The 114071-nt window shown below is 72.0% G+C and carries 107 protein-coding genes (2 of these 107 only partly in view); 66 read left to right on the top strand and 41 right to left on the bottom strand.

Annotated features, from left to right (window positions below):
* Positions 1-844: the 5' portion of a DUF349 domain-containing protein gene (locus ACQ3I4_RS03100; protein ID WP_430632771.1), read on the bottom strand. Its footprint begins 812 nt before the window's first position; the window shows 844 of its 1656 coding nt (coding positions 1-844); the start codon lies at positions 842-844; its stop codon lies off the left edge, out of view.
* A gap of 233 nt (positions 845-1077) precedes the next feature.
* Between ACQ3I4_RS03100 and hisS the strand changes: the two genes are divergently transcribed.
* Entirely contained in the window at positions 1078-2418 is a 1341-nt protein-coding gene (gene hisS / locus ACQ3I4_RS03095; RefSeq protein WP_430632770.1) for a histidine--tRNA ligase, read from the top strand.
* Here the strand turns inward: hisS and ACQ3I4_RS03090 are convergent.
* A complete protein-coding gene (locus ACQ3I4_RS03090) occupies positions 2415-3680 on the bottom strand; it encodes an APC family permease (RefSeq protein WP_329861353.1) in 1266 nt (421 codons plus the stop codon). The two genes, hisS and ACQ3I4_RS03090, sit on opposite strands and share 4 nt — an antisense overlap.
* Positions 3681-3894: 214 nt before the next feature.
* Between ACQ3I4_RS03090 and aspS the strand changes: the two genes are divergently transcribed.
* Entirely contained in the window at positions 3895-5697 is a 1803-nt protein-coding gene (gene aspS / locus ACQ3I4_RS03085) for an aspartate--tRNA ligase (protein WP_430632769.1), read from the top strand.
* Positions 5698-6064: 367 nt separating this feature from the next.
* Here the strand turns inward: aspS and dtd are convergent, their stop codons facing one another.
* Positions 6065-6502, bottom strand: coding sequence for a D-aminoacyl-tRNA deacylase (gene dtd, locus ACQ3I4_RS03080; protein WP_430632768.1), 438 nt, complete (start codon positions 6500-6502; stop codon positions 6065-6067).
* Positions 6503-6782: 280 nt separating this feature from the next.
* Here dtd and ACQ3I4_RS03075 point away from each other — a divergent pair, with 280 nt between their 5' ends.
* From ACQ3I4_RS03075 to nusB, 14 genes are all read left to right on the top strand, one after another.
* Positions 6783-8111 carry a replication-associated recombination protein A gene (locus ACQ3I4_RS03075; RefSeq protein WP_430632798.1) on the top strand — a complete coding sequence of 443 codons (1329 nt, stop codon included), beginning with the start codon at positions 6783-6785 and terminating at the stop codon, positions 8109-8111.
* A gap of 280 nt (positions 8112-8391) precedes the next feature.
* Positions 8392-9018: a 30S ribosomal protein S4 gene (rpsD, locus tag ACQ3I4_RS03070; protein ID WP_329861356.1), complete on the top strand. Its 627-nt coding sequence runs from the start codon at positions 8392-8394 to the stop codon at positions 9016-9018.
* A 135-nt stretch (positions 9019-9153) separates the two neighbouring features.
* Positions 9154-9525: a DUF948 domain-containing protein gene (locus tag ACQ3I4_RS03065; protein ID WP_329861358.1), complete on the top strand. Its 372-nt coding sequence runs from the start codon at positions 9154-9156 to the stop codon at positions 9523-9525.
* Between the two features lie 17 nt (positions 9526-9542).
* Positions 9543-9791, top strand: coding sequence for a hypothetical protein (locus tag ACQ3I4_RS03060; protein WP_329861360.1), 249 nt, complete (start codon positions 9543-9545; stop codon positions 9789-9791).
* Between the two features lie 91 nt (positions 9792-9882).
* Entirely contained in the window at positions 9883-12576 is a 2694-nt protein-coding gene (alaS, locus tag ACQ3I4_RS03055) for an alanine--tRNA ligase (protein ID WP_430632767.1), read from the top strand.
* Positions 12577-12605: 29 nt separating this feature from the next.
* Positions 12606-13082, top strand: coding sequence for a Holliday junction resolvase RuvX (gene ruvX, locus ACQ3I4_RS03050; protein ID WP_430632766.1), 477 nt, complete (start codon positions 12606-12608; stop codon positions 13080-13082).
* A 13-nt stretch (positions 13083-13095) separates the two neighbouring features.
* On the top strand, positions 13096-14574 hold the full coding sequence (mltG, locus tag ACQ3I4_RS03045; RefSeq protein WP_430632765.1) for an endolytic transglycosylase MltG: 1479 nt from the start codon (positions 13096-13098) through the stop codon (positions 14572-14574).
* Complete coding sequence (locus ACQ3I4_RS03040; RefSeq protein WP_430632764.1) at positions 14571-15431, top strand: shikimate dehydrogenase family protein; 861 nt, start codon at positions 14571-14573, stop codon at positions 15429-15431. Before mltG ends, ACQ3I4_RS03040 begins: the two co-directional genes overlap by 4 nt.
* A gap of 26 nt (positions 15432-15457) precedes the next feature.
* Positions 15458-16657 carry a chorismate synthase gene (gene aroC, locus ACQ3I4_RS03035; RefSeq protein WP_329861366.1) on the top strand — a complete coding sequence of 400 codons (1200 nt, stop codon included), beginning with the start codon at positions 15458-15460 and terminating at the stop codon, positions 16655-16657.
* 29 nt (positions 16658-16686) lie between these two features.
* A complete protein-coding gene (locus tag ACQ3I4_RS03030; RefSeq protein ID WP_329861367.1) occupies positions 16687-17196 on the top strand; it encodes a shikimate kinase in 510 nt (169 codons plus the stop codon).
* Positions 17193-18281 (top strand): 3-dehydroquinate synthase, encoded by a 1089-nt coding sequence (aroB, locus tag ACQ3I4_RS03025; protein WP_329861368.1) that lies wholly within the window; start codon positions 17193-17195, stop codon positions 18279-18281. Before ACQ3I4_RS03030 ends, aroB begins: the two co-directional genes overlap by 4 nt.
* A 3-nt stretch (positions 18282-18284) precedes the next feature.
* Positions 18285-18776, top strand: coding sequence for a tetratricopeptide repeat protein (locus ACQ3I4_RS03020; protein ID WP_430632763.1), 492 nt, complete (start codon positions 18285-18287; stop codon positions 18774-18776).
* Between the two features lie 102 nt (positions 18777-18878).
* Positions 18879-19442 (top strand): elongation factor P, encoded by a 564-nt coding sequence (efp, locus tag ACQ3I4_RS03015; protein ID WP_329861370.1) that lies wholly within the window; start codon positions 18879-18881, stop codon positions 19440-19442.
* Complete coding sequence (nusB, locus tag ACQ3I4_RS03010) at positions 19439-19849, top strand: transcription antitermination factor NusB (RefSeq protein ID WP_329861371.1); 411 nt, start codon at positions 19439-19441, stop codon at positions 19847-19849. Before efp ends, nusB begins: the two co-directional genes overlap by 4 nt.
* Positions 19850-19953: 104 nt before the next feature.
* Here nusB and ACQ3I4_RS03005 read toward each other — a convergent pair whose 3' ends face one another.
* Entirely contained in the window at positions 19954-21141 is a 1188-nt protein-coding gene (locus tag ACQ3I4_RS03005) for a PrsW family intramembrane metalloprotease (RefSeq protein ID WP_430632762.1), read from the bottom strand.
* 117 nt (positions 21142-21258) lie between these two features.
* Between ACQ3I4_RS03005 and pyrR the strand changes: the two genes are divergently transcribed.
* From pyrR to ACQ3I4_RS02940, 13 genes are all read left to right on the top strand, one after another.
* Positions 21259-21900, top strand: coding sequence for a bifunctional pyr operon transcriptional regulator/uracil phosphoribosyltransferase PyrR (gene pyrR, locus ACQ3I4_RS03000; protein WP_430632761.1), 642 nt, complete (start codon positions 21259-21261; stop codon positions 21898-21900).
* Positions 21897-22865 carry an aspartate carbamoyltransferase catalytic subunit gene (locus ACQ3I4_RS02995; protein ID WP_430632760.1) on the top strand — a complete coding sequence of 323 codons (969 nt, stop codon included), beginning with the start codon at positions 21897-21899 and terminating at the stop codon, positions 22863-22865. The genes pyrR and ACQ3I4_RS02995 overlap by 4 nt, the downstream gene beginning before the upstream one ends.
* Before the next feature lie 23 nt (positions 22866-22888).
* A complete protein-coding gene (locus ACQ3I4_RS02990; protein WP_329861375.1) occupies positions 22889-24235 on the top strand; it encodes a dihydroorotase in 1347 nt (448 codons plus the stop codon).
* Positions 24232-24756 (top strand): hypothetical protein, encoded by a 525-nt coding sequence (locus tag ACQ3I4_RS02985; RefSeq protein ID WP_430632759.1) that lies wholly within the window; start codon positions 24232-24234, stop codon positions 24754-24756. The genes ACQ3I4_RS02990 and ACQ3I4_RS02985 overlap by 4 nt, the downstream gene beginning before the upstream one ends.
* Positions 24753-25937 carry a glutamine-hydrolyzing carbamoyl-phosphate synthase small subunit gene (carA, locus tag ACQ3I4_RS02980; protein WP_329861378.1) on the top strand — a complete coding sequence of 395 codons (1185 nt, stop codon included), beginning with the start codon at positions 24753-24755 and terminating at the stop codon, positions 25935-25937. The genes ACQ3I4_RS02985 and carA overlap by 4 nt, the downstream gene beginning before the upstream one ends.
* Positions 25937-29233, top strand: a complete 3297-nt coding sequence (gene carB / locus ACQ3I4_RS02975) for a carbamoyl-phosphate synthase large subunit (RefSeq protein WP_430632758.1) — start codon at positions 25937-25939, stop codon at positions 29231-29233. Before carA ends, carB begins: the two co-directional genes overlap by 1 nt.
* Complete coding sequence (gene pyrF, locus ACQ3I4_RS02970; RefSeq protein WP_329861380.1) at positions 29226-30101, top strand: orotidine-5'-phosphate decarboxylase; 876 nt, start codon at positions 29226-29228, stop codon at positions 30099-30101. Before carB ends, pyrF begins: the two co-directional genes overlap by 8 nt.
* Positions 30102-30206: 105 nt before the next feature.
* Positions 30207-30542, top strand: a complete 336-nt coding sequence (gene mihF, locus ACQ3I4_RS02965) for an integration host factor, actinobacterial type (protein WP_329861381.1) — start codon at positions 30207-30209, stop codon at positions 30540-30542.
* Positions 30543-30584: 42 nt separating this feature from the next.
* Positions 30585-31163 (top strand): guanylate kinase, encoded by a 579-nt coding sequence (gene gmk, locus ACQ3I4_RS02960; protein WP_329861382.1) that lies wholly within the window; start codon positions 30585-30587, stop codon positions 31161-31163.
* 45 nt (positions 31164-31208) lie between these two features.
* A complete protein-coding gene (gene rpoZ, locus ACQ3I4_RS02955) occupies positions 31209-31478 on the top strand; it encodes a DNA-directed RNA polymerase subunit omega (protein ID WP_329861383.1) in 270 nt (89 codons plus the stop codon).
* Between the two features lie 10 nt (positions 31479-31488).
* Positions 31489-32760: a bifunctional phosphopantothenoylcysteine decarboxylase/phosphopantothenate--cysteine ligase CoaBC gene (gene coaBC, locus ACQ3I4_RS02950; RefSeq protein ID WP_430632757.1), complete on the top strand. Its 1272-nt coding sequence runs from the start codon at positions 31489-31491 to the stop codon at positions 32758-32760.
* A gap of 9 nt (positions 32761-32769) precedes the next feature.
* Complete coding sequence (gene metK / locus ACQ3I4_RS02945; protein WP_430632756.1) at positions 32770-33975, top strand: methionine adenosyltransferase; 1206 nt, start codon at positions 32770-32772, stop codon at positions 33973-33975.
* Between the two features lie 10 nt (positions 33976-33985).
* Entirely contained in the window at positions 33986-36025 is a 2040-nt protein-coding gene (locus ACQ3I4_RS02940) for a primosomal protein N' (RefSeq protein WP_430632755.1), read from the top strand.
* Here ACQ3I4_RS02940 and ACQ3I4_RS02935 read toward each other — a convergent pair.
* Positions 35991-36887, bottom strand: a complete 897-nt coding sequence (locus ACQ3I4_RS02935) for an alpha/beta fold hydrolase (protein WP_329861387.1) — start codon at positions 36885-36887, stop codon at positions 35991-35993. The genes ACQ3I4_RS02940 and ACQ3I4_RS02935 overlap by 35 nt on opposite strands.
* An 80-nt stretch (positions 36888-36967) precedes the next feature.
* Positions 36968-37999: a sugar-binding transcriptional regulator gene (locus ACQ3I4_RS02930; protein ID WP_430632754.1), complete on the bottom strand. Its 1032-nt coding sequence runs from the start codon at positions 37997-37999 to the stop codon at positions 36968-36970.
* A 156-nt stretch (positions 38000-38155) separates the two neighbouring features.
* On the opposite strand from ACQ3I4_RS02930, the gene ACQ3I4_RS02925 reads away from it, so the two are divergent.
* From ACQ3I4_RS02925 to holA, 7 genes are all read left to right on the top strand, one after another.
* Complete coding sequence (locus ACQ3I4_RS02925) at positions 38156-39907, top strand: glycerol-3-phosphate dehydrogenase/oxidase (protein WP_430632753.1); 1752 nt, start codon at positions 38156-38158, stop codon at positions 39905-39907.
* 175 nt (positions 39908-40082) lie between these two features.
* The gene (glpK, locus tag ACQ3I4_RS02920; RefSeq protein ID WP_329861390.1) at positions 40083-41600 is read left to right on the top strand and encodes a glycerol kinase GlpK; all 1518 of its coding nucleotides are present in this window, start codon (positions 40083-40085) and stop codon (positions 41598-41600) included.
* 167 nt (positions 41601-41767) lie between these two features.
* Positions 41768-44359, top strand: a complete 2592-nt coding sequence (gene leuS, locus ACQ3I4_RS02915) for a leucine--tRNA ligase (RefSeq protein ID WP_430632752.1) — start codon at positions 41768-41770, stop codon at positions 44357-44359.
* Between the two features lie 50 nt (positions 44360-44409).
* Entirely contained in the window at positions 44410-45468 is a 1059-nt protein-coding gene (locus ACQ3I4_RS02910) for a DegV family protein (protein ID WP_430632751.1), read from the top strand.
* Positions 45469-45681: 213 nt separating this feature from the next.
* The gene (locus tag ACQ3I4_RS02905) at positions 45682-46509 is read left to right on the top strand and encodes a helix-hairpin-helix domain-containing protein (protein ID WP_430632750.1); all 828 of its coding nucleotides are present in this window, start codon (positions 45682-45684) and stop codon (positions 46507-46509) included.
* On the top strand, positions 46506-49043 hold the full coding sequence (locus ACQ3I4_RS02900) for a ComEC/Rec2 family competence protein (RefSeq protein WP_430632749.1): 2538 nt from the start codon (positions 46506-46508) through the stop codon (positions 49041-49043). The genes ACQ3I4_RS02905 and ACQ3I4_RS02900 overlap by 4 nt, the downstream gene beginning before the upstream one ends.
* 37 nt (positions 49044-49080) lie before the next feature.
* Positions 49081-50094 carry a DNA polymerase III subunit delta gene (gene holA, locus ACQ3I4_RS02895; RefSeq protein ID WP_430632748.1) on the top strand — a complete coding sequence of 338 codons (1014 nt, stop codon included), beginning with the start codon at positions 49081-49083 and terminating at the stop codon, positions 50092-50094.
* A gap of 167 nt (positions 50095-50261) precedes the next feature.
* Here the strand turns inward: holA and rpsT are convergent, their stop codons facing one another.
* Positions 50262-50522, bottom strand: a complete 261-nt coding sequence (gene rpsT / locus ACQ3I4_RS02890; RefSeq protein ID WP_329861397.1) for a 30S ribosomal protein S20 — start codon at positions 50520-50522, stop codon at positions 50262-50264.
* A gap of 188 nt (positions 50523-50710) precedes the next feature.
* Positions 50711-51349: a type II toxin-antitoxin system PemK/MazF family toxin gene (locus ACQ3I4_RS02885; protein ID WP_430632747.1), complete on the bottom strand. Its 639-nt coding sequence runs from the start codon at positions 51347-51349 to the stop codon at positions 50711-50713.
* Positions 51350-51470: 121 nt separating this feature from the next.
* Between ACQ3I4_RS02885 and lepA the strand changes: the two genes are divergently transcribed.
* Complete coding sequence (lepA, locus tag ACQ3I4_RS02880) at positions 51471-53324, top strand: translation elongation factor 4 (protein ID WP_329861399.1); 1854 nt, start codon at positions 51471-51473, stop codon at positions 53322-53324.
* Between the two features lie 5 nt (positions 53325-53329).
* On the top strand, positions 53330-54559 hold the full coding sequence (hemW, locus tag ACQ3I4_RS02875) for a radical SAM family heme chaperone HemW (RefSeq protein WP_430632746.1): 1230 nt from the start codon (positions 53330-53332) through the stop codon (positions 54557-54559).
* Positions 54560-54576: 17 nt separating this feature from the next.
* Here the strand turns inward: hemW and ACQ3I4_RS02870 are convergent, their stop codons facing one another.
* Both ACQ3I4_RS02870 and ACQ3I4_RS02865 read right to left on the bottom strand, forming a co-directional pair.
* Complete coding sequence (locus ACQ3I4_RS02870) at positions 54577-54993, bottom strand: DUF4870 domain-containing protein (protein ID WP_329861401.1); 417 nt, start codon at positions 54991-54993, stop codon at positions 54577-54579.
* Positions 54994-55109: 116 nt separating this feature from the next.
* Positions 55110-55961 carry a DUF3097 family protein gene (locus ACQ3I4_RS02865; RefSeq protein WP_329861422.1) on the bottom strand — a complete coding sequence of 284 codons (852 nt, stop codon included), beginning with the start codon at positions 55959-55961 and terminating at the stop codon, positions 55110-55112.
* A 218-nt stretch (positions 55962-56179) separates the two neighbouring features.
* Here ACQ3I4_RS02865 and hrcA point away from each other — a divergent pair, with 218 nt between their 5' ends.
* The 3 genes from hrcA to ACQ3I4_RS02850 are packed head-to-tail and all read left to right on the top strand — an operon-like array spanning position 56180 to position 59160.
* Positions 56180-57193: a heat-inducible transcriptional repressor HrcA gene (gene hrcA, locus ACQ3I4_RS02860; protein WP_430632745.1), complete on the top strand. Its 1014-nt coding sequence runs from the start codon at positions 56180-56182 to the stop codon at positions 57191-57193.
* 51 nt (positions 57194-57244) lie between these two features.
* Positions 57245-58363, top strand: a complete 1119-nt coding sequence (gene dnaJ, locus ACQ3I4_RS02855; RefSeq protein WP_329861403.1) for a molecular chaperone DnaJ — start codon at positions 57245-57247, stop codon at positions 58361-58363.
* The gene (locus ACQ3I4_RS02850) at positions 58363-59160 is read left to right on the top strand and encodes a 16S rRNA (uracil(1498)-N(3))-methyltransferase (protein ID WP_430632744.1); all 798 of its coding nucleotides are present in this window, start codon (positions 58363-58365) and stop codon (positions 59158-59160) included. The genes dnaJ and ACQ3I4_RS02850 overlap by 1 nt, the downstream gene beginning before the upstream one ends.
* 60 nt (positions 59161-59220) lie before the next feature.
* On the opposite strand, the gene ACQ3I4_RS02845 is transcribed toward ACQ3I4_RS02850, so the two are convergent.
* A complete protein-coding gene (locus tag ACQ3I4_RS02845) occupies positions 59221-60162 on the bottom strand; it encodes a GerMN domain-containing protein (protein WP_329861406.1) in 942 nt (313 codons plus the stop codon).
* A 265-nt stretch (positions 60163-60427) separates the two neighbouring features.
* On the opposite strand from ACQ3I4_RS02845, the gene ACQ3I4_RS02840 reads away from it, so the two are divergent.
* The 7 genes from ACQ3I4_RS02840 (at position 60428) to ACQ3I4_RS02810 (ending at position 67988) form a co-directional block, all read left to right on the top strand.
* On the top strand, positions 60428-61543 hold the full coding sequence (locus ACQ3I4_RS02840) for a PhoH family protein (RefSeq protein WP_329861407.1): 1116 nt from the start codon (positions 60428-60430) through the stop codon (positions 61541-61543).
* Positions 61544-61546: 3 nt separating this feature from the next.
* The gene (gene ybeY / locus ACQ3I4_RS02835) at positions 61547-62020 is read left to right on the top strand and encodes an rRNA maturation RNase YbeY (RefSeq protein WP_329861408.1); all 474 of its coding nucleotides are present in this window, start codon (positions 61547-61549) and stop codon (positions 62018-62020) included.
* Entirely contained in the window at positions 62017-63345 is a 1329-nt protein-coding gene (locus ACQ3I4_RS02830) for a hemolysin family protein (protein WP_329861409.1), read from the top strand. The genes ybeY and ACQ3I4_RS02830 overlap by 4 nt, the downstream gene beginning before the upstream one ends.
* A gap of 5 nt (positions 63346-63350) precedes the next feature.
* Positions 63351-64322, top strand: a complete 972-nt coding sequence (gene era, locus ACQ3I4_RS02825; protein WP_329861411.1) for a GTPase Era — start codon at positions 63351-63353, stop codon at positions 64320-64322.
* 216 nt (positions 64323-64538) lie between these two features.
* Positions 64539-66281: a 2-isopropylmalate synthase gene (gene leuA, locus ACQ3I4_RS02820; RefSeq protein ID WP_430632743.1), complete on the top strand. Its 1743-nt coding sequence runs from the start codon at positions 64539-64541 to the stop codon at positions 66279-66281.
* Positions 66282-66390: 109 nt separating this feature from the next.
* The gene (gene recO, locus ACQ3I4_RS02815; protein ID WP_329861413.1) at positions 66391-67143 is read left to right on the top strand and encodes a DNA repair protein RecO; all 753 of its coding nucleotides are present in this window, start codon (positions 66391-66393) and stop codon (positions 67141-67143) included.
* On the top strand, positions 67143-67988 hold the full coding sequence (locus tag ACQ3I4_RS02810; RefSeq protein ID WP_430632797.1) for an isoprenyl transferase: 846 nt from the start codon (positions 67143-67145) through the stop codon (positions 67986-67988). Before recO ends, ACQ3I4_RS02810 begins: the two co-directional genes overlap by 1 nt.
* Here ACQ3I4_RS02810 and ACQ3I4_RS02805 read toward each other — a convergent pair.
* Complete coding sequence (locus ACQ3I4_RS02805; RefSeq protein WP_430632742.1) at positions 67928-69274, bottom strand: alpha/beta hydrolase; 1347 nt, start codon at positions 69272-69274, stop codon at positions 67928-67930. The two genes, ACQ3I4_RS02810 and ACQ3I4_RS02805, sit on opposite strands and share 61 nt — an antisense overlap.
* A 78-nt stretch (positions 69275-69352) precedes the next feature.
* Here ACQ3I4_RS02805 and ACQ3I4_RS02800 point away from each other — a divergent pair, with 78 nt between their 5' ends.
* Positions 69353-70423, top strand: a complete 1071-nt coding sequence (locus ACQ3I4_RS02800) for a quinone-dependent dihydroorotate dehydrogenase (protein WP_329861418.1) — start codon at positions 69353-69355, stop codon at positions 70421-70423.
* Between the two features lie 224 nt (positions 70424-70647).
* Here the strand turns inward: ACQ3I4_RS02800 and ACQ3I4_RS02795 are convergent, their stop codons facing one another.
* Positions 70648-71235 carry a DUF3043 domain-containing protein gene (locus ACQ3I4_RS02795; RefSeq protein ID WP_329861423.1) on the bottom strand — a complete coding sequence of 196 codons (588 nt, stop codon included), beginning with the start codon at positions 71233-71235 and terminating at the stop codon, positions 70648-70650.
* 64 nt (positions 71236-71299) lie between these two features.
* Between ACQ3I4_RS02795 and ACQ3I4_RS02790 the strand changes: the two genes are divergently transcribed.
* The 6 genes from ACQ3I4_RS02790 to ACQ3I4_RS02765 all read left to right on the top strand — a co-directional run bounded on the left by ACQ3I4_RS02790 (position 71300) and on the right by ACQ3I4_RS02765 (position 77442).
* Entirely contained in the window at positions 71300-72712 is a 1413-nt protein-coding gene (locus tag ACQ3I4_RS02790) for a dipeptidase (RefSeq protein WP_430632741.1), read from the top strand.
* Between the two features lie 98 nt (positions 72713-72810).
* Positions 72811-73185, top strand: a complete 375-nt coding sequence (locus ACQ3I4_RS02785) for a HesB/IscA family protein (protein ID WP_430632740.1) — start codon at positions 72811-72813, stop codon at positions 73183-73185.
* 201 nt (positions 73186-73386) lie between these two features.
* Positions 73387-74259, top strand: coding sequence for an aa3-type cytochrome oxidase subunit II (gene ctaC / locus ACQ3I4_RS02780; RefSeq protein ID WP_430632739.1), 873 nt, complete (start codon positions 73387-73389; stop codon positions 74257-74259).
* 5 nt (positions 74260-74264) lie between these two features.
* Complete coding sequence (gene ctaD / locus ACQ3I4_RS02775) at positions 74265-75983, top strand: aa3-type cytochrome oxidase subunit I (RefSeq protein ID WP_329861429.1); 1719 nt, start codon at positions 74265-74267, stop codon at positions 75981-75983.
* Positions 75984-75985: 2 nt separating this feature from the next.
* Positions 75986-76387, top strand: coding sequence for a cytochrome c oxidase subunit 4 (locus tag ACQ3I4_RS02770; protein WP_329861431.1), 402 nt, complete (start codon positions 75986-75988; stop codon positions 76385-76387).
* Positions 76388-76653: 266 nt separating this feature from the next.
* Positions 76654-77442, top strand: coding sequence for a GntR family transcriptional regulator (locus ACQ3I4_RS02765; RefSeq protein ID WP_430632738.1), 789 nt, complete (start codon positions 76654-76656; stop codon positions 77440-77442).
* A gap of 151 nt (positions 77443-77593) precedes the next feature.
* On the opposite strand, the gene qcrB is transcribed toward ACQ3I4_RS02765, so the two are convergent.
* The 4 genes from qcrB to ctaE all read right to left on the bottom strand — a co-directional run bounded on the left by qcrB (position 77594) and on the right by ctaE (position 81880).
* The gene (gene qcrB, locus ACQ3I4_RS02760; protein ID WP_430632737.1) at positions 77594-79261 is read right to left on the bottom strand and encodes a cytochrome bc1 complex cytochrome b subunit; all 1668 of its coding nucleotides are present in this window, start codon (positions 79259-79261) and stop codon (positions 77594-77596) included.
* Between the two features lie 3 nt (positions 79262-79264).
* Positions 79265-80308, bottom strand: a complete 1044-nt coding sequence (qcrA, locus tag ACQ3I4_RS02755) for a cytochrome bc1 complex Rieske iron-sulfur subunit (protein ID WP_329861433.1) — start codon at positions 80306-80308, stop codon at positions 79265-79267.
* A 73-nt stretch (positions 80309-80381) separates the two neighbouring features.
* Positions 80382-81170, bottom strand: a complete 789-nt coding sequence (gene qcrC, locus ACQ3I4_RS02750; RefSeq protein ID WP_329861434.1) for a cytochrome bc1 complex diheme cytochrome c subunit — start codon at positions 81168-81170, stop codon at positions 80382-80384.
* A gap of 71 nt (positions 81171-81241) precedes the next feature.
* Positions 81242-81880, bottom strand: coding sequence for an aa3-type cytochrome oxidase subunit III (gene ctaE, locus ACQ3I4_RS02745; protein WP_329861436.1), 639 nt, complete (start codon positions 81878-81880; stop codon positions 81242-81244).
* Between the two features lie 147 nt (positions 81881-82027).
* Between ctaE and trpD the strand changes: the two genes are divergently transcribed.
* A complete protein-coding gene (gene trpD / locus ACQ3I4_RS02740) occupies positions 82028-83086 on the top strand; it encodes an anthranilate phosphoribosyltransferase (RefSeq protein ID WP_329861438.1) in 1059 nt (352 codons plus the stop codon).
* Between the two features lie 142 nt (positions 83087-83228).
* Here trpD and ACQ3I4_RS02735 read toward each other — a convergent pair whose 3' ends face one another.
* Both ACQ3I4_RS02735 and ACQ3I4_RS02730 read right to left on the bottom strand, forming a co-directional pair.
* Entirely contained in the window at positions 83229-83510 is a 282-nt protein-coding gene (locus ACQ3I4_RS02735) for an Lrp/AsnC family transcriptional regulator (RefSeq protein ID WP_329861440.1), read from the bottom strand.
* Positions 83511-83580: 70 nt separating this feature from the next.
* Positions 83581-83967 (bottom strand): DUF3054 domain-containing protein, encoded by a 387-nt coding sequence (locus ACQ3I4_RS02730; protein WP_329861441.1) that lies wholly within the window; start codon positions 83965-83967, stop codon positions 83581-83583.
* Between the two features lie 93 nt (positions 83968-84060).
* Here ACQ3I4_RS02730 and ACQ3I4_RS02725 point away from each other — a divergent pair, with 93 nt between their 5' ends.
* Both ACQ3I4_RS02725 and ACQ3I4_RS02720 read left to right on the top strand, forming a co-directional pair.
* The gene (locus tag ACQ3I4_RS02725) at positions 84061-84657 is read left to right on the top strand and encodes a hypothetical protein (protein ID WP_329861443.1); all 597 of its coding nucleotides are present in this window, start codon (positions 84061-84063) and stop codon (positions 84655-84657) included.
* A 4-nt stretch (positions 84658-84661) separates the two neighbouring features.
* Complete coding sequence (locus tag ACQ3I4_RS02720; protein ID WP_329861444.1) at positions 84662-85216, top strand: hypothetical protein; 555 nt, start codon at positions 84662-84664, stop codon at positions 85214-85216.
* Positions 85217-85226: 10 nt separating this feature from the next.
* Here the strand turns inward: ACQ3I4_RS02720 and ACQ3I4_RS02715 are convergent, their stop codons facing one another.
* The 3 genes from ACQ3I4_RS02715 to ACQ3I4_RS02705 are packed head-to-tail and all read right to left on the bottom strand — an operon-like array spanning position 85227 to position 85854.
* Positions 85227-85433, bottom strand: a complete 207-nt coding sequence (locus ACQ3I4_RS02715; RefSeq protein ID WP_329861446.1) for a helix-turn-helix transcriptional regulator — start codon at positions 85431-85433, stop codon at positions 85227-85229.
* Positions 85430-85603, bottom strand: coding sequence for a hypothetical protein (locus ACQ3I4_RS02710; protein ID WP_329861447.1), 174 nt, complete (start codon positions 85601-85603; stop codon positions 85430-85432). The genes ACQ3I4_RS02715 and ACQ3I4_RS02710 overlap by 4 nt, the downstream gene beginning before the upstream one ends.
* Positions 85582-85854 (bottom strand): hypothetical protein, encoded by a 273-nt coding sequence (locus tag ACQ3I4_RS02705; RefSeq protein WP_329861448.1) that lies wholly within the window; start codon positions 85852-85854, stop codon positions 85582-85584. Before ACQ3I4_RS02705 ends, ACQ3I4_RS02710 begins: the two co-directional genes overlap by 22 nt.
* Positions 85855-86032: 178 nt before the next feature.
* On the opposite strand from ACQ3I4_RS02705, the gene ACQ3I4_RS02700 reads away from it, so the two are divergent.
* The gene (locus ACQ3I4_RS02700) at positions 86033-86740 is read left to right on the top strand and encodes a VOC family protein (RefSeq protein WP_430632736.1); all 708 of its coding nucleotides are present in this window, start codon (positions 86033-86035) and stop codon (positions 86738-86740) included.
* 176 nt (positions 86741-86916) lie between these two features.
* Here the strand turns inward: ACQ3I4_RS02700 and ACQ3I4_RS02695 are convergent, their stop codons facing one another.
* The 3 genes from ACQ3I4_RS02695 to ACQ3I4_RS02685 are packed head-to-tail and all read right to left on the bottom strand — an operon-like array spanning position 86917 to position 90163.
* Entirely contained in the window at positions 86917-89304 is a 2388-nt protein-coding gene (locus ACQ3I4_RS02695) for an ATP-binding cassette domain-containing protein (protein ID WP_430632735.1), read from the bottom strand.
* Complete coding sequence (locus ACQ3I4_RS02690) at positions 89301-89720, bottom strand: VOC family protein (RefSeq protein ID WP_430632734.1); 420 nt, start codon at positions 89718-89720, stop codon at positions 89301-89303. The genes ACQ3I4_RS02695 and ACQ3I4_RS02690 overlap by 4 nt, the downstream gene beginning before the upstream one ends.
* The gene (locus ACQ3I4_RS02685; protein WP_329861455.1) at positions 89717-90163 is read right to left on the bottom strand and encodes a helix-turn-helix transcriptional regulator; all 447 of its coding nucleotides are present in this window, start codon (positions 90161-90163) and stop codon (positions 89717-89719) included. The genes ACQ3I4_RS02690 and ACQ3I4_RS02685 overlap by 4 nt, the downstream gene beginning before the upstream one ends.
* Before the next feature lie 133 nt (positions 90164-90296).
* Here ACQ3I4_RS02685 and ACQ3I4_RS02680 point away from each other — a divergent pair, with 133 nt between their 5' ends.
* Genes ACQ3I4_RS02680 through ACQ3I4_RS02670 form a run of 3 tightly spaced genes read left to right on the top strand, consistent with a single transcriptional unit; the run spans position 90297 to position 92841 of the window.
* A complete protein-coding gene (locus ACQ3I4_RS02680; RefSeq protein ID WP_329861457.1) occupies positions 90297-90947 on the top strand; it encodes a VOC family protein in 651 nt (216 codons plus the stop codon).
* Positions 90947-92098 (top strand): cell division protein ZapE, encoded by a 1152-nt coding sequence (gene zapE, locus ACQ3I4_RS02675; protein WP_329861459.1) that lies wholly within the window; start codon positions 90947-90949, stop codon positions 92096-92098. Before ACQ3I4_RS02680 ends, zapE begins: the two co-directional genes overlap by 1 nt.
* A gap of 44 nt (positions 92099-92142) precedes the next feature.
* Positions 92143-92841, top strand: a complete 699-nt coding sequence (locus ACQ3I4_RS02670) for a peptide deformylase (RefSeq protein ID WP_329861461.1) — start codon at positions 92143-92145, stop codon at positions 92839-92841.
* On the opposite strand, the gene ACQ3I4_RS02665 is transcribed toward ACQ3I4_RS02670, so the two are convergent.
* The gene (locus ACQ3I4_RS02665; RefSeq protein ID WP_329861462.1) at positions 92838-94928 is read right to left on the bottom strand and encodes a S9 family peptidase; all 2091 of its coding nucleotides are present in this window, start codon (positions 94926-94928) and stop codon (positions 92838-92840) included. The genes ACQ3I4_RS02670 and ACQ3I4_RS02665 overlap by 4 nt on opposite strands.
* A gap of 65 nt (positions 94929-94993) precedes the next feature.
* Between ACQ3I4_RS02665 and ACQ3I4_RS02660 the strand changes: the two genes are divergently transcribed.
* From ACQ3I4_RS02660 to ACQ3I4_RS02645, 4 genes are all read left to right on the top strand, one after another.
* Positions 94994-96040: a putative RNA methyltransferase gene (locus ACQ3I4_RS02660; protein ID WP_430632733.1), complete on the top strand. Its 1047-nt coding sequence runs from the start codon at positions 94994-94996 to the stop codon at positions 96038-96040.
* Between the two features lie 81 nt (positions 96041-96121).
* Positions 96122-96589: an NfeD family protein gene (locus tag ACQ3I4_RS02655; protein WP_329861466.1), complete on the top strand. Its 468-nt coding sequence runs from the start codon at positions 96122-96124 to the stop codon at positions 96587-96589.
* A 66-nt stretch (positions 96590-96655) separates the two neighbouring features.
* Positions 96656-97666 carry an SPFH domain-containing protein gene (locus ACQ3I4_RS02650; RefSeq protein ID WP_329861467.1) on the top strand — a complete coding sequence of 337 codons (1011 nt, stop codon included), beginning with the start codon at positions 96656-96658 and terminating at the stop codon, positions 97664-97666.
* Between the two features lie 198 nt (positions 97667-97864).
* On the top strand, positions 97865-98206 hold the full coding sequence (locus tag ACQ3I4_RS02645) for an RNA polymerase-binding protein RbpA (protein WP_329861469.1): 342 nt from the start codon (positions 97865-97867) through the stop codon (positions 98204-98206).
* A gap of 96 nt (positions 98207-98302) precedes the next feature.
* On the opposite strand, the gene ACQ3I4_RS02640 is transcribed toward ACQ3I4_RS02645, so the two are convergent.
* From ACQ3I4_RS02640 to arc, 15 genes are all read right to left on the bottom strand, one after another.
* Positions 98303-99028, bottom strand: a complete 726-nt coding sequence (locus ACQ3I4_RS02640) for a polyprenol monophosphomannose synthase (protein ID WP_430632732.1) — start codon at positions 99026-99028, stop codon at positions 98303-98305.
* A gap of 392 nt (positions 99029-99420) precedes the next feature.
* Entirely contained in the window at positions 99421-101040 is a 1620-nt protein-coding gene (locus ACQ3I4_RS02635) for an amidohydrolase (RefSeq protein WP_329861471.1), read from the bottom strand.
* 45 nt (positions 101041-101085) lie between these two features.
* On the bottom strand, positions 101086-103902 hold the full coding sequence (locus ACQ3I4_RS02630; protein ID WP_329861473.1) for a DEAD/DEAH box helicase: 2817 nt from the start codon (positions 103900-103902) through the stop codon (positions 101086-101088).
* Between the two features lie 119 nt (positions 103903-104021).
* Complete coding sequence (gene tatC, locus ACQ3I4_RS02625; RefSeq protein WP_329861474.1) at positions 104022-104792, bottom strand: twin-arginine translocase subunit TatC; 771 nt, start codon at positions 104790-104792, stop codon at positions 104022-104024.
* Between the two features lie 45 nt (positions 104793-104837).
* On the bottom strand, positions 104838-105059 hold the full coding sequence (gene tatA, locus ACQ3I4_RS02620; RefSeq protein WP_329861475.1) for a Sec-independent protein translocase subunit TatA: 222 nt from the start codon (positions 105057-105059) through the stop codon (positions 104838-104840).
* A gap of 31 nt (positions 105060-105090) precedes the next feature.
* A complete protein-coding gene (locus ACQ3I4_RS02615) occupies positions 105091-105441 on the bottom strand; it encodes a hypothetical protein (protein ID WP_329861477.1) in 351 nt (116 codons plus the stop codon).
* The gene (locus tag ACQ3I4_RS02610; RefSeq protein WP_329861479.1) at positions 105441-107435 is read right to left on the bottom strand and encodes a helix-turn-helix transcriptional regulator; all 1995 of its coding nucleotides are present in this window, start codon (positions 107433-107435) and stop codon (positions 105441-105443) included. Before ACQ3I4_RS02610 ends, ACQ3I4_RS02615 begins: the two co-directional genes overlap by 1 nt.
* Positions 107436-107515: 80 nt before the next feature.
* The gene (locus ACQ3I4_RS02605) at positions 107516-107911 is read right to left on the bottom strand and encodes an FKBP-type peptidyl-prolyl cis-trans isomerase (protein ID WP_329861482.1); all 396 of its coding nucleotides are present in this window, start codon (positions 107909-107911) and stop codon (positions 107516-107518) included.
* Positions 107912-107952: 41 nt separating this feature from the next.
* Complete coding sequence (locus ACQ3I4_RS02600; RefSeq protein ID WP_430632731.1) at positions 107953-108969, bottom strand: FKBP-type peptidyl-prolyl cis-trans isomerase; 1017 nt, start codon at positions 108967-108969, stop codon at positions 107953-107955.
* Positions 108970-109045: 76 nt separating this feature from the next.
* A complete protein-coding gene (gene pafA / locus ACQ3I4_RS02595) occupies positions 109046-110407 on the bottom strand; it encodes a Pup--protein ligase (protein ID WP_329861485.1) in 1362 nt (453 codons plus the stop codon).
* Complete coding sequence (prcA, locus tag ACQ3I4_RS02590; RefSeq protein ID WP_329861487.1) at positions 110397-111146, bottom strand: proteasome subunit alpha; 750 nt, start codon at positions 111144-111146, stop codon at positions 110397-110399. Before prcA ends, pafA begins: the two co-directional genes overlap by 11 nt.
* The gene (gene prcB, locus ACQ3I4_RS02585; protein WP_329861516.1) at positions 111146-111955 is read right to left on the bottom strand and encodes a proteasome subunit beta; all 810 of its coding nucleotides are present in this window, start codon (positions 111953-111955) and stop codon (positions 111146-111148) included. Before prcB ends, prcA begins: the two co-directional genes overlap by 1 nt.
* The gene (locus ACQ3I4_RS02580; RefSeq protein ID WP_329861488.1) at positions 111931-112125 is read right to left on the bottom strand and encodes a ubiquitin-like protein Pup; all 195 of its coding nucleotides are present in this window, start codon (positions 112123-112125) and stop codon (positions 111931-111933) included. The genes prcB and ACQ3I4_RS02580 overlap by 25 nt, the downstream gene beginning before the upstream one ends.
* Positions 112126-112219: 94 nt before the next feature.
* Entirely contained in the window at positions 112220-113836 is a 1617-nt protein-coding gene (dop, locus tag ACQ3I4_RS02575) for a depupylase/deamidase Dop (RefSeq protein ID WP_329861489.1), read from the bottom strand.
* Positions 113833-114071, bottom strand: the 3' portion of a protein-coding gene (arc, locus tag ACQ3I4_RS02570; protein ID WP_430632730.1) for a proteasome ATPase. 1540 nt of this gene lie beyond the right edge of the window; only the last 239 of its 1779 coding nucleotides appear in the window; its start codon lies off the right edge, out of view; it ends in the stop codon at positions 113833-113835. Before arc ends, dop begins: the two co-directional genes overlap by 4 nt.

Below are 114071 nucleotides of genomic sequence, written 5' to 3'. Positions count from 1 at the left end.
GCTTCCACTGGACGTTCGCCGGATCCTTGGCGGCCAGTTCCTCGGCCTCGGCGACGATCGCCTCGCGGGCGGCGAGCTCCTGCGTCCGCTGCTCCTCGTGCGCCTTGCGCTCGGCGCGCTGCAGCTGGGCGACCTCGCCCCGGACGGTCTCGATCCGGGCCTCGAGGGCGGCGAGATCGCCGACCATTCCGCGCTCGGCGACCTGCTCGGCCAGGTGGTCCAGGGTCTTGGTCATGTCGCCGGCGGGCGCCTTGGCGGCGACGCGCTGCTCGAGCAGCAGGAGCTGACTCACGACGTCGTCGTGCTTGCGCACGAAGTAGGCGAGCGCCTCCTCGGGGCTCGCGTCGGGGTACTGGCCCACGGGGTGCTCTTCGCCGCCAATGAGGACGAACACATGGCCGTCCTCGGCAACGCGGGCGAACTTCGCGGCCTCGTCCAAGGGGGTGCTGTACGACGGCGGCGCAGGAACCACGGGTGCCGCGGGCTGGGCGGGGCGGTGGGCGACTGCGGCCGGCGACGGGACGCGTCCTCCCGGCTTCGGGCCGGGGACCGGGGCGGGGGACGGCGCGGGCGCCGGCTCCTCGGCCTGCGGCTCCCGCGCGGCAGGCTCCTCGGCCTGCGCCTTCGGCGTGGTCGGTTCCTCGGCCTGCGGCTCCTGCCCGGCAGGCTCCTCGCCCTGCGGCTCCTGCGATGCAGGCTCTTCGGGGGCGGCCGTCCCTCCCGGAGCTGCGGCCTCGGCGGGCCGGGCTTCCACGGTGTCGTCCTGCGCCTGCACGTCGTCGTGCTCGGTGGCCTCGGCCGGTGCGGACTGGATCTGGTCGTCGGATTGCTGACTGGTGGTCACCGCTGGAACTCTTTCACTCGACTCGGTCCCGGACGGCTTCCGGGACCCCTGTGGTACTCCGGCCACTTTACCGAGTTGCCACCCTCACAGGTAGTTGCGTGGCGGGGGGCTTCGCGGCACGGCCGCCACCGCCCCTAGAATGGGGCAGTCGCGGCCCCATCACGTCCCGGGGCCGCCGGGCGCGCCGCCGCACCGCGGGCCGCCCCGCACCGACCACAAGGAGTGGAACACCCATGGCACGCAAGGCCTCCCTGTCCGGCTTCCCCGAATGGCTTCCCGCGGAGCGACTCGTGGAGCTGCACGTCCTGGACACGCTGCGGAGGACCTTCGAGCTGCACGGCTTCTCCAATTTGGAGACCCGGGCCGTCGAGACCGTGGGCCAGCTCCTGCGCAAGGGCGAGATCGACAAGGAGGTCTACGGGCTCAGCCGCCTCCAGGACGCCGCGGCCTCGGCGCAGGACCCGTCCGCCCTCGCCCTGCACTTCGACCTCACCGTCCCGTTCGCCCGCTACGTCGTGGAGAACGCCGGCCACCTGGCCTTCCCGTTCCGCCGCTACCAGATCCAGAAGGTCTGGCGGGGCGAGCGCCCGCAGGACGGCCGCTTCCGCGAGTTCACCCAGGCAGACATCGACGTGGTCGGCGACGGCAGGCTGCCCTTCCGCTACGACGTCGAGCTGGCCCTCGTCATCGCCGAGGCCCTCGAGGCCCTGCCGATCGGGCCGTTCACGGTCCGCGTGAACAACCGCAAGCTCGCCGAGGGCTTCTACCTGGGCCTCGGCCTGGAGGACACCGCGGGCGTCCTGCGCAGCATCGACAAGCTCGAGAAGATCGGGGCCGCGAAGGTCAAGGAGCTCCTCGCGAGCGAGCTCGGCGCCACGTCGGAGCAGGCGGACGCCGCGCTGGCGCTCGCCGCGATCCGTACCGAGGACGCCTCGTTCGTGGAACGGGTACGCGCCCTCGGCGTCGAGCACCCGCTCCTCGACGAGGGCCTCGCCGAGCTGGCCGAGGTCCTGCAAGCCGCGTCCCGCCGCGCCCCGGGGCGCGTCGTCGCCGACCTGAGCATCGCGCGCGGACTCGACTACTACACGGGCACCGTCTACGAGACGGTCCTGACGGGCCACGAGCAGCTCGGATCGATCTGCTCGGGCGGCCGCTACGAGTCCCTCGCGTCCAAGGGCAGCCGGACCTTCCCCGGGGTCGGCCTCTCGATCGGCGTCAGCCGGCTCGTCTCGCGGCTCCTCGCCGACGGATCCGTGGCGGCCTCCCGGGAAGTCCCGACGGCGGTCCTCGTCGCCCTCGCGAACGACGACTCCTGGTCCGACGCGCAGGACGTCGCCGCCGCGCTCCGCTCCCGCGGGATTCCCGTGGAGGTCGCGGCGAGCGCCGAGAAGTTCGGCAAGCAGATCAAGTACGCGGACCGCCGCGGCATCCCCTACGTCTGGTTCACCGGGGCCGGGGGTTCGCACGAGGTCAAGGACATCCGCTCCGGCGACCAGGTCCCGGCCGACCCGGCCACCTGGATGCCGCCGGCCGCCGACCTGAACCCGCGCGTGGAGGCGGTCGACGCCAGCTAGCCGCGGCCGCTCCGCTCCTGCCCCGTACGCCGCCGGACGGCCGCCTGCGCGACGGCCCGCCCGGCGGCGCCGACGGCGAAGACCGCGATCATCACGGCAGCGCTCGGACCGGGAACGCTCGCGGCGAGGACCAGGCAGGCCGCGAAGCCCGCGGCGTTGAGCCACCGCGGGCTGTACCACGGGCGTCCGGCCAGCGTGAACGCCGCCGCGTTCGCGACCGCGTAGTAGACGAGCACGCCGAAGCTCGAGAAGCCGACGAGGATCGTCAGCTCGCCGGTGAGCAGGACGGCGACGACGAGGACCGCGCAGGCGAGCTCGGCCGCCCACGGCGCCCCGTGCCGGTCGCCGACGCGAGCGAGGACGCGCGGAAGCTCGCCGTCGCGCGCCATGGCCAGGGTCGTCCGCGACATCCCCGCGAGCAGCGCCAGGAGCGATCCGAGGCACGCGAGGGCCGCCGCGGCCCCGACGACCCATCCCGCGAGCCCCACGTGCGCGCCGAGGGCGAGCACCGGCGTCGTACTGGCCGCCAGGGCCCCGAGGCCGAGCCCGTGGACGAGCGCCAGGCAGAGCGCGCCGTAGAGGAGGAGCGTCGCCGCGAGCGCCAAGAGGACCGCACGCGGGATGGTGCGACGGGGATCCCGGACCTCCTCGCCGAGCGTGGCGATCCGCGCGTAGCCAGCGAACGCGAAGAAGAACAGCGCGGCGGCCTGCGCCGTCCCCGCCGCGGTTCCCGCCGGCCCCGCGGCCACGGGCTCCGCCGCGGGACGCGCGAACGCGGCGGCGCAAGCGAACGCGAGGACGCCCAGGACCGGAAGCAGGAGCAGGCGGGCCGCCCCGGCCGTGCGGTTGACGCCGAGCACGTTCACCCCGGCCAGGACGGCCACGGCCCCGACGGCCAGCGGCACGGCGAAGCCCGGGGCAGCGTACAGGCCGAACGTGTACGCCATCGCGGCGCAGGACGCGCTCTTGCCTGTGAGGAACCCCCAGCCGGCGAGGAAGCCGGGCCACGGGCCGAGCTGCCGACGCCCGTAGAGGTAGGCGCCTCCGGCCTCGGGGTGCCGGCTCGCGAGGGCCGCGACGGCCAGGGCGTTCGCCGAGGCGACGGCGGCCGCGAGGAGCAGCGCCGCCCAGAGGAGCGGTCCGGCGGCCGCCGCCGCGGGTCCGGGGACGACGAAGACGCCCGCGCCGACCATCGAGGCGACGCCGAGGACGACGGCGGACGGGAGCCCGAGCGGGCGCCGCTCGGCGGGGGATGGGGGCACGTCTCGACTCCAGCCTGGTTGGGGTGCCTCACCGGCACGTGGGGGCGCTGCGGGGAGCCGCCGCGGAGCGGCCGACGGGCCGTCCCCCGCCGGGCGGAGGGGCGGCGCGTCCGCACGCGGCACGGCAGACCGGTAAACTCGTTCGGGATTGATCAAACCATGCGGAAGTGAACGCCACGGCGCCGTCCGCATTCCCCTTTCGGAAAGGACCACAGTGCTGCGCACCCACGACCTGGGAACCCTCAGGGCCGAGCACATTGGACAGACCGTCACCCTGGCAGGGTGGGTGGCCCGCCGCCGCGACCACGGCGGAGTCGCCTTCCTCGACCTGCGTGACGCCTCGGGCGTGGCACAGATCGTCGTCCGCGACGAGGCCGACTTCCACGCGCTGCGCAACGAGTTCGTCCTCCAGGTCACCGGCACGGTGGAGCGCCGCCCCGAGGGCAACGAGAACCCCGCGCTCGGCACCGGAGAGGTCGAGGTGATCGCCGAGACGGTCACCGTGCTGAACACGGCGGCCCCGCTGCCGTTCCAGGTCGACGAGCACGTCGAGGTCGGCGAGGAGGCGCGCCTGCGCCACCGCTACCTCGACCTGCGCCGGCCCCAGCCGAACGCCAACATCCGCCTGCGCTCGGAGGCCAACCGGGTGGCGCGCGAGCTGCTGCACACCGAGGGCTACGTCGAGATCGAGACGCCGACCCTGACGCGGTCCACGCCCGAGGGCGCCCGCGACTTCCTGGTCCCGGCCCGCCTGGCGCCCGGATCCTGGTACGCGCTGCCGCAGTCCCCGCAGCTGTTCAAGCAGCTCCTCCAGGTCGGCGGCTTCGAGAAGTACTACCAGATCGCCCGCTGCTACCGCGACGAGGACTACCGCGCGGACCGCCAGCCGGAGTTCACGCAGCTGGACATCGAGGCCAGCTTCGTGGAGCAGGACGACGTCATCGAGCTGGGCGAGAAGATCGTCGCCGCGCTGTGGCGCCTGATCGACGTCGAGATCCCCACCCCGATCCGCCGCATGACCTACGCCGAGGCCATGGAGAAGTACGGCTCGGACAAGCCGGACCTGCGCTTCGGCCTCGAGCTGACGGAGCTGACCGGGTTCTTCAAGGACACCACGTTCCGCGTCTTCCAGGCCCCGTACGTCGGCGCCGTCGTCATGCCCGGAGGGGCCTCGCAGCCGCGTCGTACGCTCGACGCCTGGCAGGAGTGGGCCAAGCAGCGCGGCGCCAAGGGCCTCGCCTACGTCCTGGTCCAGGAGTCCGGAGAGCTCACGGGCCCCGTGGCCAAGAACCTCACCGACTTCGAGCGCGAGAACCTGGCCTCGACCGTGGGCGCGGCCCCGGGCGACTGCATCTTCTTCGCCGCGGGCGAGGCGCGCGAGGCGCGGGCCCTGCTCGGCGCGGCCCGGGTCGAGATCGGGCACCGCACCGGACTCGTCCAGGACGGCGACTGGGCGTTCGTGTGGGTCGTCGACGCTCCGATGTTCGAGCCCGCCGCGGCCGCCGTGGCCTCCGGCGACGTGGCCGTCGGCTCCGGCCAGTGGACCGCCGTGCACCACGCCTTCACCTCGCCGCGCCCGGAGTTCCTGGACACGTTCGACCAGGACCCGGAGAGCGCGCTGTCCTACGCCTACGACATCGTCTGCAACGGCAACGAGATCGGCGGCGGCTCGATCCGCATCCACCAGCGCGATGTCCAGGAGCGCGTGTTCAAGCTCATGGGCCTGGACCAGGAAGCCGCCCAGACGAAGTTCGGCTTCCTGCTCGAGGGCTTCAAGTACGGCGCCCCGCCGCACGGCGGCATCGCGTTCGGCTGGGACCGCGTCGTTCAGCTGCTCACCGGATCGGACTCGATCCGCGACGTCATCGCCTTCCCGAAGACCGGCGGCGGCTTCGACCCGCTGACGGCCGCGCCCGCCCCGATCACCGCGCAGCAGCGCAAGGAGGCCGGCGTGGACGCCAAGCCGGAGCCGAAGAAGGCCGACACGGCGAAGGAGGCGGCCCCGGCCGCCCCGTAGCCCGCACACCGCACGACGGCGGGGCCCGCACCTGGGGTGTGGGCCCCGCCGTCGTCCGCCCTCCCGTCCCGTGCGCCGCCCACTTCACGTCTTCTCGGCGAAACAGCCCGCCGCCCACTTCACGTCGTCTCGGCGAAACAGCCCGCCGCCCACTTCACGTCTTCTCGGCGAAACAGTCGGCCGGCCACGACTTCACGAGGTAGACCCCATGAAGTGGCCGGGGAGTGGCGCCCTCGCCCAGTTGACGTGAACTGGGCACGACGTGGCCGGGCGGATGGTTTCGCGCGATGAGTGTGGGACCGGCCGGGCGGATGGGTTCGTGCGTTGGGTGGGGGACCGGTCTGGCCGGCCCGGCGGGGCCGGCCCGCTAGCCGGGCAGCTCGTCCGTGTCCACGATCAGGGTGAACGGACCGCTGTTGGTCGAGGAGACCTCCATCATGGCGCCGAAGACCCCGGTCTCCACGTGGGCTCCCAGGCGCCGCAGGGCGGCCACGAACTCCTCGTAGAGCGGTTCCGAGAGCTCGCGTCCCGCGGCCCGGGTCCACGAGGGGCGTCGCCCCTTGCGGACGTCGCCGTAGAGCGTGAACTGGCTGACGACGAGGAGCGGGGATCCGGTCTGCGCGCACGACGCCTCGTCCTCCAGCATCCGCAGGTTCCACAACTTGGCCGCCAGCAGTTCGGCCTCCCGCCGGGTATCCGTCGTGGCGACGCCCAGCAGCACGAGCAGTCCGGAGCCGATCGAGCCGACCGACGCGCCGTCGACCACCACCGAGGCCGAACTGACGCGCTGTGCGATGGCCTTCATGGGAGCCTCCTGGATCGGGCCGCGACCAGGCGGCGTGTGCTGGGTCCGGCGGCCGGGGAGGTGCGCGCCGTGGGGAACTCTACCGTCCGGACCCCGGGCCGGCGCGGTACCGCGCCGACGATGGTCCACCGGGGGACCGTGCTGGCCGGGCCCCGGGATCGGCCGGCGGTCCAACGGCCGATAGGCTGGTGCGGTGGATGACTTGCTGAGCGGACTCGACGCGCCCGAGCCGGAGGAGGACGAGGGCCGCGCCCGGCCTCGGCCCCCGCTCGCGGTGCGCATGCGGCCCCGGACCCTCGAGGAGCTCGTGGGCCAGCAGCACCTGCTCAAGCCGGGATCGCCCCTGCGCCAGCTCGCCGGAAACGCGCAGACGGGCCCCGCCGGCCCGTCCAGCATCATCCTGTGGGGTCCCCCCGGAACGGGCAAGACGACGCTGGCCCACGTGATCGCCCGGGGCCCTGGCCGCACGTTCGTGGAGCTGTCCGCGATCACCGCCGGCGTCAAGGACGTCCGCCGGGTCATGGACCAGGCCCTGTCCGACCGGGATCTGCGCGGCATCACCACGGTGCTCTTCCTCGACGAGATCCACCGCTTCAACAAGGCCCAGCAGGATGCGCTGCTGCCCGGCGTGGAGAACCGCTGGGTCGTGCTCGTCGCAGCCACGACCGAGAACCCGTCCTTCTCCGTCGTCGCGCCGCTCCTGTCCCGTTCGCTGCTTCTGACCCTGCAGCCCCTCGAGGAAGGGGACATCCAGGCCCTGCTCGAGCGCGCCGTCGAGGACGAACGCGGGCTCGCCGGGACCGTCGACGTGGAGCCGGAGGCCCTCGAGCACCTCATCCGCATGGCCGGGGGAGACGCCCGCCGCTCCCTCACGGCGCTCGAGGCCGCCGCCGGCGTGGCATGGGGGGAGTCCGACGGCGGTGCCGACGCCCGCGTCCGGCTCACCACCGCGCATGCCGAGCGGGCCATGGACGTCGCCGTCCAGCGCTACGACCGCGCCGGCGACCAGCACTACGACGTCGTCAGCGCGTTCATCAAGTCCATCCGCGGCTCCGACGTCGACGCCGCGCTGCACTACCTGGCCAAGATGATCGAGGCGGGGGAGGACCCCCGGTTCATCGCCCGGCGGCTCGTGATCAGCGCGTCGGAGGACATCGGCCTGGCGGATCCGACGGCGCTCCAGACGGCCGTCGCCGCCGCGCAGGCCGTCCAGCTCATCGGCATGCCGGAGGGCCGGATCATCCTGGGGCACGCGACCGTGCACCTGGCCACGGCCCCCAAGTCGAACGCCGCCTACAACGGCCTGAACTCCGCCATCGCCGACGTCCGCGCCGGCAAGGGGCGCGGCATCCCCTCCCACCTGCGCGACGCGCACTATCCCGGGGCCCGGCAACTGGGCCACGGCAAGGGCTACGTGTACTCGCACGACGCCCCCCACGGCGTGGCCGAGCAGCAGTACCCCCCGGACGACCTCGTCGGCCGGGACTACTACGTGCCGACGGGCAACGGCTCCGAACGCGCGGTCGCCGAGCGACTGGAGCGGCTACGGGGCATCATCCGGGGCCCGCAACCGCAGCGGGCGAAGGACGGGGAACGCCGCGCCCCCTGACGGACCGGGCCGGCAGCCGGGGCTTCGTGCCGGGCTCCCGCCTCCTGGGCGGCGCGCCGCCCCGGGTCAGACCACCCGCTGCCGGCGCGACATGCGGTGGAGCGCGGTACGGTGCTAGGATTGATCCTTGGCCGGCAAGCCGCCCCTCCTTTCACGCCCGGATCCTTCCGCGGCCGCGGAGCGGAGCGCGCTGCAGCACGACGGGAAGCGGCTTCCCGACACTCTCCATCCCGGAGGCCGGGCCACAACGACAGCCGCCGATACACACGAAGGACACTACGTGAGCACCAATACCCGTGCCCGCCGCAAGGTTCGCATCTCGCGCGCCCTCGGCATCGCACTGACCCCCAAGGCCGAGAAGTACATGGAGCGCCGCCCGTACGGCCCCGGACAGCACGGCCGCGCCCGCAAGAAGCAGGACAGCGACTACGCGGTGCGCCTGCGCGAGAAGCAGCGTCTGCGCGCCCAGTACGGCATCCGCGAGGCCCAGATGACCCGCGTCTTCGAAGAGGCCCGCCGCACCGCCGGCCTGACCGGTGAGAACCTCATCGAGCTGCTCGAGATGCGCCTCGACGCGCTCGTGCTGCGCGCCGGCTTCGCCCGCACCATCTCGCAGGCCCGCCAGCTCGTCGTGCACCGCCACATCTGCGTCGACGGCAAGCGCGTCGACCGCCCGTCGTTCCGTGTCGCCGAGGGCCAGCTCATCCACGTGCACGAGCGCTCCGAGACCATGGTCCCCTTCCAGGTCGCAGCCGCCGGCGCCCACCGTGACGTCCTCCCGGCCGTCCCGGGCTACCTGGACGTCAAGCTGGAGGCCCTGCAGGCCCGCCTCGTGCGCCGCCCGAAGCGCTCCGAGGTCCCCGTGACCTGCGAAGAGAACCTCGTCGTCGAGTACTACGCCCGCTGATCCCACCGGATCAGAGGCGCGGCCACCCGCCGACCACCACAGAGCCCGCGGCCTTCGTGCCGCGGGCTCTGTGGCATCCGGGAACCTTAGGTAGTGTTGGGTAGCGTTGCAGCCACCGAAACGAGGAGCATAGTCATGACCGGGTCCGACATCGCCGGCCTCATCGCCGCCGGCGTCTTCGCCGTGCTGGTGGCCCTGCTGGCCATTCCCGTCTGGAAGCTGGGCAAGGTGTTCGACGAGCTGCGGACCGCCGTCCGGGAGCTCTCCGACGGCACGAGCCCGCTGCTCGAGGAGGTCACCACGACCGTGGCCACCACCAACCACCAGTTGCGCAAGGTCGACGGGATCACGAGCAACGTCTCGGACGCGTCCGCGAACATCACCGCCTTGTCCTCGCTCTTCGCTTCCGTCCTGGGCCGGCCGCTCATCAAGGTCGCCGCCTTCAGCCACGGCGTCCGCTCCGCCATGAACCACAAGCCGTCCGGCAAGGGCCGGCGCAGCCGCTAACCAGGAAGGCCACACGCATGTTGAAGAAGCTCTTCTGGGTCGGCGTCGGCGTCGGCATCGGCGCGCTCGCGTTCAAGAAGCTCGGAGAGGTCCGCGACGCGGCGAGCCAGGACGGCCTGAACCGTGCCGTCGGACGCGCCTCCGACGCCGTCGCCGAGACGCTCGCGGCGTTCCGCGACGGCATGGCCGGCCGCGAGGCCGAGCTGTACGAGGCCCTCGGCCTCGCCGACGCGGGCGAGGCGTCCCGGCAGCGCCCCCGCCCCTAGCCCCCCCCGGCCGCGAACCGCGGCCCTCCGCGCCGGCAACGCCGGCGGCCCCACCCCCGTGACACCGTTCCTCGAAGGGATCACCCACATCATGAAATCGCAGGACATCGCCCGCCGCTGGGTCGAGTTCTTCACCGCCAAGGGCCACACCCACGTCCCGAGCGCCTCGCTGGTCTCGAGCGACCCGTCCCTGCTCTTCACCGTGGCCGGCATGGTCCCCTTCATTCCCTACCTCACCGCCCGCGAGGCGGCCCCCTACCCGCGCGCCGTGAGCATCCAGAAGTGCATCCGCACGGGCGACATCGACGAGGTCGGCAAGACCGTCCGCCACGGCACCTTCTTCCAGATGGCCGGCAACTTCTCCTTCGGCGACTACTTCAAGGAAGAGGCCATCACCTACGCCTGGGAGCTGCTCACGGCACCCCAGGCCGATGGCGGATTCGGGCTCGACGCCGAGCGGCTCTGGGTCACGGTGTACGAGGACGGCGACGAGCGCGACGACGAGGCGCGCGCGATCTGGCGGGACAAGGTCGGCGTCCCCGAGGAGCGCATCATCGGCACGGGCAAGGCGGACAACTACTGGAGCACGGGGCAGCCCGGGCCCGGCGGCCCCTGCTCCGAGATCTACTACGACCGCGGCCCCGAGTACGGGATCGAGGGCGGCCCCGCCGTCGACGAGACCCGGTACATCGAGATCTGGAACCTCGTGTTCATGCAGTACCAGCTCTCCGCCGTGCGCTCCAAGACCGACTTCGACGTCGCGGGCGAACTGCCGCAGAAGAACATCGACACCGGCCTGGGCCTGGAGCGCCTTGCCATGATCCTCCAGGGCGTCGAGAACATGTACGAGACGGACCAGGTCCGCCCCGTGCTGGACAAGGCCGCCGAGCTCTCCGGCAGGGAGTACACGAGCACCGAGGACCCGGCCGATCCGCACCACACCGACGACGTCCGCCTGCGCGTCGTCGCCGACCACGTCCGCTCGGCGCTCATGCTCATCTCCGACGGCGTCGTCCCCTCCAACGAGGGCCGCGGCTACGTCCTGCGCCGCCTCATCCGCCGCGCGGTGCGTGCCATGCGCCTGCTCGGCGTCGACGACGCGGTGCTGCCCGAGCTGCTCCCCGCCTCGCGCGACGCCATGAAGGGCGTCTACCCGGTGGTGGAGGAGGACTTCGCCCGGATCAGCCGGATCGCGTACGCCGAGGAGAAGGCCTTCCTGCACACGATCGCCTCCGGAACGGCCCGTCTCGAGGAGGCCGTGCGCCAGTCGCGCACCGCCGGGACCGCGCTCTCCGGCGAAGACGCGTTCGCGCTCCACGACACCTACGGCTTCCCGATCGACCTGACGCTCGAGATCGCCGCCGAGGCGGGCCTCGCCGTCGACGAGACGCGCTTCCGCGACCTCATGGGAGAACAGCGCCAGCGCGCCCGCCAGGACGCCAAGGCCAAGAAGGCCGGCCATGCGGACCTGACGGTGTTCAACCGCCTCCAGGCCGACGGCGGCAGCGTCTTCACGGGCTACGACGAGCTGAGCACCGAGAGCACCGTGCGCGGCATCGTGCGCGCCGGGGAGCTCGTCGACTTCGCCACCCAGGGCGAGGAGATCGACCTGGTCCTGCGCGAGACCCCGTTCTACGCGGAGGCCGGCGGGCAGGCGGCCGACGTCGGCCTCATCACGGGCGACGGCTTCGTCGTCGAGGTCCTCGACGTCCAGGCTCCCGTCAAGGGGCTGAGCGTGCACCGCGCCGTCGTGCGCGAGGGCGAGCTGCCGTCGTCCGCCACCGTGCTGGCCGAGGTCGACCGCGAGCGCCGGCACTCGGGGGAGCAGGCGCACTCCGGAACGCACATCATCCATGCCGCGCTCCACGAGATCCTCGGCCCCGAGGCGCTCCAGAGCGGATCGTTCAACAAGGCCGGCTACCTGCGCTTCGACTTCACGTGGGCCGAGGGCATCTCCGCGGCCGCGCGCAGCGAGATCGAGGAGGTCTCCAACCTCGCGATCCGGAACAACCACCCGGTCCGCACCACCGTCATGCCGCTCGCCGAGGCCCGTCAGCTCGGGGCGATGAGCCTCTTCGGCGAGAAGTACGGCGAGACGGTCCGCGTCGTGGAGATCGACGGCGCCTGGTCGCGCGAGCTCTGCGGCGGCACCCACGTCGACTCGACCTCGAAGATCGGCACCCTCACCCTGCTGGGCGAGCAGTCCGTCGGCTCCGGCAACCGCCGCGTCGAGGCGCTCGTCGGCATGGAGGCCTTCCGCCACGGGGCCGCCGAGCGCGCCCTCGTGGGCGAGCTGTCGGAGATGTTCCGCGTTCCGTCGAACCAGCTGTCCGAGCGCATCCAGTCCACCGTCGCCAAGCTGCGCGCCGCCGAGAAGGAGATCGAGCGCCTGCGCCGCGAACAGCTCGCGGCACGGGCGGGGCAGCTCCTCGCCTCGGCCGTGGACGTCTCGGGCATCCGCGTCCTGGCGCACGACGCCGGCGAGGTCGGCTCCGCGGACGACCTGCGCTCGCTTGCGCTGGACCTGCGCTCGCGCCTCGGCGCGGGGGCCAACGTGGTGGCCCTCGCCGGAGTCTCCGGCGGCCGCCCGCTCGTGCTCGTCGCGACGACGGAAGAGGCCCGTGACGCCGGGCTCAAGGCGGGCGCGCTGGTCCGCACGGCCGCCGGCATCCTCGGCGGAGGCGGTGGCGGGAAGGACGACGTCGCCCAGGGCGGCGGCCAGGACGCGACCCGCGTGGACGACGCCCTCCAGGCGATCGTCCGCCAGATCGCGGAGCGGTCCTGAACGGCGTCGAACGCGGCGTCCGGCTCGGTGTGGACGTCGGCCAGGTGCGCGTCGGGGTCGCCGTCTGCGACCCCGACGGCCTCGTGGCAACGCCATTGAGGACGCTCACGCGCGATGCCAAGAAGGATTCCGACCTCCGGATCCTCGCCGGGATCGTCCGTGAACGCGAGGCCCTCACCGTCTACGTGGGGCTGCCGCAGTCGCTCGGCGGCGGCGAGACGGCCTCGACCCGCATGGCCAGGGACTACGCGGCGAAGCTCGCGGGCCTGCTCGCCCGCTCCGGCGCGGCCGCCGGGGTCCGCCTCGTCGACGAGCGGCTGACCACGGTGACGGCCCACCGCTCGCTGCGCGATGCGGGGCTCGACGGACGCAAACACCGCGGGGTCGTTGACCAGGTCGCCGCAGCCGCTATTCTTCAACATGCCCTGAATATGGAAAAATCGCTCCAACGGGACGTGGGGGTCGCCGTGGATCATGACGAACGTCCGGCAACGGACACCGACTAAAGGACGGCTGCCGGTGAACGACACGCATCCCGAACCCCCCGCGCGGGAACCCCGCCGCCGGGCCGAGGATCCAGCCCCGACAGAAGCCGTCGGCGACGGGCCTCCCTTCCGCCGCCTGCGCAGCGGGCGGCGCCGCAGCGAGCCCACGGCCCCGTTCGATGCCGAAGGCGTGTCGGCCGGCACCGATCCCGCACCACGGCAGCCTGCGGCTCCCGCACCCCGGCAGGAGCACCGCGGCGCCACGGCCGAGTCCCACGACCCCGGTCATCCGGAGTCACACGACGGGTCCGCGGCGGCTGACGTCGACGCGCCCGCGGGGGAGCACGTCGGGGAATCCACGGGCGAGCACTACGACGAGTACACCGACGTCGAGCCCGACGAGGCCGAACTGTACGCGGAGGAGACCGCGGCCGCGGGCACCATCCGCAAGCAGCGCCGCCGGCGGCGGAACATCGTCATGCTCGTGGTGCTGGGGATCTTCGCCGTCGCCGTGGCCGCGATCGTCCTGTTCCTGCAGACCCTGCTCGGCCCCGGCGAGCCCGAGGACTTCGCCGGTCCGGGGGAAGGCGAGGTCACCTTCACCGTCGAGCCCGGATGGGGTCCCATCCAAATCGGCGACAAGCTCGTGGAAGAGGAGATCGTCGCGAGCCGTACCCTCTTCCTGGCCGCGATCCAGGAGGTCGAGGCGGAGAACCGCGAGATCCACCCGGGGGAGTACCAGCTCCAGCGCCGGATGCCGGCCCTCGAGGTCGCCCAGTCGATGATCGGCACGGGCGGCGAGAAGGTGCACTACGTGGCCTTGCGGCAGAACATGCGCACCGGCGCCGTCTTCGAGGAGATCAACAAGGCCACGGGCCTCGACGTCGCCGAGCTCGAGGCGCTGAACGAGCAGCCGGAGGCCTTCGGCATCACGGGGCCCGCGACGACGCTCGAGGGCTACCTCCACCCGGGGGAGTACCGCTTCCCGCTCGAGACCGATGCCCAAGGCGTCCTGCAGCTCCTCGTGGACGCCACGCTCGAGGAGCTCACCTCGCAGGGCGTCTCCGACCCGGAGGAGCAGTACCGGGTCCTGAAGATCGCCAGCATCCTGCAGGCGGAGGCCCGGCCCAAGGACTACCCCGTCGTCGCCGGCGCCATCGAGAACCGGCTCCGTCCCGGGAACACGGAGACCAACGGCCTGCTCCAGGTCGACTCCTCCGTCATCTACGGCCTGGGCCGCTATTCGCTCCAGTTCACGGAGGCCGAGAAGAACGACGCGGACAACGCGTACAACACCTACGTGCACCCTGGGCTGCCGCCGACCCCCATCGGCTCGCCCGCCCACTCGGCCATCGAGGCGGCGATCAACCCGGAGGAGAACGACTTCTACTACTGGGTCACGGTGGACACGACGACGGGCGAGACGAAGTTCGCCTCGACCTACGCCGAACACCGCGTCTACCAGGAGGAATTCCGCCAGTGGTGCGCGGCCAATCCGGACATCTGCAAGTGAGCGGGGCCCGCGCGGCCGTCGTCGGACAGCCGATCGGGCACTCGAGGTCACCGGTCCTGCACCGGGCGGCCTACGCCCATCTGGGCCTGCCGATCGGCTACGACGCCATCGACGCAGGCGTCCCCGACGCGGCCGAGCTCGCGGCACGGCTGCGCGGAGAGGCCGGATGGCGGGGGCTCTCGGTGACGATGCCCCTCAAGCACGCCCTCGTGCCGCACATGGACTCCGTCTCGGACCGGGTCCGGAGGCTGGGCGCCCTCAACACGGTCGTCGTCCGCCCCGGAACCGGCGGCCCCTCGCTCCACGGCGAGAACACGGACGTCGACGGGATCGTCCGCGCGCTCGGCGTGGAGCCGGATCCCGGCCTGCGCATCGGCGTCCTGGGTGCCGGCGGCACGGCGGCCGCGGCCGCCGAGGCGGCGGCGGCCCTCGGGGCGGCCGCCATCGACTTCGTCGTGCGCGACACGGGCCGGGCGGCCGATGCCGTCGGGCTCGCCCGGGGCCTCGGGCTGTCCTCCGAGGCGATCGGCACCCCGGAGGCCTCCGAGCGCCTGCCGGGCTACGGCGTCGTCATCTCCACCCTCCCGCCCGGCGCGGCGGATCCCTGGTCCGAGGCCCTGCCGCTGCAGGCCATGGGGCACGGTTCCGTCCTCCTCGACGTCGCGTACGATCCATGGCCCAGCCGCCTCGCCACGGCCTGGGCGGCGGCCGGCGGCCGCGTCGTCGACGGCTTGGAAATGCTCCTGCACCAGGCCGTGGAGCAGGTCCTCCTGTTCACGGGCACGGACCCCGGGCGGCGCACCGAGGTCACAAACGTGATGTATGACGCGGTGGGCCTGCCCCGCCCCGTCCGTTGAGCGCGGCACGTGGCAGTATGGAGGGCATGTTGCGTTGGTTGACGGCGGGCGAGTCCCATGGCCCCGCCCTGGTAGGAATCCTCGAGGGGCTGCCGGCTGGCATCCCGCTCACCACCTCGGACGTGCAGGCGGCCCTGGCCCGCCGGCGGCTCGGCTACGGCCGCGGCGCCCGCATGAAGTTCGAGCAGGACCAGGTCCGGTTCGTCGGCGGCGTCCGCCACGGCCTGACCCAGGGCGGTCCCGTGGCCATCGAGGTCGGCAACACCGAGTGGCCCAAGTGGGAGCAGGTCATGGCGGCCGATCCCGTCGATCCGGAGATCCTCGAGAACCTCGCCCGCAACGCGCCCCTCACGCGGCCGCGGCCCGGCCACGCCGACTTCACCGGCATGCAGAAGTACGGCTTCGACGAGGCCCGACCCGTCCTCGAGCGGGCCAGCGCCCGCGAGACCGCCGCGCGCGTCGCCCTGGGCACCGCCGCGGCCCGCTTCCTCGGCGAGCTCGGCATCGAGCTCGTGAGCCACACCGTGGCCGTCGGCAGCGTCGCGGTGCCCGAGGGCACCCCCGTGCCCGTCCCGAGCGACGTCGTCGCGCTCGACAACGACCCCCTGCGCTGCCTGGACCGCGAGACCTCCGACGCCATGGTCGTCGAGGTCGACGGCGCCCACAAGGACGGCGAGACCCTCGGCGGCGTCGTCGAGGTCCTCGCCTACGGCCTGCCACCGGGCCTCGGCTCCTACGTCCACTGGGACCGCCGCCTCGATGCGCGCCTGGCCGCCGCCCTCATGGGCATCCAGGCCATCAAGGGCGTGGAGGTCGGCGACGGCTTCCTCACCGCGGCACGCCGGGGTTCCGCCGCGCACGACGAGATCGTCCGCGACGAGGACGGCGTGATCCAGCGCTCGAGCAACCGCGCCGGAGGGATCGAGGGCGGCATGAGCATCGGCGAGGTGCTGCGCGTGCGCGCGGCCATGAAGCCCATCGCCACGGTCCCGCGCGCCCTGAAGACCATCGACGTCTCCAGCGGCGAGGACGCGACGGCGCACCACCAGCGCTCGGACGTCTGCGCCGTCCCGGCCGCCGGCGTCGTCGCGGAGGCCATGGTCGCGCTCGTCCTGGCCCAGGCCGTGCTGGAGAAGTTCGGCGGAGACTCGGTGGCCGAGACCGCCCGCAACATCCGGTCCTTCACCGACGCCATTCCCGAGGCATTGGGGACGGTTCGCTCCTGATGCCGGGCGGGATCTTTCTGATCGGCGCCATGGCCAGCGGCAAGACGGCCGTCGGGCGCGAACTGGCGCGGCGCCTGCGCACGCGGTTCCTGGACACCGACGCGCTCGTCGTCGACGCCCACGGCCCCATCCCGGAGATCTTCGCGGCGCACGGGGAACCGGGCTTCCGCGACTACGAGTCGGAGGCGCTCCTCGAGGCGGCGGAGCGCACGGACAGGGGCGGGGGCGTCGTGGCCACGGGCGGCGGCGCCGTCCTCTCGCCCGGGAACCGGGAGCTGCTCAAGGGGCGGTTCACGGTCTACCTGTCCTCCGACGCCGAGACGGTCCTGCCGCGCATCAGCAATCCGTCCACCCGCCCGCTGCTCGCCGGGGACCCCGTGCAGCGCTGGCTCGAGATCTACGAGGTCCGCCGGCCGTTCTACGCCGAATGCGCCACCCTCGTCGTCGATGCCCGCGAGGGCACCCCCGCGCAGATCGCCGCGCAGATCGCCGACGCCTACCGGCGCCGCACGTCCACTCCTGGAGGCACCACCGCATGAGCACCGAGACCATCATCCCCGTGACCGGCAGCACGCCGTCCGCCTGCTACGACGTCGTCGTGGGCCGAGGCCTGCTGGGCCGGCTCCCGGGCCTGCTCGGCGAACGCGTCCGCAAGGTCCTCGTGATCCACCCGCGTGCGCTGCGCAGCACGGGCGACGCGGTCAAGGCGGACCTCGACGCGGCCGGCTACCAGGGGATCACCGCCGAGATCCCCGACGCCGAGGAGGGCAAGCACATCCAGGTCGCGGCCTTCTGCTGGCAGGTCCTCGGCCAGAACGACTTCACGCGCTCCGACGCCGTCATCGCCGTCGGCGGAGGGGCCGTCACGGACCTGGCGGGATTCGTCGCGGCCACGTGGCTGCGCGGCGTCAAGGTCATCCACCTGCCGACGAGCCTGCTCGGCATGGTCGACGCGTCCGTCGGCGGCAAGACGGGCATCAACACGGCGGAGGGCAAGAACCTCGTCGGCTCCTTCCACCCGCCCGCCGCGGTCCTGGCCGACCTCGACGCCCTGCGCACGCTCCCGCGCAACGAGCTCGTCACGGGCCTGGCCGAGTCCGTGAAGTGCGGCTTCATCGCCGATCCCGCCATCCTGGACCTCATCGAGGCCTCGCCCGAGGCCGCCGTGGATCCCGAGGGCCCCGTGTTGCGGGAGATCATCGAGCGGTCCATCCGCGTCAAGGCCGACGTCGTCTCCGAGGACCTCACGGAAAAGGGCCGCCGGGAGATCCTCAACTACGGCCACACGCTCGGACACGCGATCGAGCTCGCCGAGCGCTATTCGATGCGCCACGGAGCCGCCGTGTCGATCGGCATGGTCTTCGCCGCCGAGCTCTCGCGCTCCGTCGGCCGGCTCTCCGAGGCCGTCGCCGACCGGCACACCTCGGTCCTGAACGCGCTGGGGCTGCCCACGAGCTACCGCCGGGACCGATGGTCGGCCCTGCTGGACGGCATGCGGCGGGACAAGAAGGCACGCGGGGACCTCCTGCGCTTCGTGGTCCTCGACGACCTGGCCCGCCCGGGGATCCTCGACGTCCCGGACACCTCGCTCCTCTTCGCCGCCTACCAGGACATCGCGGAGTAGGCCGTGGACTGGATCGAGACCGGGATGCCCGGCATCAAGCGGGACCCCGGGACCCTCCTGCCCGTCATCGTGGACGATGAGCTCGCCGACGGCCTTCTCGCGGGCGACGACCCCTGCGACGCCGTCGTCGTCCTGATCGTCCGCGGCGAGCACCATGCGGCCGCCGAGCTCGTCGCCGAGACGCGCCTCAAGGAGCCGCAGAACATCCGGATGCGGATGCTGGATGCCGATCTCGTCCGGGCCACGGGGCACCACGAGCGCTCCATCCGCCGTCTGCGCAGCCTGCTCGACGAGTTCGCCGGGACGTCCCACGAGGCCATGCTGAACCAGTACCTGGGGATCCTCTACTACACGACGGGCGACTTCAAGGCCGCCGTCGCGCGCTTCCGCGCCGCGCTCGAGCTGCACACGGCCGCAGGGGCCCTGCCGCGCCGCGTCGAGCTCGCCCGCCGTTCCCTCGAGGCGGCCGAGGGACGCCTGGCCGCCGTGCGGTAGACTGGTCCATGGTTTTTTGACAATCGAGCCCTCCGCGGGCAGCGGACGGCCCCGGTTCCGGCACGTCCGGCACGGGGCGGGCGCCAACAGGGAAGAGTAGCCGTGGCCACCACGAACGACATCAAGAACGGAACGGTCCTGAAGCTGGAGGGCCAGCTGTGGAACGTCGTCGAGTTCCAGCACGTCAAGCCGGGCAAGGGCGGCGCGTTCGTGCGCACCAAGCTGCGCAACATCCTCTCCGGCAAGCTCGTGGACAAGACCTTCAACGCGGGCCTCAAGATCGAGACCGCCACCGTCGACCGCCGCGACTACCAGTACCTGTACCAGGACGGCGAGGACTACGTGTTCATGGACAACACGGACTACGACCAGATCACGGTCCCCGCGTCCGTCGTCGGCGACGCCGCGAACTTCATGCTGGAGACCCAGACCGCGACCATCGCGATGCACGAGGGCTCCCCGCTCTACATCGAGCTCCCGCCGTCCGTGGTCCTCGAGATCACCTACACGGAGCCGGGCCTGCAGGGCGACCGCTCCTCCGCGGGCACGAAGCCGGCCACGCTGGAGACCGGGTACGAGATCCAGGTTCCGCTCTTCGTCGAGCAGAACATCAAGGTCAAGGTCGACACCCGCACCGGCGACTACCTGGGCCGAGTCTCGGAGTGAGCGCCCGCGCCAAGGCCCGCCGCCGGGCTCTGGACATCCTCTTCGAAGCGGAGCAGCGCGACGTCTCCCCGCTCGCGGCGATGCGCCTGCGCCGGGAGTCCACGGACATCGTCATCAACGAGTACACGGTCACGCTCATCGAGGGCGTCATGGGCCAGCTCGACCGGATCGACGAGATCCTCGGGACGTACGCGCGCGGCTGGACCCTGGACCGCATGCCGTCCGTCGACCGGACGATCCTGCGCGTCGGGGCCTGGGAGCTGCTCTTCAACGACGACGTCCCGGACGCCGTCGCCGTCTCGGAGGCCGTCGCGCTGGCGAAGATGCTCTCCACGGACGAGTCGCCCGAGTTCATCAACGGCCTGCTGGGCCGCATCCAGCAGCTGAAGCCCACGCTGCTGGCCTGAGCCGGCTCCCGCGTCCATCCCACGGCCCGCCGTCCTCCCCGTCCAGGGGACGACGGCGGGCCGTCGCCGTCCCGGGGCGTGCGGCCCGGCGCGCCCGGGCGTGATCAGCGCCCGGCCGCGAGCAGTCCCAGCAGCTCGCCGCGCTGGCTCAGGGAGGCCTCCAGCAGGCGGTGCTCCTCGGCCCGGTCCCGCTCCGGGTGGTGTCCGCGCAGGATCCGGTGCCGGACGGCGGCCAGCCGTAGCGCCGTCGTCGTGAACGCGCGCATCTGCCGGTGCGCTCCGCGCCCGCGCGCCCAGGCGGCGGCCGCGCGGCGGCCCGGACCCGTCGCCAACATGGCGACCTCCTGCTCGGTGAACCAGCCGGCGCGGGCGTAGTCGCCGAGGCGTTCCTCGGTGAGCCGGCGTTCGCTGCGGCGCAGCATCCACACCGCGGCGATCGAGGCCAGGAACAGGGGGACCTGGAGGAGGAAGTAGAAGCTGAAGAAGTCCTCGAAGAACAGGGCCAGGCCGCCGTTCCAGAGGAAGTGTCCCGCCGTGGCCGGGGCGAGACCCAGCAGGAAGTAGGCGGGCCAGGCGCGGCGCCGCCCGCGCGAGGCCGCCATCCCGAGCGCGAACCCGGTCCAGGCCGTGAACAGCACGTGCGCGAAGGGCGACATGAGGCCCCGCAGGACGAACACTGCGGCGAGCTCCGCCCCGCCCTCGGCCCGCGCCCCCGAGAAGTAGAGGATGTTTTCCGTGAAGGCGAAACCGGCCCCGACGAGCCCCCCGTAGACGATCCCGTCGACGGGGCCGTCGAAGTGGGACCTGGCCAGCCAGAACACGAGCAGCAGGCCGAGGCCCTTGGCGAGCTCCTCGGTGACGGGGGCCAGGACCACGGCCGAGGCGAGCTCGGCGTCGAGCCCGGGCGCGGCGGCGGAGAGGAGCCAGGACGCGGGAAGGTTCAGGGCGAGGGTGACGACGACGGACGCGCCGGCGCCCCACAGCAGCGCGAGCGCCGCGAAGGACTTGGGCTCGGGGTCCCAGCGGTCCACCCACCACAGGCCGGTGAGGCAGATCCCAAGGGGGACGAGCGCCGCGAGTCCGACGGCGGCAAAGGAGGAGGACCCCAGGCTGGAGGCGAGGACGAGCGCGACGGCGACGAGGACGACGGTGCAGGCGACGACGGCCAGGACCGTCCCCGTCCCGGTCGGCACACGGTGCCGCGGGGGACCGGACCAGACGGAAGCGGCGGGCTGCCGGGCCGGCTCGACGGGCGCGCCCCCCGGGCCGACGGGATGTGGCGGAAAGCTCATGTCCACCAGCCTAGGGCCACCGTCACGCAGGCCCTGTGGCGGGGTGCGCTGTGGTAGCTTGGACGCGTCAGTCACCCTTTAAGTTCCGTCCCGTGAGGCGGGAAAGGAGGCGGCATCATGGATTCAGAAGACGCCACGCCGCGTCGCGACGCCACTGCGCCGAACCACACCACCGGTACCGGGGATTCCCCCGTGTCCCCAGCAGCCCGGACCGTCCTGTCCGGGGCCGACATCGAACGGGTGCTCACCCGGATCGCCCACGAGATCATCGAAGCCAACAAGGGCACCCAGGACCTCCTGCTGCTCGGCATCCCGCGCCGCGGCTTCCCCCTCGCCCAGCGCCTCGCCGCCCGCATCGCGACGACCGTGGACGGTCTCGACCCCGCCTCGATCGTGGGCCAGCTCGACATCACGATGTACCGCGACGACCTCCGCCACGGCACGTCCCGCACGCCCGCGCCGACGCTCCTGCCGCCCGGCGGCATCGACGGCAAGACCGTCGTGCTCGTCGACGACGTCCTGTACTCGGGACGCACCATCCGCGCCGCCCTCGACGCCCTGGCGGACATCGGCCGGCCCCGCATCGTGCGTCTCGCCGTCCTCGTGGACCGCGGCCACCGCGAACTGCCCATCCGGGCCGACCACGTGGGCAAGAACCTGCCCACGGCGACGAGCGAGAAGGTCCGGGTCCGCGTCGGAGAGGTCGACGCCCTCGACGGCGTGCCCGTCAACGACGTCGTGATCGAGGCCGGCGCATGAAGCACCTGCTGTCCACGCTCGACCTGGCCCGCGAGGACGCCGTGCGGATCCTCGACATCGCCGAGGAGATGGCCGCCGTCGGCACCCGGGAGATCAAGAAGCTCCCGGCCCTGCGCGGACGCACGGTCGTGAACCTGTTCTTCGAGGACTCCACGCGCACGCGCATCTCCTTCGAGGCCGCGGCCAAGCGCCTCTCGGCCGACGTCATCAACTTCGCCGCCAAGGGCTCCTCCGTCTCGAAGGGGGAATCGCTCAAGGACACCGTCCAGACGCTCGAGGCGATCGGCGCGGACGCCGTCGTCATCCGCCACTGGGCCTCCGGCGCGCCGGCCCGGCTCGCCGCGACCGACTGGATCTCGGCGTCCGTCGTGAACGCGGGCGACGGGACGCACGAGCACCCCACGCAGGCCCTGCTCGACGCGTTCACGCTGCGCCGGCACTGGGCCAGCGTCACCGGGGGGCCCTCGCTCGGCGGGGACCTGCGCGGCATGAGGGTCGTGATCGTCGGCGACGTCCTCCACTCGCGCGTGGCCCGGTCCAACCTCTGGCTCCTGCGCACGCTCGGCGCCGAGGTCGTGCTCGTGGCGCCGCCCACGCTGCTGCCCGTCGGCGCGGAAGCCTGGCCCTGCACCATCAGCTACGACCTCGACGCGGCCCTGGCCGCCGGACCGGACGCCGTCATGATGCTGCGCGTGCAGGGCGAGCGGATGAACGCGTCGTTCTTCCCGAGCACCCGGGAGTACTCCCGCCGCTGGGGTCTGGACGACGTCCGCGTCGCCGGGCTCGACGAGCGCGGCCACGCCGATACCGTCATCCTGCATCCGGGCCCGATGAACCGCGGCCTGGAGATCTCCTCCGCAGCCGCGGACTCTGCCCGTTCGACCGTCCTGCAGCAGGTCAGCAACGGCGTCGCCGTCCGCATGGCCGTGCTGTACCTGCTGCTCTCCGGCGAGAAGCGCGGATAAGCCACACCACCATGGAGAAGCCCGTGAACACCGACACCACGTCCGCCCCCGTCCACCTGGTCCGCGGCGCGGCCCCCTACGGCGGCGCCCCGAGCGACCTGCTGCTCGTCGACGGCGTGATCGCCGCCACCGGCCCCGCGGCCGCCGCCGACCCCCGCGCCGCCGGGGCCGCCGTCGTGGAAGCCGCGGGGCTCGTCGCCCTGCCCGGCCTCGTGGACCTGCACACCCACTTGCGCGAGCCCGGCCGCGAGGACGCCGAGACCGTCGAGACCGGCACGCGCGCCGCGGCCCTCGGCGGCTTCACGGCCGTCCACGCGATGGCCAACTCCCATCCCGTCGCGGACACCGCCGGCGTCGTCGAACAGGTCTGGAGCCTCGGCCGCCGCAGCGGCTGGGTCGACGTCCGCCCCGTCGGAGCCGTCACCGTGGGGCTGCAGGGCGAGCGCCTCGCCGAGCTCGGCGCCATGGCCGACTCCCGGGCCGGCGTCCGCGTCTTCTCCGACGACGGCATCTGCGTCCACGACCCCGTGCTGATGCGCCGCGCGCTCGAGTACGTGAAGGCGTTCGACGGCGTGATCGCCCAGCATGCGCAGGAACCGCGGCTCACCGAGGGCGCCCAGATGAACGAGGGCGATGTCTCGGCGGTCCTCGGGCTGGCCGGCTGGCCCGCCGTCGCCGAGGAGAGCATCATCGCCCGCGACGTCCTCCTGGCCGACCACGTCGGCTCGCGGCTGCACGTCTGCCACGTCTCCACGGCGGGCTCCGTGGAGATCATCCGCTGGGCGAAGTCCCGCGGCATCGACGTCACCGCCGAGGTCACGCCCCACCACCTGCTGCTCACCGACGAGCTCGTGCGCAGCTACGACCCGGTCTACAAGGTCAACCCGCCGCTGCGGCGCGAGGCGGACGTCATGGCCCTGCGCGAGGCCCTCGCCGACGGCACGATCGACATCATCGGCACGGACCACGCCCCGCACCCCTCCGAGGCCAAGGAGTGCGAGTGGGCGCAGGCCGCCATGGGCATGACCGGCCTGGAGACCGCGCTGTCCGTCGTCCAGCACACGATGATCGAGACGGGCCTCATCGGCTGGGAGGACTTCGCCCGGATCACCTCGGCCACGCCGGCCCGGATCGGCCGCGTCGCCGGCCAGGGCCGTCCGATCGCCGCGGGCGAGCCGGCGCATCTGGTCCTCGTGGATCCCGCCGCCCGCTGGACGGTCGACCCCTCCACGATGGCCACCATGGGACGGAACTCGCCGTTCGCCGGCATGGAACTGCCGGGCTCCGTCCGCGCGACGTTCTTCCACGGCTGGCCGACCGTCCTCGACGGCGTGCTGGACACGCCACGCCCGGCAGGGGACGCCGCGTGAAGTACCTCCCCGCCATCGTCACGACCCTCGCGGTCTGCCTTGTGCTCGCGGGGCTGATCTGGGCCGGGTGGCGCCACCGCATCCGCCGTCAGCAGGACGTCGCCGCCCCCGCCGCGCCGCCGTCGCAGCTCTCCGCCCCCCTGGCCGCGGCCGAGGGGCAGTACGTGAGCACCACGACGGCCGGAGACTGGCTGGACCGCATCGCCGTGCACCAGCTGGGCTTCAAGGCCAACGGCGCACTGTCGATCCATACCGAGGGCGTCCTCTACGCCCGGACGGGCGCCCCCGACGTCTTCATCCCCGCCGCCGACCTCGACTCCGTCCGCCGCGAGTCGGGCATGGCCGGCAAGTTCGTCGAGAAGGACGGACTCGTCGTCGTCGCGTGGCGCCTCGGCGGGCACGACGTCGACACGGGCTTCCGCCCGCGGCGCCCCGACGCGGCCGCGCCGCTCGTGGCCGCCGTCGAATCACTGATCTCCGGCACAGCAGCCGGCCCCGCAGAAAAGAAGGACACGAAGTGAGCGCACACCCCCTGACCGAACCCGCCGTCCTGGTGCTGGAGGACGGCCGCGTCTTCCGCGGCCGCGGATACGGCGCCACGGGCACCGCCCTGGGCGAGGCCGTCTTCGCGACCGGCATGACGGGCTACCAGGAGACCATCACCGATCCGTCCTACGCCCGCCAGCTCGTGGTGCAGACCGCCCCGCACATCGGCAACACGGGCGTGAACCGCGAGGACGCCGAATCCCGCCGGATCTGGGTCGCCGGCTACATCGTCCGCGACGCCGCCCGTCGACCGTCGAACTGGCGCTCCGAGCGCTCCCTCGACGACGAGCTCGCCGAGCAGGGCGTCGTCGGCATCCAGGGCGTCGACACGCGGGCCATCACACGCCACCTGCGCGAGCGCGGGGCCATGAAGGCCGGGATCTTCTCCGGCGACGCCGCGGACCGCTCCGAGGCCGAGCTGCTGGCCCAGGTCGCCGGCCAGGCGCCCATGAAGGGGGCCCGGCTCGCCGAGGAGGTCAGCATCGACTCCGCCTACACGGTCGAGCCCGCCGACCACGGCTGGGAGGGGGAGCCCCGGTTCACGATCACCGCCCTCGACCTCGGCATCAAGGCCATGACCCCGCAGCGCTTCGCCGAGCGCGGCGTCCGCGTCCACGTCCTGCCCGCGTCCTCGACGTTCGAGGACGTCACGGCCACGGCCCCGGACGGCGTGTTCCTCTCCAACGGCCCCGGCGATCCGGCCACGGCCGACGCCCAGGTCGGCCTCCTGCGCCGCGTACTCGACGAGCGGATCCCGTTCTTCGGCATCTGCTTCGGCAACCAGATCCTGGGCCGCGCGCTCGGCTTCGGCACCTACAAGCTGCGCTACGGCCACCGCGGCATCAACCAGCCCGTCTTGGACCGCACGACCGGCAAGGTCGAGATCACGAGCCAGAACCACGGCTTCGCCGTCGACGCCCCGCGCGACGGCGTCTCCACGGCCCCCGAGGCGCGCTTCGGCCGCGTCGAGGTCAGCCACGTGAGCCTGAACGACGACGTCGTCGAGGGCCTGCGCTGCCTGGACCTGCCGGCCTTCTCCGTCCAGTACCACCCGGAGGCGGCGGCGGGTCCGCACGATTCCGCCTACCTCTTTGACCGCTTCATCGACGTGATGGCCGCCGCCCAGGGCCCGGCCGACAGCAAGGAAGACAAGTAATGCCCAAGCGCTCCGACCTCAGCTCCGTCCTGGTGATCGGCTCCGGGCCGATCGTCATCGGCCAGGCCGCCGAGTTCGACTACTCCGGCACCCAGGCCCTCCGCGTGCTCAAGGAGGAGGGCGTGCGCGTCATCCTCGTGAACTCCAACCCGGCCACCATCATGACCGACCCGGAGTTCGCCGACGCGACCTACATCGAGCCCATCACCCCCGAGGTGGTCGAGAAGATCATCGCCAAGGAGCGCCCGGACGCCGTCCTGCCGACGCTCGGCGGGCAGACGGCCCTGAACACGGCGATCGCCCTGGACAAGAACGGCGTGCTCGAGAAGTACGGCGTGGAGCTCATCGGCGCGAACATCGCCGCGATCGAGCTCGGCGAGGACCGGGAGAAGTTCAAGGGCGTCGTCGAGCGCTGCGGTGCCGAATCGGCGCGCTCCGTGATCGTGCACACCATGGACGAGGCCTTCGCCGCGGTCGAGGAGCTCGGCTATCCCGTCGTCGTCCGGCCCTCCTTCACGATGGGCGGCCTCGGCTCCGGCCTCGCGTATGACGCCGTGGACCTGCGCCGCATCGCCGGCGCCGGCCTGCAGTACTCGCCGACCTCCGAGGTGCTCCTGGAGGAGTCCATCCTCGGCTGGAAGGAGTACGAGCTGGAGATGATGCGCGACAAGAACGACAACGTCGTGGTCGTCTGCTCCATCGAGAACTTCGACCCCGTCGGCGTGCACACGGGCGACTCGATCACCGTGGCCCCGGCGATGACCCTGACCGATCGCGAGTACCAGAGGCTGCGCGACATCTCGATCGCCGTCATCCGCGAGGTCGGCGTCGACACGGGCGGCTGCAACATCCAGTTCGCGATCGAGCCGGACACCGGCCGCGTCGTCGTCATCGAGATGAACCCCCGCGTCTCCCGGTCCTCCGCGCTCGCCTCGAAGGCCACGGGCTTCGCGATCGCGAAGATCGCCACCAAGCTGGCCCTCGGCTACACCCTGGACGAGATCCCGAACGACATCACCCTGAAGACCCCGGCGAGCTTCGAACCGACCCTGGACTACGTCGTCGTCAAGGTGCCGCGTTTCGCGTTCGAGAAGTTCCCCGCGGCCGACCCGACCCTGACGACCACCATGAAGTCGGTCGGCGAGGCCATGGCGATCGGCCGCAACTTCACGGAGGCCCTGCAAAAGGCCCTGCGCTCGCTCGAGCAGAAGGGCTCGGAACTGCGCTTCGACATCCCCGACGCGGCCGACGTCCCGGGCCTCGTGGAGGCGGCCCGGCGGCCGACCACCGACCGCCTGGCCCAGGTCCAGCAGGCGCTGCTCGGCGGCGCGGGCCTGGAGGAGCTCTACGAGGCCACGGGGATCGACCCGTGGTTCCTCGACCAGCTCGCGCTGATCAACGAGACCGCCGCGACCGTCCGCGACGCGGGCGCGCTCACGGAGGACGTCCTGCGCCTCGCCAAGCGCCACGGCTTCTCCGACGCGCAGATCGGGCAGATCACGCACACCCCGGAGGCCGTCGTGCGCGGCGTCCGCCACGCGCTCGGCATCCGCCCCGTCTACAAGACCGTCGACACGTGCGCCGCCGAGTTCGAGGCCTTCACCCCGTACCACTACTCCTCCTACGACGAGGAGACCGAGGTGGGCCGCCACGAGAAGCCGTCGGTCATCATCCTGGGCTCGGGGCCGAACCGGATCGGCCAGGGCATCGAGTTCGACTACTCGTGCGTCCACGCCACGATGGCGCTGCGCGACGCCGGCTACGAGACGGTCATGGTCAACTGCAACCCCGAGACCGTCTCGACGGACTACGACGTCTCCACGCGCCTGTACTTCGAGCCGCTGACCCTCGAGGACGTCCTCGAGGTCATCGCCGCCGAAGAGGCGACGGGCGGCGTCCTCGGCGTGTTCGTCCAGCTCGGCGGCCAGACCCCGCTCAAGCTCGCCCAGGCCCTCGCCGACGCGGGCGTGCCGATCCTCGGCACCTCTCCGGAGGCGATCGACCTGGCCGAGCACCGCGGGGCGTTCTCCCGCGTGCTCGACGGCGCCGGGCTGACCTCGCCGAAGAACGGCACGGCCGTGTCCTTCGAGGAGGCCAAGCGGATCGCGGACGAGATCGGCTACCCGGTCCTGGTCCGGCCGTCCTACGTCCTGGGCGGGCGTGGCATGGAGATCGTCTACGACGAGGCGAACCTCTCCCGCTACATCGCCAACGCCACCGAGATCACCGAGGACCACCCGGTGCTCGTGGACCGCTTCCTCGAGGACGCGATCGAGATCGACGTCGACGCCCTCTACGACGGCACCCAGCTCTACATCGGCGGGATCATGGAGCACATCGAGGAGGCCGGCATCCACTCCGGCGACTCGGCCTGCGTGCTGCCCCCGATCACGCTCGGCGCGGACGTCGTCGAGCGCGTCCGCGTCGCAACCGGCGCGATCGCCGCCGGCGTCGGCGTCCGCGGCCTGATCAACATCCAGTTCGCGCTCGCCTCCGACGTCCTCTACGTCATCGAGGCCAACCCGCGCGCCTCGCGCACCGTCCCGTTCGTCTCCAAGGCCACGGGCGTCCAGCTCGCCAAGGCCGCCGCGCTCATCGGCACGGGCACGACGATCGCGCAGATGCGCGCGCCGGGCGGGCTCCTGCCGGCGACGGGCGACGGCTCCCTGCTGCCGGCCGACGCCCCGGTCTCGGTCAAGGAGGCCGTCCTGCCGTTCGCGCGCTTCCGGACGCCGGAGGGCCGCGTCGTGGATTCGCTGCTCGGCCCGGAGATGCGCTCCACGGGCGAGGTCATGGGCATCGACAAGCACTTCGACACGGCGTTCGCCAAGAGCCAGGCGGCCGCGAGCAACCCGCTGCCGACGTCGGGCCGGGTGTTCGTCTCGGTGGCCAACCGGGACAAGCGCTCGATCGTGCTCCCGGTCAAGCACCTCGCCGACCTCGGCTTCGAGATCGTTTCGACGGGAGGCACCGCGGAGGTCCTGCGCCGCAACGGGATCCCCGCGACGGTGGTCCGCAAGGTGCGCGAGGGCAGCGCCGCGGGCGAGGACAACATCGTGGACCTGATCACGGAGGGCCGGATCGACATGATCCTGAACACGCCCTCGGGCGGCGATGCCCGCGGCGACGGCTACGAGATCCGCGCGGCGGCGACCTCGGTCGGCACCCCGGTGATCACCACGGTCGCCGAGTTCGGCGCCGCGATCCAGGCGATCGAGGCCATGCGGCAGTTCGAGTGGAACGTCGCGAGCCTGCAGGAACACGCCGCCCGGCTGAAGGCCTCGGCCGGTGTCTGACGCGGACGCCGCAGTGGGGACGGCCGCGGGGCAGTACGACGCCGGGGCCTCCTTCGGCGCGCGCCTCGCCGCCGCGATCGCCCGCCACGGCCGGCTCTGCGTCGGCATCGACCCCCACCCGTCGCTCTTGTCCGCGTGGGGACTCGGCGACGACGTCGACGGCCTGCGGGCCTTCTCGCTCGGCACGGTCGAGGCGCTGGCCGGGCGACTGCCGGCCGTGAAGCCGCAAGTCGCCCTCTACGAGCGGCACGGTTCGGCGGGGATGGCGGTCCTCGAGGAGACCCTCGCGGCGTGCCGCGAGGCCGGGCTCCTGAGCATCGCCGACGCGAAGCGCGGGGACATCGGATCCACGATGGCCGCCTACGCGGATGCCTGGCTGCGGGACGGCTCCCGGCTTGCGGCCGACGCCGTGACGCTGAGCCCGTACCTCGGCTTCGAGTCGCTGCGCCCCGCGCTGGACCTCGCCCGGGCGAGCGGTCGCGGCGTGTTCGTCCTGGGGCTCACGTCCAATCCCGAGGGCGCGCAGGTCCAGCACGCCGGGGGAGCGGACTCCGTGGCCAAGCGCATCGTCGAGGCGGCGGCGGCCGAGAACGCCGGGGCGGTGCCGTTCGGCTCGACCGGCCTCGTCGTCGGCGCGACGACGGCCACCGCGGCCGCCGGGCTCGGCATCGACCTCGCGGCCTCCTCCGCCCCGCTCCTCGCCCCCGGGCTCGGCGCCCAGGGCGCGACGGGGGCCGACCTCAAGGCGGCGTTCGCGGACTGCTTCGGCCAGCTCCTGGCCACGAGCAGCCGCGGCGTGCTCGCGGCCGGCCCGGACGCGGGCGCCCTCCTGGAACGGGCGCTGCGCACGCGGGACGAACTGGGCTGAACGGGGCGCGCCGCCCATTGCGCCAACCCCGGCGGTTCGCTAAGTTCGAGGTCAGCCGTATGTTCTGGATCGTTGGGGATTCCACGTCAACAGGGGGCGCACGCTATGGTACTGAAGTCACTGTCGGACGAGGACCGCGCCCGGGCCCGGGCCAAGGCCCTCGCGTCGAGGACCCGCCGGGCCGAGGTCAAGTCGGCGTTCGGCGCCGGGCGCCTGGGCATCGAGGAGGTGCTCGGGCTGGGCGCCGCCGAGGAGGCCGTCGGGCGGCTCCGGGTCGCCGACCTGCTGGAGGCCGTCCCGGGCGTCGGCCGGATCCGTGCCGCGGCGCTCATGGAGCGCCTCGGCATCTCCCCGAACCGGCGTCTGCGCGGCCTGGGCCGCAAGCAGCAGGACGCCCTGCGGAGGCACTTCGCGGCGCCACGGGGCAGCGAGAAGGGCTGAGCCGGTCCCGGAGCGTCCGGCCGGAAACGAACAAAGGACACCATGACCGCATCTGCAACGCCCAGCGTGACCGTGCTCGCAGGACCGACCGCCGTCGGCAAGGGGACGGTCTCGACCTACATCCGGGACAACTATCCCGAGGTCTGGCTGTCCGTCTCGGCGACGACGCGCGATCCACGACCGGGGGAGCGCGACGGAACCCACTACTTCTTCGTCGGCCCCGACGAATTCTCCCGGCTCGTCGACGAGGGCCAGATGCTCGAGTGGGCCGTCGTCCACGGGCGCAACAGCTACGGCACGATCCGCTCCAAGGTCGAGGAGGCCGTGGCCGCCGGGCGGCACGTCCTGTTGGAGATCGACCTGCAGGGCGCGCGGCAGGTCAAGGCGTCGCTTCCGGAGGCGAAGTTCGTCTTCCTGGCGCCCCCGAGCTGGGACGAGCTGGTCCGCCGGCTCATCGGCCGCGGCACGGAAACACCCGAGGAACAACAGCGGCGCCTGGATACCGCTAAACTGGAACTTGCCGCCGAACCGGAATTCGATGTCACGATCGTGAACGACGACGTCCGGCGTGCGGCCGACGAGCTGGTTTCCCACATGGGCCTGGCCCCGCACACGCGGTAGCCGGCTGCCGGCACCGACGCACAACACACAGAATTTGGAGGCTTCGTGTCCACGAACCTTGAGGGCATCATCAATCCGCCGATCGACGAGCTGCTGACCACCACCGACTCCAAGTACGCACTGGTCATCAACTCGGCCAAGCGCGCGCGCCAGATCAACGCCTACTACTCGCAGCTGCACGAGGGGCTCTTCGAGTACGTGGGCCCGCTCGTGGATACCAAGCTCAACGAGAAGCCGCTGTCGATCGCGCTGCGCGAGATCAACGACGGCCTCCTGAAGGTCACCCCGGTGGCCGCCGAAGAGCCCGCCGAGTAGCAGCGGGACCGTGGCCGTGCAGCAGCGGATCGTCCTTGGAGTGTCCGGCGGGATCGCCGCCTACAAGGCCGCGTCGCTGCTGCGGCTGCTTAAGGAGGCCGGCCACCACGTCGACGTCGTCCCGACCGCGAACGCGCTGCGCTTCGTCGGCCGGCCGACGTGGGAGGCGCTCTCCGGCCGCCCGGTGACCGAGGACGTCTTCGACGCCGTCGACACGGTCAACCACGTCCGGCTCGGGCAGGAGGCCGACCTCGTCGTCGTCGCCCCCGCCACCGCCGACCTGCTGGCCAAGGCCGCGGCGGGGATCGCCGATTCCCTCCTGGCCAACACCCTCCTGGCCTCCCGCGCCCCGGTGGTCATGGCCCCGGCCATGCACACGGAGATGTGGGAGCACCCCGCCACCCGGGCCAATGTCGCCACGCTGCGCGCCCGCGGCGTCACGGTCATCGAGCCCGCCTCCGGCCGGCTGACGGGCCGGGACTCCGGGCCCGGCCGGCTGCCCGAACCGCAAGAGCTCTTCGACGCCGTCCAGGCGCTCCTCAATGGGCCCGGGACCACCCCGGCACCCGGCGGGCCGGCCCCCGACGCGACCGGCGCCCGTCCCCTGGAGGGCCGCACCGTCGTCGTCAGCACCGGCGGCACCCGCGAGCCGCTCGATCCCGTCCGCTATCTCGGCAACCGCTCGAGCGGCAAGCAGGGGATCGCCGTCGCCCGTGCCGCGCTCGCGGCTGGGGCGGCCGTGCGGCTCGTCGCCGCCCACCTGGAGGCCCCCGTGCCCGAGGGCGTCGAACTCAGCCACGGACGCACGGCGGTCGAGCTGCGGGAAGCGGTCCGCGCGGCCTGTGAGGGGGCGGACGTCCTCGTCATGGCGGCCGCCGTCGCGGACTTCCGGCCGGCCGAGTACGCCGCGGCCAAGATCAAGAAGAAGGACGACGGCGGGGCCCCCGTCATCGAGCTCGTGCGCAACCCGGACATCCTCGCGGGGCTCGTCGCGGACCGGGCGGCCGGCGCCTCCGGGCTGCCGGGGCTGATCGTGGGCTTCGCCGCGGAGACGGGCGACGCCGAGGGCTCCGTCCTGGACCACGCCCGGGCCAAGCTGCTCCGCAAGGGCTGCGAGCTGCTCGCGGTCAACGAGGTCGGCGAGGAGCTGGCCTTCGGCCAGGACGTCAACACCGTGACCGTGCTGGCCGCGGACGGCTCCGCGCCGCGGCGACTGGAGGGCACGAAGGACCAGGTCGGGGAGGGGCTCGTCGCCGTCATCGCGGAGCGGCTGAACCGGTAGAGTGGTCGGGTGACTTCTGCTAACCCCGCCCTGCGCCTGTTCAGCTCCGAGTCGGTCACCGAGGGCCACCCGGACAAGATCTGCGACCAGATCAGCGACGCGATCCTCGACGCGATGCTCGCCCAGGACCCGGATTCCCGGGTCGCCGTCGAGACCCTGACCACTACGGGCCTCGTCCATGTCGCCGGCGAAGTCACGACCAATGGCTACGTCGAGATCCCGCAGCTCGTGCGGCAGACCATCCTCGACATCGGCTACGACTCCTCCGCGAACGGCTTCGACGGCGCCCGCTGCGGCGTCTCCGTCTCGATCGGGCAGCAGTCGCAGGAGATCGCCGACGGCGTGTTCAACTCCTTCGAGGCGCGCGAGGGCCTGCAGAAGGACCCCCGCGACCTGCAGGGCGCCGGGGACCAGGGCATCATGTTCGGCTACGCCTCGGATGAGACCGACGTGCTCATGCCCACCCCGATCTTCCTGGCCCACCGGCTCTCCGAAAGGCTCACGGAGGTCCGCAAGAACGGCTCCCAGCCGCTCCTGCGCCCGGACGGCAAGACGCAGGTCACGATCGGCTACGACGGCGACACGCCGGTCTCGGTCGAGACCGTCGTGGTCTCCTCCCAGCACGCGAGCGAGCTCCTGCTGCCGCAGCTGCGCGAGGAGCTGCGCGACCTCGTCGTCAACCCCGTCCTCGCGGACGCCGGTCTGGACACCTCCAACACCCGCGTCATCCTGAACCCATCGGGGCCCTTCATCATCGGCGGCCCCGTGGGCGATGCCGGCCTGACGGGGCGGAAGATCATCGTCGACACCTACGGCGGCTTCGCCCGCCACGGGGGAGGCGCGTTCTCCGGCAAGGACCCCTCGAAGGTGGACCGCTCGGCGGCCTACGCCATGCGCTGGATCGCCAAGAACGTCGTCGCCGCCGGGCTCGCCCGCCGCGTCGAGATCCAGGTCGCCTACGCGATCGGCGTCGCGCGGCCCGTGGGGCTGTACGTCGAGACGTTCGGCACCGAGACCGTCGACCCGGCCCGCATCGCCGAGGCCGTCAACGAGGTCTTCGACCTGCGGCCGCTGGGCATCATCGAGGACCTGGACCTCAAGCGGCCGGTCTACCAGCGCACGGCCGCGCACGGCCACTTCGGCCGCGAGGACGCGGACTTCACGTGGGAGCGGACGGACCGCGTCGAGGCCCTGCGCTCCTGGTTCAACGCCTAGCCGCCACGCCGTGGATGCCAGCCAGCCCTCGCTGCTGACGGGCTTCGACACGACGCGGCCGATCGCCCGCCCCGCCGCGGCCCGGGAGCTTCCCGTCGCGCGCGTCCTGCTGGAGACCCAGGTCCCGCATCTGGACCGCTACTTCGACTACCTGGTCCCGGCCGAGCTGGCCGACGAGGCGCAGCCGGGCGTGCGGATCAAGGCCCGCTTCGGCGGCCAGGAGCTGCCCGGCTTCATCGTCGAGCGGCGCGCGGAGTCCGACGCGGGCGTGAAGCTGCAGCCGCTCGGACGCGTCGTGTCCCCGGAACGCGTCCTGGAGCCGGGCGTGCTCGCGCTGTGCGAGGCGGTGGCCGCGCGCTACGCGGGCAGCGTGTCCGACGTCGTCCGCAGCGCCGTGCCGCCCCGCATGGCCCGTGTCGAGAAGGAGGACACCGCGCCGGCCCCGCCGGAACGGACCACCGCGGAAGGCGACGCGCCGGACGGGACCGCCCGGGACGGGTCCGGGCCGGGCCCCTGGGACGCGTACGACGGCGGGGCCGCCTTCCTCTCCGCCCTCGCCTCGGGCGGCTCGCCCCGTGCGGTCGCGACCGTCGCGCCCAACACGGGCGGCTGGCCCCTGTTGCTCGCCACCGCCGTTGCCGCGTGCCTCGCCTCCGGGCGCACCGCCGTCGTCGTCGTCCCCGATGCCCGGGACCTCGCCCGGCTGGACCCGGTCCTCACGGACCTCGTGGGCCCGGACGTGCACGTGAGGCTGACCGCGGACGACGGCGCCACGCCGCGCTACCGCTCCTTCCTGCGCGCGGCGCGGGGCCAGGTCCGCGTCGTCGTCGGCACCCGCTCGGCGGCCTTCGCGCCCCTGCCGGACCTCGGCCTCGTGGTGTTGTGGGAGGACCACGACGCGAGCCACGCCGAGCCGCGCGCCCCCTATCACCATGCCCGCGAGACGCTCCTGCTGCGGGCCGGGCAGAGTGGATGCGCGCTGCTCATCGCCTCCCACGGGCGCAGCGCGGAGGCCCAGCGGCTTGTGCTCACGGGCTGGGCCGGCGACATCTCCCTCCCGCGCCCGGCGCTGCGCCGCGCCGCGCCCCGCGTCGTCGCGAGCTCGGACAGCTACGAGCAGGAACGCGACCCCCTGCTCCACGCGGCCCGGCTGCCGCAGGCGGCGTGGAAGGCGGCGGCCGCGGCGCTCGAGCGGGGCCCCGTCCTCGTCCAGGTCGCCCGCACCGGATTCGTTCCCACCCTGCGCTGCCAGCACTGCCGAACCGCCGCGCGCTGCGGCCACTGCTCCGGCCCCCTCGCCATGGCCGGCCCCGGAGCCGCCCCGGGCTGCCGGTGGTGCGGCCGGCAGGCCCTGGACTGGCGGTGCGCCGAGTGCGGCTCGCCGCGGCTGCGTGCGGGCAGCGTCGGCGCCGATCGGACGGCCGAGGAGCTCGGCCGGGCGTTCCCCCGCGTGCCGGTGGTCTCCTCCACGGGGGCGAAGCCGCGCGCCGAGGTGGACGGCCGGCCCGCGCTCGTCGTCTCGACGCCCGGCGTCGAACCCGTCTGCGCGGACGGCTACGCCGCGGTGCTGCTGCTGGACGGCGACCGGATGCTCTCCCGGGACGGGCTGCGCACGCCCGAGGAGGTGCTGCAGCGGTGGCTCGCGGCCGCCTCGCTCGCCCGCGCGGGAACGGACGGGGGAACCGTCGTCGTCGCGAGCGCGGGGGAGTCGGATCCGTTGCGGGCGCTCGTGCGCTGGGATCCCGCGGGATTCGCCGCCCGCGAGCTCGAGGAGCGCCGCGGGCTCGGCCTGCCCCCGGCGGTGCGCTCCGCCGTCGTCACCGGCCCCGCGGCCGCGGCCGACGCGTTCATCGACGGGCTCGCGTTGCCGGCCGGCGCCCGCACGGCGGGACCGGTGCTGCAGGACGAGGGCCGGCACCAGTGGATCGTGTTCTTCTCCTACGCCGACGGGGCCGCGGTCACGGCGGCCCTGAGGGAGCGGCGCGCGGTGGCCTCGGCCCAGCGCGCCCCCGTCGTCACCGTCCGGGTCGACCCGGAAGAGGCGCTGTAGCGGCGAGGAAGCCGTCCACGGCGGCGGCGGCCGCGGCGGCCGTCTCGTAGTGGACCAGGTGGCCGACGCCGGGCAGGACCGTCAGGCGCGCCTCCGGGAAGCGCGCGGCGAGCGCCTCCTGCCCCGCGACGGAGCCGAGCTCGTCGAGCGCGCCGGCCACGAGCAGGACGGGGACGCCGATCGCCGCGGCATACTGCCCCACCGTGCCGGAGATGGAGGCCTCGAAGGCCTCGCGCAGCGTCGCCCGGTCGCTGAACCGGCCGAAGTAGCGGCGGTGCTGGTCCTTGACGTAGGCGCGGACGCCGGGATCGGAGGACTTCGTCATCGCGCGGCTCATCAGGTCGGTGACGGCGCGCGAGCGCAGCAGGGCGTCGCCCGGCCCGGCGGGCAGTACGGCGCCGGCGGCGTAGAAGAGCGAGGCTCCGCGGGACATCAGGGCGTTGCCGCCCTCGAGCGCCGGTTCGCAGATCGGGTTGAGCAGGACAAGCCGGGAGAACGCCCCCGGGTGCGTCGCGAGGAGGGCGGAGGCGACGAGCGAGCCGAAGGAGTGGCCCAGCAGCACCGCGTCCCCGGGGACGCCGAGCTCGACGCGCAGGGCGTCGACGGCGCGCGCGTAGCCCGCGACGTCGTGGGCCGTCCCGACGAGGGGGGAGGAGGCGCCGAAGCCGGGCAGGTCCGGGACGACGATCGTGTACCCGGGCAGCGCGTCCACGATCCGCTGCAGGCCGTGGTGGTCGCCGCGGAAGCCGTGGACCGCGAGGATCGTCCCGCGGGAGGGCCCGGCCGCCGGGTAGGTCCAGCACTTGACCCGGGCGCCCAGGACGTCGTGGCTCGTGGTCAGGGCCGTGCGCGGGGAATCCATGGCTCCACTGTATCGGCGGCGGCACCTGCTCCGGGTGCCGTGCCCGCCGCTCCGTCGCGGCGCGTGGCCTCCCCGACGGGTCAGGCCCGCGTTCCCGCGCCGTCCCGCGAGTCGAGGAGGTCCAGGAGCGCTGCCGCGGCGGCCTCGTCGAGGACCAGGTCCGTCACGAGGCCCATCTCGAGTGCGGCGGCCAGGGCGGGGACCTTCGACCGCCCGGCAACGGCGCAGACCCGGCGCGGGACGCGGCGCAGGACCTCGAGCGAGGGACCCGTGGAGCGCCGGTTCAGCCCCACCGCATCCGTCGATCCGTCGGAGGTGAAGAACGTCGTGGCCACGTCGCCGACGACGCCGCGGTCCCGGATCTCCGCCAGGTCCTCCGCCGTCAGGTATCCGCCCCGGTAGACGTGGCTGGGGACGTCCGCGTCCACGGTGCCCAGGCCGAAGACGACGAGCCCCATGTGTCCCTGCAGGTCAAGGACGCGGCGGACCGAGCGTTCACGCCACATCATGTCCCGCGTGCGCGCGTCGTCGAAGAACGTCGGCACGGGAAACTGCTCGATGCGCGCTCCGAAGGCCGCGCCGAAGCGCTGCAGGATGTCGGAGGCGTAGGCGATCCCGGAGGACTGCACATTCCCCGAGCCATTGAGCTGGACGACGACGGTGCCGCGCGTCGGGAGCGGCTTGAGGTGGCGGCTGATCGCGCTGACCGTCGCGCCCCAGGCGACGCCGACGATCATGTCGGAGCCGACGAGGTTCGCCAGCACCTCGGAGGCCTGCACGGCGACGCGTTCGAGCACCTGTGCCTCGCCCAGTTCCCGGTCCGTGGGGACCGCGTGGACGGAGATCCCGTAGCGGTCCGCGATGCGGCCCTCCAGCTCGGGTACCGGTGACCCCGTCTTGTTGATCACGAAGCTCACGACGCCGGTCTGGCGGGCGCGCGCGATCAGGCGCGAGACCGTGGACCGGGAGACCCGCAGCTCGCGGGCGATCGCTTCCATGGTGAGGTCCTGCAGGTAGTACAACTGCGCCGAGCGCAGCACCTGCGCGTCCCGTACCGGGTCGGCGTCCTCTGGGCGGCCCTGGTGGATCCGCTCATTTCCGAGCCGTTTCACGGCCATCCGATCCCCTCTTCCCGTGCTCCGCCCGCGAATTCTGCACGTTTGTGCACAGGCGTTGACGCAACATCCCAGCGCCTTCAAGACTACTGGTACGGGCCGTCTTTCGGCCCGCCGAAGCCAGCTACCGACTCCCGCCCGTGAGGATTCCCCGTGCCCCAGTGCCTTCCACCCCGCGCCCACGTCCAGGCCTTCAAGGACCGGCCCCGCGCCGAGGTCCTCGTCGTCGGAGGAGGCATCAACGGCGTCGCCACGTTCCGCGACCTCGCCTTGCAGGGCGTCGACGTCGCCCTCGTGGAACGAGGCGACTACTGCCAAGGGGCCTCGGGGGCGTCGTCGCACATGATCCACGGTGGCATCAGGTACCTCGAGAACGGCGAGTTCCGGCTCGTCAAGGAGTCGGTGGCCGAGCGCAACGGGCTCCTCGCCATCGCACCGCACCACGTCAAGCCCCTGCGGACCACGATCCCCGTGTTCTCGACGTTCTCGGGCATCCTGGGGGCGCCCCTGCGCTTCCTGCGGCACCGTAACGGGCGCCCCACCGAACGCGGCGCCGTGTTGATCAAGGCCGGGCTCGTGATGTACGACTGCTTCGCGGGGCTCCGCGCCGGCCGCAGGACGCCCTGGCACTCCTTCCACGGGCGCCGGAAGTCGCTCGTGGCGCTGCCTCGGCTCCGTCCGGACGTGAAGTACACCGCCACTTACTTCGACGCCTCCGTGCACAACCCGGAACGGCTCACGCTCGACGTGCTGCAGTCCGGGCTCGAGGCCCATCCGGCGGCACGGGCCTCCAACTACCTCGGCCTCGTGCGCCACGACGCCGACGGCGCGGTGCTGCGCGACGAGCTGACGGGCGAGGAGTTCCGGTTCCAGGCCGACGTCGTCGTGAACGCGACGGGAGCGTGGGCCGATCTCACCAACGACTCGGTCGGCCGGCCGTCGGCGTTCATGGGCGGAACCAAGGGGAGCCACATCGTCCTGGACCATCCGGAGCTCCTGCGGGCCACGGGCGGGCGGGAGATCTTCTTCGAGCACCGGGACGGGCGGATCGTGCTGATCTACCCGATCGGCGACCGGGTGCTCGTCGGCACCACGGACATCGAGGCGGACATGACCGAGGACCCCGTCTGCACCGACGACGAGACCAGGTACTTCTTCGAGCTGATCCGCCACGTGTTCCCGGACATCGCCGTCGGCCGCGACGACATCGTCTACACCTTCTCCGGCGTCCGGCCGCTGCCCCGGCACGCCGACACGCAGCCGGGCTTCGTGTCCCGGGATTACCGGATCGAGCGCACGCTCCTGGCGGGCGGGACCCCGATGCTCACCCTCGTCGGGGGGAAGTGGACGACGTTCCGGGCCCTGGCCGAGCACCTGGCCCGCGACGTCCTGGCCGAGAGCGGACGGACGCGGACGGTCCAGACCCAGGACCTCGCGATCGGCGGAGGCCGCGACTACCCCCTCGATCCGGCCGCGCTCGAGGACTGGTTCACCCGGCGGGTCGGCCGTGCGGACCGGCGGCGGCTCGAAGTCCTGTTGGAACGCTACGGAACGGGGGCCGACCGCGTCCTCGAGCACTGCGGAGCGGGGGACCGTCCGCTCCGTGCCTGCGACGAGCTCACGGTGGGGGAGCTGGGGTACCTGGCCCGGCACGAGCAGGCGGCACGGCTCGTCGACGTCTTCATCCGGCGTACGTCGCTCGCCTTCCGCGGCCTCGTCACGAACGCCCTGCTCGAGGAAGCGGCCACCGTCCTGGCGCGGCACCACGGGTGGGACGAGGCGGAGACCGCCGCGGAGGTCGAGCACGCCCGGGACGTCCTGCGGCGACGCCACGGCGTCCGGCTCTCCGACGAGGCGACACCGGCCCGGGCCACGGCTTCGGGACGCGACCCGCTGCCTGCCTAGCCCGCGCCGGGAACCGGTGCCCGGCCCCGCGCCAGGCGACCGGCCCGGCCGGCCACCCCGCCCCTTCGTGGCCGGGATAGCCTTGAGTCCCCGGCCTTCGTCCGCCCGACAGCGTCCTGGTCGCGGCCCGCCCGTTCCCTGCCTGCACATCGACGTGAAACACGAGGTGAAACACATGAGTGAGAAGTACGTGATCGCTCTCGATCAAGGAACCACCAGCACGCGCGCCATCGTCTTCGACCACGAAGGCCGGATCACCTCCACCGGGCAGCTCGAGCACGAGCAGGTCTTTCCCCAGGCCGGGTGGGTGGAACACGATCCCCTTCAGATCTGGCGGAACACGCGCGAGGTCGTCGGGAGCGCCCTGTCCAAGGCGAACCTGACGCGCCACGACATCGCCGCGGTCGGCATCACCAACCAACGCGAGACGACGGTCGTGTGGAACAAGTCGACGGGCCGGCCCGTCTACAACGCCATCGTCTGGCAGGACACCAGGACGCAGCCCATCGTCGACGAGCTCGCTGCCGACGGCGGCATCGACCGCTACGAACCCCGGGTCGGGCTCCCGCTGGCCACCTATTTCTCGGGAACCAAGATCAAGTGGATCCTGGACAACGTCGAGGGAGCGCGGGAGCAGGCGGAGCGGGGCGAGCTGCTCTTCGGCAACACCGATGCGTGGTTGACCTGGAACCTGACCGGGGGTCCCGACGGCGGCGTGCACGTGACCGACGTGACGAACGCGTCCCGCACGCTGTTCATGGACCTGGAGACGCTCGACTGGGACGAGTCGATCCTGGCCGACTTCGGCGTTCCCCGCTCCATGATGCCGGCGATCAGGTCCTCCTCCGAGGTGTACGGAGAGGTCCACGGCTCCCAGCTCCTGCGGGAGGTCCCCGTCGCGGGCATCCTGGGGGACCAGCAGGCCGCGACCTTCGGACAGGCCGCCTTCGGGCGGGGAGCCGCCAAGAACACCTACGGCACCGGATGCTTCCTCATCTTCAACACGGGCGACGAGATCGTCCGCAGCGGGAACGGGCTGTTGAGCACCGTCGCCTACAAGCTCGGCGACGGGCGACCCGTCTACGCCCTCGAGGGCTCGATCGCGGTCACCGGCTCCCTGATCCAGTGGCTGCGCGACAACCTCGGCCTGGTCTCCTCGGCCGCCGAGGCCCAGGAGCTGGCCTCCTCCGTCGAGGACAACGGCGGCGTCTACATCGTCCCCGCGTTCTCCGGGCTGTTCGCGCCCTACTGGCGGCCCGATGCCCGTGGGGCGATCGTCGGGCTCACCCGCTTCGCCAACAAGGGCCACATCGCGCGGGCGGCACTCGAGGCCACGGCCTTCCAGACCCGCGAGGTCCTCGACGCCGTCAACGCCGACACCGGGGTCCCGTTGACCGAGCTGAGGGTCGACGGCGGCATGGTCGCGAACGACGCGCTGATGCAGTTCCAGGCCGACCTGCTCGGAGTGCCCGTGGTCCGGCCGCGCGTCATCGAGACCACGGCCCTCGGCGCCGCCTACGCCGCGGGGCTCGCCGTCGGATTCTGGAAGGACCTGGGCGAGCTCGAGGGCTACTGGGCCGAGGACAAGAGGTGGGAACCCGTCATGGACCCGGCGGAGCGCGATCGACGCCTGCGGCTCTGGAAGAAGGCCGTGACCCGGACCTTCGACTGGATCGACGACGACGTCGTCTGAACGGCGGCGGCCGGCCACGCCCCGCCGTCGCACCGCGGGCGGAGCGGGCGGCCGGGGCGTCCCCGCGGCCCCGCTGGGGTACCATGGAGCCATGGAACGGACGTCCCTACTCCGCCTGCCGTACGAAGTGCGCTGACAGCACCGCACCCCGTACGGCAACCCCTTGCATGCAAGGGGTTTTTGTTTGCCCCGAGGGGCACACGGCGGGCACGGCCCGCGAGGCACCGACTGAACGAGGAAGACCACCAGTGAGCAGCGAGAACAGCACCACCATCCGGAACTCGGCGGACGAAGGCCGGAGCTACGACTTCGCCTCCATCGAGGCCACCTGGGCCCCGGTCTGGGAGCAGCTCAACGTCTTCGCGCCGGTCGACGACGGCACGCGGGAGCGCCGCTACGTCCTGGACATGTTCCCCTACCCCTCGGGCGACCTGCACATGGGCCACGCCGAGGCCTTTGCCATGGGCGACGTCGTCGCCCGCTACTGGCGCCAGCGCGGCTACGACGTCCTGCACCCGATCGGCTGGGATTCCTTCGGCCTGCCCGCGGAGAATGCCGCGATCAAGCACGACGCCCATCCCGCCGAGTGGACGTACGCCAACATCGAGACCCAGGCCGCCTCGTTCAAGCGCTATGCGATCAGCGCCGACTGGTCCCGCCGGCTGCACACCTCGGACCCCGAGTACTACCGGTGGACCCAGTGGCTCTTCAAGCGCTTCCACGAGAAGGGCCTGGCCTACCGCAAGAACCACCCCGTCAACTGGTGCCCGAAGGACCAGACCGTCCTGGCCAACGAGCAGGTCGTCAACGGCGCCTGCGAACGCTGCGGAACCCCCGTGACCAAGAAGGCCCTGAACCAGTGGTACTTCAAGATCACCGACTACGCGGACCGCCTGCTGGAGGACATGGAGCAGCTCGCCGGCCACTGGCCGGAGCGCGTGCTCGCCATGCAGCGCAACTGGATCGGCCGCTCCGAGGGAGCGCACGTCGAGTTCGCGATCGAGGCCGCCGACGGCGCCGCGGAGCGCACGGTCACCGTCTTCACGACCCGGCCGGACACCCTGTACGGAGCCACGTTCTTCGTCGTGGCCGCGGACGCCGAACTGGCGGGGGAGATCGTCGCGCCGGAGCACCGCGCGGAGCTCGAGGCCTACCAGGAGCAGGTCAAGGCCCTGAGCGAGATCGAACGGCAGTCCACCGAGCGCGAGAAGACCGGCGTGTTCCTCGGCCGCTACGCCGTGAACCCGCTCAACGGCGAGAAGCTGCCCGTATGGGCCGCGGACTACGTGCTCGCCGACTACGGCACGGGGGCCATCATGGCCGTGCCCGCACACGACCAGCGCGACCTCGACTTCGCCCGCGCCTTCGACCTGCCCGTGCGGCTCGTCGTCGACACGGGCGAGGAGGACCCGGCCGTTTCGGGCACCGCGACGGGCGGCGACGGCACGCTCGTCAACTCGGGTCCGCTCGACGGCCTCGGCAAGGCGGAGGCCATCGCCCGGGCCATCGAGATCGTGGAATCCGCCGGAACCGGCCGCCACACGGTCAACTACCGGCTGCGCGACTGGCTCCTGTCCCGCCAGCGCTTCTGGGGCACCCCGATCCCGATCGTGCACTGCCCGGACTGCGGCGAGGTGCCCGTCCCGGACGAGCAGCTGCCCGTGACCCTGCCCTCCGACCTGCGCGGCGAGGCCCTCGCGCCGAAGGGGACGTCCCCGCTCGCGGCGGCGACCGAGTGGGTGAACACCGAGTGTCCGCGGTGCGGCGGGGCCGCGCAGCGCGACACCGACACCATGGACACGTTCGTCGACTCGTCCTGGTACTTCCTGCGCTTCGCCTCGCCCGACTACACGGAGGGCCCGTTCGACCTCGAGGCGGCCAAGGACTGGCTGCCCGTCGGCCAATACGTCGGCGGCGTCGAGCACGCCATCCTGCACCTGCTCTACTCGAGGTTCTTCACCAAGGTCCTGTTCGACCTCGGCCTGGTCGGCTTCACCGAGCCCTTCTCGGCCCTGCTGAACCAGGGCCAGGTGCTCAACGGCGGCAAGGCCATGAGCAAGTCGCTCGGGAACGGCGTGGACCTGGGCGAGCAGTTGGACCTCTTCGGCGTCGATGCCATCCGGCTGACGATGATCTTCGCCTCGCCGCCCGAGGACGACGTGGACTGGGCCGACGTGTCCCCGTCGGGCTCCGCGAAGTTCCTGGCCCGTGCCTGGCGCCTGGCCGGCGACGTCTCGAGCCCGGCCGGAACGCCGGCCGCGGGCGGTGACGCCGCATTGCGCCGCGCCACCCACCGCACGCTGCACGAGGCGGCCGAGCTGCTCGATTCGGGCAAGTTCAACGTCGTCGTCGCGAAGACCATGGAGCTCGTCAACGCGACCCGCAAGGCCATCGACGCCGGCCCCGGCGCGGCCGACCCGGCGGTGCGCGAGGCCGTCGAGGCCGTCTCGATCCTGCTCAGCCTGTTCGCCCCGTACACCGCGGAGGACATGTGGGCCCGGCTCGGCCACGAGCCCTCCGTCGCCAACGCCGGCTGGCCGGAGGTCGATCCGGCGCTGCTCGTGCAGGAGACGGTCGTCGCCGTCGTCCAGGTCCAGGGCAAGGTCCGCGACCGTCTCGAGGTCTCCCCGGGCATCGCGGAGGACGAGCTGCGCGAGCTGGCCCTGGCCTCTCCGGCCGTCCAACGCGTCCTCGACGGCCGCGGCCTGCGCACGGTGATCGTCCGCGCACCCAAGCTCGTCAACATCGTCCCGGCCTGACCCGGCACGGGCCGCTACCGTCCGCGGATCCCACAAGGCAGACTGGAGCCATGGACAGCAACGGCGATTCCGAGCGTCCGGTCCGGCGCACCCCCTCCGCGGGGTGGCTGGACCGGCTGCGCGGCCGTCCGGTCGCGTCCGCGCGCCCGCGGCGGGAACCCCCGGCGCACGTCGCCGTGGTGACGGACAGCGCCGCCGCGGTCCCGCCCGAGTGGGCCGCGGCGCATGCGGACCGGCTGCGGGTCGTTCCCATGCCCGTGATGATCGACGGACAGATCTACACGGAGGGACTCGACGACGTCGAGACCGAACTCGCGCTGGCCCTCGCCATGGGCAAGACCGTGCAGACCTCCCGTCCGGCCCCCGGGCTCTTCGCGCGCAGCTACCGGGAGCTCGCGGAGGCCGGCGCGACCCACATTGTCTCCATCCACATCTCCGGGCGGCTCTCCGGCACGGTCGACGCCGCGCGGCTGGCCGGCGCCGACGGCCCGGTTCCCGTCACGGTGATCGACACGCAGACCGTCGCGCTGGCCCAGGGCTTCGCCGTCATGGACGCCGTCGCCGCCGCCGAGGCGGGCGCGGGGCCGGAAGAGGTCGCTGGCGCGGCCGCGCACGCGGCCGACCACCTGATCTGCTTCGCCGTGCCGAGCCTGGAACAACTGCGGCGGGGCGGGCGCATCACGACGGCAGCCTCGATGATCGGAACGCTCCTGGCCGTCAAGCCGATCCTGGGCATCGCGGACGGGCAGGTCGTCGTCAAGGACAAGGTCCGCACCCTGCCCAAGGCGCTCGCCCGGCTCGTCGACCTGGCCCGATCGGCGGCCGCGGACCGGCACGACGGCGCCCGCATGGCCGTCCAGTACTTCGGCAACCGGTCCCAGGCCCTGGAACTCGTCCACGAGCTCGCCGGCAGCGCCCACGGCGACGTGTGGTGCGTCTCCCTGCCCGCCGTCCTCGCGGCGCACACGGGTGCGGGCGTGTTGGCCGTCGCGGTGGACGCTCCGAGCCGTCCCCGCACTCCGGAACACACGGGCCCCTCGCCGGCGGTCCCGGGCGACGAGACCACGGGCAGCGGCCCCTCCGAGCCGTCCGACACCGACCGCTCGTAGCAGCGGGCCCATCGAAGCTGCGGCCCGCCGGCGCGCCGCCCCATACACGGCCTCGGAGACCCGGCCTCCCCGGACGTTCGGCGGGGCGCGCCACGCGGTAGCTACCGTCCGTCCGCGGAGCCTTCGCCCTCCACAGCCTCGGGACGGTGGGCATCGTCCACAAGGGACACGGACGCCGGCTCGGCGTGGCACGGCCCGCCCTACCGTGGGTCCATGGTGCGGCACCGGTGGGAAGTCAGGGAGCAATCGCAGTCAGCGCCGGCCCGCCTCGCGACGCGCGTACGGGCCCGGGTGGGACGCGGCGCCCTGTTGTGCCTGCTCTTCGGAGCGCTCGCGTGGATCGCCGTGAGCCTTCTGTTCCATCCCCTGGCCGGCCCAGGGGGTCTGCTGGGCCGCGTCGAACTCGAGCCGAGCGCCGCCACCGAGGAAGGGCGCGACGGCGCGGCGGACACGGGATCCGGACCGAACCTCGACGCCGGGGCCGGGGCCGACACCGAACCCGATGCGGACGCCGGAGCCCGGGCCGCGGGATCCGGCGAATCCGCCGGGGCGGGCACGGCAACGTCCGCCGCACCCGCGAGCGGTGAGGCCGGCACCGTCGTCGTCCACGTCGCCGGTGAAGTCGAGGACCCCGGCGTCTACACCTTTCCGGCGGGCACCCGCGGCGCGACCGCCGTCGAGGCCGCCGGCGGCATGACGACCACGGCCGAACCCTCGGCCGTCAACCTCGCCGCGCCGTTGCAGGACGGCCAGCAACTGCTCATCCCCGCGCAGGGGACCGCCCCGGCCCGTGCGGCGCCTGCAGCCCCGGGCGCCCCGGGCGCCGCGCCTCCCGCCGGCGGCGGAGGCCCCGTCGACGTCAACCGGGCATCCTCCGCGGAACTGGAGACGCTTCCCGGCATCGGCCCGGCACTGGCGGGACGCATCATCGAGTTCCGGGAACGCAACGGCCCGTTCGCGTCGATCGCCGAGCTCGACGCCGTCTCCGGCATCGGCCCCGCCATGATGGGTCGGCTGGAGGGCCTGGTCGTGTTCGGATGAGCCGGGCACGGCTGGCGGCACGCCTGGGCCCGCTCGTGCGGGCCGATCCGGCCGAACCGGGAGTGCCCCGCACGGAGGTCCTCGACATCCGGGGGCTCTGGGCCGTGTGCGGAGCCTGGGCTGCCGCCGCCGGCCTGGTCCACGTGGAGCCGTTGATCGCGGCCGGGGCCGCCGTAGCGGCGGCGGCGGCGACGGCATGGCTCGCATGGGCGCTCCTGGGCAACCGTGGTCTGCTCGCGTGGGCCCACCACTGGTGGTCGCCGTTCGCGGCGGCCCTGGCCGGCGCGGCCCTCGTGTCCACGGCGGTAGCCGTCCACGGTGTGCAGACCAGATCGCCGGGCCTCGACGCGCACCTGTCCGCCGGGGCGTCGCTGCGCTTCACGGCCGTCGCCACCGGGACGGCCTCCCTCCTGGCCTCCGCTCCCGGCCGCTTCGACGACGCAGACGCCGGCTCCTCCGAGGCCGGAGGCCAGTGGATGGTTCCCGCGACCCTCGAGCGGTACCGTTCCGGCGACGCGTGGCATCCCGCACGGAACGAGGTCATGCTGCTCCTCTCCAGTGACCAGTTCGGCGCGGCCGCCCCCAGGGCGGGCGCGCGCATCAGCGGGATCGGCCGCGCGGGCCCCGCACGGCCCGGTGACCGGCACGACTACTGGATCCGGGCCAGCGCGCCGGTCGATGTGGACGGCGCGGTCGCCAGCGGCCCCGTCGAGCACCTGCGGGGCCGCTTCAGCGGGCACGCGGCGGCCCTGCCCGGGGACGGGCCCGCCCTGCTGCCCGGGATGGTGATGGGGGAGCGCTCGGGCCAGGACGAGCAGCTGACGCAGGACATGAAGGACTCGGGGCTCGTGCACCTGACGGCCGTGTCCGGTGCGAACTGCGCGATGATCCTCGGGGCCGTGCTGTGGCTGGCCCGTGCCCTGCGGCTGGGACGGACCGGTGCTCTCGTCGGGGCCCTGGCCGCCCTGGCCGGCTTCGTCCTGCTCGTCCATCCCGAGCCGAGCGTCGTCCGGGCCGCCGTGATGGGCTCGATCGCCGCGGTGGCCGTGTACCTGGGGCGCGGACGCCAGGCCTTCGCCTCGCTCTGCGTCTGCATCGTGGCCCTCCTGGCCTGGAATCCCTGGTATGCGGGCCAACCGGCCTTCCAGCTCTCCGTCCTCGCGACGTCCGGGATCGTCGTCCTCGGCCGTCCGCTCGCGCTGATCATGACCCGCTTCCTTCCGCGCTGGCTCGCCGAGGGCATCGCGATCAGCCTCGCCGCCCAGGTGTTCTGCCTTCCCGTCCTCGTCGGGCTCAGCGGGGAGGTCTCCGTCTACGCCGTCCTGGCCAACGTGGCCGCCGCGCCGCTCGTTCCCGTCGTCACCGTGGTCGGCACGGCCGGGCTCCTGCTGGCCGCGCTGCCGCCCTGGGCCACGTGGCCGATGATCTGGTGCGCCGGGCTTCCCGCGGCCGCCGTGGGCGGGATCGGCAGGGCCGTGGCCGGCTGGCCCGGCGCCACCATCCCGTGGCCCTCCGGCACGGCGGGCGTCGCGACCGCCGTGCTGCTGTGCGTGCTGCTCGTCGCCGCCTCCTGGGCCGCCACGTCGTCGGCGAGGAGGGAACGCCTCGCCGCGGGCGTCCGGTCCCCGTCGCGGAGCCCGTGGCTCATCGCCCTCGACCGGCATGCGCCGCTCCTGCTGGCGTGCGCCGCCACCGCCCTGCTCGCCGGGCTGGCCCTTCCCGCCACGGCGCTGCTCCGCCCGGATCCCGGGCCCTGGATCCTCGCCGCCTGCGACGTGGGCCAGGGTGATGGCATCGTCGTCGCCACGGGGCCGGAGAGCGCGATCGTGATCGACGCCGGGGAGGTCCCCGAAGCCGTCGGGGGCTGCCTGGACCGCCTCGGCGTGCAGCGTGTCGACGCCGTCTTCCTGACCCACCTGCACGCCGACCACGCGGGTGGGGTCGGCGGCGTCTTCATGGGCGGCCGCTCGGTCGGCCCGGTGTACTACTCGAGCGCCGACGCCGACGCGCGGCCGCAGGGGCTTCCGGCCGGTACTGAGACGACGAGGATCGCGGAAGGGGCCCACGGGCGGCTGGGAACGGTGGGATGGACGGTGCTCTCGCCTCCCGCCGCCGGGGCCGCCGCCGAGAACGATGCCTCCCTCGTCATGCGCCTGGACCTCGCCGTCCCCGGTGGCACCGCATCGGTCCTGGCCACGGGAGACATCGAAGCGCGCGCCATGTCGGCACTGCTGGCGCGCCACCCGGGACTGGACGCCGACATCCTCAAGGTCAGCCACCACGGTGCCCGCAACGGGGGAGCCGAGGTCATCGAGCAGCTGCGGCCGTCCATCGCGCTCATCTCCGTCGGCGTCGGGAACAGCTACGGCCACCCCGCGCCCCAGACACTCGAGGCCCTCGAGGCCGCCGAGGCGCTCACGGGACGCACCGACCACGACGGCACCGTCCTCGTCTCCCCGGCCGGGGACGGCGTGCTCGAGCTGCGCTCCTGGGGTCCGCCGGACGCACCGGCGCCACGCCGGGGCAGGGGATAGGATGCAGGGGCACGCGCGCAGGGAAAGGCACACACGCATGGCAACGCAGAAGAGCAACGCACGCAAGCCGTCCGCCGGCTCCGGTTCCGCCTGGCGATCGGCGGCCCCGGCGCCCGTGGTCCTGCTGCTGGGGCCCGAGGAGTACATCGCGGGCCGCGCCTTCGACGCGATCCGCTCACGCCTCCTCGCCGACGAGCCCGCCACCGAGACGACGCGGTTCGATGCCTCGGGGTACGAACGCGGGCAGCTGCTCCTGGCCGCGAGCCCGTCCCTCTTCGGCGAGTCCAAGGCCGTTGAGGTCCGGGCCCTCGCCGCGATGAGCGACGACTTCCTCCAGGACGCGCTCGAGTACCTGAAGCAGCCCGCCGATGACGTCACCCTCGTCATGCACCACGCCGGTGGCAACCGCGGCAAGAAGCTCCTCGACGCCCTCAAGGCAGCCCGCGTACCGATCGTGGAGTGCCAGCCGCTCAAGAAGGACGCCGAGAAGCTGGAGTTCGTCTCCACCGAGTTCTCCGCCGCGCGCCGGCGCATCCACCCTGAAGCCGCCCGCGCCCTCGTGGCTGCCGTGGGCTCCGACCTCGCCGAACTGGGCGCGGCCTGCTCCCAACTGGTCCAGGACACGGCGGGCGACGTGGACCAGGACACCGTGGACCGCTACTTCGGTGGCCGCGTGGAGGCCACCGGGTTCAAGGTCGCCGACGCGGCCCTGACCGGTCGCGGTGCGCTCGCCCTCGGCACGCTGCGCCATGCGCTGGCCACGGGCACCGATCCGGTACCGATCATCGCCGCTCTCGCCATGAAGCTGCGCCAGGTCGCGAAGGTCGCCGGGCAGCGCAAGCCGGTGGGACAGCTCGCCAAGGAACTCGGCATGGCTCCGTGGCAGGTGCAGCAGGCGCAGGAACAGGCCCAGTACTGGTCCCACGACGAACTCGTGTCCTGCCTCAGGCTCGTCGCCGAGGCCGATGCCCAGGTCAAGGGCGCCTCGCGCGACCCCGAGTACGCCGTGGAGCGGGCCGTCACGGGCATCGCCCTCGCCGCCCGCCGCTGATTCGCGCCGGTAGCGGACCCTGCCGCGCAGGTGGCCACCGCCAGCCCGGCCGCGCCGGGATGGATCCTCCGCAAGACCCGCGGCGACGCGGCAGCGGTGGCCGACGCAGCGAGGGCCGCCCCGGATTGATCCGGGGCGGCCCTCGCGGTGCTCAGACGGTGCGGCGCTTAGAGCGCGGCGACCTTCTTGGAGATGGCCGACTTGCGGTTGGCGGCCTGGTTCTTGTGGATGACGCCCTTGCTGACGGCCTTGTCCAGCTTGCGGTTGGCCGTGGCCAGCGCGGTGCTCGCGGCGTCCTTGTCGGCGGACTCCACCGCCGTGTTGACGCTGCGGATGAGCGTCTTCAGCTCGGACTTGATCGCGGCATTGCGGACGCGGGCCTTCTCGTTGGTGAGAATGCGCTTCTTCTGGGACTTGATGTTTGCCACTGAAATAAACTCTCTTGCTACGCGGAAATCGGTCGGTGAGGGTTCTCTCCGAAGCCATCGACTGAGCGGCGTGGGGATACCTATGGCGACTTCGAAGAAGTGCCCGTCGACCTGCGCGGACACACAGCAGTCAATGGTAGCAGGCTCCGTGCCGCGACGCGATTCACGCAGGGGGGCGGCGTGGCGCTTCAGGAACGCAGCCGGCGCGCCACGGCCTCGAAGCGGTCCCGGTCCAGAACGGCCCCCTCGCGGCGGATCCCCTCCGGAAGCAGCCGCACGATCCGGTCCAGCTTGACCTCGCTCGGGCGCCCCTGGGCGTCCCAGGCTCCGGCGCCGATGTCGACGTAGTCCTCGTCGCGTGAACGTGCGTTGTTGCGGTCCCTGCTGGTCAACATCACCGCCAGCAGGTAGCCGCCATCCCGGCCCACGAGGAGCACGGGACGGTCCTTGCCCTGCGCGGGGTCCTCCTCGTAGGGAATCCAGGCCCAGACGACCTCTCCGGGGTCCGGCCTCCCGTCCGGATGCGGATCGTAGGCCGGCACGAACCGCCCCGTGAAGTCTCCCGGATAGCCGCCAGCGGCCCATCCCGCCTCGCCGCTTCCGGCCGACTTCGACCCACCCCGCCCGCGCGGCGCCGCGGATCCCGCCCCGCGCGCGGGGGAAGGACGCGGCGGCACCGTGTTCCGTCCCGGGCTCCCGGGCACTGTGCCGACGCCTCCCCGGGAACGCGGCTCCGTCGTCGTATCCGTCCCGCTCCGGCGCGAACCCGCCAGGAGGCGTGCGGCCGTGTCGATCCACCTCATCACGGTACGTCCGTTGATCTGCATGGGCCCCAAGCTACCAGCCGCGGCCCGGGGCGCGTCCGGAGGGCGCCCCGGGCATGGGACAATGGGGTTTTGCGGTCCTCCCGGCCGCACCCCGAGTCCGTACCAGAGCGAGGTCACCCACGTGTCACCCATGGCCCGCACCGCACCGGTGCCCGCCGCCACCGATCCGGCGATCATCAGGAACTTCTGCATCATCGCGCACATCGACCACGGCAAGTCCACGCTGGCGGACCGCATGCTCCAGGCCACGGGCGTCGTGCAGCCCCGCGACATGAAGGCCCAGTACCTGGACCGCATGGACATCGAGCGCGAGCGCGGCATCACCATCAAGTCCCAGGCCGTGCGCATGCCGTGGGAGCTCGACGGGACCGCCTATGCCCTGAACATGATCGACACGCCCGGGCACGTCGACTTCACCTACGAGGTCTCGCGTTCGCTGGCCGCCTGCGAGGGCGCGATCCTGCTCGTCGACGCCGCCCAGGGCATCGAGGCCCAGACGCTCGCCAACCTGTACCTGGCGATGGAGAACAACCTCACCATCATCCCGGTCCTGAACAAGATCGACCTCCCCGCGGCCCAGCCGGAGAAGTACGCCGAGGAGCTCGCCAACCTCATCGGCGGAGATCCGGAGGACGTCCTGCGCGTCTCCGGCAAGACGGGCCAGGGCGTCGAGGCCCTGCTCGACCAGATCGTCCGCGATCTCCCCGCTCCCGTGGGCGACGCGGACGCCCCGGCACGGGCCATGATCTTCGACTCCGTCTACGACACCTACCGCGGAGTCGTCACCTACGTCCGCGTCGTCGACGGGCACTTGTCCCCGCGCGAGCGGATCCAGATGATGTCGACACGGGCGAGCCACGAGCTCCTGGAGATCGGCGTCAGCTCGCCCGAGCCCACTCCGAGCCAGGGCCTCGGCGTCGGCGAGGTCGGCTACCTCATCACGGGTGTGAAGGACGTGCGCCAGTCCAAGGTCGGCGACACGGTCACCAACTTCGCGAAGCCGGCCACGCGGTCGCTCGGCGGCTACGAGGACCCCAAGCCCATGGTGTTCTCGGGGCTGTACCCGATCGACGGCTCCGACTACCCGGCACTGCGCGACGCCCTCGACAAGCTCCAGCTCAACGATGCGGCGCTCATCTACGAGCCGGAGACCTCCGTGGCCCTCGGCTTCGGCTTCCGCGTCGGCTTTCTCGGCCTGCTGCACCTGGAGATCACCCGGGAGCGCCTCGAGGCGGAATTCGGCCTCGACCTGATCTCCACGGCCCCGAACGTGGTCTACGAGGTCATGACCGAGGACAAGAAGATGACCACGGTGACCAATCCGAGCGAGTTCCCCTCGGGCAAGATCCTCGAGGTGCACGAGCCCATGGTCGCCGCGACGGTCCTGGCGCCCAGCGAGTTCGTCGGCTCCATCATGGAGTTGTGCCAGTCGCGGCGCGGCATCATGCGCGGGATGGACTACCTCTCCGAGGACCGCGTCGAGCTGCGCTACCACTTGCCGCTCGCCGAGATCGTCTTCGACTTCTTCGACGTGCTCAAGTCCAAGACCCGCGGCTACGCGTCGCTGGACTGGAAGGCCGACGGCGAACAGGTCGCCGACCTCGTCAAGGTGGACATCCTGCTCCAGGGCGAGCAGGTGGACGCGTTCAGCGCGATCACCCACAAGGACAAGGCCTACTCCTACGGCGTGATGATGACGGGAAAGCTGCGCGAGCTGATCCCGCGCCAGCAGTTCGAGGTCCCGATCCAGGCCGCGATCGGCTCGCGGATCATCGCCCGCGAATCGATCCGCGCGATCCGGAAGGACGTCCTCGCCAAGTGCTACGGCGGCGACATCTCCCGCAAGCGCAAGCTGCTCGAGAAGCAGAAGGAAGGCAAGAAGCGGATGAAGATGGTGGGCCGCGTCGAGGTCCCGCAGGAGGCCTTCATCGCCGCGTTGTCCTCCGGAGAGTCCAAGGACAAGGGCAAGAAGTAGCCGCGATGCCCTCGGCCCTTCCCCTCGGCGATCCCGCGCCGGCCGACGGACTGCTGCCGGCCGGCGCCGCCGATGGCGCCGCCGGCCGCCCGTTCTCCGTCTACGTCCACATCCCCTTCTGCACGGTCCGCTGCGGCTACTGCGACTTCAACACCTACACGGCCCAGGAGCTGGGGCACGGCTCGAGCCGCGAAAGCTATGCCGACGCCGTCGCGCGCGAACTGCGGTTCGGCGCCGGGGCCCTGCTCGCCTCGGGCGTCCCCGCCCGCCCGGCCGGGACGGTCTTCTTCGGCGGGGGCACCCCGACCCTGCTTCCCTCCGCCGACCTCGCCCGCGTCCTGGACACCGTCCGGTCCGCGTGGGGCCTGGCCGCCGGCGCCGAGGTCACGACCGAGGCCAACCCTGATTCGGTGACGCCGGACTCGCTCGCCGAGCTGGCCCGGGCGGGGTTCACACGGGTCTCCTTCGGCATGCAGTCCGCCGTCCCCCACGTGCTGCGCACCCTGGACCGGACGCACCGGCCCGAGCGCGTCGGCCAGGCGGTGGGCTGGGCGCGGGACGCCGGCCTCGACGTCAGCGTCGACCTGATCTACGGCACGCCGGGGGAGTCCCTCGCCGATTGGCGCGCCTCCCTCGAGGCCGCGCTGTCCTACGATCCCGACCACGTCTCCGCCTACGCGCTCATCATCGAGGAGGGCACCAAGCTGGCCGCCCGGATCCGGCGCGGCGAGGTCCCCGACATCGACGACGACGACCACGCGGACAAGTACCTGATGGCCGACGAACTGCTCGGCGCCGCGGGCTACGAGTGGTACGAGGTGAGCAACTGGAGCCGCGGCGAGTCCAGCCGCTGCCGCCACAACCTGGCGTATTGGCAAGGGGCGGACTGGTGGGGCGCGGGCCCGGGCGCGCACTCGCACGTGGGCGGACTGCGCTGGTGGAACGTCAAGCACCCCGCCGCCTACCAGCAGCGCATCGACGCGGGCGTCTCGCCGGCGGCGGGCCGGGAGAGCCCGGACGACGACGCCCGGTATCTCGAACGCACGATGCTGCTGACCCGCATCCGCGAGGGCTTCGGGATCGCCGGGCTGCGGGACGAGGGCCGCCGCGCGGTCGCCGGACTGATCGCGGACGGGCTCGTCGACGGCACCGCGGCCGTGCGGGGGCGCGTGGTGCCGACGCTGCAGGGCCGCTTGATGGCCGACGCCGTGGTGCGCCGGCTGCTCGACTTCTAGGCGCGGACGGCCCCGCCCTACTTGATGAGCCGCAGGTTGAAGGCGTAGCGGTAGGGGCGGCCGCGGTTGACCTCGATGCCCGCCACGACGCCGCTGACGGTGAGGAAGACCCAGATCGCGACGGCGACGACGGCGAAGAACCCGCCGACGACGGGCAGCAGGGTCAGCAGGTTCGCCAGGATCGCCGCGACCGTGGGCGGGAAGGTGAAGTTCAGCGCTTCCTTCGATTCCTGGGCGGCGAAGGGCCCGCGGTTGCGGTAGACGAAGTAGATGACGGCCGAGGGAATGCAGCCGAGGATGGCCCCGAAGTGCGCGATCGTGGCCCACTGGCGGTCCTCGGACGGCGTCAGCGGCAGGGGGGCCGGAGAGGACCCCTCGTAGCGGCGGCCGTCGCCGGATCCGTTGCGCGCCGTTTCGTCGAACCCTCGGGCCACTCGGTCATCCTCCGTTGATCGTGCCTGCCGCCGGGCAGGCTCCTGCGCTGGACAGTCTACCGCCGCGGGACGGACGATCCGCGCCGCGGCGCGCGGCCACGCCGCACGGGGTCCCCTCAGCTGCCGTCAGCCGTCAGGAAGTCGATGACCTCCTCGACGCGGCCCAGGAGGCTCGCCTCGAGGTCGGCGTAGCTCGTCACGCCTCCGAGCAGCCGGCGCCAGCCCTGGGCGACATCCGCCTGCGTGGCGTGCGGCCAGCCGAGCCCGCGCAGGATGCCGGTCTTCCAATCGGTCCCGCGCGGCACCACGGGCCAGGCGTCGATCCCCAGCACCGAGGGCCGGATGGCCTGCCAGACGTCGACGTAGGGGTGGCCGACGATCAGTACGTTGCCGCGCGCCCCGGGAACCGCCATGGCCTCGCGGGCGATCCGCTCCTCCTTGGATCCGGGGACGAGGTGGTCCACGAGGATGCCGAGCCGGCGGCCCGGACCGGGGGAGAAGCCGTGGACGGCGGCGGCCAGGTCGTCGACGCCGTGGAGGGGTTCGACGACGATGCCCTCCACCCGCAGGTCGTGCCCCCAGACCTTCTCCACGAGTTCGGCGTCGTGCTTGCCCTCGACCCAGACCCGGCTTGCCCGGGCGGTGCGGGCCCGGAGGTTCTCGACCCGCACGGATCCGGACGCCGTACGCGCCGGAGCCGCCGGCGCGGCGGTGGCCCGGGGGGCGGTGAGCTCGATGGGCTCTCCCTCGAGGAGGAAGCCGAATCCGGTGGGAAAGGACCGGCGGCGGCCCTTGCGGTCCTCCAGGACGACGACGCGCATCCCGCCGGAGCGTTCGACGGCGACGACCTCCCCGACCCAGCCGGACTGGACGTCCTCCAGGACCTGGCCGACGGCCACGGGAACCTGCCGCAAGGGGGCCTTCTTGGCCCCGGAGAGCTCCTGGGCGCCCCAACCGTACTCGAACACCGCGTCCACCCAGCCCTTCCGGTCCCGTCCGGAGCCGCCGGGTCGGCGGTTCCGCGCCCGCGCCGGGCGCTGACCATGCTAACAACCGGTGAAAGGTATTAGACTTAGCACTTGAACGTGTCGAGTGCCAGACCGTCGGCGGGCGCCGGCCCGCTTCCGCCACCGGACACGCGCAGCCCGCGCACGGCACCTGCTACCTGAGACCACGGAAGGACGCGATGTCGGAACCCAGACGCCTCGAAGTCCTCCGGGCGATCGTCGAGGACTACGTGCACTCGCGTGAGCCCGTGGGCTCGAAGGCCCTCGTGGAGCGCCACAGCCTCGGGGTCTCCGCGGCGACGGTGCGCAACGACATGGCCGCGCTCGAGGACGAGGGGCTCATCGTCGCCCCGCATACCTCCTCCGGCCGCATCCCCACGGAACAGGGCTACCGCCGCTTCGTGGACCGGATCGAGGACGTCCGGCCGCTCTCGCCGGCCGAGCGCCGGGCCATCCAGGCGCTCGTCGCGGGGGCCGACGACATCGACGAGGTGCTCGACCGCACCGTGCGGCTCCTGGCCCAGCTCACGCATCAGGTGGCGGTGCTGCAGGTCCCCGGCTACAGCGACGCGACGGTCCGCCACATCGAGCTCGTCGGACTCGGCCACGGGCGCGTGCTCGTGGTCCTGATCGGCTCGAGCGGCAAGGTCGAGCAGCGCGTCGTGGGCGTCGCTCCCGATCCCACGGAGGAGGACCTCGCCGTCGTCAAGGGCGTGATCATGACCCAGGCCTCGGGGCTGTCCCTCGACGGGCTCGGCGTCCTGCCGGCCGCCGTCGAACCGCTCCTGCCCGAGCCGCTGCGCCCGGCGGGAGCCGTGATCGCGACGACGCTGGCGGCGCTGGGGGACTCCACCGTCGTGGACCGCATCCTCATGGCGGGTACCGCCAACCTGGCCCGGGCGACGGGCGACTTCCCGCTGACCATCACCCCCGTGCTCGAGGTCCTGGAGGAACAGGTCGTGCTCTTGCGGCTCTTCTCCGAGATGGAGCTCGACGCCCGCGGCATCGCGGTCCGAATCGGACGCGAGAACCGCTACGGCGGGCTCGAGGAGACCTCCGTCATCGCCACGGGCTACGGCCCCGGCGAATCCGCCAAGATGGGCGTCCTCGGCCCCACCCGCATGGACTACGGCAGCTCGATGGCGGCCGTTCGGGCCGTCGCCCGCTACCTCTCACGCATCCTCGCCGGCTGACCGGCGGATGCCCACCGCTCCACCCCCCTTGGAAAGGACACAGCGACCACTGTGAGCAACCACTACGACGTACTCGGCGTCGCGCAGGACGCCACGACCGAGGAAATCAAGAAGGCCTACCGCAAGCTGGCCCGCAAGCTCCACCCGGACGTGAACCCGGGCGAGGACGCGGCGGAGCAGTTCAAGCTGGTCACGCGGGCCTACGAGGTCCTCTCCGATCCCGAGAAGCGCCGCAACTACGATGCGACGGGCAACGAGAACGGCAACGCCCAGGGCTTCGGCCAGGGAGCGGGCTTCGGCTTCAACGACATCTTCGAGCAGTTCTTCGGCGGCGGCCAGCAGGCCGGTCCGGCCTCGCGCACGAGCCGCGGGCGCGACGCCCTGATCACCGCCACGATCGACCTCAAGGACGCCGTGCAGGGGATCGTCTACCCACTCGAGATGGAGACCGCCGTGACGTGCGGCGTCTGCAACGGCAGCTGCTGCCAACCGGGCACCTCGCCCGAGACCTGCACGATCTGCCATGGCCGAGGCCAGATCCAGCGGCCCGTACGCTCCTTCCTCGGACAGATGATGACCCTCGAGACGTGCAGCGCCTGCCGCGGCTACGGGACCACGCTGCCCTCGCCGTGCAACGAGTGCATGGGCCAGGGCCGCGTCCGCGAGCGCGTCAGCAAGCAGCTGAAGGTGCCCGCCGGCGTCGCAACGGGTACGCGCATCCACCTGGCAGCGCAGGGCGAGGCGGGCCCGGGCGGCGGGCCCGCGGGCGACCTCTACGTCGAGATCGAGGTGCGCCGCCACGCCGTGTTCGAACGCGAGGGCAACGACCTGCACGCGACGCTCACGATCCCGATGACCGCGGCCGCGCTCGGCACGGACGTCACCCTGGAGACCTTCGACGGACCGCAGGAGGTCCGGATCGAGCCGGGGACGCAGGCGACGGAGACGCTCCGCCTGGCCCAGCTCGGGGTGCCGCGCCTGCGCGGCTCGGGCCGCGGTGACCTCATCGTCCACGTCCAGGTCGAGACCCCGACCCGCCTCGACGCCGAGCAGCGCGAACTGCTCGAGCGGCTCGCGTCGCTGCGCGGCGAGGAGGTCGCCGAAGGGCGGCTCGCCGAACGCGGCGGCGTCTTCTCACGGCTGCGCGACAAGCTGGGCCACCGCGGCTGATGAGCAACCAGGCCTTCCTCGTCGACGCCGGCACGCTGGACGAATCGGCGCCCGGATCCCTCGTGGACCTCACCGGGGACGAGGGACGGCACGCCGTCGCCGTCAAGCGGGTGCGCGCCGGCGAGGAGATCGACCTCGTCGACGGCTCCGGCACCCGGGCCTCGTGCCGCGTCGTCTCCACGGGCCAGTCCGTGCTCACGGCCGAGGTCCTCGCCGTGGGGACGGAGGAGCCACCCGCCGTGCGCACCGTGCTCGTCCAGGCCCTGGCCAAGGGCGACCGCGACCTGCAGGCCGTCGAGTCGGCCGTGGAGATCGGCGTCGACGCCGTGATCCCGTGGCAGGCCGAGCGCTGCGTCGTGCGCTGGAGCGGCGAGAAGGCCGCCAAGGGCCGGGCGAAGTGGGCCGCGACGGTGCGCGCGGCCGTCAAGCAGTCGCGCCGGGCCTGGGCCCCAGGGGTCTCCGGCGCCGCCACGACGGCCCAGCTCGCCTCGCTCCTGGAGCAGGGCCCGGCGGACGACGGCGGGGCCGGACCCCGCGCCCGGCTCGCCATCGTGCTGCACGAGGAGGCGGACGCCCCGCTCGCCGAGCTCGTCTCGCACTGGGTCGCCGGAGCCCCCGCGGGGGCGAAGGAGGTCATGTTGTTCGTCGGCCCCGAGGGCGGCATCGGCGACCGCGAGGTCGAGCGGCTCGTGTCCGCGGGGGCCGTGACCGCCTCGCTCGGCCGCAACGTGCTGCGGGCCTCGACGGCCGGTCCGGTCGGGCTCGTGCTCGTGCGCCACCTCGTGGACGCCGGCTGACGGGCCCCATCGCGGGTCGGGCCGGGGACGGATTCCGCGGCCGGGAGCCGTCAAACGAGGTCAGTCGGAGACGACGACGTGCTTGGTGTCCTCGCTGAGGCGCTCGTCGCTGCCCGCGTTCTGGCCCCATACCGAGACCTCGTAGTTGCCCGGACGCAGGTCCACGGCGAGCTCGAACTGGTCGTCGGGCAGCTGTCCCGCCCCGAGCGTCAGGCGGCCTGTCGAGACCACGTCCGCGGCGCCGTCGTCCGCCATCCTCCGCACTTCCCAGCGGGCACCGCCCGAGAACTCGGCGGACAGGCCCGTGATGACGACCCGGCCGGCAGTGCGCGCCGCGTCCTGTTGCGGGTCGATGATCCAGATCGGCGCCCGGAGGGAGGCGTCGCGCTCGAGCGGGCCGGAGAGCGGGACGTGCCCGAACGCCTCGTAGCCGGAGTGCCCGTCGACGACCACGACGACGCGGGGGGCGATGCTTCCGCTGAGTAGACCGGCATTGGCCGCGGCGGCCGTCGCGGTGTAGACGAGCTGCTGCACGGCGCGCTCGGCGAGCCCGGCGTCGAGCGGGCGGCGGAACGCGTCCGCCGAGAGGTCGACCGTGATCACGTTGTCCGCGTTGATGGACGTGCCGATCCGGGTCGCGGGGCTCCACAGGTTGAAGTAGTCCGGATCGCCCGGCTGCTGCTCGAGCATGTGCTTGAGGCTCGTCGTGATCGGGTCTCCCTGGTCCTCGGCCTGGATGTACTCGCGGTAGAGGTACACCGTCGAGTCCCGTTCGCCGAGCCAGTAGACGGGGGCGAGCCGGTGGCTCGCCAGCTTCTCCAGCGGGCTGCCCGATCCCGCCGAGGGAACGGCCGCGGAGGCGGCACTCGACGGGGCCGGCGGCATCGTCGAGGCGGCCCCCGACGACGTCCCGGAACACGCGGAGACCGCGCCCAGTCCGGCGACCAGCACGAGCACGGCCAGGCGTGACCTGGTGCGGCTGCTGCGGCTGGCATGGACCACGTCCGACCGTCCTTTCCGGGATCGAGGCTGGAGGATGCGCACGGGGCGCTCATCAAGCTTGGCACAGGCGGGACCACCCGCGTCCCCCGGAAGGGGGGATCCGGGCCCAAGTGTTGCAGGACCGATACTCCGCCGGATGGATGAAGCAGGGCCGCCGCGATGGCGCCAGCCCTCCGTTCCAGTAGGATGGAGGCGCGCCGCAAACGGCCGGGAAGGGCCCGGCCCGGATCCGTCGGCGCGGCACGAGGGAGGCCCCGCCGCACCCATGACCCAGGACCCCGATCGCACCACCGGCCCCGACGTGGAGGACTCCACGGGGGGCAGCATCGTCCGCTTCGGCTCCACCGAGGAAATGGTCGCGTCCCTCGGGGCCCACGACGAGGTCCTGCGGATCGTCCAGGGCGTCTACCCGGGCGCCGCGCTGCACGTGCGCGGCAACGAGCTCACCGTCTCCGGGGACCCGCAGCAGGCGGCCAAGGCGCGCCGCGTCATCGACGAGGCCCGGGGGCTCGCCTCGCGCGGCACCCGCGTCTCGGCCCATCTCGTGGAACAGCTCGTGCGGATGGTCGACGGCCGCACCGTCCCTGCCTCCGGGGCGGGGGAGGTCTTCGGGCTCAACATCCTCTCGGGCCGCGGGCGCAGCATCCGGCCCAAGACCGTGAACCAGAAGGCCTACGTCGACGCGATCGACGAGAACACCGTGATCTTCGGCATCGGCCCCGCCGGCACGGGCAAGACATTCCTCGCGATGGCGAAGGCCGTCCAGGCGCTCCAGGCCAAGGAGGTCAGCCGGATCATCCTGACCCGGCCGGCCGTCGAGGCGGGGGAGAAGCTCGGCTTCCTCCCGGGCACGCTCACGGACAAGATCGACCCGTATCTGCGCCCGCTCTACGACGCCCTGCACGACATGATCGACCCCGAGTCGATCCCGCGCCTCATGGCGGCCGGCACCATCGAGGTCGCCCCGCTGGCCTACATGCGCGGCCGGACGCTCAACGACGCCTTCATCATCCTCGACGAGGCCCAGAACACCACGCCCGAGCAGATGAAGATGTTCCTGACCCGGCTCGGCTTCGGCTCGAAGGTCGTCGTGACGGGCGACATCACGCAGGTGGACCTGCCCGGCGGGACGCGCTCGGGCCTGCGCGTGGTCACCGAGATCCTGCGCGGGGTCGAGGACATCGCCTTCTGCACGCTCGACGCGCAGGACGTCGTGCGGCACCGCCTCGTCTCGGACATCGTGACCGCCTACGAGACGTGGAGCGCGCAGGAGGAGGCCGTCGCCGAACGGCTCCTCGAAAGCAGGGGGCCGCGCCCACGCCGCGCGCCGGCCCGTGCGCGGCGCCCCGAGACCACCCGCCCCCACCACAGCGAGGACTAGTCCGTGTCCGTCGAAGTCAACAACGAGTCCGCGATCCCGGCGGACCTCGAGGCCATCAGCGCGCTCGGACGCCACGTCCTGGACGCGCTCTACGTGCATCCCGAGGCCGAGGTCTCGATCATCCTGCTGGACGAGGAGCCCATGGAGCGGCTGCATCTGGACTGGATGGACCTTCCCGGCCCCACCGACGTGATGTCCTTCCCGATGGACGAGCTGCGGCCCGGCGCCCCCGGAAGCCCCTCGCCCGCCGGCATGCTCGGCGACATCGTGATCTGCCCCCAGGTCGCGCGGGAGCAGGCGGCCCGCGGCGGGCACTCCTTCGACGACGAGGTGCTGCTGCTCGCGACGCACGGGCTCCTGCACCTGCTCGGCTTCGACCACCACGAGCCGGAGGAGAAGGAGGAGATGTTCGGCCTTCAGCGCGAGCTGCTCACCGCCTTCCTGGGCCGTGAGGCACCGCGGGAGACCACCGGATGATCACCGCCGTCCTGACGGCCCTCGCGGTCGCGTTCGTCACGTGCGCCGCCCTGCTCACCGCCGCGGAGTCCGCCTACCTCTTCCTGCCCCGGCAGGAGGCGGAGCAGATGCTCGCCGAGCGGCCCCGCAAGCGGCTGCGGCAGATCCTGGCCGAGCCGGCCCCCCACACCCACGCCGTCCGCTTCTGGCGCATCTGGTTCGAGACCGCCTCGGCCGTCGCGATCGCGATCCTCTACCACGACCTCCTCGACAACGTCTGGCTCGCCGGCCTCCTCGCCACGGTGACGATGGCCGCCGTCGGATTCGTCCTCGTCGGCGTCTCCCCGCGCCGCCTGGGCCGCGTCCATGCCTCCTCCGTCGTCTCCTTCACGGCCCCCCTGGTCCGTTTCCTGCGCGTGATCCTGGGGCCCGTCCCCGGGTGGCTCGTCCGCGTCGGCACGGCCATCTCGCCCGGGGCCTCCGGAGGCGAGGAGGCGTTCTTCACGGAAGAACAGTTCCGCGACATGGTGGACCGGGCCAACGAGGCCGACATGATCGAGGACGTCGAGGCGGACCTCATCCACTCGGTCTTCGAGCTCGGAGACACGCGCGTGCGTTCCGTCATGGTGCCCCGCACGGACATGGTCACCGTCGAGGCGGGAACCCTCCTGCCCCAGGCGATGAGCCTGTTCCTGCGCTCCGGCTGCTCGCGGATCCCCGTCATCAAGGAGAACGCCGACCAGATCGTCGGGATCGTCTACCTCAAGGACGTCGCGGCACGGCTGCACGCCAATCCGGAGGAGCAGCGGACCGTCGAGGCCGTCTGCCGCGACGTCCGCTACGTCCCGGAATCGAAGGCCGTCGCCGAGCTGCTGCAGGAATTGCAGCGCGAATCGACGCACGTCGCGATCGTCATCGACGAGTACGGCGGCACCGCCGGGCTCGTGACCCTGGAGGACCTCATCGAGGAGATCGTCGGGGAGATCGACGACGAGTACGATGCCGGGCGCGTCGAGACCGAGGAGGCGGGGGACGGCATCTACCGCATCAGCGCGCGCATGTCGATCGCCGACCTGGGGGAGCTGTTCGACCGCAGCATCGAGGAGGAGGAGGTCGACACGGTCGGCGGCCTGCTCGCCAAGACGCTCGGGCGCGTGCCGATCGTCGGCTCGGAGGTCTCCGCCGACGGGATCCGCCTCCATGCCGAACGGCTCGAGGGACGGCGGAACCGGATCGGCACGATCCTGGCCTGGATCGACGCCTCGGAGGCCCCGGAGGGCCCCGACCACGCAGACGAAGGCTCGAGGGGCCGCAAGGACCCCGAGGCCGAAGAGACGAAGGACTAGACGCCATGCCCCAGACCCCAGACCTCCCCGCGCCGATCGTGCCGGGCAGCTGGCCCGACGACTTCCGCGCGGGCTTCACCTCCTTCGTCGGCCGGCCCAACGCCGGCAAGTCGACCCTCACCAACGCGCTCGTCGGGCAGAAGGTCGCGATCACCTCGGCCAAGCCGCAGACCACGCGCCACACGATCCGCGGGATCGTCCACCGGGACGACGCCCAGCTCGTGCTCGTCGACACCCCCGGGCTGCACCGGCCGCGCACGCTGCTCGGGCAGCGCCTGAACGACCTCGTCGCCGAGACGCTCTCCGAGGTCGACGTCATCGGCTTCTGCCTCCCGGCCAACGAGAAGATCGGCCCGGGGGACCGCTTCATCGCGGCCCAGCTCGCCCGGCTCGGGCGCAAGCCCGTCGTGGCCCTCGTGACCAAGGCCGACCTCGTGGACCGGGCAGCCCTCGCCGAACAACTGCTCGCCGTGACCGCCCTGGGAACCGAGACGCTCGGCACCGGGGGATGGACCGCCGTCGTCCCCGTGTCCGCCCAGGACGGCTACCAGGTCCAGGAGGTCGCCGACGTCCTGGCGGGGCTCATGCCGCTGTCCCCGCCGCTGTACCCGGACGGCGAGCTGACCGACGAACCGGAAGCCAAGATGGTCTCGGAGCTCGTCCGCGAGGCGGCCCTCGAAGGAGTCCGCGACGAGCTGCCGCACTCGCTGGCCGTCGTCGTCGAGGAGATGATTCCCCGCGAAGGCCGCCCCGAGGACAACCCGCTGCTGGACATCCACGTCAACCTCTTCGTCGAGCGCCCCTCGCAGAAGGCCATCATCATCGGCAAGGGCGGCGCGCGGCTGCGCGAGGTCGGCACGCGCGCCCGGAAGGGGATCGAGGCCCTTCTCGGCACGCGCGTCTACCTGGACCTGCACGTCAAGGTCGCCAAGGAGTGGCAGCGGGATCCCAAGCAGCTCGGGCGGCTCGGCTTCTAGGCCTCCGGGGCGGGGCGCCCGCCGCAACATAGCGGAGCCGCTTAATCGGCCTGCCCGGCGGGTGCTATGGTGACAGGCATGCGTGCGGAGATGCTCCTTCTAAACCGCCGCGGCGAGGCAACACGGGACCAGCGGTCCTGAGGCCGACCCCTCGCTGCGGAGTTCCGTCCTGCCGGCCGTCATTTTCAACCACCACTGAAAAGGCCAGACACCACCATGCAGAACACGCAGAAGCCCTCGGGCATGCCGATCCACAAGTACGTCCCCTTCCAGGACCAGATCACCGTCTCGCTGCCTGACCGCACATGGCCGGACCGGGTCATCACGCAGGCGCCGCGCTGGTGCGCCGTGGACCTGCGGGACGGCAACCAGGCCCTCATCGATCCGATGAGCCCGGAGCGCAAGCACAAGATGTTCGACCTCCTGGTCGGCATGGGCTTCAAGGAGATCGAGGTCGGCTTCCCCTCCGCGTCGCAGACGGACTTCGACTTCGTCCGCCAGCTCATCGAGCAGGACAGGATCCCCGAAGACGTCACCATCCAGGTCCTGACGCAGTCCCGCGAGCACCTGATCGAGCGGACCTATGAGTCCCTCGTCGGCGCGAAGCAGGCGATCGTGCACCTCTACAACTCCACGTCCGTCCTGCAGCGCGACGTCGTGTTCAAGCAGGACCAGGACGGCATCGTCGACATCGCCACGACGGGCGCCCGGCTCTGCAAGAAGTACGAGGAGCAGCTGACCGGCACGCGCATCACCTACGAGTACTCCCCGGAGTCCTTCACGGGCACCGAGCTCGCGTTCGCCAAGCGGATCAGCGAGGCGGTGGCCGAGATCCTCGAGGCGAGCCCCGGGAACAAGATGATCCTGAACCTGCCGGCGACGGTGGAGATGGCGACCCCGAACGTCTACGCGGACTCCATCGAGTGGATGCACCGCAACCTGGCCAACCGCGACTCGATCATCCTCTCGCTGCACCCGCATAACGACCGCGGCACGGGCGTGGCCGCCGCCGAGCTGGGCTACATGGCCGGCGCCGACCGCATCGAGGGCTGCCTCTTCGGCAACGGAGAGCGCACCGGCAACGTCGACCTCGTGACCCTGGGCATGAACCTGTTCGGCCAGGGCATCGACCCGATGCTCGACTTCTCCGACATGGACGAGATCCGGCGCACCGCGGAGTACTGCAACCAGCTCTCCGTGCCGGAGCGCTCCCCGTACGGCGGCGACCTGGTGTTCACCGCGTTCTCCGGCTCGCATCAGGACGCGATCAAGAAGGGCTTCGAGTCCATGGACGCCCGCGCCCAGGCCGAGGGCAAGTCCGTCGACGAGCTCGTCTGGGCCGTACCGTACCTGCCGATCGATCCCCGCGACATCGGCCGCAGCTACGAGGCCGTGATCCGCGTGAACTCGCAGTCCGGCAAGGGCGGCGTGGCCTACCTGCTCAAGCACGACCACCATCTGGACCTGCCGCGGCGCGCCCAGATCGAGTTCTCCGGCGTCATCCAGCGCAAGACCGACGGCGAGGGCGGCGAGATCAGCGCCTCCGAGATCTGGAACGTGTTCCAGGACGAGTACCTGCCGTGCCGCGACGTGGACGGCACCGAGCGCTGGGGGCGCTACGAGCTCGGCGCGGTGGACACGAAGACCTCGGCGACGGGTGGCTTCGAGCTCACGGCGACCCTCTACATCGACGGCGTGGCGCGCGAGCGCACGGCCGGCGGCAACGGGCCGATCAACGCCCTGCTCAACCTCCTGGCCGAGGACGGCGTCGACGCCCGGGTCCTGGACTACACCGAGCACGCGTTGAGCGAGGGCGGCGCGGCGAAGGCCGCCGCCTACGTCGAGTGCGCCGTCGGGGACCGGGTCCTGTGGGGCGTCGGGATCGACACCAACACCACGATGTCCTCGCTCAAGGCCGTCATCTCGGCCGTGAACCGGGCGGTCCGCGACGCCGGCTGAGTCCCGGGACGGCACAACAGGACGGACGACGGCGGCGCGCACCCGGGAGGGGGCGCGCCGCCGTCGCGTGGAGGCCGGCGGGGCGGACGCCCTTTGAGACAATGGAGGCGTGTCCCGCTCCAGCTTCGCCTCCAGGTCCTACCGGACGCGGGCGCTCGTGCTGCGCACCTACAAGCTGGGGGAGGCAGACCGCATCGTCGTCCTGCTTTCCCCGGACCACGGGCAGATCCGGGCCGTGGCCAAGGGCGTGCGCCGGACCAGCTCGAAGCTCGGAGCCACGCTCGAGCCCTTTATGCTCGTGGACGCCCAGATCGTCCACGGCCGCTCCCTGGACATCGTCACCCAGGCCCAGCTCAGCGGCCCCTACGGCCAGGCCCTGGCCGCCGACTACGCGCGCTACACGGCCGCGCACGCGATGGTCGAGACGGCCGAGCGGCTCACCGACGCCGACGGCGACTCCGCCGGGCCGCAGTTCCGCCTGCTGCACGGCGCCCTCGCCGCCCTGGCCCGGGGAGCCGGCGATCCGGCGCTCCTGCTGGACTCCTACCTCCTCCGGGCCCTGGCCACGGCGGGCTGGGCCCCGAGCTTCACCTCGTGCGCTCGCTGCGGGGCCCCCGGGCCGCACACCGCGGTCAACATCCCGCTCGGCGGAGCGGTCTGCGCGGACTGCCGGCCCGCCGGTTCCGGCTCCCCGGCGCCGGAGTCCCTGCGCCTGCTCGCCGACCTCCTCGCGGGGGACTGGGCGGGCGTCGCGCAGGCCCCGCCGCCGGCCCGCAAGGAGGCCGCGGGGATTGTGGCAGGATACCTGCAGTGGCATTTGGAACGGGTCGTGAAGTCCCTCAAGCACGTGGAAAGAGCGTGATCCCCGTCAGGAAAGCAGCACGCGGCCGGAAGGCCGCCACCCAGGCACCCGTGGCACCGGAGCCGCACCCGAGCGGGGCCGTGCCCCCGCGCCTGCCGGCCGGACTCGTGCCGCGCCACGTCGCGATCGTCATGGACGGCAACGGGCGCTGGGCCAACCAGCGGGGACTGCCCCGGACGGAGGGGCACCGCGCCGGCGAGGCCGCGCTCCTGGACGTCGTCGCCGGGGCGGTCGAGATCGGCATCGAGTACGTCTCGGTGTACGCCTTCTCAACCGAGAACTGGAAGCGCAGCCCGGACGAGGTCCGCTTCCTCATGGGCTTCTCCCGGGACGTGCTGCGCCGCCAACGGGACGTCCTGGACAGCTGGGGCGTGCGCATCCGCTGGGCGGGTCGCCGGCCGCGCCTCTGGCGCAGCGTCGTCAACGAACTGCTCGAGGCCGAGCGGCTGACCGATGCCAATTCCGTCTGCCAGCTGACGATGTGCGTGAACTACGGCGGACGCGCGGAGATCGCCGATGCCGTCGCCGCGATGGCCCGGGACGTCAAGGCCGGGCGGCTCAAGCCCTCCGGGATCTCGGAGAAGACCATCGCCCGCTACCTGGACGAGCCGGAGCTTCCCGACGTGGACCTCTTCCTGCGCACCTCCGGGGAACAGCGCACATCCAACTTCCTGCTGTGGCAGTCCGCCTATGCCGAGATGGTCTTCATGGACGTGCTGTGGCCCGACGTGGACCGGCGGACGCTGTGGCGTGCCGTCGAGGACTACGCGCGGCGGGACCGCCGCTACGGCGCCGCCGTCGACGCGCCGCTCGAGCCGCGGCCGGACTCCGCGACGGGCGTCTGACGGGGAGCGGCGGAGGCGGAGCGCAGGTATCCGTCGGCCCAGCGTCCGACGGCGGCGTAGGCCTCGGCGCGCGGCCCCGCCGAGGAGGTGAAGACGTCGTGCATCGCGTGGCGCACCGCCACGACGGAGACCTCGCGTCCCAGCTTCAGCGCCCGCTGGCGGACGGTATCGACCTCGATCACGGTGTCGGTCAAGAGCATCTCGGCGTCGAACTGCGTGCCGAGATGGGTACGGTCGCTCGTGAGCACCAGGACGGGGCAGCCGACGTCGAGGCCGCGGGCGACGCGGGCGTGCCCGGCCAGCACGGCCGAGATCCAGCCCGCCGTGACCGGGAAGGCGAGACGGGGCCGCCACAGGGGGTGCAGCTCCCATTCGCCGTGCGCCTCGCCACTCAGCGATTGCCAGTAGTGGTCGGTCTCGGGCAGCTTCAGCCGGGCCCGCGGCCGCAAGCGGGCCACCGGGTCCACGATCCCGGCCGCCGCGTAGCGGACCAGCCAGCTGCCCTGCATCTCGAGCCACGGCGAGTTCAGGACGAGGGCGTCGACCGTGCCGGGGTGCCGGTCGGCCCAGAGGGAGGCGATGAGCCCGCCCGTCGAGTGGGCGCACACGACGAACCGCCCGACTCGGCCCACGTCCGCCCGGATCGCCGTGAGCGCGGCGGCCAGGTCGTCGTCGTACTCCGCCAGGTCCGTGACGAACCCGGGCGTCTGCCACGGGCGCAGGCTCCGGCCGAAGCGGCGCAGGTCCAGCGCGTAGAAGCGCGCCCCGCGTGCGGCCCAGAAGCGCGCCAGCCCGGTGTTGTAGAAGTAGTCGGTCCAGCCGTGCAGGGCCAGGACGACCGTCGGGCCGCTCCCGGAGTCGGTGGCGGGCCGCCCGCTCGGGCCGTCCGCCGCGGCGTCGCGCGATCCCCCCGGCGCGGCGCGCCCCGAGCCCCGCGTGCCGGGCCGCCGCGCGGCCGTCGCGAGCATGCGGTCCAGTCCGGCGCGGACGTCCAGGGCAAGGGGGGCCCACCACGGCGGCCGCGCGTCCCCGTCCCGGTGGCCGGCCGGCGCGGCGTCCTCCGGGCGGTAGCGGACGAGCGTCGAGACCACGGGCCCCTCCTCGTCGGCCCCCTGGGGAAGGGTCGTGTGCGAGAAGCCGGGCCCGAGGACGTCGGGAACCCACTGCCCGGGGGCGGTGTCCTCGAGCAGCGCGAGGGCATCCCGTGCCGGCCCAGTGGGAACACGTCCGGTCCCGCCGGGGCGCGGATCCCGGTCGTCGGGGGTACCCGTGCTGCTTCTGTCCATGACCCGAGCATATCCACCGAGCGACCCGCGCGCGCCCGGAGTTGGCAGCCGTGGCGGGGGCAGGTCAGACTGGAGGCCATGCGCTTCTACCCCCTCTTCTTCCGCGTGGTGTTCTCCGGCATGGATCCCGAGAAGGCCCACCACATCGGCTTCCGGATGATCCGCCTCGCCGAACGCGCGGGCGCCTCGGCCGTCCTGCGCCGCGTGACCCGGCCCCACCCGTCGCTGCGCCGACAGGTCCTGGGCCTGCAGTTCCCCTCGCCGTTCGGCCTCGCCGCCGGTTTCGACAAGGAGGGGCACGGCATCGCCGCCCTCGCGGACCTGGGGTTCGGCCACGTCGAGGTCGGCACCATCACAGGCCAGGCACAGCCGGGCAACGAGCGCCCGCGGCTCTTCCGGCTCGTCCAGGACCGCGCCGTCATCAACCGCATGGGCTTCAACAACGACGGCGCCGCGGCCGTCGCGCCGCGCGCCGCCCGGGCGCGGGACACGCTCGAAGGACGCTTCGGGACGGTCCGCCCCGTCCTCGGTATCAACATCGGCAAGACCAAGGCCGTCGACCTCGGGGACGCGGTGGGGGACTACCTCGTGAGCACGCGGCTGCTCGCCCCGCAGGCGGACTACCTCGTGGTCAACGTCAGCTCGCCCAACACGCCCGGGCTGCGCCTGCTCCAGGACATCGAGGCTCTGCGCCCGCTCCTGAGCGCGGTCGGCGCCGAGGCGGATGCCGCCGCGGGGCGCCATGTTCCGCTGCTGGTGAAGATCGCCCCCGACCTCGCCGACCAGGACATCGACGACGTCGCGGCGCTCGTGCGCGAGCTCGGCCTCGACGGCGTCATCGCGACCAACACGACCATCGGCCGCGACGGCCTGCGCACCGACCCCGGAAAGGTCGAGGAGATGGGCGCCGGCGGGCTCAGCGGCGCTCCGCTCAAGGCACGCTCCCTGGAGGTGCTGCGGCGCCTGCGCTCGCAGCTGGACCACGGCACGGCGATCGTCTCCGTCGGCGGCGTGGAGACCGGACAGGACGTCCAGCAGCGCCTCGACGCCGGAGCCGACCTGGTCCAGGGCTACACGGCCTTCCTCTACGAGGGGCCGTTCTGGGCCTGGCGGATCAACCGGCACCTCAAGCGGGTCCGGACGCGCTGAGGGGTGCCCGCGACGCCGACCCCCGGCTCCTGCCAAGCTGCGGCGGGCGGGGCGCCCTCCCCGCGCCGGCGCGCGGTGCCGCGGCGACGAGTTGCGGCGGGCGGCGGGGGCCCGGACGCGGACGACGGCGGGGCGGCACCTTTCCAGGTGCCGCCCCGCCGTCGTCTGCCGTCACGTGCCCGGCCCGGGCCGTCCGGGCGCTGCGTGCCGGAGTGAACCGGAGATTACTCGCGCGGGCCCGCGCCGCGCGCGACCTGCGGCTTCGGCAGCCGCAGCTTGCGGAACTGGAGCCCGCGCATCGCCGCATACCAGAGCACGCCGCGCTCGGTGTCGCCGAACTTGGCGGCCAGGCGGGACTTGAGCTGCCGGGTCATGATCACCGCGTCGATGATGGTGATGCCGAGGACCACCCAGAGGCCGATCGTGACATAGGCCTGCACCGTCAGGTTCGGCACGGAGATCGCGACGATCAGGAAGCCGAAGATGATGAACATCAGGAACTCGCCGACCATCCAGCGCGAGTCCACGAAGTCGCGGGCATAGCGCTTCTGCGGGCCCTTGTCGCGCGGCATCATGTAGCGGTCGTCGCCCGTCTCGTTGGCGAGGCGGAGGCGTTCCTGCGCCTCGATCCGCTGCTGCCGGGCACGCTCCTTCGCGATCTTGCGGTCGGTCGGAACGAGGGGCCGCTTGTTCTGCGCCTCCTGCCGGCTCCGCTTAGGCGTCGGCGCGCCCTTGCCCACTACGGGCTCCGTCGGGGTCTCTGTGGCGGCCGGCGTCGTAGCGGCGTCCGCGTCCTTCTTGCGTCCAAACACCCGCCAAGTCTAGCCGCTGGGCGGCGCACGGCCGAACCCGGCGGGCTCTCGGTAGGGTGGTGCCATGACCCCACACGACACCACCCCCGCACCGGGCAGCGGCGCCGTCGACGTCGCGGCCGTGACCCGGACCGTGCTCGACGGCTTCGATCGGACCCTCGCAGAGCTCAAGGAGCTCGTCTCGATCCCCGGCATCGCCTGGGAGGCCTTCGACCCCGCCGAGCTCGGGCGCAGCGCCGAGGCCGTCGCCGCGCTCGTGCGCGCCGCCGGCGTCGACGACGTCCGCACCCTCACCGCCCCGGCCCCGGACGGCACTCCCGGCAGCCCCGCCGTCGTCGCCCGCCGCCCCGCCGCCGCAGGCAAGCCGACCATCCTGCTCTACGCCCACCACGACGTGCAGCCCCCGGGAGACCCGGCGCTGTGGGACACGCCGCCCTTCACCGCCACCGAACGCGACGGCCGCCTCTACGGCCGCGGCGCGGCGGACGACAAGGCCGGCATCATGGTCCACATCGCGGCCCTGCGCGCCGTGCTCGCGGCCGTCGAGGACTTCGGCGTCGGCGTGACGTTCTTCTTCGAGGGCGAGGAGGAGGCCGGATCGCCCAGCTTCAGGCCCTTCCTCGAGCAGTACCAGGAGCTCCTGGCCGCCGACGTCATCGTCGTGGCGGACTCGAGCAACTGGGCCGTCGGCCGCCCGGCCCTGACCACGAGCCTGCGCGGCATGGTCGGGGGAGTGTTCGAGGTGCGCGTGCTCGAGCACGCCGTCCACTCCGGCATGTTCGGCGGGCCCGTGCTCGACGCGCCGACGCTCGCGGCCCGGATCATCGCGAGCTTCCACGACGCCGAGGGCAACGTCGCCGTCGACGGCCTCCTCGCCCGCGAACGCGCCGAGGTCGAGTACGACGAGGCCGACTTCCGCCGCGACGCCTCCGTCCTGGACGGCGTCCGGCTCGCCGGCAGCGGCCCCCTCGCGGACCGCCTCTGGCACAAGCCCGCCCTCTCGGTGATCGGGATCGACGTCCCGTCCGTGGCGGTCTCCTCCAACACGCTCCTGCCCACGGCCCGCGTCAAGGTCAGCGTCCGGCTCGCGCCGGGCCAGGATCCGCAAGCGGCCGCCGAGGCCCTCGAGGCCCACGTGAAGTCCCAGGACGTGTTCGGTGCCCGGGTCGATTTCACCGCCGTCGAGCTCGGCAACGCCTTCTCCACCGACACCTCGGCGCCCGCCGCGCAGGCGAGCCTCTGGTCCCTCGAACAGGCCTGGGGCGTGCCCGCCGTGGAGACGGGGATCGGAGGCTCCATCCCGTTCATCGCCGACCTCACCGAGCTCTACCCGGAGGCGCAGATCCTGGTCACGGGCGTCGAGGACCCCGATTCCCGGGCGCACAGCGCCAACGAGTCGCTTCATCTCGACGACTTCCGCCGTGCCGTCGTCGCCGAGGCGCTCCTGCTCGCCCGCCTGGACGCGCAGGGGCTGTAACGCCGGAAGGCATCGCCGCCCCGGCAGACGTACCATAGAGGGGAAGAGGACCGCGTGAAGCCGCCGGTCCCTTCCATCCGCAGCAAGGGAGGACCCATATGACCGCCACGACCAACGAGACCAACGCCGACGCCACCGAGCTCCCGACCCACGAGGTCGCGCTCTCCGACGTCGCGGCGACCAAGGTCCGCAGCCTCCTGGAACAGGAAGGACGCACCGACCTCCGCCTGCGCGTCGCCGTGCAGCCGGGCGGCTGCTCCGGACTCATCTACCAGCTCTACTTCGACGAGCGCCTCCTCGACGGGGACGCCGTGCGCGACTTCGAAGGCGTCGAGGTCGTCGTCGACAAGATGAGCGTTCCGTACCTCAGCGGCGCCTCGATCGATTTCGAGGACACGATCTCGAAGCAGGGCTTCACGATCGACAACCCGAACGCCGGCGGCTCGTGCGCCTGCGGCGATTCCTTCCACTAGGCGACACGCCCCGGCGGCGCGGCTTCACGTTTGCCGCGCCGCCGGGGTTTCGGTCGGCAAAGAAGGTCGGCAACGGGTAAGCTCTACAGCGAGTAGTAAAACCAAGCTTTCCTTTGGCCTTGTCACACCGGGATCTCCGCACGGAATCCCGGGGGAGGGGCCGGAGATTCATTCAGCACTAACAAAGAGGAAGGGCCGTCTGTGAGTTCGCTAGACCGAACCAGCAGCAGCCGCGGGGGCAGGGCCAAGGTCTTGGCCATCGCCGGCGCGGGGGCGCTGCTGTTGACGGGTTGTTCAGAACAAGTCCAGCGGGGCTGGCTCCCGAATGCGGAGCGTGACATCACCAACCACACCGGGTCGATCCAGGATCTCTGGGTCAACTCGTGGATCGTGGTCCTGCTGGTCGGCCTGCTGACCTGGGGGCTGATCATCTGGTGCATCGTGGCCTACCGCCGCCGCAAGAACGACACCGGATACCCCCGCCAGCTGAGCTACAACCTGCCGATCGAGATCTTCTACACGGCCGTTCCGCTCATGCTCATCCTGACGTTCTTCGCGTTCTCCGACAGCACCGAGCGCGCGATCAACACCCCCGTGGACTCCGAGCTCGTCGTTGACGTCCGCGCCAAGCAGTGGGCCTGGGACTTCAACTACAGCTACCAGGGCCAGGAGAAGTACTTCGCTGGCACGCAGGCGCACCTCACGGGCGAGGAGGGCGTCGAGGAGACGCTTCCCACCCTGTACCTGCCGGTCGGCAAGTCGGTGACGTTCGAGCTCAACAGCCGCGACGTCATCCACTCCTTCTGGGTTCCGGCCTTCCTGCAGAAGCTGGACATGATCCCCGGCAAGACGAACCACATCTACCTCACCCCGCAGGTCGAGGGGACGTACCAGGGCAAGTGCGCCGAGCTCTGCGGCGAGTACCACTCCGAGATGCTCTTCAACGTCGAGGTCGTGTCGGAGCAGGAGTTCCTGTCCCACCTGGACACCCTGAACGACGGCCACATCGGCGAAGAGTACGACCGCAAGCCGGGCGAGGTCGCCCGGAACGAGATTCACGGCGAAGGGGAGTAGGCATCATGACCACCTACGAATACGCCACCGACGAGACCCGGGAGATCGCCCCGCGCGTCGTCCCCGTCTCCAAGGGCCGCATCATCGTCAACTGGATCACGTCGACGGACCACAAGACGATCGGCTACATGTACCTGATCGCCTCGTTCATGTTCTTCTGCATCGGCGGCGTCATGGCGCTGTTGATCCGCGCCGAGCTGTTCGAGCCCGGCATGCAGCTGCTGCAGACCAAGGAACAGTACAACCAGCTGTTCACGATGCACGGCACGATCATGCTGCTCATGTTCGCCACCCCGCTCTTCGCGGGCTTCGCGAACGTCATCATGCCGCTGCAGATCGGCGCCCCCGACGTCGCCTTCCCCCGCCTGAACGCCCTGGCGTTCTGGCTCTTCCTGTTCGGCTCCACGATCGCCGTCGCGGGCTACATCACCCCGCAGGGCGCGGCCTCCTTCGGCTGGTTCGCCTACGCACCGCTGTCGAACACGACCTTCAGCCCCGGCGTCGGCGGCGACCTCTGGGTCTTCGGCCTGGCCCTGTCCGGCTTCGGCACGATCCTCGGCGCGGTCAACTTCATCACGACGATCATCTGCCTCCGCGCCCCCGGCATGACCATGTGGCGCATGCCGATCTTCACGTGGAACACGCTGATCACCGGCATCCTGGTGCTCATGGCCTTCCCGCCGCTCGCGGCCGCCCTGTTCGCCCTCGGCGCCGACCGGCGCTTCGGTGCGCACATCTTCGACCCCGAGGCCGGTGGCCCGATCCTGTGGCAGCACCTCTTCTGGTTCTTCGGCCACCCCGAGGTCTACATCATCGCCCTGCCGTTCTTCGGCATCGTCTCGGAGATCTTCCCGGTCTTCAGCCGCAAGCCGATCTTCGGCTACAAGGGCCTGGTGTTCGCGACCATCGCCATCGCCGCCCTCTCCGTGGCCGTGTGGGCCCACCACATGTACGTGACCGGTTCCGTCCTGCTGCCGTTCTTCGGCTTCATGACCATGCTGATCGCCGTACCGACGGGCGTGAAGTTCTTCAACTGGATCGGCACCATGTGGCGCGGCTCGATCACCTTCGAGACGCCCATGCTCTGGAGCATCGGCTTCATGGCGACCTTCCTCTTCGGCGGCCTGACCGGCATCATCCTGTCCGCCCCGCCGCTGGACTTCCACGTCTCCGACACCTACTTCGTCGTGGCGCACTTCCACTACGTCGTCTTCGGCACGGTCGTGTTCGCGATGTTCGCCGGCTTCTACTTCTGGTGGCCGAAGTGGACGGGCAAGATGCTCAACGAGCGCTTCGGCAAGATCCACTTCTGGCTCCTGTTCATCGGCTTCCACGGAACGTTCCTCATCCAGCACTGGCTGGGCGTCATGGGCATGCCGCGCCGCTACGCGGACTACATGCCTGAGGACGGCTTCACCGCGATGAACCAGTTCTCGACCGTGTTCGCCTTCGTCCTCGGCATGTCGATGATCCCGTTCTTCTGGAACGTCTGGATCACGCACCGCCACGGCAAGAAGGTCGAGGTCGACGATCCGTGGGGCTTCGGCGCCTCGCTCGAATGGGCGACGTCCTGCCCGCCGCCGCGGCACAACTTCCACTCCATCCCGCGCATCCGCTCCGAGCGTCCCGCGCTGGACCTGCACCACCCCGAGCTGGGAGCCCGCAGCACGCCGACGACCACCGTGGCCAAGGTCTTTGGTCCGGCCGACCAGAAGGACAAGTAAGCATGAAGATCGAATCCTGGCTCTTCCTCGGTGGCATCTTCTTCTTCCTCCCCGTCGCCCTGGTCTACGGGTACATGACCAACTGGGACGAGTGGGTCGGCATGCCGGCGCTGTTCATGGTCACGGGCCTGTCCGCGATGATCGGCTTCTACCTGTACTACACGGCCCGCCGCGTCGGACCCCGCCCCGAGGACCGCCTCGACGGTGAGATCCACGAGAACGCCGGCGTGGTCGGCGCCTTCTCCCCGTGGAGCTGGTGGCCGATCGTCCTGGCCACCGCCGCAGCGATCGGCTTCCTCGGCCTGGCCGTCGGCTTCTGGGTCCTGTACATCGGCGCCGGCCTGGCCGTGATCGCCGTGATCGGCTGGACCTACGAGTACAGCCGCGGAGACCACGCGCACTAGTCCGGATCAGCGGTGGGGCCGACGGGCCCTTCCGACACGATCACAGCGCCTCGGGCGCCGCACCACCACCGGTGCGGCGCCCGCGGCGTTTCGCATGTCCGCCGCCTGCCCCCGGGCCCGGGTCGACGTCCCTGCCGGGGCACGGCGCGGAGGCACACCGCCTCCTGCCCGCGCCCGTGGATGAAGGGGCCGCGGTGCCGACGCCCGCGGCGCGCTGTCGCCGCCCTAGAATGGGGGAGTGATGCCCCTCAGCGACGCTTCCCGCCGTGCCCGGTAGCCGCGTCGACTCCATAGCGGGTCGTTTGGATCCCGCCTCGGCCGTGGCGAAGCACCAGCAACTCGCGGCCATCCTGCGAGAGCACGCCACGGCCGTCTGCCGGCCCGGCCAGGCGATTCCGTCGGAGCGGGAGCTCACGCTGTTCTTCGGCGTCGCCCGCATGACCGTCCGCCAGGCCATCGACGCGCTCGTCGAGGAAGGCGTCCTGGAGCGGATCATCGGCGTCGGCACCTTCGTCGCCCGGCCCAAGATGGACCTGCAGGTCAAGCTCACGTCCTACTCGGAGGAGATGCAGCGGCGCGGAATGGTCCCGGCCTCGCGTGTGCTGCGCTTCGAGGAGATCCCGGCCGCCGGCGCCCTCGCGCGCGAGATGGAGCTGACCGAGGGCACTCCCGTCATCCGCCTCCGCCGGCTCCTGCTCGCCGACGGGGCCCCCATGAGCCTCGATGAGAACTACCTGCCCGCCGACAAGGTGCCGGGCTTGATCGACGAGCCTCCGCCGACGTCGCTCTACAACACCCTCAACGAGCGCTACGGCCTCGTGCTGGAGTGGGGCGAGGACCAGATCGAGGCGACGGCCGCGACGAGTTCCAACGCGCCGCACCTCGGCGTGGAACTCGGCGCCCCGTTGCTGAAGATCCAGCGCCACGCCTACGTCCGCCGCGAGCTGCTGGACTACTCCGTCTCGCTGTACCGGGCCGACCGCTACAAGCTCTGGGTGCCCCTCCAGCGCCCTGGAACGCGCCCACCGCGCTACTACGACTCCACGCGCGACTAGCGCCCTCCAGGAGGCGCCAGGCCGTTCCCCTGGCCTCCGTGAACACCCGACGCACCGCCTCGCGCGCACCAGACGACAAGGGACCCCCGGCCGTAGCCGGGGGTCCCTTCGTGGTGTCGTTGCCTGCCGGACGCCAGGGGCGCCGGGCGGGCTAGTGCCCGATGGAGGGCTTCTGGCCTTCCTCGACCTCGCCGTGGGCGTGGTGCTCGTGGGCCTCGGCCAGCTCCTTCGGCGTCACCGGGGCGACGCGGTCCTCGAAGAAGAAGCGCGAGATGGCGCCGCGGGTCTTCTCCATGCGAGTCACGTGTCCGGCACGATCGGCCTGCGCGGGAAGCACTTCGGGGGACTGGAAGGAGACGAGCTTGTAGAGCTTGTACTCGTCGACCTGTTCGTGCCGCTCGCTGAAGCCGCCCTCCGGGGACATCTCGATGATGCCGGCCTCGCGGCCATGGAGCACGATCTCGCGGTCCTTGCGCTGCAGCGCCAGGGCGATGCGCCGGGTCACGATGAAGCCGACGATCGGTCCGAGGAAGAACAGCACGCGGAGCCAGTAGGTGACGTCGTTGAGCGCCACGTGGAAATGGGTCGCAATGAGGTCGGAGCTCGCTGCCGCCCACATGACGCAGTACCAGATCACGCCGGCGACGCCGATGCCCGTACGGGTGGGGGCGTTACGCGGGCGGTCCAGCAGGTGGAATTCGCGGTCGTCCTTGGTCACCCAGCGCTCGATCCAGGGCCAGACAATCATCGTGCCGATGAGGATGGCCGCCGGGAGCATCGGGAGGAGCACGCCCATCACGAGCGTGTTGGTGCCCCACGGGAACGGGATGTTCCAGTCGAAGCTGAAGTCGCCGAGCATGCCCGGCATGAGGCGCAGCGCGCCGTCGACCCAGCCGATGTACCAGTCCGGCTGCGTGCCGGCGGAAACGGGGGAGGGGTCGTACGGGCCGTAGTTCCAGATCGGGTTGATCGTGAACAGCGCCGAGATCAGCGCCACGACGCCGAAGACGATGAAGAAGAAGCCGCCGGCCTTGGCCGCGTACACCGGGCCCACGGGGAAGCCCACGACGTTGTCGTTGGTGCGGCCCGGGCCGGGGTACTGGGTGTGCTTGTGCACGACGACCATGAACAGGTGGATCGCGATCATCAACAGGATCAATGCCGGGACCAGCATGATGTGCAGCATGTAGAGCCGGCTGATGACCACCGTGCCGGGGAACTCGCCGCCGAAGAGGAACGCCGAGATGTACGTGCCGACGATCGGCAGGGCCTTGATGACGCCGTCGATGATCCGCAGACCGTTGCCGGAGAGCAGGTCGTCGGGGAGCGAGTAGCCGGTGAAGCCGGCGGCCATGGCGAGGATCAGCAGGACGCAGCCGACGACCCAGTTCAGTTCGCGCGGCTTGCGGAACGCGCCCGTGAAGAAGACGCGGAGCATGTGCACCGAGACGGCCGCGACGAAGAGCAGGGCGGACCAGTGGTGCACCTGGCGCATGAAGAGGCCGCCACGGACGTCGAACGTGATGTCGAGGCTCGTGTGGTAGGCGACGGACATGCCGACGCCCTTGAGCGGGTTGTACGAGCCGTTGTAGACCACGTGGGCCATGGACGGATCGAAGAAGAACGTCAGGAAGGTCCCCGAGATCAGGAGGATGACGAAGGTGTACAGCGCCACCTCGCCGAACATGAAGGACCAGTGGTCCGGGAAGATCTTCCGGCCGAACTCCTTGACGATCGAGGAGCCGCCGACGCGCTGGTCGACGAAGTTCGCGATGCGCCCCGTGGAGGTCTTGGGGCGGTACTCGGTTGTGCTGCTCATGGGTTAGCCACGCTCCCAGTAGCTCGGTCCAACGGGTTCATGGAAGTCGCTCTGCGCGACGAGGAAGCCCTCGGAATCGACGGTGATCGGCAGCTGCGGCAGCGCGTGTCCGGCCGGGCCGAAGATGACCTTGCACTCCTGCGTGAGGTCGAACGTCGACTGGTGGCAGGGGCAGAGCAGGTGGTGGGTGTGCTGCTCGTAGAGCGCCACCGGGCAGCCGACGTGGGTGCAGATCTTCGAGTAGGCGACGATGCCGTTGTAGTGCCAGTCGACGCGCTCGGGGGAGATGTTCAGGTCCGCCGGGTCCAGGCGCATGAGGAGCACAACGGCCTTGGCCTTCTCGTTGAGCGGGTCCTCGGTGTCGTTGAGCCCCTCGGGGATCACGTGGAAGACGGAGCCGATCTGGACGTCGGAGGCCTTGATCGGCGTGCCGGAAGGGTCGCGGGTCAGGCGGACGTTGGTGTCCCACATCGTGTGGCGCAGGCGCTCGACGATCTCGCCGGCCGTGGACTTGGTGCGGTCCAGGTCGCGGAACATGAACACCGCCGGGATCGGCGCGAGGGCGATGGCGCCGATGAGTGTGTTGCGGATCAGCGGTCGGCGCTTGATGCCGGACTCGTCGAGGATCTCGCCGATGATGCGCTCGGCATCCGCGCGGTCCTCCTCGGTGCGCACCTCGTGGCGGGACTCGGCGATCTCGTGATCCGGCATGAGCGTCCGCGCCCAGTGGACGATTCCGACGCCGATGCCGAGCATCGCGAAGGTGGTCCCGAGGCCGAGCAGCAGGTTCTGCGTGCGCAGCTCGCTGATCGATTCCGTCTGTCCGACGCCGAAGTAGGCGATGAAGAAGGACAGCGTGCCGATGATGGAGATGATGAACAGCAGGGCAACCTGCCGTTCTGCGCGCCGCGCGGCACGCGGGTCCGCATCGGCCAGGCGCTTCCGATGCGGGGGGAGGCCGGGATCCTGGAACGTCTCCAGGGTGTCCGTGCCAGCCTTAGCAACGGTGCCCGGGTCGTTCGGACTGCCGTGACTATGGTCGCCCATGTTGTCTCTCATCCTTTTTCTCAAATGTGCTAGGTACGTGGTGATGACCGCGGGCCCACGGCCCGCGGGGCGCTTAGGACGGGCGGGACGTCAGCCAGATCGTGAAGGCGATGATGATGCCGAGGCCGGCGGTCCAGATGAAGAGGCCCTCCGAAACCGGTCCGAGCGATCCGAGCTTCGCGCCGCCCGGGGAGCCCTGGGCCTCGATTTCCTTGAGGAAGGTGATGACGTCGCGCTTGTCCTCGGGGGTGAGGTTGGAGTCGTTGAAGACCGGCATGTTCTGCGGGCCAGTCGCCATGGCCTCGTAGATGTGCTTCTCGGAGACGCCGGCCAGTCCCGGCGCGAACTTGCCGCGCGTCAGGGCGCCGCCAGCCGCGGCCGCGTTGTGGCACATGGCGCAATTGACGCGGAAGATCTCGCCGCCGCGGGCGGAGTCGCCCTGCGTGGTGTCCAGCAGGTCGTCGCCCGGCACTGCGGGGCCGGCGCCGAGGGAGGCCACGAAGGCGGCCAGCTGCTGCGTCTGTTCGTCGTCGAACTGGACGGGCTTGATCTGGGCCTGCGGGCCCTGCATCTGCATGGGCATGCGGCCCGTGCCGACCTGGAAGTCCACCGAGGCGGCCCCGACGCCGATGAGCGACGGCCCGGCGTTGGTGCCCTCGGCGTTCAGGCCGTGACACGTGGCGCAGTTGGCCACGAAGAGCTTGTTGCCCTCTTCGATGTCGCTGGCGCTGTAGGTCGTGGCCGCCTTGGCCTCGGTGACGCTGCCTGCCGCTGCGTAGAGTCCGCCTGTGACGAGCAGACCCATCAGGAGCAGCGCCACGGCTGCCAGGGGATGCCGGCGCCTCTGCGAAAGAGCCTTCACTTGATGGTTCCTCACTAAGTTCTTGGAAAGGGTGTGGTGCTGGTGGCGGCCACGGGGGCCGGGCTGCTTCGCTACTTCAGGAAGTAGATGATCGCGAACAGCGCGATCCAGACGACGTCGACGAAGTGCCAGTAGTAGGAGGTCACGATCGCCGAGGTCGCCTCGAAGTGTCCGAAGCGCTTGGCGACGTAGGCACGCCCGATGATCAGCAGGAAGGCGATCAGCCCGCCGGCCACGTGCAGTCCGTGGAAGCCGGTGGTCAGGTAGAACGCGGACCCGTAGGCGTTGGAGTTCAGCGCGACCCCGTGGTGCACCAGCTCGGTGTACTCGTAGGCCTGCACGGCGACGAAGATCGCCCCGAGCAGGAAGGTCAGGATGAACCACTCGACCATGCCCCAGCGGCGCAGCTGGAACAGGCCGCCGGTGCGGCGCGGCTGGAGGTTCTCGGCCGCGAACACGCCGAACTGGCACGTGAAGGAGCTCGAGACGAGGATGATCGTGTTGATCAGCGCGAACGGAACGTTGAGCTTCGCGGTTTCCGTCGCCCACATCTCCGGTGCCGCGGCACGGAGCGTGAAGTACATGGCGAAGAGCGCGGCGAAGAACATCAGCTCGCTGGCAAGCCAGACGACGGTTCCCACCGACACCATGTTGGGGCGGTTCGGCACGGGGTGTGCCGGGGCATTGAGGGCATGAGTCGCAGTTGTCACAGAGCCATTATGTCTACAAAAGTGCCGGGGGCACCAATGCATCGGGCCCCGAGTCGCCCGTTTTCGGGCCGGTCAGGCCCAAGTTCCGCGGAATCCCGCGGGAGAAACAATTCCCGAGTTTCTACGATTCGTAGATAACCTTGTTGCGTGTCAACGATTCCAGCCGCCCGGAAGTTCCCCAACTGGCCCTCGCTGCTCTCCACGGTGATCGCCGGGAGGGACCTCGAGACCGCCGACGCGGCCTGGGCCATGGGCGAGATCATGGAGGGGAACGCGAGCGACGCGCAGATCGCCGGGTTCCTCGTCGCCCTCCGTTCGAAGGGGGAGACCGTCGCCGAACTCGCGGGCCTGGTCGAGGCCATGTTGGCCAACGCACGGCCCCTTGCGCTGCCCGGGGACAAGCTCGACATCGTCGGAACGGGCGGCGACCGCCACAACACCGTGAACATCTCGTCGATGGCCGCACTCGTCGCCGCCGGCGCGGGGGCCCGCATCGTCAAGCACGGCAACCGCGCCGCCTCCAGCTCCTCCGGATCGGCCGACGTCCTGGAGGCCCTCGGCGTGCGCCTGGACGTCCCGGTCGAGGCGATGCCCGGGATCCTCGAGCAGGCGGGGATCGTCTTCTGCTTCGCCCAGGTCTTCCACCCCTCGATGCGCTACGCGGCGGTGCCGCGCCGCGAGCTCGGGGTGGCGACGGCCTTCAACTTCATGGGCCCCCTGACCAATCCGTCCCGTCCCACCGCCTCGGCGATCGGCTGCGCCGACGCCCGGATGGCGCCGCTCATGGCCGGCGTCCTGGCGGCGCGCGGCGTCCGCGCGCTGGTCTTCCGCGGCGACGACGGCCTCGACGAGCTGACGACGACGGCCCCGAACCGGATCTGGGAGGTCCGCGGCGGCCACGTGTCCGAACAGGTGCTCGACGCCACGGATCTGGGGCTAGACCGCGCGACGCTCGAGGACCTGCGGGGCGGGGACGCGGCGCACAACGCCCAGGTGGTCCGCGACGTCCTCGGCGGCCGGCGCGGCCCGGTGCGCGACGCCGTCGTCCTCAATGCCGCGGGCGGACTGGTGGCCCTCGACGCCGACGCCGGAGAACCGCTCGCCGCACGCCTGTCCCGGGCCGCGGCCCGCGCGGAGGAATCCATCGACTCCGGCGCCGCCGCCTCCGTCCTGGACCGCTGGGCGGGCGCCACCCAGCGCGCCTGAGCGGCCGCGCCTTGCCGGAACGGACGCTCCCCGGCCGGGCCCCGGCGTCGTTCCCGGACCCGCACCGGCGTCCCGGACGCGGAAAGGGCCCGCACCCTCCGGGGGTGCGGGCCCTGCCGATCCGCCCGGAAGGGCGGCGGGGTCAGGAATCGAGGCCGAGCGAGAACGCGGCGTCGAGGTCGTGCTGGGAGTAGGAGCGGAACGCGATGTGGGTCGAGGTCTCCTGCACGCCGGGGATCTTCGACAGCCGGTCGGCGATGACGTCGGCGAGGTCCTCGTGCCGCTTCACGCGCGCGACGGCGATCAGGTCCCAGTCCCCGGCCACGGAGTAGACCTCGCTGATGCCCTCGATCTCGGAGATCTCCTGGGCCGATTCGGGGATCCTGTCCGCCTGCGTCTGAATCATGACGAATGCCGTGATCATGGTCCCTGTCCTTCCGGGTCTGTGCGGAGCGGCGTCGGCGCCGCTGCTTCGCTGTCCCGTCGAGCCTAATTCACGCCCGCCCCGCTGGCACATTACGACGCCGGAGCAGCGCCGCGCTGAGCAGGCGCCGCCCCAGCAGGAGGACCGCGAGCGACGCGGACGCGACGATGATGAAGGGGACCGCGGCGGTCGCGCCGAAGGCGACGCGCAGCAGCAGTCCGAGGCCGACCGTGCCCACCCAGACGAGGACTCCCGCGGGGAACAGCCTGGAGTGCGTGGACCGGATCCTGGTCGCCGCCGAGGCGAGCACGAGGGCGGCAAGGAATGGCGCCGCGGTCGACGCGATACCCGCCGGGCTCAGCCCGTGCTCGTGCTGGGCCCGCCCGAGGACGGCGAAGACGAGGACGAGGGCGGCGTCGAGGGCGAGCAGGGGGATCCACAGGCGGTCGGAACGCATGGGATCCAGTCTAGGTCCGGGAGCATCGTCGGCCCCGACGGCAACAAGGTTTACGCCTTGTTTATCAGTCAACAATGTTCTAGCCTTGTAGGCATGTACGTCGTGACGATCGACCAGCGCGCCTCGCGCCGCAAGCCCGACCTCGTCGACGGGCTCGTGGAGCGGCTCAACCGCGAGTATTCCCCCGTGCGCCCCTTCGAGCGCACCGCGGGGGACGAACTGCAGGGCGTGTTCGACGACGGACGCGGCGTGGCGGCGCTCGTCCTCGATGTCGCGGCGACGGGGGAGTGGAGCATCGGCGTCGGCGTCGGCTCCGTGCGCCTGCCCCTTCCGCGGCAGACGCGGGCCGGGGCCGGCGAGGCCTTCGAACTCGCCCGCGACGCCGTCGAACGCGCCAAGTCCTCGCCGGGATCGCTCGCGCTGAACGCCCGGGATCCACGGATCGAGCGCGTCGAGGCCGAGCTGCAGCTCATCGCCGGCGTCGACGCCCGGCGCAGCCCGGCCTCGCAGGAGGCCGGGCTGCTCGTGGCCGGCGGGCGGTCGCAGAAGGAGGCCGCCGGCCTGCTCGGCGTCTCGCAGCAGGCGGTCTCCAGCCGGCTCGCCTCCGGGCTGTGGCAGCAATGCCGCCGGCTCGAGCGCCACGCCGCCGAGGCGCTGCACGCGTTGGATGCCCCGGACGGGGGAGAATGAGGCCATGGCCGTCCTCGCGCTCGCCCTTCTGCTGCTCGCCGGCCTGAGCGGACTGCCCCAGAACCGGCGGACGGCCCGGGGCCCCGGAGGCCGCTTCCTGCTCGCCACGGCCTTGGGGCAGGTCCTGCTGCTCGCCGGGGCCGCCGCCGCGGCGCTTGCCGCGGCCGAGGTGGTTCCGACCGCGCTGGCGGCGCCGATCGCCGTCGTGGCCGCCGCGGCCGGCGGGGGTCCGGTGACCGTGGCCATCATCCGCATGTCGTACCGGCGCGAAGCCGTCACGACCACCCAGGCGGCACAGGCGGAGGGACAGGGCGAGCTCGTGCTGCGCGGCGGACTCTGGATCGGGATCCTCGAGCGCACGGCGATCGCCGCGACGCTCTGGGCCGGGTGGCCGGAGGGCCTCGCCGTCGTCCTGGCGGTCAAGGGGCTCGGTCGCTATTCGGAGCTCGGCAAGGACGGAGCGGCGGAGCGCTTCATCCTCGGCACGTTCGCCAGCGTCATGTGGGCCTGCGCCTGCACGGGCATCGGCTGCCTGCTCGTCCACGGGGGAGCGGCCTGAGCACCGGGGGCTAGCGGCCGTCGGCCTCGTCGTCGGTGAAGACCTCCTCGATCGCGAGCCCGAACAGCCTGGCCAGGCGGAAGGCCACCGGCAGGCTCGGATCGAACTTGCCCTTCTCGATCGCGTTGACCGACTGGCGGGACACGCCGACGCGCTGCGCGAGGTCGGCCTGCGTCCAGGAGCGCGCGCTCCGCAGCTCGGCGACGCGGTTCCTCACCGGTACCTCACGTTCCCCACGACGAAGGCCAGCAGGTAGACGACGCCGAGGAGCGCGGGGAAGACCGCTACGTTGACGTCGTACGGCACGAGGCCGGCGGCGTCGGCGACGAAGTAGGCGAAGCCGAGGACCCAGCCGATGCCGAGGGTCACCGCGAGCGCGTCGAGCATGATCTTGCGCTGCAGCTCGTCGAGTGCCCTAGGAAGCGCGTGAAGGCGAGGATCCATCCTGCGCCGATGAGCGCGTTGGCCGCGACGGCGGTCCAGCTCGCGGCCGCGTGTTCCTGCGGGTCCCACCACGACGCGGGGCCGAAACGCGCCACCGCGAAGCTCGCGAGCCAGGCCAGGGTCCAGGCGGCCAGCCGGAGGGCGGCCCGGTTCGAGCGCCGGTAGTCGGCTGCGGGTTGTCGTTGCCGTTCCATGGGCGGCCCCTCCTTAAGTTTAAGTCAAGTACACTTGACAGCTTAGATCCGTCTGGACTGAGAAGTCAAGGAAACTTGACTCGCTTCCGGTTCCGGGAATGGCAGCGGTCTGCGAGTCCTGGACAGGGGAGCAGGCCGGGGGAGCGCTTTGGCCGCGTCTGGGATAGGCTCCGCGTCCATGGACATGCTGACGGGTGCTCAGATCGCGGCGGCCGGGCTCGCCGATTGGCGCAAGCTGGCCCAGGGACTCCACGCGCGCTATCTGGTCCACGGCTTCGGCGCGGGCGCCCGGTTCATCACGGCGGTCGGTGAGGCGGGGGACGCTGCCGGGCACCACCCGCACGTGTCACTCGGGCCGGGGTACGTGGATCTCAAGCTGATCAGCGAGGACGCGGTCTACCGCGACGACGCCGGCATCGAACACGTCGTCGAGTGGGTCACCGCGAAGGACGTCGGCCTGGCACGGACGATTGCCCGGATCGCCGCCGACCACGCACTTGCCGCCGACCCGGCCTCGGTCAGCGTCGTCGAGCTCGGCCTCGACACCGCGCACTCCGCCACGATCGCTCCCGTTTGGGCGGCCTTGTTGACCGGGCACGCCTCGTCCCAGGGCCACGGCTCGCCCAGTGACGAGGTGCGCGATGCCACGGGGCGAGTTCCGAATCTGTGGTTCGGAGAAGCCGGCGATCGGGACCCGGCCGACCAGCGTTTCCACGTGGAGGTCTACGTGGCGCCCGAGGTAGCCGAGACACGGATCGACGCAGCGGTCGCCGCTGGCGGAACGGTGGTCGACGACTCCAAGGCGCCTTGGCTCACGGTGATCGCCGATCAGGACGGCAATCGGGGAGTCGTCTGCGTCGACGCGTCCGCCGCGCCCAAGGAGTGACCGATCGGCGCGGCGATGCGCCGGAGGACGGAGGACGCTTCACTCTGAGCACCGATCCTGCGATGACTTGACATAATGTACGTTATCGGCGTTTAGCCGACCGTGCCGGAGAGGGCGGGGCCGAATGCGGGACGGTGGCGCGGCAAGGACGCGTCTTCCGTGCCGCGCCGTCCTTCTCAAGCGCCGACGTAGGCGGCCAGGTACCTGCCCGTGAGCGTGGTCCCGTCGGCGACGAGATCCGCCGGCGTGCCCTCGAAGACCACCGATCCGCCGTCGTGCCCGGCACCGGGTCCCAGATCGATGATCCAGTCGGCATGAGCCATGACGGCCTGGTGGTGCTCGATCACGATGACCGACTTGCCCGAGTCCACGAGCCGGTCCAGCAGCCCGAGAAGCTGTTCGACGTCGGCCAGGTGCAGTCCCGTGGTCGGCTCGTCCAGGACGTAGACGTCGCCCTTCTCGCCCATCTGCGTGGCGAGCTTGAGACGCTGGCGCTCGCCGCCGGAGAGCGTCGTGAGCGGCTGCCCCAGGGTCAGGTACCCGAGACCGACGTCGGCGAGCCGGCCCAGGATCTTGTGGGCCGCCGGGGTGCGGGCCTCCCCCTCGCCGAAGAACGCCTCCGCCTCGGCCACCGGCAACGCCAGGACCTCGGCGATGTTCTTCCCGGCCAGCGTGTACTCGAGGACGGACGCCTGGAAACGCCGGCCCTCGCAGTCCTCGCACGTGGACTCGACCGTCGCCATGACCCCGAGCTCGGTGAAGATCACGCCCGCGCCGTTGCACGTCGGGCAGGCGCCCTCCGAATTGGAGCTGAAGAGCGCCGGCTTGACCCCGTTGGCCTTCGCGAACGCCTTCCGGACGGGCTCGAGCAGCCCGGTGTACGTGGCCGGGTTGCTGCGCCGCGAGCCGCGGATGGCACCCTGGTCGATCACCACGACGCCCTCGCGGCCGGCCACGGAGCCGTGGATGAGCGAGCTCTTGCCGGAGCCCGCGACACCGGTGACGACGCAGAGCACGCCGAGCGGCACGTCGACATCGACCCCACGGAGGTTGTGCGTCGACGCCCCACGCACCTCAAGCGCTCCCGTCGCCTGCCTGAGGGCCCCCTTGAGCGACGCGCGGTCGTCGAGGTGGCGCCCCGTCGTCGTACCGCTGGACCGGAGCCCCTCGACGGTGCCCTCGAAGCACACCGTGCCGCCGCCCGTCCCGGCGCCCGGGCCGAGGTCGACGACGTGGTCCGCGATCGCGATCGCCTCCGGCTTGTGCTCGACGACCAGCACGGTGTTCCCCTTGTCCCGCAACTGCAGCAGAAGCGTGTTCATCCGCTCGATGTCGTGCGGGTGCAGGCCGATCGTCGGCTCGTCGAAGACGTAGGTGACGTCGGTCAGCGAGGAACCGAGGTGGCGGATCATCTTGGTCCGCTGGGCTTCTCCCCCGGACAACGTGCCGGACGGGCGGTCCAGAGACAGGTAGCCGAGGCCGATCTCGGTGAACGCGTCGAGCAGGTGCTGCAGGCCCTTGAGCAGGGGCGCGACGGAGGGCTCGTCGATCCCCCGCACCCATTCGGCCAGGTCGGTGATCTGCAGCGCGCACGCGTCGGCGATGTTCCTGCCGTTGACCATCGATGACCTGGCCTCCGCGGCCAGCCTCGTGCCGTCGCACTCCGGGCACGTGCCGAACGTGACCGCGCGCTCGACGAAGGCCCGGATGTGCGGCTGCATGGCCTCCGGGTCCTTGGAGAGCATCGACTTCTGGATCTTCGGGATCAGGCCCTCGTAGGTGAGGTTGATGCCCTCGACCTTGATCTTCGTCGGCTCGCGGTACAGAAGGTCGTGCAGCTCCTTCTTCGTGAACTTCTCCACGGGCTTGTCCATGTCGAAGTACCCGGAGCCACCGAAGATCCGTCCGTACCAGCCGTCCATGGAGTACCCGGGGACGGTGAGGGCGCCGCCGGACAGCGACTTGGAGCCGTCGTAGAGGGCCGTGAGGTCGAAGTCCTTGACGGACCCCGTGCCCTCGCAACGCGGGCACATGCCGCCGAGCCGGTTGAACGTCGCCTTCTCGGCCTTGGTCTTGTTGCCGCGCTCGACCGTGATCGCCCCGCTGGCCTTGACGGAGGGCACGTTGAAGGAGAACGCCCCGGGCCCGCCGATGTGCGGTTCGCCGAGCCGGCTGAAGAGGATGCGCAGCATCGCGTTGGCGTCCGTCACCGTGCCCACCGTGGAGCGCGGGTTGGCCCCCATGCGCTCCTGGTCCACGATGATCGCCGTCGTGAGCCCCTCGAGGTGATCCACCTCGGGGCGGGCCAGCGTCGGCATGAACCCCTGGACGAACGCGCTGTAGGTCTCGTTGATGAGCCGCTGCGATTCGGCCGCGATCGTGCCGAACACGAGCGAGCTCTTGCCCGAGCCCGAGACCCCGGTGAAGACGGTGAGCCGGCGCTTCGGCAGGTCGACGCTGACGTTCTTGAGGTTGTTCTCCGAGGCCCCCTGGACCCGGATGAGGTCGTGCTGGTCCGCGGCGAGCGCCGTGTCCTCCCGGGCCGTCTCGGGGGCCGCGCTCATCGGCGCTCCTGGACGCGGACGGTGTTCCCGGCCGGGTCGCGGAAGGCGCAGTCGCGGACGCCGTAGGGCTGGTCGAGGGGCTCCTGCATGATGTCGGCGCCGCTCGCCTCCACCTTCTCGAAGAGCGCGTCGAGGTCCGGCGTGGAGAGGACGACGGCGGCGAACGTCCCCTTGGCCATCATCTCGGCGACGACCCGGCGCTCCTCGTCGGAGATCCCCGGATCCACGGCGGGCGGGGTGAGCACGATCGACGTGTCCGGCTGCCCGGCCGGCCCGATCGTGATCCAGCGCATGTCCTCGTAGCCGACGTCGAGGCGGACCTCGAAACCGAGCAGGTCGCGGTAGAAGGCGAGCGACGCCTCCGGGTCCTCGTGCGGGAGGAAACTCGAGTGAATGTTGATGTCCATGTCCGTCATCCTAGGGGTGATGCCGCGGGGCGCCCTTCTTGATTCCTGACCGGTCTCGCCACGACCTTGGCCACGCAGCCGGGGATCCCCTCCCCCGGGCCGGCCGCCGCGGCACGGTACTCGCTCGGCGGCATGCCGACGAGCTCGGAAAAGCGGGTGCTGAAGGTGCCCAGCGAGGAGAATCCCACCTCGAAGCACGCCTCGGTGACGCCCACGTCGCCGCGGCGCAACAGCGTCATGGCCCGCTCGATGCGCCGCGTCATGAGGTAGCGGTAGGGCGGCTCGCCGTAGGCCCGGCGGAACTGCCGGCTCAGGTGCCCGGCGGACATGTGGACGCCGCGAGCCAGGGCCTCGACATCGAGCGGGCGGGCGTACTCGCGGTCGATCCTGTCGCGGACGCGGCGCAGCAGGACGAGGTCGCCCAAGGCGGGGGAAACAGACGCGGTGTTCATGGCTCTCCTGATCGTTCCACCGGTCCCCCGGGCTGTCCAGCGCGCGGCCGGGCGTCCTGTCCGGCGTCGACCGCCTCCACCCTGGGGGACCCGCCGTGGCCCGCGGGCGGCCCGGAGGCGTAACGTTGGCCCCATGAGCGCACGCATCACGGCCCGGCAGTTCCACGATTCCGACGGCGTCTCCGAGTGGCGCGTCGTCTTCGGCGGCGCCGGCGCCCGGTTCGCCACCGGCTCGTTCGCGCGCGGCCTCGCCCTCGTGGACGAGATCGGCCGGCTCGCCGAGGCCGCCAACCATCACCCCGACCTCGACCTCCGCTACGGGTCACTCACGGTCAATCTGCTCTCGCACGACGTCGGTGGGCTGAGCGGGCGGGACGTGGAGCTGGCCCGGGCGATCTCGGCGGCGGCCCGCGACCTCGCCATCGAGGCGGACCCGGCCGAGGTCCAGACGGTCCAGCTCGCCCTCGACGCGCTCGACATCCCCGCGGTCCTGCCGTTCTGGGAGGCCGTGCTCGGCTACCGGCGCGTCGCGGACGACGAGCTGGCCGATCCCGACGGCCGCGAGCCCTCGCTCTGGTTCCAGCAGATGGTCCGCGAGCGCCCGCAGCGCAACCGCATCCACGTCGACGTGTGCGTGGCCCACGACGTGGCCGAGGCCCGCATCGCGGCGGCCGTGGACGCGGGCGGGCGGATCGTCAACGACGAGCACGCGCCGGAGTGGTGGACGCTCGCGGATCCGGAAGGCAACGAGGTCGACATCGCCACCATGGCCGGACGCGGCTAGTGGCCCCACGGGGGTCCGCGGCAGGGACACGGTTCCCGCTGCCGTGGCGCCGGCTGACTGCGGCCGCCCGGACCCGGCGCGGCATCGGTCGAGCGGCCCGGGACCACGGGCTCGTCCTCGATCCCGCCCAGCTCTCCGCGGCCGGACTGCTCGCCCGCGCCGCCGGCAGCCTCGACCGGCCCTCGGGCCCGCCCGGCCACGTCTACCTCTGGGGGCCGCCCGGGCGGGGCAAGACGTGGCTCGCCGACGCCTTCTTCGACGCCGTCCCCGTCCAGGGCAAGCGCCGGGTCCACTTCCACGCCTTCTTCCGGGAGCTCCACGGCCGCGTCCACGCCGCGGGCGAGGCGTCCCGCGCGGCGGAGCGCGGAGCCGGCCGCGGGGCCGCCGAGCGGCGGGGCAGCGCGATCGACGAGGCCCTCGGGACCATGCTCGCGGGGACCCGGCTGCTCTGCTTCGACGAGTTCCACTGCAACGACCCCGGCGACGCCATGCTCTTGACCCGGCTGCTCAAGCGCATCGTCGAGGAACGGATCCTGCTCGTGGCGACCTCCAACTACGCGCCGGAGCAGCTGCTCCCCGATGAGTACTTCCACCATCTCGCCGAGCCGGCCATCGCGCTGATCCGCGCCCAGATGCAGGTCGTCGAGATCGCCGGGCCGACCGACTACCGTGCGGTGCGGCCGTCCACGCGCGCCGCGGGATTCTCGTCGGGAACCCATTGGCCGGACCCCGTCGGGGACGGGCCCGGAACGGCGGGGCTGGTCCCGCCGTCGCCCGCCGAACGCCGGATCCTGCGGCCGACGACCCAGGACATCGAGGCGCTCCGGGCGGCGGACGGGCAGCTGTGGTTCCGCTTCGACGCCCTCTGCGGGGCCCCGACGGCCCCCATGGATTACCTGCGCCTCGCGGAGGACTCCCGGCACTGGGTCGTCGACTCCGTCCCGCCCCTGGACCGGCTGACGCCGTACGCGCTACGCCGCTTCGGCAACGTCGTGGACGTGCTGTACGAGCGCGACGTCCGCCTGGACCTGATCGGCGGCGGGTCCTTCGAGGAGGCCGGATCCCTGATCCCGCCGGCCGACGCCGCACGCCTGTTCAGCCGCCTGTCCGCCCTCGCCGCCCCGGCCCGAGCGGCCGCCGCCGGCCGCTAGCAGCCCCACTGCTCCCCCATCAGCACACAGGAACCCAGGAGACCATGCCGCACTCCCCCGCCGAGGACGACTTCACGCCGGACCGCCTCGTGGACCTCGCCGAGAGGCTGACCCGTGCCGAGGCGGAGACGGGTTCCCTGCCCGGGATCGTCCAGCTGGGCCACCCGGTCCTGCGCGCCCGGGCCCTGGACTACTCGGGCCAGCTCGGCGACGAACTGCTCGGGCGCCTGCTGGCGACCATGCGGAAGGTGATGCACGCCGCCCCCGGCGTGGGGCTCGCGGCTCCCCAGCTGGGGCTGCCCCTGCGGTTGGCCGTGATGGAGGACCTCTTCCCGGTCGACCCGGCGACGGCCGAGGCGCGCGGGAGGACTCCGCTCGAGTACTTCGCGGCCGTCAACCCCGGCTACTCGGCCGTGGGCGCCCGCACTTCGTCCCACTTCGAGGGCTGCCTGTCCTTCGCCGGCTTCACGGCGGTCGTCGAACGCCCCGAGGAGATCGAGGCGAGGTACACGGGTCCGGACGGCACCGGCGTCGTCCGGTCCCTGCGCGGCTGGCCCGCGCGGATCTTCCAGCACGAGGCCGACCACCTGGACGGCACGGTCTACATCGACCGGGCCGTGAGCCGCAGCCTGTGCACCTCGGAGGCCTACGCGGCCCGCTGGCAGGAACCGCGCCCGGACGCCGCGGCGCGCGGGCTCGGCTTCGCGCTGCGGGTCGCCGAGGACGACGCCGGGGCCTCCTAGGAGACGGGCAGGTACCTCCCGAACCACTCCAGGATCGCCTCGAAGCGCTGGCGCCGGTGCCACGGGGTCCCGCTGCGCGAGAGCTCGTGGTCCTCCCCCGGGAAGAGCAGGAATTCCGTCTCGACGCCGTGGCGCAGCAGCTCGACGTAGTACCGCTGGGCCTGCTCGAGCGGGCACCGGTAGTCCTCCTCCGAGTGCAGCACGAGGGTGGGCGTGCGGACCTGGGACGCGACGGCGAGCGGGCTCTGGGTCAGCGTGTGCGCGGGATCGGAGCCGGTGTAGGCCTCGCTGAAGAACCAGCCGATGTCGCTCGATCCGATGAAGCTCAGCGGATCCAGGAAGCCTCGCTCGACGACCGCGGCGGCGAAGCGGTGCTCGTGGGCGATCGTCCACGCCGTGAGGTATCCGCCGTAGGAGCCGCCGAGCACGCCGGTCCGGGCGCCGTCGAGGCGCGGCTCGGCCGCGATCGCGCCGTCGAGGAACGCCAGGACGTCCTGCAGGTCGACCGTCCCCATGGCCTCCTTGATCGCCAGGCCGTGGGGACGGCCGTAGCCGGCGCTGCCCCGCGGGTTGCACTGCAGGACGGCGTAGCCGGCCTCGGCATAGACCTGCGCCTCGTCGAAGTAGGACCAGCCGTAGGACGCGAACGGGCCGCCGTGGATGTTCAGGAGGACGGGGTGGGGCCCGTCGCCCTCGGGCAGGTGGAGCCAGCCGTGCACGGGGTAGCCGTCCGGGCCCTCGACGACGAGTTCGCGCGGCGGCGCGATGCGCGTCCGCTCCCGCAGCGCGGCGGCGAAGTCGGTCACGGGCTCGAGCTTGCCGCCGCGCAGCACGCCGAGCTCGCCCGGGCTGCGCGGGGTGGCATGGGAGACGACGACGGTGCCGGCCGCCTCCGCGGCGCCGGTCACGAGGACCTCCCCTGCCACGAGGACCTCCACCGTCCCGTCGGCGGAGAGGCGGTGCAGCTCACCGCTGCCGCGCACGCGCGCGAACGCCAGGACGTCCGCGTCCCCGTGCGGGACCAGGCCGGACTGGACGTCGCCGTAGTCGGCCGTCTCGAGGTCCGTGAGCAGGCGGGGCTCCGTGCCGGGTCCGGCCGCGTCGGCAGGGAGCACGAACACGCCGGCCTGCCGGGCCACGAAGTCGCGGCCGTCGGGGCCGAGCTCCTCGCCGAGCAGGTACAGGTGGCGGCCGTCGCGGGAGAACGCCGGCGTCGAATAGGCGAAGCTCCCGTCGGGCTCGCCGGCGACGGGCTCGGTTCCGGCCCCGGGGTCCGCGACCGCGACGCGGTGGACCATGGAGCGCAGGTCCGCGTCGGCGCCGGGATGCAGGGCGGCGTTGAAGTAGACGTGGCGGCCGTCGGGCGAGAAGCACGGCCCGGAGGCGTCGCGTTCCCCGTCCGTCAGCGCCGTATAGGCGGGCAGGCCGCGGCGGGCCGGCCGGGATCCCTGGTGGGAGGCGGCGTCCGCCGCCTCGGCGGCGCCTTCTCCGGTGCCGTCCACCCCGGCGGACGCCCCGGCGTCGGCTCCGGCGTCGGCCGGGGCCTCCTTGGCCCGGCCGACGGGCTCGATGTACGGCTCCTCGTTCAGCGGGGGAAGCTCCATGAGGTACAGGGACTGGACCTTGTCCCGGGTGAAGCCGATCCCGTTGCCGCGGTACTTGAAGCCCGTGATCCGCCGCGGATCCTCGGCGCCGGCCCCCACGCCGTCGGTGCTTCCGTAGCGGCCGGCGTCGGGCGTGCGGCTCGCGAAGGCCACGTGGCGCCCGTCCGGGGAGCAGGCGAAGCCGGAGACGCCGAGGTGGCGGTCGGTGAGGATGCGGGGCTCGCCACCGCGCGCGTCGACGACCGCGAGCTGCGGGCGGCCCTTCGCGTCGGGGCGTAGGAACACGATCCGCGTTCCATCCGGCGAGTACTGCGGCGCCGCGTCGCGCGTTCCGCGGGTGAGCCGGCGCGGCGCCTCGTCGCCGACGAGGTCGACGGCCCACAACTGTCCGGTCTCGGCGTCCGCGGCGAAGCTGGGCCGCGAGGCCGCCAGCACGGCGCGCGTGCCGTCGGGGCTGATGCTCGGCGCGGATACAGTGGTCATCAGTTCAAGCTGCGTCGGTTTCACAGCGCGAGCCTATCTGAAACGTCCATTGAAGGAAATGATCCATGACCCCGGACCACCGCCCCGGCATCGAGCTGCTGTGCCCCCTCTGCGCCCGGCCGCTCGCGTCCACGGGCGCGGCGGGTCGCTCGCTCGCGTGCGGCGGAGGCCACCGCTTCGACGCCGCGAAGCAGGGCTACGTCAACCTGCTGACGGGCCGCGGCACGGGCTTCACGGAGGACACGGCGGACATGGTCGCGGCACGGGCCGGCTTCCTCGCGGCGGGCCACTACGCGCCGCTCGCGCGGGCGCTGGCCGGGGAGGCGCTCCGGGCCGCCGGGCGCCTCGACCCGGAGCGCGCCGTGCGCGTCCTGGACGCCGGCGCCGGGACGGGCTACTACCTCGGGGCCGTCCTGTCGGCCCTGCGGTCGGGCACGCAGGACGGAGACGCCGCCGAAGCCCGGGCAGGGTCCGGCCCCTCCCTCGCGGCTCCGGCCGGGCACGACGCCGGAGCCCGGCCAGGGTCCGGCCCCTCCCCCGCGGAGCTGGTCCGGGACGGGGACGACCCCGCGGCGCAGGCCGGGCGCCCGGCGTCGGGCGTCGCCCTGGACATCTCCCGCTACGCCATGCGCCGCGCCGCCCGGCTCGAGGGGGTCCGGGCGCTCGTCTGGGACGTCTGGCGCAGGCTGCCGCTGCCGGACGGCGGCGCGGACCTGCTACTGAACGTCTTCGCCCCGCGCAACGGTGCCGAGTTCCACCGCGTCCTCGCCGACGACGGCACGCTGCTCGTCGTCACCCCGCTCCCCGGGCACCTCCGCGAAGCGGCCGAACCGCTCGGGCTGCTGGGGATCGCCCCGGACAAGGAGGCGTCCGTGGCCGGGGGACTCGGCCCGGGATGGACGCAGACCGGGGTGCGGGAAGTGCGCTTCACCCTCCGCCTCGACGAGGCCGACGCCGCCCGGCTCGCGCTCATGGGTCCCGCCGGCCACCACGCCGACGCCGCCGTCTTCGCCGAGCGCGCCGCCCACGGCGTGCCGGAGTCGGTGACCGCCGCGTTCCGCCTCCAGGCCTTCGCGAAGGACGCCGGATCCCAACATCGTCCTCAGGGGTGACTACGGTTCGCGGTCCCATCAGGCAAGATGGAGGCAACGAGGGCGGTCCGTGCCCTCCCGGAAGCAATGCGGTGGACACACATGATTGATTGGATCGTCGCCAACGGGTGGGTCTTCTGGCTCGCGCTGTTCCTGATCCTGGCGATCATCGAGATGATGGCCCTCGATCTCTATTTCCTCATGCTCAGCGCCGGCGCGCTCGGTGGCGTCGTCGTGGCGCTGGCCGGCGGTCCGTTCTGGCTGCAGGCCGTGGTGTTCTGCGTCGTCTCGCTGCTCATGATCCTGCTCGTCCGGCCCATCGCCATGAGGCATCTGCGCAAGGCTCCGGCCACTCTCCGCACCAACGTCGACCGCCTGCTGGGTCAGGACGCCCTCGTCCTCGAGCCCACGTCCCGCATGGCCGGACGCGCGAAGATCGGCGGCGAGACCTGGAGCGCCCGCACCGAGGACGACGCCCCGCTCGAGCCCGGCAACTACGGCACGGTCGTGCGCATCAACGGCGCCACCGCCTACATCACCGCCCGCACGGCCGAGGGCCAGGGCGCCTAGGTCCACCGCCGGTTCGTCCGGCACACCGAGCCTTCACGGGCACAACACGCAAGAAGGGGGACACCCATGCTGGAGAACTTCACCGGCGTCGGCATCGTACTGATCGTACTGGCCGTCTTCGTCATCATCGTCCTGCTGCGCTCCGTCCGCATCGTTCCGCAGGCCCGCGCCGGCATCGTCGAGCGACTGGGCAAGTACCAGCGGACCCTGGGACCTGGCCTGACCATCCTGATCCCGTTCGTCGACCGGCTCCTGCCGCTGCTCGACCTCCGCGAGCAGGTCGTCAGCTTCCCGCCGCAGCCGGTGATCACCGAGGACAACCTCGTGGTCTCCATCGACACGGTGGTCTACTTCCAGATCACCGAGCCGCGCGCAGCGACCTACGAGATCGCCAACTACATCCAGGCCGTCGAACAGCTGACCACCACGACGCTGCGTAACGTCGTCGGCGGGCTGAACCTGGAAGAGGCCCTGACGAGCCGCGACCAGATCAACGGACAGCTCCGTGGCGTGCTCGACGAGGCGACCGGCAAGTGGGGCATCCGCGTCTCCCGCGTCGAGCTCAAGGCGATCGATCCGCCCCTGTCCATCCAGGACTCCATGGAGAAGCAGATGCGCGCCGAGCGGGACCGCCGCGCCGCAATCCTCACGGCCGAGGGCACCAAGCAGTCCCAGATCCTCACGGCCGAGGGCCAGCGGCAGGCCGCGATCCTCGCGGCCGAGGGCGACGCCAAGGCGGCCATCCTCCGCGCCGACGGCGAGGCCCAGGCCATCGAGAAGGTCTTCAACTCGATCCACGCCGGCAATCCGGACCAGAAGCTCCTGGCCTACCAGTACCTGCAGACCCTGCCGAAGCTCGCCGAGGGCTCCTCCAACACGCTCTGGATCATCCCGAGCGAGGTCGGCGAGGCCCTCAAGGGCATCGGCGGCGCGCTGGGCAACCTGCGCCCCGACGACGACGCGCCGTCGACCCCGGCCCCACCCCGCACCGGCCAGGCCGCGGGATCCGGTTCCACCCCCGCGACGCCTCCGGCGCCTCCCGCCCCGCCGGCCCCGCCGGTCGATCCGGGCCACTAGCCCACGACGCATCCGGAGCACGGGTGCCCGATGTGCCGCCGCGGGCGGCCGGTCGACGGAGATCCCGTCGGGCGGCCGCCCGTGGCGCGTATACTGAATGGCTGGAGACTTCCGCCCTACGGGAATCACCGGCGTGCCCGGGGCGTTGAACACCATAGTCGTCGAGCGTCCGCCAGCCGGACGCAGTTGGGAGTAGTCATGAGCGATCGCAGCCTGCGCGGCATGCGCCTCGGTGCGCAGAGCATGGAGACAGAGGCCGGCGTCGAGCCGGCACCGCGCCAGCGCGTCGAGTACCGGTGCGAGGACGGCGAGCAGGTCTTCGTGACCTTCTCCTCCGAGGCCGAGATCCCGCCCACCTGGGTGTCCAAGACGGGCAAGGAGGCGGTCCTCGTCAACGGCGAGAAGCCGGACGATTCCAACGAGAAGCCCGTCCGGACCCACTGGGACATGCTCCTGGAGCGCCGCAGCGTCGACGAGCTCGAGCAGATCCTGAAGGACCGGCTCGACAAGCTGCACGCCGACCGCGGCGAAAAGGTCTAGGCCCCACGCACTCCGGCTCCAACGACGGCGGGCGCCGTTCCCTCCAGGGGAACGGCGCCCGCAGTCGTTGTGTCCAGATGTCTTTCCGCCGGAACGTCAGGCGCGTCCGGTGAGCTTCTTCCAGCGGGCGCCGAGGCCCCAGCGGGTGACGTTGAGCATGGCCTCGACGACGATGTTCCCGCTCATCTTGGACACGCCGAGCTCGCGTTCCACGAACGTGATCGGCACCTCGACGATCCGCCGCCCCAGCCGGGCCACCCGGAAGGTCATGTCCACCTGGAAGCCGTAGCCCACCGACTCCACGGCGTCGAAGTCGATCGCCTCGAGGGTCTCCCGGCGGAACGCGCGGAATCCGGCCGTGATGTCGCGGACCGACAGGCCGAGCATCACGCGCGAGTAGAGAGAACCCGCCCGGGAGATGAGCTTGCGGTGCAGGGGCCAGTTCACGACCGAGCCGCCCTTGACCCAGCGCGAGCCGATCACGAGGTCCGCCTCGGGGACCTTCGCGAGCAGGCGGGGCAGGTCCTCCGGACGGTGGGAGCCGTCGGCGTCGAGCTCCACGATCACGTCGTAGTCCCGCTCGAGCGCCCAGCGGAAGCCGGCGATGTAGGCCGCGCCGAGGCCTTCCTTGCCCTGGCGGTGCATGACATGGACCTGCGGATCGGCGGCCGCGAACTCGTCGGCGAGCCGCCCGGTGCCGTCCGGGCTGTTGTCGTCGGCGATCAGGACGTCCGAGTCGGGTACGGCGGCCCGCAGGCGGCCCAGGGTCACGGGGAGCGACTCGAGCTCGTTGTAGGTCGGGATGATCGTGACGACGCGCACGCGGCGGCCCCTTCTGATTCGGTGGTGGAATCCGCGGTGCGGATCCTCGACTGCGGGCCCGGGACGCGGACGTCACTCCCCCGTCGCCGGCAGCAGGCGGGCGGGCCAGTGAACCAGTATACGGACACGGAAAGACCCCGGGAACTTCGGACCAGTCGTCCCACGCCGTGGCGCGGGCCTCCTGTTTTCTACTGCTCCCGGGGCCTTGTCCTGTGGTGTTCTGCCGAGATTCCGGCACGGTGGACCTCTAGAGCTGCTCCGCCACCGTTGAGAGTCAAGCCTAGCCGCTTGTTACCTCGTGTCAACCACGAATTGACTAGGCGCGATGCCGGAAGGCCCTAGTCAGTGCGGCGCGGCGCGGCCGCCGAGGCTGCGATGCCTTCCGGGACCGCTCAGCGGGTCTCGAACGCGTCGAAGATCACGCGTCCAGCGCGTACGGTGCGCAGGCAACGCGGCGCGCCCTCGTCGAGAACCGGGAGCATCGGCGTCCCGGCGCGGGCGTCCGTGCTCCAGGAGGCGACGCGCGCATCCGGGGCCTGCACTGCCAGCTCCGAGGCCTCCCAGACGGCGAACGTCGCCTCGGCCCCGGGGACGAGCTGCCCGGCCAGGGGATCGGCCACCCCGGCGGCACGGTGGCCGGCGCGCGTGTGGGCCACGAAGGCCGCGCGCGCCGAAACGCGCGCCGACGGCGTGTGGTGCTCGAGGCACGCCTTCACGGCGCCCCAGGGGTCCACCGCCGTGACCGGCGCATCGGACCCGAGGCAGACGGGGACGCCGGCCGCGAGGAAGCGTCCGACCTCGTTCATGGCCGTCGAGCGCTCCACGCCGAGGCGCTGCTCGTACTGGCCGCCGGGCCCGCCCCAGAGCGCGTCGAACGCAGGCTGCAGCGAGACCGTGATGCCGTACTCGAGGAGGGCGGCCAGGACGGCGTCGTCGATCATCTCGACGTGCTCGAGCCGGTGCCGCGCCGATTGCACCGCGGCTCGTCCGACGCGCTCCGCGGCCAGGCGGAAGCCCTCGATCGCGGCGTCCGCCCCCGCGTCGCCGATGACATGGAAGGCCGCCTGGATGCCGGCCTCGGTGCAGGCCGCGATGTGGTCGGCGATCCGGCCGGCGTCCAGGAAGAGGTCGCCGCGGCTGCCGGGGGCGTCGTCGTAGTCCGCCCGCAGCCGGGCCGTGCGGGAGCCGAGCGATCCGTCGATGTTCAGGTCTCCTCCGAGACCCGTGAGCCGGCCGCCGAAGTCCTCCATCAGGGAACGCGCCTGCGCGGCGTCGGCGACGGCCTCGCCCCAGTAGACGTGGATCGCGGGGTGGTCCTGCCCCTCCTTCTCGAGCAGCCCGAGCAGGACCTCGGTGTCGCGGCGCGTGCCGATGTGCGGAGCCCCCATCTCGGCCGCCCCGGCGACCCCACGGGAGGCCAGGTGGCGCAGGGCGGCCCGCTGGAAGCGGCGCCGGGACGCGTCGGAGAAGTCGAGCACCTCGGCCCGCACCCGGGCATGCGCTTCGCGCACGACGACCGCTCCGCCGTCGTACCCGTCCACCCCCGCCAGCGCCAGCCGCCCCGCGAGGGAGGCGTTGACGAGGCCCGAATGCACGTCGGCACGGGTGAGGTACACGTCCGCTCCCCCGCCCGCCTCCTCGAGCTCGGCGGGCGTCGGGACGCGCCCCTCCGGCCAGAGGCTCTCGTCCCATCCCGCGCCGAACACCGCGCCCCCGGAGGCGGCGGCGCCGCGCACCGCCTCGAGCAGGCCGGCCAACGAGCCTACCCCGCCGAGGTCCAGCATCGACAGCGCGGCGCCCGTTTCCGTCAAGTGGACGTGGCTGTCGAAGAAGGCGGGGGCGACGAGGGCCCCCTCGAGGTCCACGACCTCGACGCCCTCGTCGAGCAGGGCCGCCGCGGCGGCCTCCTGCCCGATCCACGCCACCGTCCCGTCCGCGACCAGCAGGGCGGTCGCGAAGGGGTCGGACGCGCTGTAGACGGCGCCGTTGCGGTACATGACGCGCTGGGGCATGCGGTGTTCCTTTCGGGGTGGGGCCGCGGAACGGCCAGGTGGTTCCTAGTCGGCGATCGAGGAATAGGCGACGACTCCGCGCCGGACGGCGTCCACGGCCTCCCGGCAGCGCCGCGGGAAGCCGGGATCGAGTCCCGGGACCTTCGCGAGCTGGTCGAGCGAGTCGATGACCTGCTTCGCCCAGCGCACGAAGTCGCCCGCCGCGAGCTCCGAGCCGCGCAGGCAGTCCTTCAGGTCCCGGCCGCGGGCCCAGTGGTACATGGGCCAGACCAGTCCCGCCTCGGGCTCGGCGGTCTCGGGGAGCCGGTGGGCGGCCTCGCGGTCCGTCAGCTCGGACCACTGCCTCACCGCCGTGTCCCAGACGGTCTCGAGGGCCGGTGAGGGCAGCTTGGGCTGCACGCCCTTGTCCTCGCGCTTGGCCTGGTAGACCAGCATCGTCACGGCCGCGGCCAGCTCGGCCTTGCCGAGGCGGTCCAGGGCCCCGGACTCGAGCACGAGCGAGGTCAGCAGGTCCCGCTCCCCGTAGATCCGGCGCAGGCGCTGCCCGGAGTCCGTGGCCTTCAGCGCCCCCGTCGCGGCGTCGGGAAGGAGGTAGCCGTAGTCGCCCAGCACCGAGCACACGCGGTCGAACGTCTTGGCGATCGTATTGGTGCGGCCGCTGATCTGGCCGGCAAGCCGGTCCGTCTCCTGGCGCAGCTTCCACCACCGCTCGGCCCAGCGCGCGTGGTCCTCGCGCTCACTGCAGCCGTGGCAGGCGTGCCGCTTCAGCCGGCGCCGGAGTTCGGTGATGCGCGCCTCCTGCTCGGAGTCGCCGCGGTAGTCGAAGCCGCTCGCGCCGCGCCGGGGCGGCCGCTGCTCGTGCAGGGCGTTGCGCATCGAGGAGGCGAGGTCCCGGCGTTCCTTGGGCGAGCGGCCCGTAAAGGCCTTGGGGATGCGGATCCGCGAGACGACCTCGACGGGCCCCTCGAGGTCCTGCGGCCCGAGGCGGCGGATCTGCCGGTCCTCCGTCAGGATGGTCGGGCGCGGATCACGGAGGGAGTCCGAGACGGCGATGACGACGCTGCGGCCCAGCCTGCGGGGCCCGGAGACGTCGACGATGTCCCCGGGGGTCAGCTGCGCGAGCGAGTCCTCCGCGGCCGAGCGCCGCGCCCGGTGGGCCGTGCGGGAGGCCGCCTTCTCCGCCTCGGAGAGCTCCTGGCGCAGCCGCGCGTAGTCCGCGAAGTCGCCGAGGTGGCATTGCATGGCGCGTGCGTAGCCCTCGAGCGACTCCTCGCGGCTGCGCACCTGGCGGGCCAGTCCGACGACGGAGCGGTCGGCCTGGAACTGGGCGAAGGAGGTCTCGAGGATCTCCCGTGCCCGGGGCCTGCCGAACTGTGCCGAGAGGTTCAGGCTCATGTTGTACGTGGGGCGGAAGCTCGAGTTCAGCGGATAGGTGCGCCGTGACGCGAGACCGGCGACCGCCGCCGGATCGGTCCCGGGCTGCCACAGGACCACCGCATGGCCCTCCACGTCGATGCCGCGGCGGCCGGCCCGGCCCGTCAGCTGCGTGTATTCGCCCGCGGTCACCGAGACGTGCTGTTCGCCGTTGAACTTCTCCAGCTTCTCCAGCACCACCGATCGGGCGGGCATGTTCACGCCGAGGGCGAGGGTCTCCGTCGCGAACACGGCCTTGACCAGGCCCTGGGCGAAGAGCTTCTCGACGACTTCCTTGAAGACCGGCAGCAGGCCGGCGTGATGGGCCGCGAAGCCGCGCAGCAGGCCCTCGCGCCAGGACCAGAAGCCGAGCACGTCGAGGTCGTCCGGCGGCAGCTCGAAGGCGGCGAGGTCGATCGCCTGCTCGATCCGGCGCGCCTCGGCCTCCGTCGTCAGCGCCAGGCCGGAGCGCACGCACTGCGCGACGGCGGCGTCGCAGCCCTTGCGGGAGAAGATGAACACGATCGCCGGGAGCAGGCCGGCCCGGTCCAGGGACAGGATCATCTCGGGGCGGGACACCGTGTGCCGGGGCGCGGAGGCGTCGGAGTAGCGCGGGCCGTGTCCACGGTTGCGGCCCTGCGCCCGCCCGGGGCGCGGCCGGCCGGAGTGCCGGAGGTCGCGCTGGGCCAGCTTGGTCAGTTCCGGGTTGACGGTGACGGTCTCGGCCGGTCCCTCCCCGCGCGCCGCCGCGGCCTCGTCGAAGGAGACCTCCCCGGCGAAGAGGTCGATCAACCGCCCGCCGGCCATGACGTGCTGCCACAGCGGGATCGGCCGGTGCTCGGAGACGACGATCTCCGTGTCCCCGCGGACCGTGTCGAGCCATCCGCCGAACTCCTCGGCGTTGGAGACGGTGGCGCTGAGCGAGACGAGCTGGACGTCGTCGGGCAGGTGGAGGATGACTTCCTCCCACACGGCACCGCGGAACTTGTCGGCGAGGTAGTGGACCTCGTCCATCACGACGTAGCCGAGGCCAGTGAGGGTGTCCGAGTCCGCGTAGAGCATGTTGCGCAGCACCTCGGTGGTCATCACGACGATCTCGGCCTCGCCGTTGACCGTCGTGTCCCCCGTGAGCAGGCCGACGCGGTCGGGGCCGTAGCGGGCGGCGAGCTCCGCGAACTTCTGGTTGCTCAGCGCCTTGATCGGCGTCGTGTAGAAGGCCTTGAGCCCACGGTGTAGCGCCAAATGGACGGCGAACTCCCCCACGACCGTCTTCCCGGCTCCGGTCGGGGCGGCGACGAGCACGCCCTTGCCGGCCTCGACGGCGCGGCACGCGTCGACCTGGAAGGGATCCAGCTCGAAGCCGAGGCCCTGACGGAAGGCGTACAGCTCGGTCTTGGCCTCGGCCGCGCGCTCACGCGCCGCGGCGTAGTTCTCCGCCGGGGAGCCCATGGTGTCCGCCCTTCGGTGTGGTGTCTTTGCCGGGGGCGGTCCAACGCTGGCATGGCCGGTCCCCCCGGGCCAACGATGCCATACCCGTCGCCGCGTCTCGCAACCGGGCGCGGCGGGTCTCAGGCCGAGGTGCCCAGATCCGAGGCTCGGCCTGCCCCGGCGGCGTTCTCCGCCTCGAGGGCGGCAGCGCGCTTGGCCCGCCGCTTGTCGTTGACGAGGCAGATGACGGTCGCGGCGGCGAACAGGACCAGAAGGGGTCCGGCGAGCACGAACATCGTCATCGCATCGCCGCCGGGGGCGGCCATGGCCGCCACGAGGCAGATGAGGAAGACGGTGATGCGCCAGTTCTTCACGATGAGCCGCCCCGGGAGCACGCCCACGAGGTTCAGGCCCACCATGAGCACCGGCACGATCATCGACAAGCCGAACGCGAGCATGAGCCGCAGCACGAAGCTGAGGTACACCGGTGCGGTGATGAGGTTGACGGCCTCGAACGGCGTCAGCCCGATGAAGAACCTCAACGCGTGCGGAAGCACCCAGTAGCCCAGGTAGATGCCGCCGAGGAAGAGGGGCAGCGAGGCGCCGATGAACGCGAGCGCCGTGCGCTTCTCCTTCTTCTTCAGTCCGGGGACGACGAACGCCCAGAGCTCATAGAGCCAGACCGGGGCGGCCATGACCAGCCCGAGGAACAGCGAGACCTTGATCATGATGTCGAAGGTCGACATCGCGGTATCGAAGTTCGCCTGCCCGCCCGCCTCGATGAGCGGGTCCATGAGCAGTCCCATGACCGGGTAGTAGAGGAAGAATCCTCCGACCGTCGCCAGGAACAAGGCGATCAGCGAGACGAAGAGCCGGTTGCGCAGCTCGATCAGGTGTTCCTTGAGGGCCATCTTCCCTTCGGGATTGGACCGCCCCGTCTTTGATGCCACGCGTGCTTAGAGGTTGCGGTCGCGCTGCTCGGGATCGACGATCCTGCCCTCGACCGGGCCCTCGCCTTCCGCCTTCGGGTCGTCGTCCTTCATCTGCCGGACCTCGGACTTGAAGATGCGCAGCGACTGGCCGATGGAACGGGCCAGGCCGGGAAGCTTGGGCGCGCCGAACAGCAACAGCGCCAGCACGATGATGATGACCAGATGCCATCCTTGAAGACCACCCATGGGGATTTCCTTTCGTCTCCTCAAGTCTACGTCACGAGAGGTCCAGATCACTGATCCGCTGCGGTTGCCCGCGCCGCTTCTTCCGCGCGACCCGGGCGCTCCGGCGCGCCTCGACGCGGGCCGCGCGTCCGGCGTCGTACTCATCGCGCTCCACGGCGGGATCACGGAAGAGCGCGGCGGTCCCGGCGGCCTTCCTCGACGCCCCCGGCGGCTCGTCGACGAGCGGTTCGCCGGCCGGCGGATGCAGCCTCGCCGCGGCCTCCCCGGCCTCGTCGACGAGGCCCATGAACCCCCGGAAGAGCCTGATGCCGCACAGCACCAGGAACAGGGCCGAGGCCGCGAGCAGGAACAGCCACAACAGGATCCAGAACCACCACGGCATCAGGCGCGCGCCTCCTCGTCGACGGAATACCCGGCCAGCGCCCCGTCGAGCCACTCCAGGGCGGTCGCGGCGAGTCCGGGCGGGTCGGCGATCGTGAGCCCGCCGCCGTGGCGGGCCACAAGCCCCGGCAGCATCCCGGCGTCGGCGATCCTCACCTCGGCCAGGACGCGGTCGCCCGACTGGGCCGTGCGCGTGGGCGCGTAGTCCTCGCGCAGCCGGGCGAGGCGTGCGTCGAAGCCCAGCACGACGACGACGTCGTCGGCCCCGGGGACGTAGAGGCGCTCCTGCATCGTGTGCTGCCCGCCCGGAGCGAACACCTCGCCGGTCTCCTCGATCGCGAGGATCCGGTCGACCCGGAAGTTCCGGGCTCCCCCGGCCTTGCGGCACCAGGCCTGCAGATAGCTCCGGCCGCCGTCCTCGAGCAGGCGCACGGGCTCGACCTCGCGGTACCCGACCTCGTCACGCGAGGGGTTGTGGTAGCCGATCCGCAGGACCCGGCGTGCGGCGGCCGCGTCGGCGAGCCGCCGGCCCGGCCCGTCGGCCTCGGTGGCGCCGAGCCGTGCCGCGACGATCCGGCCGATCGGCGCGTACTCCCCCGAGGCGGCCAACAGCTTCTCGAGCGCGCCTGCCGCGGGGCCCGAGGCCTCGGCGCCGGGCAGGTCGAGCAGGGTCCGCAGGCCCACGACGAGCGAGAGCGCCTCGACGAGGTTCAGGCGCAGGGGGTCGGCGAGCCCCTCGACGTTGCCCATCGTGATGACCCCGTCGTCGTAGTCGACGTCGATGAGCTCGTCGGGCAGGCCGTTGGGCACTCCGCACATGCGGATCATGGTCAGCTCCTGGACGAGGCGCTTCTCCGTCAGCCCGAAGTGTTCCGCCGTCTCGGCCAGGGTCGGAGAGCCGTGGAGGCTGACGAACGCGATGATGTCCAGGGCCCGCGCGGCGGCGACGGTCGCCGGCGGGCGTCCGGTGTTGCGGTGGACCGCGAGCTTGTAGGGCGGAACGGGCCGGGCCTGGGCGGCCCGGGCGTCCGCGAGGCGGCGGACGACGGCGTCGCGCAGCGCGCGCGGTTCCCGGACGCGCGCAGCGGCCCCCAGTTCCGCGATCTCCGCGGACGTGGCCTCGGCGTCGTGGAACGTGAAGGACACCGCGTCGAAGCCGTCGGCGGCGGGCTCGACCAGGGAGGCACCCGCGCGCAGGGCGAGCCCCCGGCCCGGAGCGAGCTCGACGACCGCTGGCGTCGCGGCCAGGGACGGGTCCATGAGCCCGAGCTCGGCGGAGACGTCGAAGTCGGTGGGCCGCTCGAAGTGCGATCCGGCGACGCGGGCCACGGCCGAGGTGATGCGGGAGAGGCGGAAGATCCGCTTCTCGGAGCGGTCGAGGTCGAGTCCGACGAGGTACCAGTGGCCGAAGCGGTTGCCGAGGCCCCACGGTTCGACCCGCCGGCGGCTCTCGGCCCCGTCGACGGCGCGGTAGGTGAACCCGACCCTCACGCGCTCCCACGTGGCGTGCAGGAGGTCCTCGAGGGCCTCGTCTCCCGCGTGGAGACGGGCCTCGAAGGTCTCGAAGGCCGCCGCCGCTTCCGCCTCGCCGATCCGGTCCCCGCCGAGCCGGACGACGGCGCGGGCCGCGGCGGCCTCGATGGTGGGGTCCTTCCAGACCTTGGCGGCGAGTCCGAGGGCGAGGGCCTCCTCGGCGGTGAAGGAGACCTCGGGCAGTCGGTAGTTCTCGGGCAGGATGCGGTAGCGCGCCTCTTGCTGGTCCTCTTCGAAGAGCGGTTCGCCGGAGACGACGTCCAGGGGGACGCCGAGCTGCCGCAGGGATGTCTTGTCGCGCTCGAACTTGCGGTCGAAGGCTTCCTGGTCCAGCCCCTGGTAGTCGTCGACCCGCACCCGCAACTCGTCCTTGGTGTAGCCCGACCGGCGCGAGAGCAGCGCATACGTCAGGCTGACGAGCTTCTCCGTGCGGGTGGGTCCTGTCCTGCGTTCCTGTGCCACGCGTGCAACGTTACCAAGGACGGCAGCGGCGCCCCGCACCGTGTGGTGCGGGGCGCCGCTGGAGTCGGTGCCGGCCGGGGTCAGCGCGCGCCGACGAGGTCGACGACGAAGATCAGCGCCTCGTTCGGGCCGATCGCCGCGCCCGCACCGCGTTCGCCGTAGGCCAGGTGGGACGGGATCTCGAGCCGGCGGCGGCCGCCGACCTTCATCCCGAGCAGGCCGCGGTCCCAGCCCTGGATGACCTGGCCGATGCCGACGGTGAAGTCGAGCGGCTGGCCGCGGTTCCACGAGGCGTCGAACTCCTCGCCCGTCGACCAGGCGACGCCGACGTAGTGGGCCGAGACGGTGGTCCCCGGCACGACCTCGGCGCCGTCGCCGACGGCGATGTCCTGGATCACGAGGTCCTCGGGCGGGGTGTCGCCGGGGAAGTCGATCTCCGGCTTGGTGCGATCGTACTCGCGCTGTCCAAACGACATGGCGGTCCTTTCCTCTAGTGGTGTCTTGTCCGGGGACCAGCCTACTTGGCGGCCTGGACCTCGACGACGAACACGAGCGGGCCGGCCGGCGCGCCGGCGGGGGCCGGGTCACCGTAGGCCTTGTCGGCGGGAATGCTCAGGACGACCGTCGAGCCGGCCTTGATGCCCGTCAGTCCCTCGGTCCAGCCCTTGATGACGCCGTTGAGCGGGAAGTCGGTCGGCTCGCCGCGCTCGTAGCTCGAGTCGAAGACCTCTCCGTCTTCCCAGCGCACGCCCTCGTAGTGGGCCGTCACGGTCGACTCGGCGGTCAGCTCCTCGCCGTCGCCCTCCTTGAGCACCTGCACGGCGAGGCCCTCCGGGGCCTCCTTGCCCTCGGGAATGGTGATGGTCGGCTTGTCGTCGTCGTCGAACTCGACCGACGGCAGCGCGCCCTCCTCCTCGAGCTCCTTGACCTCGTCGGGGGTGTAGGTCTTCGACGGCTCCGGGATGTCCTCGGCAGAGACGACCTGCAGGATCAGCAGTTCCTCGGCGGTCGGCTGCTCCTCAGCGGGAGCAGAGCTCGCGTCGTCGCCGCCCGCGGCCGGGGCGGCCGGACGCACGTAGGCGATCCAGGAACCGACCTTGGCTCCCAGCAGGATCCCGTAGATCTCGGGATCGGCCGCCTTCATCTCCTCCGTGAGGCTGAGGACCTGCGGCTCCTGGTCGAAGAGCTGGCCCAGCTGGGATCCGTCCTCGGTCTTGTACCCGGCGAGCTTGTAGGAGACGTTCTGGTTCTCCTTGATCTCGTCACCGTCGCCTTCCTTGACGACGAGCGCGGCGGCCTCCGTGGCCGTGAGCGGCGTGTCGAAGGTGACCGTGGGGCCCGAGTTCTCCTCCTCGCCCGGCGTGATCTCGATGCTCGAGAGGGGGTCGGCGTTGCCGACGGACTTCTCCTGGGGAGATCCACAGCCGGCCAGCGCCACGAGGGACGCGGCCAGCACCACTGCTAGGAGCTTGCGCACGAAGACTACTTTCGTCGGGGTTCGTTTCTCCGTGGCCTCGGGAAGGACCCGTGCCACGGACCGCATCCAGCCTAAGGGCTCAAGCTGTGTATTCGCTTGGCGGCATGCCGTCCGACCCGACCGCGGGGCGCGCTCAGAGCCGGGACATCAGTTCGTCGACGCGTTCGTCCACGGCCGCGAACGGGTCCTTGCACAGCACCGTCTGGCCCGCGAAGTCGTTGATCTTCAAGTGGACCCAGTCCACCGTGAAGTCCCGGCCCGCGTCCTTCGCGGCGCGCACGAAGTCGCCGCGGAGCTTGGCGCGGGTCGTCTGCGGCGGCGTGGAGCGGGCCGCCTCCACGGCGGCGGCGTCGACGACGGTCGCGGCCCGCCCGCGCTCCCGCAGCAGGTTGAACAGCCCGCGCCCCGGCGCGATGTCGTGGTAGGTCAGGTCGAGTTGGGCGACGCGCGGCGAATCAAGCTCCAGCCCGTGCCGGGAGCGGTAGCCGGAAATGAGCCGGTGCTTCACGGCCCAGTCGATCTCCGTGTCGACGAGCGTGGGGTCCTGCCGCTCGACGGCGTCGAGCGCCCGCCCCCAGAGCTCCATCACCCGGGGCACGTGGGGCGTGTGGGCGCCGTGGGCTTCGAGGAAGGCCGTGACCTTGGCGTGGAAGGTCCGCTGCAGGTCCAGGGCGGACAGGGTCCGGCCGTCGGCGAGCCTCACGGGGGTGGTCCCCGTCAGGTCGTGCGAGACCTCGCGGATGCTGCGGATGGGGTTCTCGAGGCGGAAGTCCTCCATCGGCGTCCCCGCCTCGATCATCCGCAGCATCAGGTCCGTCGCGCCGACCTTCACGAGCTGCGTGGTCTCGGACATGTTCGAATCCCCCACGATGACGTGCAGCCGGCGGTAGTGCTGCGCGTCGGCGTGCGGCTCGTCGCGCGTATTGATGATGGGCCGCGAGCGCGTCGTCGCCGAGGAGACGCCCTCCCAGACGTGGTCCGCGCGCTGTGAGAACGCGAAGCGGTGCGAGCCGTCGACGGAGAGGACCTTGCCGGCGCCGGCGAAGAGCTGCCGGGTCACGAGGAACGGGATGAGGACCTCGGCGAGACGGGCGAACTCGAGCCGCCGCGGGATGAGGTAGTTCTCGTGGCAGCCGTACGAGTTCCCCGCCGAGTCGGTGTTGTTCTTGAACAGGTAGACGGATCCGTCGAAGCCGTCCTGGCGCATCTTCTCCTCGGCGCTCACGGCGAGGTCCTGGAGGATCGCCTCGCCCGCGCGGTCGTGTGCGATGAGCTGGGCCAGGTCGTCACACTCCGCGGTCGCGTACTCGGGGTGGGAGCCGACGTCGAGGTAGAGGCGGGAGCCGTTCGTGAGGAAGACGTTGGAGCTGCGCCCCCAGGCCACGACCTTGCGGAAGAGGTAGCGCGCGACCTCCTCGGGCGTCAGCGGCCGCCCGCCCGGGGCGGAGTAGGCGATCCCGTACTCCGTCTCGATGCCGAAGATCCTACGGTCCATCATGGCCTCCGTCTCCCCGCCGCGGCGGTCCGGCGGCCAGCAGCCGCCCCAGTTCCCCGGTGTCCAGCCGGCGGAAGGCCCGCCGCTTGCCCCGCAGGGCGAGGGGGTCGCGGTCGAGGACGGCGACCTCGAGCATGCGCGGACCCGGCGTCCCGGCCGCGACCCCGGGCAGGGACGCGGCGGCGGCCCGGACTGCCCCGGCGTATCCGCCGTCGTCCGGGCCCGGCCCGGCCCACGCGGCGCCCATCGCCTCCCCGACGACCTCGGCATCGCCGCCCATGACCACGAACCCCGACTCGTCGGAGATGGATCCGTCGAAGCGGATCCTGAACAAGTGGTCCGCCGACGGCTCGGCGCCGATCTCCGCCACGGCGAGCTCGACCTCGAACGGCTTCGCGTCCTCCATGAAGGCGGCACCCAGGCTCTGCGCATAGGCACTGGCGAGGCCGCGCGCCGTGACGTCCTCCCGGTCGTAGGAATAGCCGCGCGTATCGGCGTAGCGCACGCCGACCTGGCGCAGGGACTCGAACTCGTTGTACCGGCCGACGGCGGCGAACGCGATCCGGTCGTAGATCTCGCCGATCTTGCGCAACGAGGACGAGGGGTTCTCGGCGACGAGCGCGATCCCGTCGCTGCAGCTCGCGACGACGACGGAGCGTCCCCGGGCGATGCCCTTCCGGGCGAAGTCGGCCCGGTCCTTCATGAGCTGCTCGGGCGAGACGTAGAACTGCGCCGGCATCAGGCCTCCCGTCCGTCCGCGGCCCGGCGTGCGGAGACGGCCTCCGCGGCGGCGGCGAGGCGTTCCCCGGGCACGCGCGCCGCGCCTCGCGCGTCGACCGTGTAGACGACCGGCCAGAGGCGGCGGATCAGATCGGGCCCGCCGGTCGAGGAATCGTCGTCGGCCGCGTCGAAGAGGGCCTGCACCGCGGTGTCCACGGCCTCGTCGGCGTCGAGGCCGGGACGCCAGAGCTTCTTCAGGGCCCCCCGCGCGAACACGGATCCGGAACCGATCGCGTGGTGCTCGAGCTCCTCGTAGCGCCCGCCGGTGATGTCGAAGGAGAAGATCCGGCCCCGGTTCCGCCGCGGGTCGTAGCCGGCGAAGAGCGGAACGACGGACATCCCCTGCAGCGCGTGGGCGAGGTTGGCGCGGATCATGGCGGCGAGGCGGTTGGCCTTGCCGTCCAGGCTCAGCAGGGTCCCCTCGATCTTCTCGTAGTGCTCGAGCTCCACCTGGAACAACCGCGCGATGTCCATGGCGATGCCGGCGGACCCGGCGATCCCAAGGACCGAGAAGTGGTCCGCGGCGTAGACCTTCTCCATGTGGCGGCTGGCGATGACGTTGCCGATCGTCGCGCGCCGGTCGCCGGCCATAACGACGCCGCCGTCGTGGGCGAGGGCCACGATCGTCGTTGCGTGCGGCACGGCCGCCTCGGGCACCGTCCCGGTGCGCTGGCCCGGCAGGAGCTCGGGGCGCTCGCGGGCGAGGTGCTCGAAGAACGACGGACCGGCCGGTACCTCCACTGCTACTGGCCGCCCTTTTGGACGAATCCGCGGACAAACTCCTCCGCGTTCTGCTCGAGGACCGAGTCGATCTCGTCAAGGAGGTCGTCCGTGCCCTGTGTCTGCGCCTGGGCCTGGGGGGCGGCCGCGGGGACGGGCGGCTCCTCCTGCTCCTGCGTGGACCGGGTGGGCTGCGGCTTGATGTGCTCCTGGGCCATGGTTCCTCCTAGCGTGTGCGGCGTCGGCGCCGCCTTCCTCCATCTTGCCACGTGGACGGCCGGGCCGGGCCGGGGGCCTCGGCCGGGGCCCGCGTCAGGAGCGGCCGCGCAGGCGGTCGACGAACTCGCCGATCTCCAGGCCGGCCTCGAAGAGCGGACCGACGAGCGCCCGGGTGCCCCGGAGCGGCTCGAGCGTGGCCACGCGCTCGACGCCGGGGCGTCCGGGCACGCTGAACGTGACGGCATCCCAGCTGGCGCCGACGACGTCGTCGGGGTACGTGGTCAGCGCCCGGCCGCGGAAGTAGGCGCGCGTGTCCTCGGGAGGGCCGACGACGGCGGCCCGGACCTCTTCGGGGGTGAAGAGCCGTTCGATGTGGCCGCGTTCGGCGAGGCGGTGGTGCAGCCCCTTCTCCGGGCGGACATCGGCCCACTGCAGGTCCATGAGCGCGATCCGGGGGTCGTCCCAGGCCGCGCCGTGCCGCTCCCGGTACTGGTCCATGAGGCGCAGCTTCGCGACCCAGTCGACCTGCGGCGCGACGCGGGCCGGATCGGAGCGCAGCCCGTCGAGGACCGCGGTCCAGCGTTCGAGGACCTCGGCCGTCGCGGGATCCCCGGCGCCGGTGGAGGCGCAGTGGCGGCGGGCCGCCTCGAGGTACGCCTCCTGGAGGTCCAAGGCCGTCAGGCGGCGTCCGTCCTTCAGTTCCGCGGTGGTGCGCAGCGAGGGGTCGTGGCTGAACGACTGGACGGCGCCGACCGGGTCCCGCAGGTCCAGCCGCGGGGCGGCGCCGGCCTCGATGAGGGACAGGACCAGGGACGTGCTGCCGACGCGCAGGAGGGTCGGGACCTGGCCCAGGTTCGCGTCGCCGGCGATCACGTGGAGCCTGCGGTACTTCTCCCAGACGGCGTGTGGCTCGTCGCGCGTGTTGACGATCGGGCGGCGGATCGTCGTCTCGAGGCCGACCTCGGCCTCGAAGAAGTCGGCGCGCTGGCTGATCTGGAACCCCGGGATCCGCCCGGTCAGCCCCCGCCCCACGCGGCCGGATCCGCAGACGACGGGGCGGGAGGCGAGGAACGGCAGCAGGCCCGCGGCGATGTCGTCGAACGGCACCGAGCGGGGCATGAGGTAGTTCTCGTGGGCCCCGTAGCCGGCGCCCTTGTTGTCGGTGTTGTTCTTGTAGAGCAGGACCTCGGCGAAGCCCGGGGCCGCGGCGATGCGCCGGACGGCGTCGAGCGCCACGAGATCGCCGGCCTGGTCCCAGAGCACGGCGTCCCGCGGGTTCGTGGTCTCGGGCGAGGAGTACTCGGGGTGGGCGTGGTCCACGTAGAGCCGCGCGCCGTTGCCGAGGACCATGTTCATGAGGACGTGGGCGTCGGCGCCGTCGTCGTCGGCCGCCTCCGTGTAGAGCGTCTGCCCGACCCGGGCCCCGTCCCCGGCCAGGGCCACCTCCTGGGCGGTGAGCTCGCGGGGGGCATCCGTGAGCTGCGAGGGGTGCGCGGTCCGGCGCGGCTGCTGCCAGCCGCGCGCGTCGGCCAGGGGCGACTCGTCGCTGTAGTCCCAGCGCGTGCCGGCGAGGCGGCCCCGGGCCTCGCGGACGCCGGCCGCGTAGGCGTTGACGACCTGGGCGGAGAGGATCGTCGCGTTCGCGCCGGGGACGGACGGTGCGAGGACGCCGTACTCGGTCTCGAGGCCGACGACGCGGTGGACCGTCACAAGTACTGCCCCGTGCTGCCGTAGGGACCGGCCTCGTCGGCATCGAGGGTCCGCCCGGCCCCGTCGCCTCCCTTGTCCTGGACGATGGTGCGGATATAGGTGATCCGCTCGCCCTTCTTGCCCGAGATCCGCGCCCAGTCGTCGGGATTCGTGGTGTTCGGCATGTCCTCGTGCTCGTGGAACTCGTCGACGACCCCGCGCAGCAGGTGCTCGATCCTCAGGCCGCGCTCCCCCG

The organism is Zafaria sp. Z1313 (genome assembly GCF_050563205.1).
In the GTDB taxonomy this organism is placed as follows: domain Bacteria; phylum Actinomycetota; class Actinomycetes; order Actinomycetales; family Micrococcaceae; genus JAZDCJ01.
The sequence above is the reverse complement of the archived record's forward strand: the minus strand, read 5'-3'. Positions and strand labels throughout refer to the sequence as shown.

Bases quoted from the DNA above. Each gene is read 5' to 3' on its own strand.
- hisS (WP_430632770.1), top strand. From the start codon at position 1,078: ATGGCACGCAAGGCCTCCCTGTCCGGCTTCCCCGAATGGCTTCCCGCG.
- dtd (WP_430632768.1), bottom strand. From the start codon at position 6,502: ATGAAGGCCATCGCACAGCGCGTCAGTTCGGCCTCGGTGGTGGTCGAC.
- ACQ3I4_RS03075 (WP_430632798.1), top strand. From the start codon at position 6,783: ATGCGGCCCCGGACCCTCGAGGAGCTCGTGGGCCAGCAGCACCTGCTC.
- ACQ3I4_RS03065 (WP_329861358.1), top strand. From the start codon at position 9,154: ATGACCGGGTCCGACATCGCCGGCCTCATCGCCGCCGGCGTCTTCGCC.
- ACQ3I4_RS03060 (WP_329861360.1), top strand. From the start codon at position 9,543: ATGTTGAAGAAGCTCTTCTGGGTCGGCGTCGGCGTCGGCATCGGCGCG.
- alaS (WP_430632767.1), top strand. From the start codon at position 9,883: ATGAAATCGCAGGACATCGCCCGCCGCTGGGTCGAGTTCTTCACCGCC.
- aroC (WP_329861366.1), top strand. From the start codon at position 15,458: ATGTTGCGTTGGTTGACGGCGGGCGAGTCCCATGGCCCCGCCCTGGTA.
- ACQ3I4_RS03030 (WP_329861367.1), top strand. From the start codon at position 16,687: ATGGCCAGCGGCAAGACGGCCGTCGGGCGCGAACTGGCGCGGCGCCTG.
- aroB (WP_329861368.1), top strand. From the start codon at position 17,193: ATGAGCACCGAGACCATCATCCCCGTGACCGGCAGCACGCCGTCCGCC.
- ACQ3I4_RS03005 (WP_430632762.1), bottom strand. From the start codon at position 21,141: ATGAGCTTTCCGCCACATCCCGTCGGCCCGGGGGGCGCGCCCGTCGAG.
- pyrR (WP_430632761.1), top strand. From the start codon at position 21,259: ATGGATTCAGAAGACGCCACGCCGCGTCGCGACGCCACTGCGCCGAAC.
- ACQ3I4_RS02995 (WP_430632760.1), top strand. From the start codon at position 21,897: ATGAAGCACCTGCTGTCCACGCTCGACCTGGCCCGCGAGGACGCCGTG.
- carB (WP_430632758.1), top strand. From the start codon at position 25,937: ATGCCCAAGCGCTCCGACCTCAGCTCCGTCCTGGTGATCGGCTCCGGG.
- mihF (WP_329861381.1), top strand. From the start codon at position 30,207: ATGGTACTGAAGTCACTGTCGGACGAGGACCGCGCCCGGGCCCGGGCC.
- gmk (WP_329861382.1), top strand. From the start codon at position 30,585: ATGACCGCATCTGCAACGCCCAGCGTGACCGTGCTCGCAGGACCGACC.
- ACQ3I4_RS02935 (WP_329861387.1), bottom strand. From the start codon at position 36,887: ATGGATTCCCCGCGCACGGCCCTGACCACGAGCCACGACGTCCTGGGC.
- glpK (WP_329861390.1), top strand. From the start codon at position 40,083: ATGAGTGAGAAGTACGTGATCGCTCTCGATCAAGGAACCACCAGCACG.
- leuS (WP_430632752.1), top strand. From the start codon at position 41,768: ATGCAAGGGGTTTTTGTTTGCCCCGAGGGGCACACGGCGGGCACGGCC.
- ACQ3I4_RS02910 (WP_430632751.1), top strand. From the start codon at position 44,410: ATGGACAGCAACGGCGATTCCGAGCGTCCGGTCCGGCGCACCCCCTCC.
- ACQ3I4_RS02905 (WP_430632750.1), top strand. From the start codon at position 45,682: ATGGTGCGGCACCGGTGGGAAGTCAGGGAGCAATCGCAGTCAGCGCCG.
- ACQ3I4_RS02900 (WP_430632749.1), top strand. From the start codon at position 46,506: ATGAGCCGGGCACGGCTGGCGGCACGCCTGGGCCCGCTCGTGCGGGCC.
- holA (WP_430632748.1), top strand. From the start codon at position 49,081: ATGGCAACGCAGAAGAGCAACGCACGCAAGCCGTCCGCCGGCTCCGGT.
- ACQ3I4_RS02885 (WP_430632747.1), bottom strand. From the start codon at position 51,349: ATGCAGATCAACGGACGTACCGTGATGAGGTGGATCGACACGGCCGCA.
- hemW (WP_430632746.1), top strand. From the start codon at position 53,330: ATGCCCTCGGCCCTTCCCCTCGGCGATCCCGCGCCGGCCGACGGACTG.
- hrcA (WP_430632745.1), top strand. From the start codon at position 56,180: ATGTCGGAACCCAGACGCCTCGAAGTCCTCCGGGCGATCGTCGAGGAC.
- ACQ3I4_RS02850 (WP_430632744.1), top strand. From the start codon at position 58,363: ATGAGCAACCAGGCCTTCCTCGTCGACGCCGGCACGCTGGACGAATCG.
- ACQ3I4_RS02840 (WP_329861407.1), top strand. From the start codon at position 60,428: ATGACCCAGGACCCCGATCGCACCACCGGCCCCGACGTGGAGGACTCC.
- ACQ3I4_RS02830 (WP_329861409.1), top strand. From the start codon at position 62,017: ATGATCACCGCCGTCCTGACGGCCCTCGCGGTCGCGTTCGTCACGTGC.
- era (WP_329861411.1), top strand. From the start codon at position 63,351: ATGCCCCAGACCCCAGACCTCCCCGCGCCGATCGTGCCGGGCAGCTGG.
- leuA (WP_430632743.1), top strand. From the start codon at position 64,539: ATGCAGAACACGCAGAAGCCCTCGGGCATGCCGATCCACAAGTACGTC.
- ACQ3I4_RS02805 (WP_430632742.1), bottom strand. From the start codon at position 69,274: ATGGACAGAAGCAGCACGGGTACCCCCGACGACCGGGATCCGCGCCCC.
- ACQ3I4_RS02800 (WP_329861418.1), top strand. From the start codon at position 69,353: ATGCGCTTCTACCCCCTCTTCTTCCGCGTGGTGTTCTCCGGCATGGAT.
- ACQ3I4_RS02790 (WP_430632741.1), top strand. From the start codon at position 71,300: ATGACCCCACACGACACCACCCCCGCACCGGGCAGCGGCGCCGTCGAC.
- ACQ3I4_RS02785 (WP_430632740.1), top strand. From the start codon at position 72,811: ATGACCGCCACGACCAACGAGACCAACGCCGACGCCACCGAGCTCCCG.
- ctaD (WP_329861429.1), top strand. From the start codon at position 74,265: ATGACCACCTACGAATACGCCACCGACGAGACCCGGGAGATCGCCCCG.
- ACQ3I4_RS02770 (WP_329861431.1), top strand. From the start codon at position 75,986: ATGAAGATCGAATCCTGGCTCTTCCTCGGTGGCATCTTCTTCTTCCTC.
- qcrB (WP_430632737.1), bottom strand. From the start codon at position 79,261: ATGAGCAGCACAACCGAGTACCGCCCCAAGACCTCCACGGGGCGCATC.
- qcrA (WP_329861433.1), bottom strand. From the start codon at position 80,308: ATGGGCGACCATAGTCACGGCAGTCCGAACGACCCGGGCACCGTTGCT.
- ACQ3I4_RS02735 (WP_329861440.1), bottom strand. From the start codon at position 83,510: ATGATCACGGCATTCGTCATGATTCAGACGCAGGCGGACAGGATCCCC.
- ACQ3I4_RS02730 (WP_329861441.1), bottom strand. From the start codon at position 83,967: ATGCGTTCCGACCGCCTGTGGATCCCCCTGCTCGCCCTCGACGCCGCC.
- ACQ3I4_RS02725 (WP_329861443.1), top strand. From the start codon at position 84,061: ATGTACGTCGTGACGATCGACCAGCGCGCCTCGCGCCGCAAGCCCGAC.
- ACQ3I4_RS02720 (WP_329861444.1), top strand. From the start codon at position 84,662: ATGGCCGTCCTCGCGCTCGCCCTTCTGCTGCTCGCCGGCCTGAGCGGA.
- ACQ3I4_RS02710 (WP_329861447.1), bottom strand. From the start codon at position 85,603: ATGCTCGACGCGCTCGCGGTGACCCTCGGCATCGGCTGGGTCCTCGGC.
- ACQ3I4_RS02705 (WP_329861448.1), bottom strand. From the start codon at position 85,854: ATGGAACGGCAACGACAACCCGCAGCCGACTACCGGCGCTCGAACCGG.
- ACQ3I4_RS02700 (WP_430632736.1), top strand. From the start codon at position 86,033: ATGGACATGCTGACGGGTGCTCAGATCGCGGCGGCCGGGCTCGCCGAT.
- ACQ3I4_RS02695 (WP_430632735.1), bottom strand. From the start codon at position 89,304: ATGAGCGCGGCCCCCGAGACGGCCCGGGAGGACACGGCGCTCGCCGCG.
- ACQ3I4_RS02690 (WP_430632734.1), bottom strand. From the start codon at position 89,720: ATGACGGACATGGACATCAACATTCACTCGAGTTTCCTCCCGCACGAG.
- ACQ3I4_RS02685 (WP_329861455.1), bottom strand. From the start codon at position 90,163: ATGAACACCGCGTCTGTTTCCCCCGCCTTGGGCGACCTCGTCCTGCTG.
- ACQ3I4_RS02680 (WP_329861457.1), top strand. From the start codon at position 90,297: ATGAGCGCACGCATCACGGCCCGGCAGTTCCACGATTCCGACGGCGTC.
- ACQ3I4_RS02670 (WP_329861461.1), top strand. From the start codon at position 92,143: ATGCCGCACTCCCCCGCCGAGGACGACTTCACGCCGGACCGCCTCGTG.
- ACQ3I4_RS02665 (WP_329861462.1), bottom strand. From the start codon at position 94,928: ATGACCACTGTATCCGCGCCGAGCATCAGCCCCGACGGCACGCGCGCC.
- ACQ3I4_RS02660 (WP_430632733.1), top strand. From the start codon at position 94,994: ATGACCCCGGACCACCGCCCCGGCATCGAGCTGCTGTGCCCCCTCTGC.
- ACQ3I4_RS02655 (WP_329861466.1), top strand. From the start codon at position 96,122: ATGATTGATTGGATCGTCGCCAACGGGTGGGTCTTCTGGCTCGCGCTG.
- ACQ3I4_RS02650 (WP_329861467.1), top strand. From the start codon at position 96,656: ATGCTGGAGAACTTCACCGGCGTCGGCATCGTACTGATCGTACTGGCC.
- ACQ3I4_RS02645 (WP_329861469.1), top strand. From the start codon at position 97,865: ATGAGCGATCGCAGCCTGCGCGGCATGCGCCTCGGTGCGCAGAGCATG.
- ACQ3I4_RS02635 (WP_329861471.1), bottom strand. From the start codon at position 101,040: ATGCCCCAGCGCGTCATGTACCGCAACGGCGCCGTCTACAGCGCGTCC.
- ACQ3I4_RS02630 (WP_329861473.1), bottom strand. From the start codon at position 103,902: ATGGGCTCCCCGGCGGAGAACTACGCCGCGGCGCGTGAGCGCGCGGCC.
- tatC (WP_329861474.1), bottom strand. From the start codon at position 104,792: ATGGCCCTCAAGGAACACCTGATCGAGCTGCGCAACCGGCTCTTCGTC.
- tatA (WP_329861475.1), bottom strand. From the start codon at position 105,059: ATGGGTGGTCTTCAAGGATGGCATCTGGTCATCATCATCGTGCTGGCG.
- ACQ3I4_RS02615 (WP_329861477.1), bottom strand. From the start codon at position 105,441: ATGCCGTGGTGGTTCTGGATCCTGTTGTGGCTGTTCCTGCTCGCGGCC.
- ACQ3I4_RS02605 (WP_329861482.1), bottom strand. From the start codon at position 107,911: ATGTCGTTTGGACAGCGCGAGTACGATCGCACCAAGCCGGAGATCGAC.
- pafA (WP_329861485.1), bottom strand. From the start codon at position 110,407: ATGGACCGTAGGATCTTCGGCATCGAGACGGAGTACGGGATCGCCTAC.
- prcA (WP_329861487.1), bottom strand. From the start codon at position 111,146: ATGCCGGCGCAGTTCTACGTCTCGCCCGAGCAGCTCATGAAGGACCGG.
- ACQ3I4_RS02580 (WP_329861488.1), bottom strand. From the start codon at position 112,125: ATGGCCCAGGAGCACATCAAGCCGCAGCCCACCCGGTCCACGCAGGAG.